The 113,321-nt window shown below is 69.9% G+C and carries 99 protein-coding genes, 1 tRNA gene and 9 pseudogenes (2 of these 109 running past the window's edge); 55 read left to right on the top strand and 54 right to left on the bottom strand.

The window, feature by feature from the left end:
- On the bottom strand, positions 1-196 hold the 5' end (the start) of the coding sequence (locus AC4OXY_RS11935; protein WP_376288360.1) for an ATP-dependent Clp protease proteolytic subunit. The gene continues 440 nt to the left of window position 1, outside the view; the window shows 196 of its 636 coding nt (coding positions 1-196); it begins with the start codon at positions 194-196; the stop codon falls past the left edge of the window.
- A gap of 446 nt (positions 197-642) precedes the next feature.
- Positions 643-716 (bottom strand) — tRNA-Met (locus AC4OXY_RS11930).
- A gap of 103 nt (positions 717-819) precedes the next feature.
- Here AC4OXY_RS11930 and AC4OXY_RS11925 point away from each other — a divergent pair.
- On the top strand, positions 820-957 hold the full coding sequence (locus tag AC4OXY_RS11925) for a hypothetical protein (RefSeq protein WP_491993894.1): 138 nt from the start codon (positions 820-822) through the stop codon (positions 955-957).
- Positions 958-1,001: 44 nt separating this feature from the next.
- Here AC4OXY_RS11925 and AC4OXY_RS11920 read toward each other — a convergent pair whose 3' ends face one another.
- Complete coding sequence (locus tag AC4OXY_RS11920) at positions 1,002-1,109, bottom strand: hypothetical protein (RefSeq protein ID WP_491993893.1); 108 nt, start codon at positions 1,107-1,109, stop codon at positions 1,002-1,004.
- Between the two features lie 105 nt (positions 1,110-1,214).
- On the opposite strand from AC4OXY_RS11920, the pseudogene AC4OXY_RS11915 reads away from it, so the two are divergent.
- A pseudogene (locus tag AC4OXY_RS11915) lies at positions 1,215-1,355 on the top strand (IS5/IS1182 family transposase); the annotation flags it as partial.
- Here AC4OXY_RS11915 and pyrG read toward each other — a convergent pair.
- Positions 1,356-3,044, bottom strand: a complete 1,689-nt coding sequence (gene pyrG, locus AC4OXY_RS11910; protein ID WP_491993892.1) for a CTP synthase — start codon at positions 3,042-3,044, stop codon at positions 1,356-1,358.
- Between the two features lie 456 nt (positions 3,045-3,500).
- Between pyrG and AC4OXY_RS11905 the strand changes: the two genes are divergently transcribed.
- The 6 genes from AC4OXY_RS11905 to AC4OXY_RS11880 all read left to right on the top strand — a co-directional run bounded on the left by AC4OXY_RS11905 (position 3,501) and on the right by AC4OXY_RS11880 (position 8,502).
- On the top strand, positions 3,501-4,226 hold the full coding sequence (locus AC4OXY_RS11905; protein ID WP_491993891.1) for a flavin reductase family protein: 726 nt from the start codon (positions 3,501-3,503) through the stop codon (positions 4,224-4,226).
- Positions 4,227-4,231: 5 nt separating this feature from the next.
- The gene (locus tag AC4OXY_RS11900; RefSeq protein ID WP_351015123.1) at positions 4,232-4,777 is read left to right on the top strand and encodes a hypothetical protein; all 546 of its coding nucleotides are present in this window, start codon (positions 4,232-4,234) and stop codon (positions 4,775-4,777) included.
- A gap of 28 nt (positions 4,778-4,805) precedes the next feature.
- Positions 4,806-5,669 carry a beta/alpha barrel domain-containing protein gene (locus AC4OXY_RS11895; RefSeq protein WP_491993890.1) on the top strand — a complete coding sequence of 288 codons (864 nt, stop codon included), beginning with the start codon at positions 4,806-4,808 and terminating at the stop codon, positions 5,667-5,669.
- Positions 5,666-6,505 carry a creatininase family protein gene (locus tag AC4OXY_RS11890; protein ID WP_356037244.1) on the top strand — a complete coding sequence of 280 codons (840 nt, stop codon included), beginning with the start codon at positions 5,666-5,668 and terminating at the stop codon, positions 6,503-6,505. The genes AC4OXY_RS11895 and AC4OXY_RS11890 overlap by 4 nt, the downstream gene beginning before the upstream one ends.
- On the top strand, positions 6,495-7,808 hold the full coding sequence (locus tag AC4OXY_RS11885; protein WP_356037242.1) for an NtaA/DmoA family FMN-dependent monooxygenase: 1,314 nt from the start codon (positions 6,495-6,497) through the stop codon (positions 7,806-7,808). The genes AC4OXY_RS11890 and AC4OXY_RS11885 overlap by 11 nt, the downstream gene beginning before the upstream one ends.
- Before the next feature lie 85 nt (positions 7,809-7,893).
- Positions 7,894-8,502 carry a malonic semialdehyde reductase gene (locus AC4OXY_RS11880; protein WP_351015112.1) on the top strand — a complete coding sequence of 203 codons (609 nt, stop codon included), beginning with the start codon at positions 7,894-7,896 and terminating at the stop codon, positions 8,500-8,502.
- 207 nt (positions 8,503-8,709) lie between these two features.
- Here AC4OXY_RS11880 and AC4OXY_RS11875 read toward each other — a convergent pair whose 3' ends face one another.
- The gene (locus AC4OXY_RS11875; RefSeq protein ID WP_491993889.1) at positions 8,710-10,290 is read right to left on the bottom strand and encodes an MFS transporter; all 1,581 of its coding nucleotides are present in this window, start codon (positions 10,288-10,290) and stop codon (positions 8,710-8,712) included.
- A gap of 171 nt (positions 10,291-10,461) precedes the next feature.
- Here AC4OXY_RS11875 and AC4OXY_RS11870 point away from each other — a divergent pair, with 171 nt between their 5' ends.
- Positions 10,462-10,821 carry a winged helix-turn-helix transcriptional regulator gene (locus tag AC4OXY_RS11870; RefSeq protein ID WP_491994819.1) on the top strand — a complete coding sequence of 120 codons (360 nt, stop codon included), beginning with the start codon at positions 10,462-10,464 and terminating at the stop codon, positions 10,819-10,821.
- Positions 10,822-10,991: 170 nt separating this feature from the next.
- Here AC4OXY_RS11870 and AC4OXY_RS11865 read toward each other — a convergent pair whose 3' ends face one another.
- The 3 genes and pseudogenes from AC4OXY_RS11865 to AC4OXY_RS11855 form a co-directional block, all read right to left on the bottom strand.
- Positions 10,992-11,762: a transposase gene (locus tag AC4OXY_RS11865; protein ID WP_491993888.1), complete on the bottom strand. Its 771-nt coding sequence runs from the start codon at positions 11,760-11,762 to the stop codon at positions 10,992-10,994.
- Between the two features lie 120 nt (positions 11,763-11,882).
- Positions 11,883-12,479, bottom strand: coding sequence for a hypothetical protein (locus AC4OXY_RS11860; protein ID WP_491993887.1), 597 nt, complete (start codon positions 12,477-12,479; stop codon positions 11,883-11,885).
- Between the two features lie 645 nt (positions 12,480-13,124).
- Positions 13,125-13,430, bottom strand: a pseudogene (locus tag AC4OXY_RS11855) (transposase); the annotation flags it as partial.
- 177 nt (positions 13,431-13,607) lie between these two features.
- Between AC4OXY_RS11855 and AC4OXY_RS11850 the strand changes: the two are divergent.
- Positions 13,608-14,234 carry a TetR/AcrR family transcriptional regulator C-terminal domain-containing protein gene (locus AC4OXY_RS11850; RefSeq protein WP_356037232.1) on the top strand — a complete coding sequence of 209 codons (627 nt, stop codon included), beginning with the start codon at positions 13,608-13,610 and terminating at the stop codon, positions 14,232-14,234.
- Between the two features lie 131 nt (positions 14,235-14,365).
- On the opposite strand, the gene AC4OXY_RS11845 is transcribed toward AC4OXY_RS11850, so the two are convergent.
- The 5 genes from AC4OXY_RS11845 to AC4OXY_RS11825 all read right to left on the bottom strand — a co-directional run bounded on the left by AC4OXY_RS11845 (position 14,366) and on the right by AC4OXY_RS11825 (position 20,048).
- Positions 14,366-15,715, bottom strand: a complete 1,350-nt coding sequence (locus AC4OXY_RS11845; protein ID WP_491993886.1) for a ferredoxin reductase family protein — start codon at positions 15,713-15,715, stop codon at positions 14,366-14,368.
- A gap of 265 nt (positions 15,716-15,980) precedes the next feature.
- Positions 15,981-16,325: a DoxX family protein gene (locus AC4OXY_RS11840; RefSeq protein ID WP_356037226.1), complete on the bottom strand. Its 345-nt coding sequence runs from the start codon at positions 16,323-16,325 to the stop codon at positions 15,981-15,983.
- 441 nt (positions 16,326-16,766) lie between these two features.
- Positions 16,767-18,293, bottom strand: coding sequence for an FAD-dependent oxidoreductase (locus tag AC4OXY_RS11835; protein WP_402065245.1), 1,527 nt, complete (start codon positions 18,291-18,293; stop codon positions 16,767-16,769).
- The gene (locus tag AC4OXY_RS11830) at positions 18,290-19,195 is read right to left on the bottom strand and encodes an alpha/beta fold hydrolase (RefSeq protein WP_491993885.1); all 906 of its coding nucleotides are present in this window, start codon (positions 19,193-19,195) and stop codon (positions 18,290-18,292) included. The genes AC4OXY_RS11835 and AC4OXY_RS11830 overlap by 4 nt, the downstream gene beginning before the upstream one ends.
- Positions 19,196-19,214: 19 nt before the next feature.
- Positions 19,215-20,048 carry an alpha/beta fold hydrolase gene (locus AC4OXY_RS11825; RefSeq protein ID WP_491993884.1) on the bottom strand — a complete coding sequence of 278 codons (834 nt, stop codon included), beginning with the start codon at positions 20,046-20,048 and terminating at the stop codon, positions 19,215-19,217.
- Position 20,049: 1 nt separating this feature from the next.
- Here AC4OXY_RS11825 and AC4OXY_RS11820 point away from each other — a divergent pair, with 1 nt between their 5' ends.
- From AC4OXY_RS11820 to AC4OXY_RS11805, 4 genes are all read left to right on the top strand, one after another.
- Positions 20,050-20,292: a hypothetical protein gene (locus AC4OXY_RS11820; protein ID WP_376288370.1), complete on the top strand. Its 243-nt coding sequence runs from the start codon at positions 20,050-20,052 to the stop codon at positions 20,290-20,292.
- Between the two features lie 41 nt (positions 20,293-20,333).
- Positions 20,334-21,350 carry an alpha/beta hydrolase gene (locus AC4OXY_RS11815; protein ID WP_491993883.1) on the top strand — a complete coding sequence of 339 codons (1,017 nt, stop codon included), beginning with the start codon at positions 20,334-20,336 and terminating at the stop codon, positions 21,348-21,350.
- A 613-nt stretch (positions 21,351-21,963) separates the two neighbouring features.
- Positions 21,964-23,202, top strand: a complete 1,239-nt coding sequence (locus AC4OXY_RS11810; RefSeq protein ID WP_491993882.1) for an IS256 family transposase — start codon at positions 21,964-21,966, stop codon at positions 23,200-23,202.
- A gap of 457 nt (positions 23,203-23,659) precedes the next feature.
- Positions 23,660-25,081 (top strand): non-reducing end alpha-L-arabinofuranosidase family hydrolase, encoded by a 1,422-nt coding sequence (locus AC4OXY_RS11805; RefSeq protein ID WP_491993881.1) that lies wholly within the window; start codon positions 23,660-23,662, stop codon positions 25,079-25,081.
- Between the two features lie 487 nt (positions 25,082-25,568).
- Here AC4OXY_RS11805 and AC4OXY_RS11800 read toward each other — a convergent pair whose 3' ends face one another.
- Entirely contained in the window at positions 25,569-26,087 is a 519-nt protein-coding gene (locus AC4OXY_RS11800; RefSeq protein WP_491993880.1) for a hypothetical protein, read from the bottom strand.
- 179 nt (positions 26,088-26,266) lie between these two features.
- Positions 26,267-27,541 (bottom strand): hypothetical protein, encoded by a 1,275-nt coding sequence (locus AC4OXY_RS11795; RefSeq protein ID WP_491993879.1) that lies wholly within the window; start codon positions 27,539-27,541, stop codon positions 26,267-26,269.
- A gap of 198 nt (positions 27,542-27,739) precedes the next feature.
- Between AC4OXY_RS11795 and AC4OXY_RS11790 the strand changes: the two genes are divergently transcribed.
- The 5 genes and pseudogenes from AC4OXY_RS11790 to AC4OXY_RS11770 all read left to right on the top strand — a co-directional run bounded on the left by AC4OXY_RS11790 (position 27,740) and on the right by AC4OXY_RS11770 (position 32,265).
- Positions 27,740-28,981, top strand: a complete 1,242-nt coding sequence (locus AC4OXY_RS11790) for a NucA/NucB deoxyribonuclease domain-containing protein (RefSeq protein WP_491993878.1) — start codon at positions 27,740-27,742, stop codon at positions 28,979-28,981.
- Positions 28,982-29,345: 364 nt separating this feature from the next.
- The gene (locus AC4OXY_RS11785; protein WP_491993877.1) at positions 29,346-29,759 is read left to right on the top strand and encodes an ArnT family glycosyltransferase; all 414 of its coding nucleotides are present in this window, start codon (positions 29,346-29,348) and stop codon (positions 29,757-29,759) included.
- A 65-nt stretch (positions 29,760-29,824) separates the two neighbouring features.
- A complete protein-coding gene (locus AC4OXY_RS11780) occupies positions 29,825-30,922 on the top strand; it encodes an integrase core domain-containing protein (RefSeq protein WP_491993876.1) in 1,098 nt (365 codons plus the stop codon).
- An 84-nt stretch (positions 30,923-31,006) separates the two neighbouring features.
- Positions 31,007-31,456, top strand: coding sequence for a hypothetical protein (locus AC4OXY_RS11775; protein ID WP_491993875.1), 450 nt, complete (start codon positions 31,007-31,009; stop codon positions 31,454-31,456).
- Positions 31,457-32,265 (top strand): annotated as a pseudogene (locus AC4OXY_RS11770) (transposase family protein).
- Positions 32,266-32,412: 147 nt separating this feature from the next.
- Here AC4OXY_RS11770 and AC4OXY_RS11765 read toward each other — a convergent pair.
- From AC4OXY_RS11765 to AC4OXY_RS11735, 7 genes are all read right to left on the bottom strand, one after another.
- Positions 32,413-33,795 carry a sensor histidine kinase gene (locus tag AC4OXY_RS11765; RefSeq protein ID WP_491993874.1) on the bottom strand — a complete coding sequence of 461 codons (1,383 nt, stop codon included), beginning with the start codon at positions 33,793-33,795 and terminating at the stop codon, positions 32,413-32,415.
- The gene (locus AC4OXY_RS11760) at positions 33,792-34,469 is read right to left on the bottom strand and encodes a response regulator transcription factor (RefSeq protein ID WP_491993873.1); all 678 of its coding nucleotides are present in this window, start codon (positions 34,467-34,469) and stop codon (positions 33,792-33,794) included. The genes AC4OXY_RS11765 and AC4OXY_RS11760 overlap by 4 nt, the downstream gene beginning before the upstream one ends.
- A 3-nt stretch (positions 34,470-34,472) precedes the next feature.
- The gene (locus AC4OXY_RS11755) at positions 34,473-36,635 is read right to left on the bottom strand and encodes an MMPL family transporter (protein ID WP_491993872.1); all 2,163 of its coding nucleotides are present in this window, start codon (positions 36,633-36,635) and stop codon (positions 34,473-34,475) included.
- Positions 36,636-37,038: 403 nt separating this feature from the next.
- Entirely contained in the window at positions 37,039-37,290 is a 252-nt protein-coding gene (locus AC4OXY_RS11750) for a hypothetical protein (protein WP_491993871.1), read from the bottom strand.
- Positions 37,287-38,057, bottom strand: a complete 771-nt coding sequence (locus AC4OXY_RS11745) for a transposase (protein WP_491993870.1) — start codon at positions 38,055-38,057, stop codon at positions 37,287-37,289. The genes AC4OXY_RS11750 and AC4OXY_RS11745 overlap by 4 nt, the downstream gene beginning before the upstream one ends.
- Before the next feature lie 7 nt (positions 38,058-38,064).
- Positions 38,065-38,403 carry a hypothetical protein gene (locus tag AC4OXY_RS11740; protein ID WP_356027000.1) on the bottom strand — a complete coding sequence of 113 codons (339 nt, stop codon included), beginning with the start codon at positions 38,401-38,403 and terminating at the stop codon, positions 38,065-38,067.
- Between the two features lie 303 nt (positions 38,404-38,706).
- The gene (locus AC4OXY_RS11735) at positions 38,707-38,904 is read right to left on the bottom strand and encodes a hypothetical protein (RefSeq protein ID WP_356026998.1); all 198 of its coding nucleotides are present in this window, start codon (positions 38,902-38,904) and stop codon (positions 38,707-38,709) included.
- A 366-nt stretch (positions 38,905-39,270) separates the two neighbouring features.
- On the opposite strand from AC4OXY_RS11735, the gene AC4OXY_RS11730 reads away from it, so the two are divergent.
- The 8 genes from AC4OXY_RS11730 (at position 39,271) to AC4OXY_RS11695 (ending at position 46,140) form a co-directional block, all read left to right on the top strand.
- Positions 39,271-39,582 carry a type II toxin-antitoxin system Phd/YefM family antitoxin gene (locus tag AC4OXY_RS11730; protein WP_356026995.1) on the top strand — a complete coding sequence of 104 codons (312 nt, stop codon included), beginning with the start codon at positions 39,271-39,273 and terminating at the stop codon, positions 39,580-39,582.
- A gap of 234 nt (positions 39,583-39,816) precedes the next feature.
- On the top strand, positions 39,817-40,119 hold the full coding sequence (locus AC4OXY_RS11725) for an urease subunit gamma (protein WP_356026992.1): 303 nt from the start codon (positions 39,817-39,819) through the stop codon (positions 40,117-40,119).
- Between the two features lie 10 nt (positions 40,120-40,129).
- Positions 40,130-40,441: an urease subunit beta gene (locus AC4OXY_RS11720; RefSeq protein ID WP_356026989.1), complete on the top strand. Its 312-nt coding sequence runs from the start codon at positions 40,130-40,132 to the stop codon at positions 40,439-40,441.
- Positions 40,434-42,155 carry an urease subunit alpha gene (locus tag AC4OXY_RS11715; protein ID WP_491993869.1) on the top strand — a complete coding sequence of 574 codons (1,722 nt, stop codon included), beginning with the start codon at positions 40,434-40,436 and terminating at the stop codon, positions 42,153-42,155. The genes AC4OXY_RS11720 and AC4OXY_RS11715 overlap by 8 nt, the downstream gene beginning before the upstream one ends.
- Positions 42,155-42,829 carry an urease accessory protein UreF gene (locus AC4OXY_RS11710; RefSeq protein ID WP_356026984.1) on the top strand — a complete coding sequence of 225 codons (675 nt, stop codon included), beginning with the start codon at positions 42,155-42,157 and terminating at the stop codon, positions 42,827-42,829. Before AC4OXY_RS11715 ends, AC4OXY_RS11710 begins: the two co-directional genes overlap by 1 nt.
- 100 nt (positions 42,830-42,929) lie before the next feature.
- Positions 42,930-43,607, top strand: coding sequence for an urease accessory protein UreG (gene ureG / locus AC4OXY_RS11705; RefSeq protein ID WP_356026982.1), 678 nt, complete (start codon positions 42,930-42,932; stop codon positions 43,605-43,607).
- Entirely contained in the window at positions 43,604-44,365 is a 762-nt protein-coding gene (locus AC4OXY_RS11700; protein ID WP_491994818.1) for an urease accessory protein UreD, read from the top strand. Before ureG ends, AC4OXY_RS11700 begins: the two co-directional genes overlap by 4 nt.
- Positions 44,366-44,532: 167 nt before the next feature.
- Positions 44,533-46,140 (top strand): alpha/beta hydrolase, encoded by a 1,608-nt coding sequence (locus AC4OXY_RS11695; protein WP_491993868.1) that lies wholly within the window; start codon positions 44,533-44,535, stop codon positions 46,138-46,140.
- Positions 46,141-46,206: 66 nt separating this feature from the next.
- Here AC4OXY_RS11695 and AC4OXY_RS11690 read toward each other — a convergent pair whose 3' ends face one another.
- A complete protein-coding gene (locus AC4OXY_RS11690) occupies positions 46,207-47,247 on the bottom strand; it encodes an NAD-dependent epimerase/dehydratase family protein (protein WP_491993867.1) in 1,041 nt (346 codons plus the stop codon).
- 84 nt (positions 47,248-47,331) lie between these two features.
- On the bottom strand, positions 47,332-48,057 hold the full coding sequence (locus AC4OXY_RS11685) for a lysophospholipid acyltransferase family protein (protein WP_356026972.1): 726 nt from the start codon (positions 48,055-48,057) through the stop codon (positions 47,332-47,334).
- A gap of 228 nt (positions 48,058-48,285) precedes the next feature.
- Between AC4OXY_RS11685 and AC4OXY_RS11680 the strand changes: the two genes are divergently transcribed.
- Complete coding sequence (locus AC4OXY_RS11680) at positions 48,286-48,684, top strand: DUF6153 family protein (protein ID WP_356026970.1); 399 nt, start codon at positions 48,286-48,288, stop codon at positions 48,682-48,684.
- A gap of 97 nt (positions 48,685-48,781) precedes the next feature.
- On the top strand, positions 48,782-49,402 hold the full coding sequence (locus AC4OXY_RS11675) for a DUF305 domain-containing protein (RefSeq protein ID WP_491993866.1): 621 nt from the start codon (positions 48,782-48,784) through the stop codon (positions 49,400-49,402).
- A 19-nt stretch (positions 49,403-49,421) separates the two neighbouring features.
- Here AC4OXY_RS11675 and AC4OXY_RS11670 read toward each other — a convergent pair whose 3' ends face one another.
- The 10 genes from AC4OXY_RS11670 to AC4OXY_RS11625 all read right to left on the bottom strand — a co-directional run bounded on the left by AC4OXY_RS11670 (position 49,422) and on the right by AC4OXY_RS11625 (position 60,634).
- Positions 49,422-50,651, bottom strand: coding sequence for a PP2C family protein-serine/threonine phosphatase (locus AC4OXY_RS11670; protein WP_356026965.1), 1,230 nt, complete (start codon positions 50,649-50,651; stop codon positions 49,422-49,424).
- Positions 50,652-50,762: 111 nt separating this feature from the next.
- Positions 50,763-53,222 carry a SpoIIE family protein phosphatase gene (locus tag AC4OXY_RS11665; RefSeq protein ID WP_491993865.1) on the bottom strand — a complete coding sequence of 820 codons (2,460 nt, stop codon included), beginning with the start codon at positions 53,220-53,222 and terminating at the stop codon, positions 50,763-50,765.
- Between the two features lie 139 nt (positions 53,223-53,361).
- Positions 53,362-54,594 carry an ornithine--oxo-acid transaminase gene (gene rocD / locus AC4OXY_RS11660; RefSeq protein WP_376288398.1) on the bottom strand — a complete coding sequence of 411 codons (1,233 nt, stop codon included), beginning with the start codon at positions 54,592-54,594 and terminating at the stop codon, positions 53,362-53,364.
- Complete coding sequence (gene ddaH / locus AC4OXY_RS11655) at positions 54,594-55,403, bottom strand: dimethylargininase (RefSeq protein ID WP_362820259.1); 810 nt, start codon at positions 55,401-55,403, stop codon at positions 54,594-54,596. Before ddaH ends, rocD begins: the two co-directional genes overlap by 1 nt.
- Positions 55,404-55,555: 152 nt before the next feature.
- Positions 55,556-56,050, bottom strand: coding sequence for an Lrp/AsnC family transcriptional regulator (locus AC4OXY_RS11650; protein ID WP_356026958.1), 495 nt, complete (start codon positions 56,048-56,050; stop codon positions 55,556-55,558).
- A 37-nt stretch (positions 56,051-56,087) separates the two neighbouring features.
- Positions 56,088-56,255: a hypothetical protein gene (locus tag AC4OXY_RS11645; protein ID WP_107471099.1), complete on the bottom strand. Its 168-nt coding sequence runs from the start codon at positions 56,253-56,255 to the stop codon at positions 56,088-56,090.
- A gap of 75 nt (positions 56,256-56,330) precedes the next feature.
- Positions 56,331-57,281 carry a cytochrome c oxidase assembly protein gene (locus tag AC4OXY_RS11640; RefSeq protein ID WP_356026953.1) on the bottom strand — a complete coding sequence of 317 codons (951 nt, stop codon included), beginning with the start codon at positions 57,279-57,281 and terminating at the stop codon, positions 56,331-56,333.
- Positions 57,282-57,401: 120 nt separating this feature from the next.
- On the bottom strand, positions 57,402-58,427 hold the full coding sequence (locus AC4OXY_RS11635; RefSeq protein WP_356026950.1) for a 6-phosphofructokinase: 1,026 nt from the start codon (positions 58,425-58,427) through the stop codon (positions 57,402-57,404).
- Positions 58,428-58,629: 202 nt separating this feature from the next.
- Positions 58,630-59,358 (bottom strand): type 1 glutamine amidotransferase, encoded by a 729-nt coding sequence (locus AC4OXY_RS11630; protein WP_356026948.1) that lies wholly within the window; start codon positions 59,356-59,358, stop codon positions 58,630-58,632.
- A 37-nt stretch (positions 59,359-59,395) separates the two neighbouring features.
- On the bottom strand, positions 59,396-60,634 hold the full coding sequence (locus AC4OXY_RS11625; RefSeq protein ID WP_356026945.1) for a MurT ligase domain-containing protein: 1,239 nt from the start codon (positions 60,632-60,634) through the stop codon (positions 59,396-59,398).
- A gap of 150 nt (positions 60,635-60,784) precedes the next feature.
- Between AC4OXY_RS11625 and def the strand changes: the two genes are divergently transcribed.
- Positions 60,785-61,324 carry a peptide deformylase gene (def, locus tag AC4OXY_RS11620; RefSeq protein ID WP_356026942.1) on the top strand — a complete coding sequence of 180 codons (540 nt, stop codon included), beginning with the start codon at positions 60,785-60,787 and terminating at the stop codon, positions 61,322-61,324.
- Between the two features lie 7 nt (positions 61,325-61,331).
- Here the strand turns inward: def and AC4OXY_RS11615 are convergent, their stop codons facing one another.
- Positions 61,332-61,976, bottom strand: a complete 645-nt coding sequence (locus tag AC4OXY_RS11615; protein ID WP_071374395.1) for a TetR/AcrR family transcriptional regulator — start codon at positions 61,974-61,976, stop codon at positions 61,332-61,334.
- A gap of 170 nt (positions 61,977-62,146) precedes the next feature.
- On the opposite strand from AC4OXY_RS11615, the gene AC4OXY_RS11610 reads away from it, so the two are divergent.
- A complete protein-coding gene (locus AC4OXY_RS11610; protein WP_362820258.1) occupies positions 62,147-63,376 on the top strand; it encodes an acyl-CoA dehydrogenase family protein in 1,230 nt (409 codons plus the stop codon).
- Here AC4OXY_RS11610 and AC4OXY_RS11605 read toward each other — a convergent pair.
- From AC4OXY_RS11605 to AC4OXY_RS11595, 3 genes are read right to left on the bottom strand one after another with little or no spacing between them, the layout of a single operon-like run.
- Entirely contained in the window at positions 63,373-63,894 is a 522-nt protein-coding gene (locus AC4OXY_RS11605; RefSeq protein WP_356026642.1) for a cupin domain-containing protein, read from the bottom strand. The two genes, AC4OXY_RS11610 and AC4OXY_RS11605, sit on opposite strands and share 4 nt — an antisense overlap.
- A gap of 7 nt (positions 63,895-63,901) precedes the next feature.
- A complete protein-coding gene (locus AC4OXY_RS11600) occupies positions 63,902-65,116 on the bottom strand; it encodes a cytochrome P450 (RefSeq protein WP_356026640.1) in 1,215 nt (404 codons plus the stop codon).
- Positions 65,117-65,123: 7 nt separating this feature from the next.
- Positions 65,124-66,188, bottom strand: a complete 1,065-nt coding sequence (locus tag AC4OXY_RS11595; protein WP_356026638.1) for a type III polyketide synthase — start codon at positions 66,186-66,188, stop codon at positions 65,124-65,126.
- Between the two features lie 185 nt (positions 66,189-66,373).
- On the opposite strand from AC4OXY_RS11595, the gene AC4OXY_RS11590 reads away from it, so the two are divergent.
- Positions 66,374-67,030, top strand: a complete 657-nt coding sequence (locus AC4OXY_RS11590) for a thiaminase II/PqqC family protein (RefSeq protein WP_356026636.1) — start codon at positions 66,374-66,376, stop codon at positions 67,028-67,030.
- A gap of 6 nt (positions 67,031-67,036) precedes the next feature.
- Here AC4OXY_RS11590 and AC4OXY_RS11585 read toward each other — a convergent pair whose 3' ends face one another.
- The 5 genes from AC4OXY_RS11585 to AC4OXY_RS11565 all read right to left on the bottom strand — a co-directional run bounded on the left by AC4OXY_RS11585 (position 67,037) and on the right by AC4OXY_RS11565 (position 71,759).
- A complete protein-coding gene (locus AC4OXY_RS11585; protein WP_356026634.1) occupies positions 67,037-67,267 on the bottom strand; it encodes a DUF6213 family protein in 231 nt (76 codons plus the stop codon).
- Positions 67,268-67,292: 25 nt separating this feature from the next.
- Positions 67,293-68,678, bottom strand: coding sequence for an NADP-dependent succinic semialdehyde dehydrogenase (locus AC4OXY_RS11580; RefSeq protein ID WP_356026632.1), 1,386 nt, complete (start codon positions 68,676-68,678; stop codon positions 67,293-67,295).
- A gap of 75 nt (positions 68,679-68,753) precedes the next feature.
- Entirely contained in the window at positions 68,754-69,227 is a 474-nt protein-coding gene (locus tag AC4OXY_RS11575) for an NUDIX hydrolase (protein ID WP_491993864.1), read from the bottom strand.
- Positions 69,224-70,768, bottom strand: coding sequence for an ATP-dependent DNA ligase (locus AC4OXY_RS11570; RefSeq protein WP_402065181.1), 1,545 nt, complete (start codon positions 70,766-70,768; stop codon positions 69,224-69,226). Before AC4OXY_RS11570 ends, AC4OXY_RS11575 begins: the two co-directional genes overlap by 4 nt.
- A gap of 52 nt (positions 70,769-70,820) precedes the next feature.
- Positions 70,821-71,759: an NAD(P)/FAD-dependent oxidoreductase gene (locus tag AC4OXY_RS11565; protein ID WP_356026626.1), complete on the bottom strand. Its 939-nt coding sequence runs from the start codon at positions 71,757-71,759 to the stop codon at positions 70,821-70,823.
- 64 nt (positions 71,760-71,823) lie between these two features.
- On the opposite strand from AC4OXY_RS11565, the gene AC4OXY_RS11560 reads away from it, so the two are divergent.
- The 6 genes from AC4OXY_RS11560 to AC4OXY_RS11535 all read left to right on the top strand — a co-directional run bounded on the left by AC4OXY_RS11560 (position 71,824) and on the right by AC4OXY_RS11535 (position 77,088).
- The gene (locus AC4OXY_RS11560; protein WP_356026624.1) at positions 71,824-72,396 is read left to right on the top strand and encodes a helix-turn-helix domain-containing protein; all 573 of its coding nucleotides are present in this window, start codon (positions 71,824-71,826) and stop codon (positions 72,394-72,396) included.
- Positions 72,397-72,533: 137 nt separating this feature from the next.
- Entirely contained in the window at positions 72,534-73,499 is a 966-nt protein-coding gene (locus AC4OXY_RS11555) for an NADPH:quinone oxidoreductase family protein (protein WP_491993863.1), read from the top strand.
- The gene (locus tag AC4OXY_RS11550) at positions 73,496-74,677 is read left to right on the top strand and encodes an acyl-CoA dehydrogenase family protein (protein ID WP_356026620.1); all 1,182 of its coding nucleotides are present in this window, start codon (positions 73,496-73,498) and stop codon (positions 74,675-74,677) included. Before AC4OXY_RS11555 ends, AC4OXY_RS11550 begins: the two co-directional genes overlap by 4 nt.
- Positions 74,674-75,765: an acyl-CoA dehydrogenase family protein gene (locus AC4OXY_RS11545; RefSeq protein WP_491993862.1), complete on the top strand. Its 1,092-nt coding sequence runs from the start codon at positions 74,674-74,676 to the stop codon at positions 75,763-75,765. The genes AC4OXY_RS11550 and AC4OXY_RS11545 overlap by 4 nt, the downstream gene beginning before the upstream one ends.
- Positions 75,766-75,926: 161 nt before the next feature.
- Entirely contained in the window at positions 75,927-76,790 is an 864-nt protein-coding gene (locus tag AC4OXY_RS11540) for a phosphatidylinositol-specific phospholipase C/glycerophosphodiester phosphodiesterase family protein (RefSeq protein WP_491993861.1), read from the top strand.
- A gap of 103 nt (positions 76,791-76,893) precedes the next feature.
- Positions 76,894-77,088 (top strand): hypothetical protein, encoded by a 195-nt coding sequence (locus AC4OXY_RS11535; protein ID WP_071374410.1) that lies wholly within the window; start codon positions 76,894-76,896, stop codon positions 77,086-77,088.
- Between the two features lie 12 nt (positions 77,089-77,100).
- Here the strand turns inward: AC4OXY_RS11535 and AC4OXY_RS11530 are convergent, their stop codons facing one another.
- Together AC4OXY_RS11530 and AC4OXY_RS11525 are read right to left on the bottom strand one after the other, a co-directional pair.
- Positions 77,101-78,342 (bottom strand): phosphodiester glycosidase family protein, encoded by a 1,242-nt coding sequence (locus AC4OXY_RS11530; protein ID WP_362820248.1) that lies wholly within the window; start codon positions 78,340-78,342, stop codon positions 77,101-77,103.
- 92 nt (positions 78,343-78,434) lie between these two features.
- Complete coding sequence (locus AC4OXY_RS11525) at positions 78,435-78,794, bottom strand: DUF779 domain-containing protein (RefSeq protein WP_356026612.1); 360 nt, start codon at positions 78,792-78,794, stop codon at positions 78,435-78,437.
- A 141-nt stretch (positions 78,795-78,935) separates the two neighbouring features.
- Here AC4OXY_RS11525 and AC4OXY_RS11520 point away from each other — a divergent pair, with 141 nt between their 5' ends.
- Positions 78,936-79,424, top strand: coding sequence for a hypothetical protein (locus AC4OXY_RS11520; RefSeq protein WP_491993860.1), 489 nt, complete (start codon positions 78,936-78,938; stop codon positions 79,422-79,424).
- Positions 79,423-80,420: pseudogene (locus AC4OXY_RS11515) on the top strand (amidohydrolase); the annotation flags it as partial. The gene AC4OXY_RS11520 and the pseudogene AC4OXY_RS11515, both read left to right, overlap by 2 nt.
- 39 nt (positions 80,421-80,459) lie before the next feature.
- Here AC4OXY_RS11515 and AC4OXY_RS11510 read toward each other — a convergent pair.
- Together AC4OXY_RS11510 and AC4OXY_RS11505 are read right to left on the bottom strand one after the other, a co-directional pair.
- A complete protein-coding gene (locus AC4OXY_RS11510; RefSeq protein WP_491993859.1) occupies positions 80,460-81,113 on the bottom strand; it encodes a DedA family protein in 654 nt (217 codons plus the stop codon).
- Positions 81,114-81,367: 254 nt separating this feature from the next.
- Positions 81,368-82,090, bottom strand: coding sequence for a TetR/AcrR family transcriptional regulator (locus AC4OXY_RS11505; protein WP_356026606.1), 723 nt, complete (start codon positions 82,088-82,090; stop codon positions 81,368-81,370).
- A gap of 89 nt (positions 82,091-82,179) precedes the next feature.
- Here AC4OXY_RS11505 and AC4OXY_RS11500 point away from each other — a divergent pair, with 89 nt between their 5' ends.
- A complete protein-coding gene (locus AC4OXY_RS11500) occupies positions 82,180-83,802 on the top strand; it encodes an FAD-dependent oxidoreductase (RefSeq protein WP_491994817.1) in 1,623 nt (540 codons plus the stop codon).
- A gap of 267 nt (positions 83,803-84,069) precedes the next feature.
- Here the strand turns inward: AC4OXY_RS11500 and AC4OXY_RS11495 are convergent, their stop codons facing one another.
- The 3 genes and pseudogenes from AC4OXY_RS11495 to AC4OXY_RS11485 all read right to left on the bottom strand — a co-directional run.
- Complete coding sequence (locus AC4OXY_RS11495) at positions 84,070-84,768, bottom strand: DegT/DnrJ/EryC1/StrS family aminotransferase (RefSeq protein ID WP_491994816.1); 699 nt, start codon at positions 84,766-84,768, stop codon at positions 84,070-84,072.
- Between the two features lie 48 nt (positions 84,769-84,816).
- A pseudogene (locus tag AC4OXY_RS11490) lies at positions 84,817-85,386 on the bottom strand (oxygenase MpaB family protein); the annotation flags it as partial.
- A 113-nt stretch (positions 85,387-85,499) separates the two neighbouring features.
- Positions 85,500-85,784: pseudogene (locus AC4OXY_RS11485) on the bottom strand (IS630 family transposase); the annotation flags it as partial.
- Between the two features lie 306 nt (positions 85,785-86,090).
- Here AC4OXY_RS11485 and AC4OXY_RS11480 point away from each other — a divergent pair.
- The 5 genes from AC4OXY_RS11480 (at position 86,091) to AC4OXY_RS11460 (ending at position 96,448) form a co-directional block, all read left to right on the top strand.
- Positions 86,091-86,333, top strand: a complete 243-nt coding sequence (locus AC4OXY_RS11480; RefSeq protein WP_451237250.1) for a short-chain fatty acyl-CoA regulator family protein — start codon at positions 86,091-86,093, stop codon at positions 86,331-86,333.
- Between the two features lie 260 nt (positions 86,334-86,593).
- Positions 86,594-90,499: a CHAT domain-containing protein gene (locus AC4OXY_RS11475; RefSeq protein ID WP_491993858.1), complete on the top strand. Its 3,906-nt coding sequence runs from the start codon at positions 86,594-86,596 to the stop codon at positions 90,497-90,499.
- 9 nt (positions 90,500-90,508) lie between these two features.
- Positions 90,509-91,504: a hypothetical protein gene (locus AC4OXY_RS11470; protein ID WP_451237246.1), complete on the top strand. Its 996-nt coding sequence runs from the start codon at positions 90,509-90,511 to the stop codon at positions 91,502-91,504.
- Positions 91,505-91,828: 324 nt separating this feature from the next.
- On the top strand, positions 91,829-95,641 hold the full coding sequence (locus AC4OXY_RS11465; protein ID WP_491993857.1) for a hypothetical protein: 3,813 nt from the start codon (positions 91,829-91,831) through the stop codon (positions 95,639-95,641).
- A gap of 78 nt (positions 95,642-95,719) precedes the next feature.
- Positions 95,720-96,448: a DUF2625 family protein gene (locus tag AC4OXY_RS11460; protein ID WP_491993856.1), complete on the top strand. Its 729-nt coding sequence runs from the start codon at positions 95,720-95,722 to the stop codon at positions 96,446-96,448.
- Positions 96,449-96,454: 6 nt separating this feature from the next.
- Here AC4OXY_RS11460 and AC4OXY_RS11455 read toward each other — a convergent pair.
- A protein-coding gene (locus AC4OXY_RS11455) for an IS5 family transposase (RefSeq protein WP_451237388.1) occupies positions 96,455-97,251 on the bottom strand; the annotation gives its coding sequence in 2 pieces (ribosomal slippage) (positions 96,455-96,921 and positions 96,921-97,251; 798 coding nt in all).
- A gap of 217 nt (positions 97,252-97,468) precedes the next feature.
- Positions 97,469-98,104 carry an SMI1/KNR4 family protein gene (locus AC4OXY_RS11450; protein WP_491993855.1) on the bottom strand — a complete coding sequence of 212 codons (636 nt, stop codon included), beginning with the start codon at positions 98,102-98,104 and terminating at the stop codon, positions 97,469-97,471.
- A gap of 168 nt (positions 98,105-98,272) precedes the next feature.
- Between AC4OXY_RS11450 and AC4OXY_RS11445 the strand changes: the two are divergent.
- The 6 genes and pseudogenes from AC4OXY_RS11445 (at position 98,273) to csb2 (ending at position 106,980) form a co-directional block, all read left to right on the top strand.
- Positions 98,273-99,039 (top strand): annotated as a pseudogene (locus AC4OXY_RS11445) (transposase family protein).
- Positions 99,036-99,278: a tyrosine-type recombinase/integrase gene (locus tag AC4OXY_RS11440; RefSeq protein ID WP_491993854.1), complete on the top strand. Its 243-nt coding sequence runs from the start codon at positions 99,036-99,038 to the stop codon at positions 99,276-99,278. Before AC4OXY_RS11445 ends, AC4OXY_RS11440 begins: the two are co-directional and overlap by 4 nt.
- Positions 99,279-99,771: 493 nt before the next feature.
- Positions 99,772-102,261 carry a type I-G CRISPR-associated helicase/endonuclease Cas3g gene (gene cas3g, locus AC4OXY_RS11435; RefSeq protein WP_491993853.1) on the top strand — a complete coding sequence of 830 codons (2,490 nt, stop codon included), beginning with the start codon at positions 99,772-99,774 and terminating at the stop codon, positions 102,259-102,261.
- Entirely contained in the window at positions 102,258-104,453 is a 2,196-nt protein-coding gene (gene cas8g1 / locus AC4OXY_RS11430; RefSeq protein WP_491993852.1) for a type I-G CRISPR-associated protein Cas8g1/Csx17, read from the top strand. The genes cas3g and cas8g1 overlap by 4 nt, the downstream gene beginning before the upstream one ends.
- A 26-nt stretch (positions 104,454-104,479) precedes the next feature.
- Positions 104,480-105,487 (top strand): type I-G CRISPR-associated RAMP protein Csb1/Cas7g, encoded by a 1,008-nt coding sequence (gene cas7g, locus AC4OXY_RS11425; protein ID WP_451237234.1) that lies wholly within the window; start codon positions 104,480-104,482, stop codon positions 105,485-105,487.
- Positions 105,484-106,980 (top strand): type I-G CRISPR-associated protein Csb2, encoded by a 1,497-nt coding sequence (gene csb2 / locus AC4OXY_RS11420; protein ID WP_491993851.1) that lies wholly within the window; start codon positions 105,484-105,486, stop codon positions 106,978-106,980. Before cas7g ends, csb2 begins: the two co-directional genes overlap by 4 nt.
- Positions 106,981-110,291: 3,311 nt before the next feature.
- On the opposite strand, the gene AC4OXY_RS11415 is transcribed toward csb2, so the two are convergent.
- A complete protein-coding gene (locus AC4OXY_RS11415) occupies positions 110,292-110,582 on the bottom strand; it encodes a transposase (protein WP_491993850.1) in 291 nt (96 codons plus the stop codon).
- 74 nt (positions 110,583-110,656) lie between these two features.
- Here AC4OXY_RS11415 and AC4OXY_RS11410 point away from each other — a divergent pair, with 74 nt between their 5' ends.
- Positions 110,657-111,829 carry an IS4 family transposase gene (locus tag AC4OXY_RS11410; RefSeq protein WP_491993849.1) on the top strand — a complete coding sequence of 391 codons (1,173 nt, stop codon included), beginning with the start codon at positions 110,657-110,659 and terminating at the stop codon, positions 111,827-111,829.
- Positions 111,830-112,106: 277 nt separating this feature from the next.
- Here the strand turns inward: AC4OXY_RS11410 and AC4OXY_RS11405 are convergent, their stop codons facing one another.
- A complete protein-coding gene (locus AC4OXY_RS11405; protein WP_356026594.1) occupies positions 112,107-112,490 on the bottom strand; it encodes a hypothetical protein in 384 nt (127 codons plus the stop codon).
- A 72-nt stretch (positions 112,491-112,562) separates the two neighbouring features.
- On the opposite strand from AC4OXY_RS11405, the pseudogene AC4OXY_RS11400 reads away from it, so the two are divergent.
- Positions 112,563-112,940: pseudogene (locus tag AC4OXY_RS11400) on the top strand (transposase family protein); the annotation flags it as partial.
- A gap of 72 nt (positions 112,941-113,012) precedes the next feature.
- Positions 113,013-113,321 (top strand): annotated as a pseudogene (locus AC4OXY_RS11395) (winged helix-turn-helix domain-containing protein) (its annotated part continues 171 nt past the right edge of the window); the annotation flags it as partial.

Here is a 113,321-nt window from a genome sequence, read left to right as displayed (position 1 = left end):
TGTCCCGCTCGGGGGCCGCGTGTTCGAGGTACATCAGCTGCGCCATCACGTCGTTGGCCGCGATGTCGTCGAGCGGGGTGCCGAGGAAGACGATCCGGTCCTCGAAGAGCTTGCCGTAGGGATCGAGCGTGCGTGCGCCGCTGCTGGTGCGCTCCGTGAACTCCGGCAGGACGTGACGAGCGAATGCGCGGGACATGGTCGTACCCCTTCGTGTGGCGTGGCCGCCGGTGCGGCTCGACGTCTGTAAAAAATGTACAGGATGTACGTGACGTTAGAATGGGATCAGATTCTAGTGATCCACTGAAAGTCCCAGGTCAGAGGCTGTTTTTACTGTTCGCCGAGGGCGGGCATCTCACAAATTTCTCTCCGAACCTTCGTTTGGATCGCCGAGCGGACCGGGGTGAAATGCCTGCAATGTGAAGTTCGGCCGGGTGGATGGTTGCGGTCTTCTCGTGACGGGTGGCGATGCCTTGCCCCTGCTCGATGACCGGGCTCAACAACGGCCTCAAGGCGGCCGGCTGCCCGACGGTCTGACACGCACAGTCCGACAGGAGCGGTCCGTCCGATCGCAGGGGTGGATCCGAGGCGACTGCGTACGCAGTGAGGGGCCGGTGGACGAATCCACCGGCCCCTCACATCAAGTAGCGGGGACAGGATTTGAACCTGCGACCTCTGGGTTATGAGCCCAGCGAGCTACCGAGCTGCTCCACCCCGCGACGGCACGCCGAACTCTACGGCAGAGTCCTGGTCCAGCCGAATCGGTTGTCGTTCCAGCTCGCCGGCGCCCCCCCTTTGCGCCACCGCGTCCACGCCCAGCCGGTGAGGTCGCTGGGCGTCGTCGTCCGGGACCGGGTGCCGACCGGCGTCTTCACCACCGCCCACAACGGCCGCTACCTGCGCGCGAAGGTCCTCCAGACCCAGCACACCCTGCCGCTGACGGAACTGACGGCAGGCTGAAGACCGATGGCCATCGTCGGCGGCGGGTGAGCACGGAATGCGCTTCACGGCCGGTTGGCCGACAGATCGAGCGCCACGTCCAGGAAGAGGTCCCCCGGACCTCTGACAAAGCCACGGCGGCCGACTTTGACGAGGGTGCCGCGGGCGTCCATTCCATAGCGCCGAGTCGCCACCCCACGTGGCGCAGAAAGCTGGAATAGACGCCTAATGGGACGTGCCGGGTCGGAGAGACTCGGTGCCGTAGCCGCCAGTTGTTCCTTGAGCGCCTGATCAACAAGCTCAAGGCCTGGTGAGGCATCGCCACCAGGTACGACAAGACCCCGGACAGCTACCTCGCCGGCCTCCACCTGCGCGTCTCGATGATCTGGCTCAAGGACCTCACGAGAACCGCCCATTGATCACACCTCACCCCTAGGGGACTGGCCGAAGGCCGGCCCCGACACCAAGTTCCGGTACGCGACCGCGGCCTTGACCAGGCCCGCGAAGAGCGGGTGGGGGCGGGTCGGGCGCGAGCGCAACTCCGGGTGCGCCTGGGTGGCGACCAGGTAGGGGTGCACCTCGCGCGGGTACTCGACATACTCGACCAGCTTGTTGTCCGGGGAAGTGCCCGAGAAGACGATGCCCGCCTTCTTCTCCAGCTCCGCGCGGTAGGTGTTGTTCACCTCGTAGCGGTGGCGGTGGCGCTCCTCGACGTAGGGCTGGCCGTCGTAGACCTCGCGGACGATCGAGCCCTCGGCGAGCTTCGCCGGATACATACCCAGCCGCATCGTGCCGCCCAGGTCACCGGCGCCCTCGACGCAGGCCAGCTGCTCCTCCATCGTCGAGATGACGGGGTGGACGGTGGCGGCGTCGAACTCGGTGGAGTTGGCGTCCGGGATGCCGGCCAGGTTGCGGGCCGCCTCGATGACGATGCACTGCAGGCCCAGGCAGATGCCGAGCAGCGGCACCTTGTTCTCGCGGGCGTACTGGATCGCGCCGATCTTGCCGTTGACGCCGCGGTCGCCGAAGCCGCCGGGCACCAGGATCGCGTCCACGTCGCCGAGGTGCTTCTTGGCGCCGGCCGGGGTCTTGCAGTCGTCGGAGGTGACCCACTTGACCTTGACGCGGGCCTTGTTGGCGAAGCCGCCGGCCCGCATGGCCTCGGTGATCGAGAGGTAGGCGTCGGGCAGGTCGATGTACTTGCCGACCAGCGCGACGGTCACCTCGTGCAGCGGGTTGTGGACCCGGTCGAGCAGGTCGTCCCACTGCGTCCAGTCCACATCGCGGAACGGCAGGTCCAGCTTGCGGACGACATAGGCGTCCAGGCCCTCGGTGTGGAGCACCTTGGGGATGTCGTAGATCGACTTGGCGTCGATGGCGGCGACCACGGCGGCCTCGTCCACGTCGCACATCAGCGAGATCTTGCGCTTGATGGACAGCGGCACCTCGCGGTCGGCGCGCAGCACGATCGCGTCGGGCTGGATACCGATGTTGCGCAGGGCGGCGACCGAGTGCTGGGTCGGCTTGGTCTTCAGCTCACCCGAGGGGCCGATGTAGGGCAGCAGCGAGATGTGCACGACGAAGACGTTGTCGCGGCCGACCTCGTGGCGGACCTGGCGGACGGTCTCCAGGAACGGCAGCGACTCGATGTCGCCGACCGTGCCGCCGACCTCGGTGATGACGACGTCGACGTCGCCGGTCGCCATCCGGCGAATGCGGTGCTTGATCTCGTTGGTGATGTGCGGGATGACCTGGACGGTGTCACCGAGGTACTCGCCGCGCCGCTCCTTGGCGATGACCTGCGAGTAGACCTGGCCGGTCGTCACATTGGCGGACCCGTCGAGGTCCACGTCGAGGAAGCGCTCGTAGTGGCCGATGTCCAGGTCGGTCTCGGCGCCGTCGTTGGTGACGAACACCTCGCCGTGCTGGAACGGGTTCATCGTGCCCGGATCGACGTTCAGGTACGGGTCGAGCTTCTGCATCGTGACCCGCAGGCCCCGCGCCTTGAGGAGTGCACCCAGGCTGGAGGCAGTCAGACCCTTGCCGAGGGAAGAGGCGACACCCCCGGTGACGAAGATCCTTTTGATTGTGGAGTGCTTGGGCGACATGGCGAGTACTCCTCTGGGCGCTGATGGGCGCAGGACACGCCGTGCGCCAGCGCAGATCGTCGGTGCCGGAAGCGCTGCGACGCCCCTCGGCACACGTGCGGAAGTCCGCACCGGCCGGCTCGTGCCCCGGGAATGCGCCGGGGAGGGGGCGCCGCTGCCTACCGTGCCCCACTTCGACGGTGCCGACAAGGCGTACGCCCTTTCGCCGCCTTGCGAGGTGGCCGGCTCCGGAGGGAGCGATAGCCGAATACCCTTCACCTCTCGCCCCGGCACACCGGCCGTGACCCGCCCTCCGCCCTGGGCGCCTCCCGTTATTTCGCTCCGGACATCCATCCGGGCGCTTACACACCGGGACACGGGCACGCACGATGCCCGTTCGGTCAGGACTTCATGGAGTTTACTCAAATCCTTTGGCGCCGAATCAGCCAATCTCAAAGACACAATTGACGACCCGGGATGCCGGTGCGAGGCTCGTTACGTGATTCAGATGCGTCAGTGAGCGAGGTTTACAAAGGTCACACACCCGGCCGCAGCGCCATCGGGCATACTTCGCGAGCAAGAGGCTGGCAAGGAGAGGAATTGCCTGAATTTATCCCGTCCGCAATGCTCCTCGAAGAGGTCACTCAGGAATCCTTTCGCGACGTTCTCGGGAATTTTTGTTCGGGCATGACTGTCATCACTTCGACTAGCGGAAGCGGACCCGTCGGTTTTACGTGCCAGGCATTCTCCTCCCTGTCCCTCCAGCCGCCCCAGGTGATCCTCTGCCCCAGTCGGTCATCGACGACCTGGCCGTTGATCAGGTCCGCCGGCATGTTCTGCGTCAACATCCTCGCGGAGGACCAGGCCGGTCTCAGCCGGGCCTTCTCCCGGTCGGGCGGCGACAAGTTCGCCGGCGTGCGGTGGGCGAACTCGCCGAACGGCTCGCCGATCCTCTGCGGGGCTGCGGCCTGGCTCGACTGCCAAGTGCACGCGGAGTACCCCGGCGGCGATCACACCGTCGTCCGGGCCGACGTCTGCGGACTCGCCGCGGCCACCGGAAAGCGTCCGCTGGTGTACCACCGCGGCCGCTACACGCGCATCGCGGACGACGACGCCCCCGGCCACGTCCCGCCCCGTTCCCCCGCCCTCGCACCTGCCGGCCCAGAACCAGGCACCGTTTTCCACGAAGGCCCCAAGGAGTAAATGCAGTGAAAACCGTGAGTGCCCGCCCCGGACTCCTCAGTGGACTCGATGTGTTCGTCGGTGGACCGATTCAGCACGCTATTCTCCCGGATGGGTTCGTCGGTCATCTAGAAGACGCCATTTCGACGGCCATCGAGACCGTCAGGGCCCATGGCGGAAACATATTTTCCGCACACCTCGTCGAGCGGTTCGGTGCAAAGACGGACATCTTCACGCCGGACCAGGTGTCTGTGCGCGATTTCCGCTGGATGAAAAAATGTGATGTCTTCGTCCCCATTCTGCCGCTGCTGCCCGACCTCACCCTGCGCCGGACCGATGGGACCCATGTGGAACTCGGCTGGGCCACGGCGATGGGGCGCCCTGTCGTCCTGGTCACCAAACTGCCTTTCACCGAGTCGGCGAGCCATCTGCTCAAAGGACTGCACCGCGTGGGGGCCGTCCGCACCCTCGACTTCGACGAATTCATCAAGAAGCCGGACCTGTTGACCGATGCCATCCTGTCCGCCACCGAACAGCAGCAGGAAGCCATCAAGGCCGGCGTTGTCGCGTGAGCGCGGCACCAGCCCCGGGGAGGATCGCGTGACCGGCGTCGACATCCTGGGCATGCGCCTGAGAAACCCCGTGCTCGTGGGATCGGGGCTCTTGACGGACCAGGAACGCAATATCCGCAAGCTGTTGGCGACCGGCGCGGGAGCCGTCGTCACCAAGACCATTCACCCCAGTCCGCCGACCGGGCTGGACGAACGGATCGTACGGCTGCCTGTGGGCATGCTGAACAGCACCACATACTCGAAGCGGCCTGTCGAGCACTGGCTGAAGGTGCTCCGGTCCTTCGCCGCCGACGACCTTCCGGTCATCGCTTCGTTGCACGCCGACACCCCCGCCGAACTCGGCGACCTCGCCGCGCAGGTGGAGCGGACCGGCTGCCGAGCGCTCGAACTCGGCATCTCCTGCCTGAACGAGGAGGCAGGTCTCGAAGAGGACACCCCGGAGCGAGTGTTCGCCTACACCTCCGAGACCCGCAGGCGCACCTCGCTGCCTCTCTCGGTGAAGCTCGCCATCGGTGAAGGGCTGGAGAGCCGGGTGCGCGCCGCGCTGGCCGGTGGGGCCGCCGCAGTCACGATCAGCGACACCATCTCGGGAGCTGCGGTGGTCGCGGACACCGGGGAGCTCGAACTGGGCGGTGTCTTCGGCTACTCGGGCCCCGGCATCAAACCGCTCGTCCTTGCCGCCGTCTGGAGACTCCGTCGGCACGGCTTCGACCTGCCCGTCCTGGGCTGCGGAGGCATTTCCTCGGGGCGTGACGTCGCCGACTACCTGAGGGTTGGCGCCAACGCCGCCCAGGTCTACACCGCCCTGCACACCGACATGTACGCGACCCTGGACCGCATCGTCACCGAGACCTCGGCCCTCCTGCCCGGGTCGCTGGAGGCGGCCACATGAGCCGCCCCGGGACGACCGGCCGGGCCTTCGCCGACCTCGCCAGCCCGCGTGTCCCCGACACCCTGGCCTCGGCCCGTACCGTGGTCTGGCCGATCGGAGCGACGGAGCAGCACGGACCGCATCTCCCCCTTTGTGTGGACTCCGTGCTCGCCGAGGAGTTCGCCCGGCAGATCGCCGCGGAACTGGGCGGCATCACCCTCCCCGTACAGTCGATCGCGGCCCGGTCGCTGCCGCAGAGCGGCGGCGGTCTGTCCTTCCCCGGAACCCTGTACGTGAACGGCGACACCCTCATCAGGTTCCTCCGGGAAACCCTCGAATCCCTGCTCCGGCTGTCGTTCCTGCGGCTGATCGTGGTCAACGGGCACTACGAGAACGAACCGTTCATCTTCGAGGCTCTGGACCAGGTCCGACAGCAGGGGTTGGCCGAGGACAAGGAGGTCTTCGCCTTCAGCTGGTGGAGCCTCGTCCAGGAGTCCTGGCTGACCGCGGAGTTCCCGGCCTTTCCGGGCTGGCACGCCGAGCACGCGGGGCTCACGGAGACCAGTCTGATGCTGCACCTGCGCCCCGAGCTGGTGGGCGCCGGACGGCCGGATCACGACCACCCGCCGCGCAGCGGCGTGTACTTGCATCCCATCGACGTGGAGCGAACGACGAACCAGGGCATTCTGTCACCGACCTCGGGGTCCAGCGCCGCGCTGGGAGAGAAACTCTTCCGCCACGTGACCGCAGAAGCGGTCGGGATGGTGCAGGAAGGGAACGGGCTGCTCTTCGCGCGCAGCAGGCAGGACCGGCGTGCGACGGCCAGCGAGAGCGGAGGGAAGACACGTGACGCGTAAGTTCCATCTCGCTTTCATCTTCAACTTCACCCCGGACGACTGGCAGGGGCCGTTCGGCACCGGCGGGTCGCCGTGGGACGGGAAGTTCCACACCGAGGTCGCCCAAGCACTGGAACGCGCCTGCTTCGACTACGTCATCGTCGAGGACAAGCTCATGGTCCCGGAGAGCTACGGCGGCTCCTCGGAGGCGGCGCTCAAACAGGCGATGGTCGTCCCCAAGCACGATCCTGTGCCGCTGGCCGTGGCCATGGGTCTGGCCACCGAGCACCTGGGCATCGTCGCCACCCTGTCCACGCTGGCCTACCCGCCGTTCATGACCGCGCGCCTCGCCTCGACCATGGACAGCATGCTGGGAGGCCGATTCGGCTGGAACATCGTCACCAGCGCCGAGAACCTCGCCGCCCGGAACTTCGGTCTGGACGAACTGCCGCCGCGCGAGGTGCGCTACGAGATGGCGGACGAGTACGTCGACGTGGTCAAGCAGCTGTTCGCCTCCTGGGACCGGGACGCCGTCGTCCTGGACCGGGACAAGGGGGTGTACGCCGATCACACGAAGGTCCGTCCGATCCACTTCAAGGGCAAGTATTTCAGCGTGCGCGGTCCGCTGAACACGGTTCCCTCGCCCCAGCACCGGCCCGCGTTCGTCCAGGCCGGCGCCTCCCCGCGCGGACGCGTCTTCGCCGCCCGCAACGCCGACTCGATCATCGCCATCGCCAACGGTGTCGAGAGCATGCGGCAGTTCAGGGAGGACGTCCGCCGCCACGCCAGTGACTTCGGCCGTGACCCGGACGAGCTCAAGGTCCTGTTCTGCGTCACCCCGGTACTGGGCGAGACCGAGCAGGACGCGCGCGACAAGCAGACCCGGATGGTGTCCTCGCCCGAATTCATCCAGGACATTCTCGCCCAGACGTCCGCGCTCACCGAGATCGACTTCGCGCAGTTCGACCTCGACGAGCCCCTCCCGTACCGGCTGGAGACCAATGGGGAGCAGGGATCGCTCGACAAGCTCCAGCAGTGGGGCAGCGGAAAGACCCTGCGGGAACTGGTTATCGACGGCGCCGGCGGCCTGGTGTCCTCGGTCGACCTGGTCGGCACTCCGGACCGGGTCGCCGAGCGCATGGGAGAGGTGATGGAGGAGGTCGGCGGCGACGGGTTCATGATCACGACACCCCTGCTCCGGCTGAACCGCCGCTACATCGCCGAGGTCGCCGACGGCCTCGTACCGGCCCTCCAGCGCCGCGGCCTGACCCGGACGGCCTACACGCCGGGCCGGACCCTGCGGGAGAACCTGACGGAGTTCTGACCGGGGGGCCGCGCCGCAGCACCGTAGGACCGGCTGCCCGTCCGGGACGGGCAGCCATGCGACCACCACTGACGAGGCAGACCCGATGCATGTATCCGATCCCGCTCTGCGACTGGACGAGGCGGCCCAGGACCTGCTCTTCCGGCAGGCCCGCTCGGTCGAGGCGTTCACCGGCGATCCGGTGTCCGACGCCACCGTCGAGGCCATTTACGACCTGGTCAAGTACGGCCCGACCGCCTTCAACCAGCAGCCCCTGCGCATCGTCCTCGTCCGCTCGCGCGCGAGCCGGCTACGGCTGGTCGGCCACATGGCCCGGGGCAACCGCGAGAAGACCGCACGGGCACCGCTGACCGCCGTCCTCGCCGTCGACCAGGACTTCCACACTGAGCTGCCCACACTCTTCCCCGCTTATCCGCAGGCCGCGAGCCGCTACTACGCCGAGCGTCCGGTGCGCGAAGCCTCGGCCCTGCTCAACGGCGCCCTCCAGGCTGCCTACTTCATCATCGGAATCCGCGCGGCAGGGCTGGCAGCCGGTCCGATGTCAGGCTTCGACGCCAAGGGCATCGCCCAGGAGTTCCTCACGCCCGGGAAGCACGAGGTACTGATCGTGGTGAACATCGGCCGGCCCGCGCCGTCCACCCCGCGCCCGCGCGGGCCCCGCCTCGCATACGGGCAGGTGTTCACCACGGTGTGACGGCCCGGGCCGGGCCGCTCCACGGCTCAGCGACGGGGCTCGCCGACGGCCATCGTGCCGCGCTCCGCCCCGTCGGTCCCACCGGCGTCCGCCAGCCCGCGGCCCGAGCCCTCGCCACGGTGCGTGCAGCTACGCGGCGTCCGTACGGCCCCATAGTGCCGGTATACCCAAGAACCCACTCTCACGTGGCGTCGCGCTCCCCCACCCCTAACGCGCCCCATGTACCTCCTTCTCAGGCTCCTCCGCCTGCTCCGTGGCCCGCGGCCGCAACATCGTCGCGGCCAGTACCGCCGTGCCGACGAGGACGGCCGCGGCCACCCCTGCGACCGTGGTGAAGCCCTGGTCGTAGGCGCGGCGGGCCGCTGTGGTGAGGTGCGTGGCGGTGGTGGCGGGGAGCTGCTTCAGGACGTCCTCCGCCGAGGCGAACGACTCCTGGGCGGTGCTCTGTTGTCCCGGGCTCAGCCCGGGGACCTCGGGCAGCGAGGTGCGGTAGGTAGCCGCCAGGGCGGTGCCGAGGACGGCGACGCCGAGCCCGGCGCCGAGCTCGAAGGACGTCTCCTGGATCGCGGCGGCCTCGCCGGAGCGCTCGGGGTCGGCCGCGGCCATGATGGAGTCCGCGCCCAGCGTCATCACGACCCCCGCGCCGAGCCCGGCGGCGATGAGCGGCAGTACGAGCCGGGTGTAGTGCGAGGTGTCCCCGGTCAGCGCCAGGGCCAACGCCGCCGCCGCGAACAGGCCGAGCGAACCGGTCAGTGCCCAGCGGTTGCCCCAGCGGGCAGAGGCCCAGGGCGCGGTCGTGGCACCCACCGCGTTCGCGGCGGCCAGCGGCATGAGGGCGAGCCCCGCCCGCACCGGCGAGAACCCGCCGACCTGCTGGAACCACTGGGTGAGGAAGAACAGCAGCGCCACATAGCTTCCGAAGCAGCCGATCACGCAGAGCGTCGCGGTGGAGAAGCGGCGATCGGCGAAGAGCGAGAAGTTCAACAGCGGTTCCGCAAGCCGCCGTTGACGGCGTACGAAGAGGAAGAGCAGCAGCGCTCCGCCGGCCGCGGCGGCCAGGATGAGCGGGTCGACGCCCACGCGCTCTCCGGCCTGCTTCAGTGCGTACACGACTCCCGCGAGCCCGGTGATCGACAGGGCGACGCTCGCCATGTCCCAGTGGCGCGGGGAGGGGGTGCGGGATTCGGGCACCACGCGGGCGCCCACGACGAGGATGACGAGCACGATCGGCACGTTGACCAGGAAGACCGCGCCCCAGCCCCAGCGTTCGGTGATCAGGCCGCCGAGCAGCGGGCCGAGGGTCGCCCCGACGCTGTGGGCCGAGGTCCAGATGCCGATCGCGATGGCGCGTTCCCGGTCGTCGGTGAACACGACGCGAATGATGGCCACGGTCGACGCCATGATCATCGCGGCCCCGATGCCCAAGGCGACACGGGCGGCGATCAGTTGGGGCGTGGAGTGGGAGAACGCGGCGGCCGTCGACGCGAGCCCGAACACGGCGAAGCCGCTGAGCACCATGCGTTTGCGCCCGATGCGGTCACCGAGGGTGCCGCAGGTGACGAGCAGCGAGGCGAGGGTGAGCGAGTAGATGTCGACGATCCACAGGAGTTGGACGCCGCTGGGATGCAGGTCGAGGGACATGCTCGGCACCGCCGCGTGCAGCACGGTCAGGTCGATCCCGCACAGCAGCAGGCTGGTGGAGACCACCGCGAGGACCAGCCATTTGCGCCGCCGCGCGGCGGCATCCGGTTCTGCCGGGGCCTTCGCGGGGCCTTCGCTGTTCGTCATGCTCGCACTATCGTGGGATACAAATGGATGGCACAAGTACGGTCTTGAATGTGACGTAGTATCAAGATGTATACCGAGCATCAAGGTGTATACCGTGGTGGAGGTGAAGACGTGCGCGACGGTTCGGAACGTGCGGAAGGTACGCCGGAATACTGCGCGATCGAGAGCGCCATGGAAGTTCTGGGCGGCCGATGGAAACTCGCCATTCTCAAGGAACTCCTGGCCGGGACAAGGCGGTTCAACGAGCTCAAGCGTGCTCTGCCCCGGATCACGCAGCGCATGCTGACCCGCCAGTTGCGTGAAATGGAGACCGACGGCCTGGTGATAAGGACCGTATACCGAGAGGTGCCGCCGAAGGTCGAGTATTCGCTGACCGAGATCGGGCGAAGCCTCGACGGCATCGCGGAACAACTCGACACCTGGGGGCGCTGGTACCGTGCGAGGTGTGCCGCTGAACCGGGCGCGGACTCCGAATTCCCGGCGGCCGGTTCGCGCGATGTGGATACGGAGCTGCCCGTCGTCCGCACCTAGTACTCCAACTGTAGTACTAGGCCTCGCGCTTGGCGAGTGCGGGTGTCCAGCGCTTGATCAAGTGCGCGAGTAGTGCCGCTGACCTGCGACGATGGGACTTCCCTAAGAGTTGTCCCGCAATGATCACCGGTGAGTCCGGGATGTGGTCGCGTGCAGTGCAGGCCGCTGCTTCATCCGACGAGGGCGTGGTTGTGTAGACGGGCGATGCCGAGCATGGCGTGATGGACACCGTCGCCTTTCAGGCGGCAGTCGCGGAGGATCTTCCAGCCCTTCATCCGGGCGAAGGCGTGCTCGATGCGGGCGCGGACTTTGCGGTGAGAGGCGTTGTGTTCCTCCTTCCAGGCCGGGAGTTCAGCCTGGCCGCGTTCGCGGCGGTGCGGGATGACCAACCCGGTGCCCCGGTAGCCGCCGTCCGCGATGACCGTAGTCCTGCCGACGGCGGCCTTCGTACTCGACAGCACCGACGCCTTGCAGTCGTTGCGGTTGCCGGGGACTGGCCGGCCGACCGCGACCGCGAGCCGGGTGTCGGCATCGATGACGACTTGGTGGTTGGTCGAGTACCTGTAGTTCTTCGACTGCTCGGCGATCGTGTGGTCGCGCGTGGGCACCAGGGTTCCGTCCACGATGAGCACCGTGTCCTTGCGGAACCGCAGGCGGGGGCGGAGTGCGAGCAACGGCCCGAGGTGATCGATGATGCGGCCGGCTGCGGACTTCGAGATGCCGAACAGCGGTGCCAGCTGCCGCAGGGTCAAGTTCGTGCGCCAGTAGGTTGTCACCAGCAGCACACGGTCTTCCAAAGGCAGACTCCAGGGGCAGCCTTTGCGTATCGGGTCCGCTCCTTCCTGGCGTAACGCGGTGATCAGCTTGTGGAAGCCGCGCGGGCTCAGTCCGCTGAACGGGGCTATCCAGGAAGGCTCCGACGCCGTGATCACACCAGCCACTGCGTGATCATGGCATCACACCGGCCGCGGATAGGTGGTCACCCTCTTCTCCGTGGAGATCGCGGTCAAAAGGGCGGTTCGCTGCTGCAGCCGCCCGCCCACCGATCCGAGCGTTGCTCGTCAGGCAGCAACACTGTGTCTTCTCCCCAGGACTTGAGACCACGGCGGGCAATGAAACGATACGAGCGGTTGTCGCAGGAGCGAAACAGCCGCAGCAATGGCCGCTTCCCGAACGGCAAGGTCCGGAGCGTGGAGGAAAGCAGAGACAGCCTGGAAGAGCCCGGGACGCAGTGCCCGGATCTGGACGGACTCTGGATACTCCTCCAGGCAAAACCCCACGCCTGCGATGTGGGCCTCTGCCTCGCTGTCGACCTCGATGGCCACCGACGTCACCCAGTCCAGCAAGGCAGCGCGCAGCGGCAGGGCTCGGCCGTCACGGTCGACCACAACGGTGCCCGTGCGCGGGTCGCCGAGGATCGCCGCCACATACGCTGCCGCAGGCACGGTCGCGGAGTAGATCGTGTTCTGGTGATGCACCGGGTCGTCGAGGTGCCGCAGAGCCCTGGCCTGTGTGCCGGCGTCGTCCGCCAACAGTCCGGCCAGCAGAGCAGGAGTTCCTGCGGCCGACCCACGGGCATGTTCGAGTGAAGCCCAGTCGGTCCCCGCCAACAGATCCCATGGGTCTGGCAGCACACCGTCCACATCCGTGATCGTCACACGTCGAGTATGACTGTTGCTCCCGCGCCTGCCACTGGCATCATCTGATGGGGCGTCAGAAGCTAACCAGTGGCAGGATGCGTACCCCGCCGAGAGGAGGATGGGTACGTCCCGCCTTACCGCTTCTGACATCGCCTCCTCTCACCAGTCCACGGGATTGGTGGCGTGCTGCTGGAGATAAGGCGACTGGGCGTGCACCAGTCGATTCACCGTGGCCGCAGTATCCCAACCACCCGGCCAGCTGCGAGGACCAGCCATCGAGACACGCCGGAGGCAGTGCAATCCACCTAGGAGGTCCGCGGCCGCGTGCTGCGCGCGGCCCGCTACATCCCAGGCGAGCAGCTGGGCACCTGCGACGACACCGGTTTCGCCCCATATGCAGACGACCGGTCCACCTCGCGCGAGACCGCCCTCGCCGAGATCCGCGCCCGCATCCGGGGAACTCCCCCGGCCGTGAACCGACGGGCGCGGTGGTCCCTCCCGCGCCACCCCGGCGAGCACCGGCGGGGTGGCGGCGCGAAGGCTGCATGCCTCGGCGAGGCGGTGGCGGGTTCTCGGCGGCGAGCAGCGGCGGACCGGGGAACGCGCTGGGTCGTCCGCCGCCGGACACGGCGGCTAGGGTGCGCAGTCGCGGACGCTGCTGAGCTGGTTGGCCGCGCCGAGCATGACCTTGCGGCTGGCCATGGCCGGCCCCAGGTGGTGGTCGCCGATCACGAGCCGGACCCCGGCCAGGCCGCGCTCGCGCAGGGAGCCCAGGAACTGGGTCCAGAACACCTCTGTCTCGCTGTCGTCGACCATCACTCCCAGCACCTCGCGGCCGCCGTCCTCGGTGATCCCGGTGGCGATCACCACCGCCCGCGACACGATCTGGTGCTCGACACGGGCTTTGCAGTAGGTCGCGCCCAGGTACACGTGCGGGAACCGGACATGCTTCACATGGCGGCCGCGGAAACGGTCATCGATGGGCGGATCGAAGGGAGCGCCGCCACTCGGTGTCCAACCGGCGATCTCCATAGTGGATACGCTGTTGCTGTTATGGTGCTGACCGAGGAGGTGGACGTTTCAGTGGCAGCAGCTGGTCCTACGCGAGCGACCCCGGCATCGGGTCGGGGCCCGGGGCGTCCGCCCGTGCCGCTGGAGCGCATCGTCTCCACCGCCCTGCAGATCGTGGACGATGAAGGGGCCGACGCTCTCTCGATGCGGACGCTGGCCCAGCGCCTGGGCTCGGGCACGGCGACGCTGTACCGGCATTTCGACAACCGGACAGCGCTGGTCGCCCATGTCGTGGACCGCATGTTCGGCGCCGTGGAACTGAACGGCGACGAACTCCTCGCGATGGGCTGGCAGCAAGCGCTGCGGACGGTTGCGCACACCATGTTCGAGGCCCTGGCCCGGCACCGGAACGCGGCGCGCCTGATGGTCGAAGAAATACCCCTGGGGCCGAACGCCATGGCGCTGCGGGAGCACTGCGTCGCGGCGCTGCTCGACAGCGGCTTCCCGCCGCGACTGGCCGCCCACGTCTTTGCCACCCTCGCCCGCTACGTCCTCGGATTCGCCATACAGGTCAACGGTCATGGCGGCGGCGGGCAACTCGCGGACGCACAACGGTCCGCCGTCTTTCAGAACGTCGATCCAGCCTTGTTCCCGGCAACGGTCACCGTCGCCGGGTCGATGCCCGTTCCGATCGAGGACGAGTTCTCCTTCGGGCTCGAACTCCTTCTCAGCGGGCTTGCCCACCTGCGCGACGACGCCTGACCAGCCAGGACGGTGCGAACCTGAGCCGTCCGCCTATGGAGTCATCTCGGCCGGCGCACAGGCGTCTGGGGGCAACCGGTCGCCGGATGGTCAGGCCCACAGCTGTTGTGACCCGTGTGGTCGGCGGTTCGTCAGCGGAAGGCGAAGTGTTCGGCGTGGAGATGCTGGCGGGGGATGCCCTGGCGCTGGAGGGCGCGGGTGAGGTTTTCGATCATGGAGGCGGGGCCGCAGAGGAAGACGTGCGTGTCGGGGGTGATCGGTCCGGCCTCGGCCTGGATTCGTTCGGCGGTCAGACGGCCGTGGCTGCGGCTGAACGTCGGGTGGAGCCGGAACTCGGGGCGGTGTGCTGCCGCTGCGGTGAGTTCCGGGAGGAACGGTGCGTCTTCGGCGGTGGGGGCGCAGTAGAAGAGGTCGGTTTGGGCCGGCGCTGCACCGGGGTGGGTGAGCCAGCCGAGGAAGGGCGCGATACCGATGCCGCCGGCGATCCATATCTGCCGGGGTCCGCCGAGGGTGTGGTCGAACATGCCGTAAGGACCCTTGAGGGTTGCGGGGTGTCCTTCGCTCACGTCCGTGTAGAGGCCGCGTGTACCGCGGCCCAGGGCACGGATGGTGAGGCGTACCGAGCCGTCGTCCTGCGTTCCGGCGACGCTGAAGGGGTGTTCGTGCCAGCCGCCGACCCGCAGGTAGACGAACTGGCCTCCTGTCACGGGAAGCGCCGTCTCGCCGGTGGGCGTGAGGGTGAGGTCGAGGATGTCGGGTGTCGGCCGCTCGACCCGGTCGATGGTGTAGTCAGCCCGGGGTTCCCTGTGCCGTAGCACCAGTTCGTCGTAGGCGTAGGCGGTCATGCCGATGGTGGCCATGGTGACGTAGATCGCCAGGAGGGGCGTGGATCCGTTGATGATGAGGTCGAGGAACCAGCCGTGCAACAGCGCCGACAGGAGCAGCAGGCCGGTGAGGCGATGCAGGAACAGCCAGCGCTCGTAGGGCAGTCGGAGGATGCGGCCGACCTGGCCCAGTGAGATGAGGACGAGCAGCAGCAGGCCGATGGCGGAGACGGCGCCGAGGAGATGGCCCATCCCTACCGACGCGGTCCGGTGGGCGTAGCCGTACTGGCTCCCGTCGAACTTGGAGAAGAAATGGAGGAGCAGGTGGGGGGTGAGCAGGAGCATGGACCATACGGCGTACAGCTTGTGCTGACGGTACATGCGGTCCAGGCCGCCGAACCACTGCTCCAACCACATCAGGCGGGTGGCCAGTACCAGGGTGCAGGACATCAGGTAGGCGGACAGGACGCCGGCGAACTCGCCGACGAAATAGACAGCGCTGAGGCTCTCGGGCCTGAGCCAGTCCCAGGCCAGGTAGAGCATGACCGCTCCGGTCGTGACCGACAGGGGTCCGACGTGGCGCTTTTTCAGGCGCGCGTCCAAGGGGGCGCGCGCGATTCGGACAGCGTAGATCGCTATCACGATCAGGACGGGCATCGTCTACCCCTCGGGGGTCGGCACGGTGGACGAAGGGGCGCCGGTGAAGTCGGGCGGACCGTGCGGTCGCGGCTTGAGCGCCAGCGGGCCCAGGTGGCTGCGTTTCCTGCCACCTTAATATTGGCTACACTGTAGCCGATTATCTGGTTTGGGTCCAGTGGTGTATTCGGATGCCCGGGGGCCGGCAGCGCGGGGCAGCATTGCTTTCAGGGCGAAACTGCCGGAGCTGCCCATCCGTGGAGGCGTGGACTCGATCCGCAGCGCTTCAGGCGAACAAGGCCGCGAGGTATGAGGCGACAAGCACCGCGCACACGGCGGCGGGCACGAGTTTGGCAACCGGGTCGCCCTTGCGCAGGTGTACGACCACAGCTCCGGCGAGCAGCAGGAGAAGCCCGGCCCCCGCGAGGCCGCCGAGCGGCGGCACGGCGAGGCCCAGCGCCACGCCGGCGACTCCTGCCAGTTGCAGCACGCCGATGCGGCGGTAGGCGGCGACGGAGAAGCCGGTCTCGGCGGCAAGCTCGCGTGCCTTCGGCAATGCGAGTGTGTTGAGCACTCCGATTGCCCCGAAGATCAGGGCGATGAGGCAGGCGAGGGTGATGGTGAGGATCATGAGGTACTTCCAGGGTGTCGGCGTCGTGGCGGCGTCACGAGGCTGTTATTGGATGGGTCGGGCGCGGTCGAGTTGCCGCCGGGCGCATCGCTCGGCGACCAGACGGGCGATTTGGTCGATCAGGTCGGGGCTTGTCGACGACCGTCCACTCCTGCGCGCAGCGTGCCCCGCCCCCGGCCCGGAGCCGGGGAGTTCCTCCTGCTCGCTGGCCGTGACGTCGGCTCCGCCCCAGATCACGCTCGGGATGGTGCTCCAGGGCGTCGCGCAACAGCCGTCCGGCGCAGGCTGGCTGATGACGACGCGGTCGGAGAAGTCGACGACCTCGGCGTCCGGTCGGCGTCATCGTGATGACGTGCGCCCCGCGCAGCAGGATGCGGCTCATTCGGTGGCCCCCGGACCGGGGGAGGTGTGGCTCGGCTGGGACATGGTGCGGCTTCTTCTCTACGGCGTCATCGCCCGCACGGCGGCTTGTGTGGTGGTGCGGAAATCCCGGGTGGCGATGTGCCCGATGTAGCCGTCAGGACGGATCAGCAGCAGCGTGTCGCCGGTCAGGCCGTAGGCACTCTGCAGCGTGTTCCTGTGGTCGGAGAAGGCCCGGCCGTCGCCCGCGGCCGGTCCGACGGTCAGCCGCTTCAGCTGGGCGCCCGTCGTCGGCCAGTCGAGGAGTTCGAGGTCCCGGGCGGCGCCGGGGCCGTAGGCGATGGCGGTGAAGTGCGGTCCCTGGAAGAGGTTGAACAGGCGGGTCTCGGCGCCGTCGGCGCCGAGCAGTTGGGCGTCCGGGGCGCGGTCGCCCACGTGCAGTGTGCTGCTGTCGCCGTCGGCGGGGGCGAGCGGGCCGCCGTAGTAGGTCAGAGCGAGCTGCTGCTCGTCCTTGCCGCGTTTCATGCTGGAGGGGTCGAGCTTGGCGATGCCGCCCCACTTCTCCGTGGACAGTCCCAGGACCCCGGCGGCGATCGGCTGCCGCTCGGCCTCGTAGGTGCCCAGCAGGGCCGGGTCGGCGCCGGCGAGGACCTGGCCGAGCTTCCAGCCGAGGTTGTAGCCGTCCTGCATACCGGTGTTCAAGCCCTGGGCGCCGGCCGGGGTGTGGACGTGCGCGGCGTCGCCGACGAGGAAGACACGTCCGCGGCCGTAGTGCTTCGCCAGACGGATGTTGGGCCGGAACACGGACTTCCAGTGGATCTCGTGCAGCTGGATGTGCCGGTTGCGGGTGTGGGAGTGGATCCGGTCGATGATGGCGCCGATCTCCTGGGGCGGCGTCTCGTCGGGCGTGAGCCGGACCATCCACTGGAACATGTCGCTGTCGGGGAGCGGGCAGGCGGCGATGAGCTTGCCGCCGAGGCCGGGCCACATGTGCCAGCGGTTGCGGGCCAGGCCACTGACGGAGGCATCCACGATCAGCACGCGGTCGGACTCGTCCGTCGTCCCGGCGAAACCGATGTCGAGCTGCTTGCGCACCGCACTGGAGCCGCCGTCGGCCCCCACGGCATAGCGGGCGACGACCTCCTCGACCCCGTCCGCGCCCACCACCTTGGCGAGCACCGCGTCCTCGTCCTGCGTCAGCTCGGTCAGTTCCTTGTTGAACTCGACCTCGCGGCCGAGCTCGCTGAGCCGGGCGTGCAGGGCGCGGTCCGTGCGGAACTGCGGGATCAGCCAGGTGTTCGGGTACGGGACGTCCGGAGTTGCCTCTCGGTGGGGGAACATCTTCCACGGCACACTGAGGGGTCCGGCATGGAGCCCGAGCTTGGGATAGAGGTCGCCGCCGGCCAGCACGTCGTCGAGAGCGCCGAGGTCTTCGAGGACTTCGAGGCTGCGGGGCTGGATGCCCTTGGCGCGCGAGCCGTCGAAAGCGTGGGGGGACCTGTCGACGATCCGGACGTCGAGTCCACGGCGTACGAGGTCGATCGCCAAGGCGGAGCCCGAGGGGCCGGCACCGATGATCAGTACGTCGACGGTCTGCGGGTTGTTCATGAGTCGAGCCTTTCAGCGCGTGCGGACACGAACGGGACGAGCTGATCGGCGACGTCGCGAGGCCGTTCGAACGGGGCCATATGTCCGCACTTGGTAATGACGTGATGGTGATGGGGCTTCAGCAGAGCGCGCGCCGTGTCGAAGTGCGCCAGCGGCGTGACGTCGTCCCCGTCGCCCCACAGCAGCAGCGTCGGAATGCCCAGTGCCCCCGTCCGCCGGAAGAGGTCGTCACGGCCGGTCAAAGGCAGGTGCTGCAGGGTGTCGAAGACCGCGTACAGCGAGCCCTCGAAGCGGAGGGTGCCGAGGACCATCTCGGTCAGTTGCGCGCCGAGCTCGGGGTCCCGGACGTTGTGCCCGAGGTGCCCCTGAAGCAGCTGAAGGCCGCGACGGCGGGCGACCACTCCGGCCAGCAGATCGCTGTGCAGCAGCCGGTCGGGGGAGGCCAACCGCGGTTTCGCGAGACCGGCGGGTGCAACGATGGTGAGAGTGGACACCGACGAGCGGTACTGGGCCGCGTACGTCATGGCGACGAGCGCGCCCATGGAGGTGCCGACCAGGTGCAGGGGCCGCGCCGTCAGGCCGAGCCGGTCCGTCAGCTCGGCCAGCTGCCGCGTGAACAGCGTCTCGTCGTATCGCGCCTGCACCCGGTCGGAGTAGCCGCGGCCGTAGGCGCTGCAGGTCAGCGTGCGCAGCCCGCGGGCGTGCAGCTCGCTGACGAGGTCGTCCCAGTAGGACAGCGGGATGGTCAGACCGCCCGCCATCAGGACCACGTCCCCGTCCTCGGGCCCCGTCAGCTCGTAGTGGGTGACGCCGTCGGACAGCTCGATGAAACTGCCGCGCAGCGCCGTGCGCGAGTCGGCGGTGAGCTTGAGGTCCTCGCCCGGGGCGACGAAGTACTTCATGGAACGGGTCTCCTTGCCCTCAGTTCGCGGGGGTGTCGGTGCAGGAGCCGAGGAACTTCGCGATCGCGTCCGCGACCCACTGCGGTTCCTCCTCCGGCAGCAGATGTCCGCCGTGGGGGTGGACGAGCTCCTGGGCACCGGGGATGTCGTGGGCGAAGTGCTGGCCGTCGATGCTCGCGCTGCGCAGCACCAGCGTGGGCACCGTGATGCGGGGGATCTGCGCGCTGCGGTCCGGCTGGTCGGTGTTGCAGAAGTCGACGAAGGCCGAGCGGTTGCCGGGGCGGCTCATGAGCTGGTAGGCGCGGTCCACCATGGCGTCGTCCACGATCTGCGAGTGCGGCCCGACGGCCTCGCGCAGGTTGCGCTCGATGGCCCCGCGCGGCATTACCCGCCTCAGCAGGGGCCGCACCAGCGGGTTGCGGGTCAGGCGCATCCCCGCGGGCACCGTCTTCTCCGGGTAGCCGGTGGCATTGACCAGCACCAGGCCGGTCAGCCGCTCCGGATGATCCAGCGCGATGTTCCAGGCGATGTTGCCGCCCAGGGAATTGCCGGCCAACGCGTAGCGCGGCACGCCCAGCGCCTCCGCGAAGCCCGCCGCCGTCGCGGCGTACGCCGGGACGCGGTAGTCGCGGTCCGGGCGCGGGCCCGTCAGGCCGAACGCCGGCAGGTCGAGACGGATGACGTCGAACGACTCCGACAGGAGGTCCGTGGCGCGGTCGAAGTGCTGGAGGGATGAGGCGCTGCCGTGCAGCAGTACGAGTGCCGGTCCGTGCCCGGCGCGCTTGTAGTGGATCCGCAGGCCGTCCACCTCGACGAACCGGGAATCGGGTTGGGGCTCAGACCAGGTACTCATAATGGATACACTGTTACCGATAAGGTGGTCGTGTCAAGCGGAAGCCCTTGTCGCGGGTGCGGCGCTCTGCCTCGGCCGACCCCTGCGCGACAACCCCGACGCGACGACGCCCGAAGCGGCCGACCAGGTCGCCGAGGATCTGCTGCGGATGTTCGGCCTTCCCGGCAACGAGGCCCACGAGATCTGCCGGCAGCCACTGCCCGACCTGGAAACCGCGGCCGACCGGCAAGGCGCCACCGCTTGAAGCCGAGAACCGCGACCACCCGAACGAAAGGTGTGCAGTACATGACACTCCGACGCGTTCTCGGCGGCCTGGGCGCCGCAGCAACCCTCGGCGCTGCCGCGGCGATCAGCACACGTCGCCGCGCTCTGGCGGCAGTCCCCCGCGAGCTGCGGCACCCAGTGCTCTTCCTCCCGCTGAACTTCGGCAACCCGATCACTCTGGCCATCGCCCGCCGCCTCGTGCCCTTGGCGGGAGCCGCCTCCAGGCCCGGCGTCCGCATCGAGCGGCGCACGCTGCCGGCCACGACCGACGACCTCCCCGTCGAGGTGCTCACCTACCAGGCATCAGGCCAAGCGCCGCGCGCAGCGCTGCTTTGGATCCACGGCGGAGGAACCGTCATGGGTGCCGCTCGGCAGGAGAACACCTGGTGCAGCCGCGTTGCCGACGAACTCGGCGCTCTGGTCGTCAGCGTCGACTACCGCCTCGCACCCGAAAATCCGTACCCCGCAGCTTTGGACGACTGCTTCGCTGCGCTCCGCTGGCTTCACGCCAGCGCCGCCGCCCTCGGCATCGATCCCGCCCGCATCGCCGTCGGCGGCGAAAGCGCCGGAGGCGGACTCGCCGCCGCCGTAGTCCAGCGCGCCCACGATTCAAGAGTGCCGGTCCGGTTCCAACTGCTCCTCTACCCCATGCTCGACGACCGCACGGCTCTACGCGTCGACCCTCCCAACAGCGCCATCTATACGTGGACCCCGGACTCCAACCGCTTCGCCTGGACCTCCTACCTCGGCCGCCCGCCACAGGACCGCGACGATCGCCCCTACATTGCGGCGGCAAGGCGTAAGAACCTCGAAGGGCTGCCGCCCGCATGGATCGGTGTGGGCGACCTCGACCTGTTCCACGACGAAGACGTCGACTACGCCCGACGCCTGAGCGAGGCCGGCGTCGCCTGCGAACTGCGGCTCGAACCAGGCATGTACCACGGTGCTGATGCCTTGCTCGACGGCAAAGCACCTTCAATGACCGCTTTCCGCACTGCCGCCCTCGACGCTCTGCGAACTGCCCTGGCAAAACCCTGACCGCCCCGGACATGCCGAACCAGCCTCGGCGACTGCGCGCGTGGCGACAGCCCCCGAACACGGCCGCCAAGGGCGGCCAGGGTGCGCCGGGCGACACCCGAATTCAGGGACACCCTCGGCGGGGGCGGTACGGCCGGCGCTCCGGCATCCGGCGTCCCCGCGACCTGCCCCACCGGCACCAGCTGGGGCGGCGACGGGGTCGGCGTGCCTGGCCGCGCCCGGAGCCGTCGGCGGTGACGGCTGCATCACCGATCACTCACTGACGCGCTAGCTGCCCGAGCGGGAAGGTGCCATCCGCTTGGGCCTCCTCAGCGGCAACAGCGGGTGGGCTGTCCTCCAACCGTCGTCGGATGCTGGCGTACTTCTCGGGCCCCACTCGGGCGAGGCGGCCAGCTGGTCCTCGACCCAAGCGTCGATGCTCCTGCCCATTCCTCATCGTACGTGTCCATGCGGTTACCCCTTGGCAACGCCCCAGGTCATGGGTTGCGTCCATGGAGATGGTGTACGGGTTCGACCTGATCCGGGGTTTGCTCCGGCATCGGGGTGAGGCCCGCATAGACGAGCGGCCACCGGCTGATCTTCGAGGTGTCGAAGCTCGAAGGAGATCAGCACGATGACCGCACCAGACAGTCTGCCCCTGCACGCCCTCGCCGAGGACAACCTCGCCGCGGCGAGTCCTGATCTGCTGCGCGCGATGGTCAAAACGTTCGCCGACGCGCTCATGTCCGCCCAGGCCGACGCTCTCTGCAATGCCGAGTACGGGCAGGTCAGCGACGAGCGAGTCAATCACCGCAACGGCTACCGCCCGCGCGAGTGGGACACCCGCGCCGGCACCGTCGAACTGGCCGTCCCCAAGCTGCGTCAGGGCAGTTACTTCCCGCACTGGCTCCTGGAACGCCGTCGCCGGGCCGAGCAGGCTCTCGTCTCAGTGGTCGCGACCGCCTACCTGCTGGGAGTGTCCACCCGCCGGGTCGAGAAGCTCGCCGAGTCCCTCGGCGTGACCCAGCTGTCGAAGTCGCAGGTCAGCTCGATGGCCCGGCATCTGGACGAGCAGGTCGCCGCATTCCGTAACCGACCCCTGGACGCCGGGCCGTATGCGTTTGTCTGGGTCGACGCGCTGACCCAGAAGGTCCGCGAGGGCGGCCGCATCATCAACGTCCACGCGCTGATCGCGGTCGGCGTCAACGCCGACGGGCACTGTGAGATCCTCGGCATCGACGTCGCCACCGCCGAGGACGGCGCCGGCTGGCTCGCCTTCCTGCGCTCCCTGACCGCCCGCGGCCTGTCCGGCGTCCAACTGGTCATCTCGGATGCGCACATGGGCCTGGTCAACGCGATCGGCGCCACCCTGCCCGGCGCGAGCTGGCAGCGATGCCGTACTCACTACGCCCGCGCGTTGCTGAGCCAGGTGCCCAAGTCGGCCCAGCCCTGGGTGGCCACGCTGCTGCGGACCGTCTTCGAACAACCCGACACCGACGCCGTCCAGGCCCAGATGCGGCACGTCCTGGACGCTCTGGAAGCCAAGTTCCCCAAGGCCGCAGCCCACTTGGACGGCGCTCAGGGCGACGTGCTGGCATTCACCGGGTTCCCGCGCGAGATCTGGCGGCAGATCTGGTCGAACAATCCCCAGGAACGGCTCAACAAGGAAATCCGTCGCCGCACCGACGTGGTCGGCATCTTCCCCGACCGCACCGCGCTGATCCGCCTGGTCGGCGCGGTCCTGGCCGAGCAGAACGACGAGTGGACCGAGGCCCGCCGCTACATGGGCCGCGAGCTCCTCGCCAAGACCCGTCTACACCCGATCGAGTCAGAAACCGACGAGACCGTCCTGCCCACCGAACTCACCGCATAGCCTCAAAGCGAGATCACCGAGTGGCCGTCAATACACCACTCCGGCGGACGTGACCAGGTCGCCTGCCCAGCTCGACGCCCTCTTCGCAAACCACGACATCCTCATGACCGGCCGGACCGAGCTGCCTCCTCCCCTCTGAGCTGGAGATGCCCGAGACGCAGTGCTCCGCCGGTGCCTGCCCGCACTGCAGCCTGCCTGCCCCCTCACGCCAAAGGCCCGCACCACCACGGAACTTGAGGCCGCCCGGTTTCAGCCTGCGAATGCTTTCGGTTCGCGAATTGTGCCGAGAGGTATTGACGCTGACCACCGGTTCTCTATGATCCGGTTGCTCGGCTCTTCGACCTTTGTTCGGTATCGCGAACAGCGCCGGGACTGCACCGCATCGACAGTCCGCACAGCCTCCGACGGGGCCAACCGGACCGCTTGCTCAAGGATTACGAGGATTACGAGGTCGTCCATGCGCAGACATAGTTTCAGCCGCAGGCATCCGTCCGCGGTGTTCGCCGCCGCGATTACGGCATTGGTCTCGTTGGCGGCGCTGCTCGTCGCCGGCCCGGCTCAGGCGGCAACCAGCGGCGCCTTACGCGGCGTTGGTTCCGGCCGGTGTCTCGATGTGCCGGGCGCCAGCCAGACCGACGGCACGTTCCTGCAGATCTGGGGCTGCACGGGCGGGTCCAACCAGCAGTGGACGCTGACGGACAGCAACCAGCTGACGGTGTACGGCAACAAGTGCCTGGACGTCCCGGGCCAGGCCACCACGGCCGGGACCAAGGTGGAGATCTGGGCCTGTAACGGCGGTGCGAACCAGCAGTGGCGGGTGAACTCCGACGGCACGGTCGTCGGCGTGGAGTCCGGGCTGTGCCTGGACGTCTCGGGCGGCGCCACGGCCAACGGCACGGCCGTGCAGCTCTGGTCGTGCAACGGCGCCGACAACCAGAAGTGGACCGGCCTGTCCGGAGCGGGCAGCACGTGTTCTCTTCCGTCGACATACCGGTGGACCTCCACAGGTCCGTTGGCGCAGCCGGCGAACGGCTGGGTCTCGCTGAAGGACTTCACCAACGTGGTGTACAACGGCAAGCACCTGGTCTACGGCTCGACCGTCGACCAATCCGGGTCATACGGCTCGATGGGTTTTGCTCCCTTCACGAACTGGTCGGACATGGCGTCGGCCGGCCAGACCGGGATGAACCAGGGCACGGTGGCGCCCACGCTGTTCTACTTCGCGCCCAAGAAGATCTGGGTGCTGGCGTCCCAGTGGGGTCAGTGGCCGTTCTTCTACCGCACCTCCAGCGATCCCACCAACCCCAACAGCTGGTCCGCGCCGCAGGCACTGTTCACCGGCAGCATCCCGGGCGCCGGCCCGATCGACCAGACCCTGATCGCCGACGACCAGAACATGTACCTGTTCTTCGCCGGTGACAACGGCAACATCTACCGGGCGAGCATGCCGATCGGGAACTTCCCGGGTAATTTCGGCTCGTCGTACACGACGGTCATGACTGACACGACGAAAAACCTGTTCGAGGCGCCGCAGGTCTACAAGGTCCAGGGCCAGAACCAGTACCTCATGATCGTCGAGGCTCGCGGTGCGAATGAGGACCGCTTCTTCCGTTCGTTCACGGCCTCCAGCCTGGACGGTCCGTGGACCCCGCAGGCCGCCGGCGAGAGCAACCCCTTCGCGGGCAAGGCCAACAGCGGTGCCACCTGGACCAACGACATCAGCCACGGTGACCTGGTCCGCAACAACCCCGACCAGACCATGACCATCGACCCCTGCAACCTGCAGCTCCTCTACCAGGGCAAGTCCCCCAGCACACCGCCGGGCACCCCCTACAACCTGCTGCCGTGGCGACCGGGTCTCCTCACCCTGCAACGCTGACCCCGACCGGTATTCACCGCCTTGAGGAACTCCAGCCGTGCGTCGGCCGGGGTTCCTCTCTTTCGTGTCTTTCGTGGACGGAGCCCGGAGCGGCCGGGTCAGTGAGCCTCCGCCAAGGAAGTATCAATGCTGCGGCCCACCCCATGGGCCGTGACTCCCCGGTGAGTGTCGGGGACGGCCTCGTTGCCGTGCCGCACTCGACGGCCAGTTTGAGTATTGCCGCCCCTGACACGCCGAGGCCCCAGACCGGCGTCAAGGACATGCCCCACCGACGAGGGCCGAACAATGAGGAACCGGCAGCCGGGTCTCGTCACCTGCGGAGTCAGCCACCAACTCCGGCAGAGGGGACGAGACTGATGTTCGTCGGATGGGACTGGGCCAGCGCCAGCCACGACGTGACCGTCATTGACGACCGCGGCATCGTGATCGACCACTGGGCCTTACAGCACAGCGAAGACGACTTCGGGGCCGCCCGAGCAGGCGCCACTCAGTCAGCCAGAGCCTTGCGGATGGCCTCGTCTAGGTCCTGGCGCGCGGGACTGACCGTGCGTCGCCAGATCTCGTCAAGGCCGCCGGGGCCACTTGCACGGCGCATCATCGTGAAGCATGCGGCCTTCAGCAGCCTTGCTGCCTGCCCGACTTGCTCAGGTCCAAGTTCCGACACGCTGTGAACGCCTTCGTGCAGTTCGTCGAACGCCTTCTCGACGGCTGCTCTATCCCACTCGTTGTCACTCGCCAGCACCTCGTGCTTGAAGTTCGCTACGGAACCCTGGAGGCTCCGGTAAACCGTGTACCTGGTCGTGAGCATCCACTTGTTGCGGTCAGCTGTCTGTTGCTCGGTGGCGAGCTCCTTGGCCCTATCGGACTGCCGGGCCGCGACGTCTAGGGCGCTGCGCTGTGCCATCTCGGCCTGCCGCAAGGTTGCCCGCATTTGCCACCTAGTTGTGAGCACGCCCACTGGTATGCCTACAAGCGCCAGGATGGCGGCTATCCCCGAGAGATCCACGATGGATCATCATGCCCGCTACAGCTACTCAAGTGTGTGCGTTCGAAGGTTAGGGTCACGTTTTCCCAGGTGAGGTGTGTTGCCGTCCCTCGGTAGGCATGACCCGACCCGCCCGCCGCGCGCGGCTCGGGCCCCAGACGGATTCGGCCAGGGCCCGAGCGGTTATGGCTGGTTGGCGGTCAGACCTTCACGAGGTCGTAGGTGCCGGTGCCGTCCGGCCTTCCGCTGCTGTACTGGCGCAGGAACTCGCCGTCGGCGTAGCGGTCATGGCCGATCATGTAGCCGGTGTACTTGTTCTGGAGGCCGATTTTCCCGGAGCCGGGGACGTCGCGGTAGATGTAGAACCGCTGGAGGTCGTCCTCTGCGCAGGTGGCCGTGGTCAGGGCCGCCCCTTCGTTGGCAGCGTTCTGCTCGGCGATGGTCGCGCACCCGCCGTTGCCCCAGTTCCACAGGGACGCCTCAAGGACGCCGTTGTTCTCCGTCACGTTGCACAGCCGCCAGTTGTCCAGGTGGGCGCTGGTGAAGTTGGATTCGCGCAGGCGGATGCCGTCGTTGGCCAGGAGCGGTGCGCTCCAGTTCAGGGGCTTGTCGGGTACGGCGATCTTGTAGGCGTCGGTGCCACAGGTGAGAGCGGCCTGGGCGGTGGGCGCGGTGACCGGGGCGCTCTTCGCGTTCTTGGTGGCGTTGGTGGCGCTCTCGGCGGCGTGCCGGGCTGCGGTGGCCTTTGCCGAGGGGACCAGGCCCGCCGCGTGCTTGGCGGTGGCGGTGGCGGTGGCGGTGGCGCAGTCCAGCAGGCTCTGTGCCTTGGCCATGATGCTGTTGGCGGGGACCTTGTCCTCGCAGCGCACCGCGCCTTCTTCGATGGTGGTGTAGGTGGTGTAGCTGCCGGTGTCGGGGCCCTCGAGCCACTTCAACGCGTAGCTTCCGTCGCTTTGTTGGACGCGATTGCAGTTGAGACTGCCGTAGGTGCCGGTGACCTTCTTTGTGCCCTTGTAGAGCCCGTAGTAGCCGGGCTGGAAGAAGTTCCAGGTGATGGAGTTCGACACGCTGCTGGTGGAGGTGTAGTTGACCTGCACGTTCAGGCCCAGGCTCGCGCCGACCATGCCGAGGGCGTCGACGGCGAAGCTGCCCTGCACGTTGCCGTTGACGCCGACGGAGACCGAGATGGTGGTCTGGGTGTTGGTGGAGATGGTCTGGGAGCCGGTCGTGCCCTCGGTGACGTACCAGCCCTTGAAGTGGGTGATCACTGGGGCGACTTCGGTGCTCTTGATGACCGGGTGGCGCTTGCCGAGATCGGCTGCGGTACAGCTCTGGCCGGGCTCGGTGGTCTGCTGGGCGGCGGCGGGCGCGGCCGGTGCGGCGGCGGCCGGGCCGGCGGCCAGGCCCACGGCGGCCGTCGCGGTGGCTAAGAGCGCTCCGAGCCCTCTGCCCAGGCGGGTTCTTGTGCGGCGCATCGTTGTTTTCCCCCTGCTGTGCGTGGTCTGTGAGGTGAGTGGGAGTGAAAGTAGCGCCGCCGGGGGCGGCAGGGCGACGCCACAACTGGCCAAATACGATCAAAAACTGTCCCGTTCTCGGTTGGTATGAACGGGAGTTGCCCGGTTCCATGCCATCGGTGTGCCCGCAAAGGGGCCACCGAAGGAAGGGACCACCTCTTGAAACACGTCAGACGCGGCCTGGCGGCGGTAGCCTCGCTCGCCCTCACCGCAGCCCTGTGCGCCGTGGGCACCTCAACAGCCGCCGCCGCACCGCCCACGAGCCGGGCAACCCCCCAGGGCCACGGCACCTGCACGGACACCGCCCCTGGCTCCGCACTCCAACGCCAGGGCGCGGCCTGGACATGCCTCAGGGCAGAACCCGCCTCTGCCCTCGCCCCTGCTCCTGTCCGCGCCGGCAACCCGGGGGCGGACCTCTGCACCAAGGATTCCAGCGACCCTGTCGTTTCCACCCGCAAGGCGTACTGCACACGGCACGTGGTCCTCTACGAGCTCCTCGACGACAAGCAGGTGGTGATCGGCCACGCCGATGTCATGGTCGTGGCCGCGTCGTCCATGGCCTCCTTGTCTGGCGCGCGGTGGTCGGAGGACGTCAGCGCCTACGTCACCGAGATGACGCCCAATGTCACCGGCGTGACGCTGTCGCTGAGCTCCGCCTGCAGCGGCCAGTGCACTGCGGGGCCACCGGCCTGGGGCGGCGCACCCGTGCTCCTGCACAGTGGCCAGGGCAAGGACGGCGGCACCCTCACCTACACCTCGACCGTCGGCAAGGGGTTCCACTCACAGATCCAGCCCACCTACCGCGTGGACGGGACCATCCTCGGCGCGGCGCCCCGGACTACCCACACCGAGTGGCTCGGCCCCGAGGTGCGCTGCGACGACGAGGTCGGCAACAGCCCCGGCTGCATCGTCATGGGCCACCTGGCCGACGTGACCTTCTCGAAATCGGTCTACCACGGGGCGGCCGTCGCCTACGAGTGGGCGCAGAAGAACCTCTCGGGCAGATTCGGCGACGCCGACCACCCACTGGAGCGGTTTGTCGACCCCCTCGACCCGGACAACAGAAACAGGCGTGCCACGACCTGCGACCGTGGGCCACTGCGCTTCGTGCGGGGCGCCACCGGTGTCCCCAACGATTCCTGTGACGAGTACCCCTTCGCGAGCACCTACCAGGGCGGGAATGACGGTGCCCTGTGTGTGGACATCACCCCGCGCCAGATCGGTGGCGTATGGGACGTCGCGGGCGTCACCGTCGACCGGGGCAGCCCGCCCAACGCGCCCTGCATACGGGCTCATGTCGACAATGACGACAACAAAGCTGCGGGTGGCGAGCTGGGGCGGGCGGTGCAGTCCGACCGCATCCTCGACAGTGAGTGGTATCAGGTGATCATCGTTGCGTGAGGCCCGAAAGGAGCCCTCTGTGCCGACCGAGCTGACGAACTGAATCCCGCGCTCATCGACGACGTGCATGAACAGGCCGTCGAGCGCTCCGGGCTCCATGGCCACATCCGGCATCTACTGCGACGTCATGCTGGCGGCCCGTCAGGCAACAGCTGCACAGGCAGTGGCATGGCGCAGACACCACCCGGCAGGGCCGCTCAGGCCGCAACGAGCCGATCCGAGGGGCCGCCCGGAGGCGCTGGCCGGGGGCGCTTCACCGCGTGTGGACTGGGTGCGTAGGGTACGAGCGGCCCGGGAGCGCGCGGGCCGGGCCGCCCCCGGCCGGGCGACGCGACCGAGGGGCCGAGGACGGGGCGTAGCGGGGATGACGGACGCGACGGACGTGGGGTGGCGTGCGGACGGGGAGGCCGGCGGGGGGATCGCACCGCTGGACCGGCGGGTGTTCGCCGTCGCCGTGGTGGTCTTAGCCGTGCTGATGGCGCTGTCGCCGCGCTACGGCTTCCACATCGACGAGCTGTACTTCCTGGACTGCGCTCGGCACCTTCAGGCGAGCTATGTGGACCAGCCGGCGCTGGCGCCTCTGCTGGCCCGGGTCTCGCTGTCGCTGTTCGGGGTCTCGGAGGCGGGCCTGCGGCTGTGGCCCGCGCTGGCCGCCGCGGGCACGGTGGTCGTGGGCGGGATGACCGCGCGTGAGTTCGGCGGCGCGCGGCGGGCCCTGCCCTTGCCGGAAACCTCGTCCGTGCAGGTGAGAGCGGTATGCGGGTTTCGCGGGTCTTGACACTCCCGGTCGGTTGGGCCGGTGCTCTGGTGCGCGTGCCGGACGCTGCGGGAACATGATCGGCCGTGCTGCTGCGACTGGCTTACCTGGGCGTGACGAACGCGTTCGTCATGCTGCGCCTGCTGCCGATGAGCGACCGGGACAAGGACGTGGAGATTCTGGTGCTGCGCCATCAGATTGCGATGTTGGAGCGGCAGCTGGGCGGGAACAGGCCGCGGTTCGAGCCGGGCGATCGGGCGTTCCTGGCGGCGTTGCTGCACCGGCTCCCGCGGGATGTGCTGCGTCGGTTGCGGTTGTTGGTGCGGCCGGACACGGTGTTGCGATGGCACCGTGACCTGGTCGGGCGCCGCCATGCCGCCGGGTCCCGGCCCAGGCGCCCGGGCCGGCCGCGCACCGTGCACTCCATCCGCGTCCTGGTGCTGCGCCTGGCGCGCGAGAATCCCGGCTGGGGCTACAGGAGGGTGCACGGCGAGCTGCTCGTGCTGGGGGTAAAGGTGGCCGCATCCACGGTATGGGAGATCTTGAAGGAGGCGGGGATCGACCCGGCGCCCGAACGGAGCTCCAGTACCTGGGGCGACTTCCTGCGCTCCCAAGCCGATGCCCTGCTGGCCTGCGACTTCTTCGAGAAGGTCACCCTGACCGGAGTGCGGCTGTACGTGTTCGCCGTCATCGAGCACGGCAGTCGCCGGGTCCGCGTCCTGGGCGCCACTGCCCACCCGACCGCGTCCTGGGTGGTCCAGGCCGCGAAGAATCTCGTGATGGACCTGGAGGACGCGGGCTCTCGGGCAAGGTTCATGATCCGGGACAGGGACGGCAAGTTCCCCGGGCTGTTCGACGCCATCTTGAAGGACGTGGGGATCGAGGTCGTGCTCAGCGGGGTCCGGATGCCGAGAATGAACGCGACCGTGGAGCGGTGGGTGCAAACGTGCCGGCGCGAGCTGCTGGACCGGACCTTGATCTGGAACCAGCGGCACCTGCTGAACGTCCTGCGTGAGTTCGAGCAGTTCTACAACGGACACCGGCCGCATCAGGGCATCGCGAACGCCCGTCCGCTCTACCCGCTGCCCGCCCCGATCGCCGGTCCGGACCAAATAGCCCGCCTCGACATACGAAGACGCGATGGCCTCGGCGGCATCCTTCACGAGTACGAACACGCCGCCTGACCTGCACGGACGGAGATATCTGCAAGGGCAACGTTCGACGACCCGACGCCCGCGGAGCTGGCGAATCTCGAGGCCGAGAAGGAGATGCAGCGCACCGGCCGGGGGTACTCGGCGATCCAGGCGACCCGGCCGCAGACGCTCGGCTACGGCCTCACCGACTCCCCGGCGGGACAGGCCGCCTGGATCGCCGAGAAGTTCTGGGCGTGGACGGACAACGACGGCCATCCCGAGGACGCGTTGTCGCGGCAGACGATCCTCGACGAGATCTCGGTCTATTGGTTCACCGCGTCGGCCACTTCGTCGGCGCGCCTGTACTGGGAGAGCTTCGCCAACTTCCGGGACAAGGTGACCGCGCCATCCGGGCTGTCGGTCTACCCGCGCGACATAACCCGCCCGTCGAGGCGGGAGGCCGAGCTGCGGTTCACCGACCTGCGCTGGTTCGAGGAGCTGCCGCATGGTGGCCACTTCGCCGCGCTGGAGCAGCCGGAGTCGCTGGTCAAGCAGGTGCGCGGGTTCTTCCGCCTGTTCCGCTGACTGTCCGGTCTTGTCTGCACCGCCCGCCTGCCGCTGTCGAGCGCCACCCTGAACCATCTCGCCGACCTGATACGCAGCCATCTGAAGAAGATCGGCTCGCCGTGGCGGGCCCGGCCCACGGGAAAGATCGCAGGGATCGTGCTGGCGGTCCTGCGCTGTGACCAGCGGCCCGGCGACCTGGCCGGTGGGAACGGGGTGCACCGCACTACCGTCACCCGCTGAGTGCGCGAGGTCGTCGGTCTGCTGGCTGCCCGCGCCCCGCGCCTGGACCGCGTGCTGAAGAAGATCGCCCGAAAGGGCGGCGGGATCGTACTGCTGGGCGGCACGTTGATCCGCACCCGCAGACGCAGCGGAGACGAGAACCGGAAGAACTACTCCGGCAAGAGCAAATGCCATGGCCTGCTCGTGATCGCGCTCACCGACGACAAGGCCGACTGATCTGGGTCTCGGCCACCCGGCCCGGACGGGCCTCGGAGATCACCGCCTGCCGACACGATCAGCTCACGCACAAGTTGCGGACGGCCGGGCTCGGGGCCATCGCCGACCTGGGGTTCGTCGGACTCGACGACACAGATCCCGACGCCGACCTCGCGGTGATCAGCGGCTGCAAGGCCGTCCGGAACCGGCCCCTGACGCGAGGGCAGAAGCTCTCCGACAAAGCGCCCGCGGCCGTCCGGGCTCCGGTCGAGAACGGCTTCGCCCACCTCGAGAACTGGCGCGTGCTCGGCAAGGTTCGCACCGACCCGAGATGGGCGACCGCCCTGGTCGGGGCCCTGCTGGTCCTCACAGACCGCGCAGTCTCCCGGTGACCGATGATCTCCGCCGTAGTCATCCGCCCACGACCAGCCCGAGCGCCCCGAACTCCGCGCACACCAGCCTCTTGACCTGCGGCTTCACGATGCACGCCGCTCAATGGGCAACAGGGGCACCCATGCCTTCAAACGCCACGCTTCAGGTCAGCGCGGCAGGGCCACCACGGCGCGCGTTCCGCCGCCGTCGGTTTCGGTGAGCGTGATCGTGCCGCCGTGCGCCGTGGCGATCTCCCGGGCGATGGGCAGCCCGAGCCCGGTGGAGCGGGTGCCGTGTCCCCTGTCGGCGTCGAGGCGGACGAAGCGGTCGAAGACCCGCTCGCGTTCCTCGACCGGGATTCCCGGTCCGTCATCGCCGATCTCGACCCGGATGCCGTCCGGTTCGACCCCCGCCGTGACGGACACCCTCGTCCGCGCGTACCGGGCGGCGTTGTCGATGAGGTTGCGGAACAGCCGGGACAGGTCCTCCGGGTTGCCGGTCACCGTGGTGTGCGCCGGGACCGCGAGCTCGATCTCCAGGTGCGGCGCCGTGGTTGTCGCCCGGATCTCGGCGAGCAACGCGGACAGGTCGGCGGTTTGCCGGCGCGCGGCCAGCTTTCCGGCGTCGGCCCTGGCCAGGGTGAGGAGTTGGGAGATCAGCGCTTCGAGGCGTTCGGTCTGCCGGGCGGCCCGTGAGGCGATGTCGGGCCAGGGTGCGCGGTCGGGGTGTGCGAGTCCGACCTCGAGGCCGGTGCGGATGGCCGTCAGGGGGCTGCGGAGTTCGTGGCTGGCGTCGGCGACGAAGCGGCGTTGCCGTGCGGCGGAGTCGTCCAGCCGCGCGAGCATGTCGTTCATGGTGCGGGCCAGGTGGCCGATCTCGTCGTCCGTGCCGGGCTCGGGGACGCGCTGGGACAACTCGGCGGCGGTGATGGCGGTGGCGGTGCGCCGGATCTGCTCCACCGGCCGCAGCGCGCGGCCGACCACCCACCACACGGTGCCGCATGCCACCAGGAGCGTGCCCGGCACGCCGATGACGAGCAGCCGGGCGAAGGTCTCGTCGACCTGGTCGCGTTGGCTGGTGGCAGTCAGGGTGATGACGGTGACCGGTCGGCCGCCGACCTTGGTGCGCTCGCCGAGGACGGAGAGTTCGCCGGGAAGGACGCCGTCGACGGCCTTCTGCCGAACCGGGGTCGTGGCATCCGCCGCAAGTGTGAACACAGCCGGTCTGCCGGCCAGATTGCGTGTCGAGGCGATGACGGTCCCGTCCGGCGCAAGGACCTGGGACTGGGCCTGCGCGTCGAGCACCGACGGCGGCAGTGGCTGCGGGAAAGCCCCGGCGGTGGCCGACTGCTCGATCTGTACTGCGTAGGTGCGCAGTTGCCCGGCGATGGTGCGCTTGGCCTGGCCGACCTGCAGCAGGTACATCACGAGGAGCCCGATGACGACGGCCGCGGTGAGCGCGAGACCGGCGATGACCGTGACGCGGGTCCGCACGGTGCGCGGGCGCGCGCCGTGTGCCAGACGGCGCCAGGCGCGCGCAAGCCCGGTCATGGTTTCTCGCTTCTGATGACGTATCCCTTGCCGCGCACGGTCTCGATGACGGTCGGCCCGCTCGGCCTCTCGATCTTGCGCCGCAGCCGGTGCACGAGGACCTCGACGATCGCCGGGTCGCCGGTGGAGTGGGCGTCCCAGCAGTGTTCCAGCAGTTCGGCCTTGGAGATGACGGAGCCCTTGCGTCGCAGCAGGTACTCCAGCACGGCGGCCTCCCGGCCGGTCACCTCCAGGGGCGCACCGTCGCGGGTGACGGTGCGTCCGGCGGGGTCCAGTGCCAGGCCGGCGGCGACGAGCACCGCCGGCCTGGCACCGAGGGTGCGTCGGGTCAGGGAGCGCAGGTGTGCGAGGAGGACCGGGTAGGAGAACGGCTTGGAGAGGTAGTCGTCCGCACCGGAGTCCAGCCCCTCGGCGTGGTCGAGGTCGTCGTCCATGGCGGTGAGCATCAGGATCGGCGTCCAGCGCTCGCGCTCGCGCAGGCGCTTGGCCACCTGGTACCCGTCCAGGCCGGGCAGCATGACGTCCAGCACGATGACGTCGTAGGCGTTCTCCGTCGCCATCCACAGCCCATCCGTGCCGTTGTCCGTCGCGTCGACGACGTATCCCTCGGCCTGCAGGCCCCAGACCAGGGCCTCGGCGACGTCCGGCTCGTCCTCGACCACCAGCACCCGCACGGCCTATGCCTCCCCGATCCGCTGCGGAACCAGCTCCGGACGGGCCTCGTCGGCTGACCGCGTCACCGGGAGCCGGAGCAGTCGCGCGGCCCGGTCCGGCAGCCACCAGTTCCAGTCGCCGAACAGCGAGACCAGTGCGGGCAGCAGCAGCATCCGGACCACGATAGCGTCCAGCACCACCCCGAACGCCAGGCCGATGGCGATCTCGCGCACGGTGACGTCGTTCGCCGTGGCCAGCGAGGCGAGCGCGAAGAACAGGATCAACGCGGCGGAGGTCACCAGGCGGCCGGTGCGCGCCACACCCTCGATGATGCCCTCCCGCGTGGATCCGGTGCGGTCGTATCCCTCGCGGACCCTGGCCAGGATAAACACCTCATAGTCCATGGACACGCCGAACAGGAACCCGAAGATCAGCACCGGGGCAAGGGTGTCGATCGCGCCGTAGGTGGACGCGCCCCACAGCGCCTTCATGCCGATGCCGTGCTGGAAGACGATCACCAGCAGGCCGTAGGAGGCCGCCACGGACAGCATGTTGAGCAGCACGGCCTTGGCAGGCAGCAGGACCGACCGCATCCCGCGGGTCAGCAGCAGGAAGGTGACCACCGCGACCACAGCGAACAGCAGCGGGAACGAGCCGTAGGTGGCGCTGGTCTCGTCGATCTTCTGTGCGCCCTCGCCACCGGCCAGCACACCGGGTGGGACGCTGCGGCGGATGTCGGCCAGCGAGGTGCCGCCGTCGGCACTGCCGACCTCGTGGTACGGGATCGCGATGACCATCGCGCTGCCCCCGGTGTGCCAGGCCGGTCCTGCCGGGGCTGCGGCGCCACGCAGGCTGGAAACGGTGTCCAGGGCGTTCACGGTGTTCCCCGCGCCGACGGCGTTCGGGACGTACACCGGCACCGCGGTCAACGTCCCGGACGGGAATCCGTCGGTTTCCAGGGTGTGCAGGCCGTCGGTGTAGGCGCCGGCGGTGGCCAGTGCGTGGCTGCTCGGCGTGCTGATGTCGATGGTCGCGGCGGTGGCGGTCAGCGCGGCCAGGATGCCCAGGCCCGCGACCGCCGAAGCCACGCGGTGCTTGATCACGAACTTCGACCAGCCGGTCCAGAACCGGCTGTCCGCCTGCCGTCGCGACGCCCGCCGCGGCCAGTCCACCCGCGGCCCGATCTTGGACAGCACCGCAGGGAGCAGCGTCAGCGCGACCAGGGTCGCGGTGGAGGGGATGAACAGCCCGGACACACCGATGCCGCGGACCATCGAGTTGGGGATGACGGTCAGCGCGAACAGGCCGAGCGAGGCCACCATGCCGCTGAACCAGACGCTGTGCCCGGCCCGCTGCACGGCCGCGCGCACCGCTTCTTCGTTGCTCTTGCCGGCCGCGCGCTCCTCGCGCCAGCGGGTGACCACCAGCAGCGAGTAGTCGATCGACAGGCCCAGGCCCAGCAGCGCCACGATGTACTGCACGGCCGGGTGGATCGGCGAGGACGACGGCATCAGGAACGTCAGCCCGTAGACGAGCAGTTGCATCGTCAGCACCGAGATCAGGGCCATGACCAGCGGCAACAGCGCCAGCAGCGACCCGAACACCCAGGCCAGGATCACCAGCGCGCCGACCGCTCCGATGATCAGCTCACCGGTGACGCTGGAGTTGCCGCCGCCGGTGGTGTTGCCGGCCTCCAGTGCCCGCAGACTGGTGCCGTGCACGGTCAGACCTGGCGCCGCGGCTGTGACAGCCCTGGTGAGGGCGTCGATCTGATCGGTGGCCATGTCGTCACCGGGCTTCGGCGGATAGGCCAGGACGATCGTGCTCGTCCCACCGTTCCCGACCAGCGTCCGGCTGCCGGTCGAGGCATAGGAGACCAGGCGCAGGCTCGGCGCCGCCGTGGCGATGCCCCTGTCCACCGCCCGCAGTTTCGCCCGCGCCTGCGGCGAATTGACGGTCTGCCCGGTCGGGAGGTCCAGGACCACGACAGCGGGGTCCTGGGTCGCACCTCCGTAGCTCCGGGCGATCTGCACGTTGGCGGTGTAGCCGGGGCCGGTGACATGGGTGCCTGGTTGCAGCCGGCCCGAGAGCGACGGCGCCACCAGCATGCCCACCACCGTGATCACCAGCCAGCTGAGACCCACCACCAGCCGATGGCGGATCACCCATCCGCTCAGCTTCTCCACGATTCCCTCCCAGTGACCGGCAGCGGCGGCAGCCGCTGCTCACCTCACTGACGGAAGGTAGGGAGAGCTTCCTTACCGGACGCTTTCAGCGCCCGGCACGGACCGGCACACGCTCGTGCGGTGCCGCGTCAGGAACGTCCGGTTCCCGGCCCGACGGCGCGCGCCTCACGGTCACGCCGACATGTCCTGTTCGCCGCCTTCGGCGCCTCCGTGCACGACGCCGTCGCGCACGGCATTCCCGAGGACCACTGCCTGCGCGTCGGCGACCTGGCCAGCATCGACTGCGGAGCAGCCGCAGTGCGTCATGAGATATGTGCCGGCGAGCGTGGCCGCTCTTCCCGGTCGTCATGGGAGGCAGCACTCGGGCCGACGCCGCCGGCCGAGCGGGGCTGTGGCCACGCGGTCACTGCCGGGAGGAGGGGATCAGCGCGCGGAACCCTGTGATCAGCGCGTTGAGGCCCACCACGAACTCATCATCGCTGTCGACATCCGCAAGAACGTCGACGCCTCGCACGAGCAGCGGGAGAGCGGCCTCGTCACGCGAGCTGAAGAGCAGTCGGCGGTGACGGTGCCCTTGGCGCTGCAACGCTGCGACGTCGGTGAAGATGCCCGCGCCGTTGATGGGGTGGACGACCCTGCTCGTCTTCTCGGTCACCCGGCGAGGGCGAGGTTGTGCAGGCGGGCGATGCCGAGCATGGCGTGGTGGACACCGTCGCCCTTGGGGCGGCAGTCGCGCAGGATCTTCCACGTCTTCATGCGGGCGAAGGCGTGCTCGACGCGGGCGCGGACTTTGCGGTGGGAGGCGTTGTGTTCCTCCTTCCAGGCCGGGAGATCGCTCTGGCCTTTCTCTCGGCGGTGTGGGATGACCAGGCCGGTGCCGCGGTAGCCGCCGTCCGTGATGACGGTGGTCTTGCCGACGGCGGCTTTCGCCCCGGACAGCTCCCATGTCTTGCAGTCGTTGCGGTTGCCGGGCAGCGGTCGGCCGACGGCGACAACCAGTCGGGTGTCTGCGTCAATGACGACCTGGTGGTTGGCGGAGTACCGGTAGTTTTTCGACTGCTCGGCGATGCTGTGGTCCCGGGTGGGGACCAGGGTTCCGTCGACGATCAGGACGGTGTCCTTGCGGAACCGTTTGCGCTGCTGAAGCGCGAGCGAGGGGCCGAGGTGGTCGATGATGCGGTCGGCGGCCGACTTCGATACCCCGAACAGCGGTGCCAGCTGCCGCAGCGTGAGGTTGGTGCGCCAGTACGCGGCGACCAGCAGGACCCGGTCCTCCAGCGGAAGGCTCCACGGCCGGCCCTTGCGAACGGGATCTGCACCCTCGCGTCGTAACGCCGTGATCAGCTTGCCGAACTGTCGCGGGCTCAGTCCGCTGAACGGGGCTGTCCAGGCAGGCTCCGACGCCGTGATCACACCAGTCACTGCATGATCATTCCACCGCTTCAGGAGCTCCCTGCTCAAACGCGAGGCGGCAGCGCTCGACCTGCTCGGCCACCTGCTCCATGAACCAGCGCATGATCTCGTAGGGGATGACGTGCTCGTCGTGGCTGTGGATGTGGACGGCCGGCTCCAAGTTCGGGTCCTCGTCGGGTATCACCGCCACCATGAAGGCAGCTCCGGGCAGGTGGGTCTGTGCGTTGGGAATCTCAGCCCACGCAGCTGGCGCAGGCACGGCCTCGCTCAGCTCCACACGCCAGGCGTCGTCCGGCAACGCGTAGTGGAACTGGACGGCGTAGTGGCGGCCTGCATGAACGCGCAGCTCTGGCATGCCCGCAGGCTGCCACAGCTGCCACGCCGGAGTCTCGCGAGTATCCGCTCAGCACCTGGTGCCGCCGCCCCGCCAACTATGTGCGGGACAGCTCTTAGGGTTGGCAACGCATCGTGTGGAGTGCCGAGTTGCACACAGTGAAGAGGGGGTTCCGTGCCGCAGTGCACAGCGAGCCGGGAAAGCGCAGGCAGGACCCGTGATCCCGGCCGCGGTGTTGCTGCGCGTTGCGCACCTCGGGCGCCACGGGAGCACACCCGCAGCGCGAGCCACGCCATCATCGGGTCAAACCGGGACTGCCGAGCGTCACTCCACCTCCGGCCAAACCTCCGGCCCGCCACTCCGCCACTCGATCAGCGGCGAGTTCACCAAGTCCACCACGTCCAACCTCTCCAGGCCGGCACGCTCCAGGAACACCGACAGGTCGCGCAGGCTGTACCCGGTGCCCAGTGTCTCGCTGTCGACACGGACGCAACGGCCGCCGCCCTCGCCGGGTGGATCCACGATCACGCGACCCTCGGCCCGGCCATCCGACCGTGGCGGGGCAAGGCGGGCTGCTTGATGTCGGCGGTCATGTCGTGCTCTCCGATCAGGCGGTCGGCACATTCCCCCCTCTGATCGTCAGCTGACCAGGAAAGGGTGAAGGCCGAACTACTTACCGACAAGGTTGCGAACTGGACAACAGGTGCCAGGCCACCGCCCGCGGGGTGAGGATTCGTCCTGTGTACGGGCGTACTGGCCGGCACGGCCGTCGTCTCACACATTTCTCACAGACCTTGTGTGAGACGACAGCCGAAAGACATCTGACCTGGCCTTTTCCCGCCCTCCCTAGAACTGATGGACGTCACGGGCGACCCGTAAACTAGGGTCATGGCCTACGAGATTCCGGTGACGCAAGCCAGGGCTGAGCTCGCCGACCTGATCAACCGGGTGGTGTACGGCGGTGAGCGCGTCGTCGTGACACGGCATGGGAAGCCGCTGGTCGCGCTGGTCTCGGCCGGTGACCTGGAGCGGCTGGACGCGCTCGACGAGCCGGCCGCGGAGGAGCAGGTGATCAGCTCCGTGTCGGGGCTGCACGAGGCCGGTTCCGCTCCGCGCGAACGGCAGCAGCGGTTCGGGCTCGCCGCCGAGCACCGGGGGCCCGGCATGGCCGCCGAGCACCGGCGGCCCGGTGTGTCCTGACCCGTGCGGATGAACGGGTAAGCCGCTTACCATCCCGCGGTCATCGGGCGATCAAGGTCTGGTTAACGTCGTTGAAACTCCGACGAACTAACCTGCCGATCCACGCCACCAGCGGTTTTTCTGCCCGGATTGCTGTCAATCCTGGTATTTGTCGGTGTGTTAGACCTGTCTCCGTCGTGGTGGCTGCGGCAACCGGACCCCGTACGGTCCGGAGCGAGGACTGTGAGGTGGGACGTGCAACTGACCCCGCACGAGCAAGAGAGGCTGCTCATCCACGTGGCGGCCGACGTGGCCGAGAAGCGCCGGGCCCGCGGGCTCAGGCTCAACCACCCCGAGGCCGTCGCCCTCATCACCTCGCACATCCTTGAGGGCGCCCGGGACGGCCGTACGGTCGCCGAGCTGATGTCCTCCGGCCGCAAGATCCTCACCAGGGACGACGTCATGGAGGGCATCGCCGAGATGATCCACGACGTCCAGGTGGAGGCCACCTTCCCGGACGGCACCAAGCTCGTCACCGTGCACGAGCCGATCATCTGAGGGCGCCGCGATGATTCCCGGAGAGGTTCTGTTCGCGCACGGCCCGATTGCCTACAACGAGGGCCGCGAGGCCACCCGTGTGACCGTCCTCAACGCCGCCGACCGGCCCGTCCAGGTCGGCTCCCACTACCACTTCGCCGAGGCCAACCCCGGCCTTCAGTTCGACCGCGCCGCCGCCCGCGGCAAGCGGCTGAACATCGCCGCCGGCACCGCCGTGCGCTTCGAGCCCGGCATCCCCGTCGACGTCGAACTCGTCCCCCTCGCCGGCGCCCGGATCGTGCCGGGGCTGCGCGGGGAGACCGGAGGCTCCCTCGATGCCTGAGATCTCCCGCGGCGCCTACGCCGACCTCTTCGGCCCCACCACCGGTGACCGCATCCGGCTCGCCGACACCGATCTGCTGATCGAGATCGAGGAGGACCGCTCCGGCGGCCCGGGCGCCTCCGGGGACGAGGCGGTCTTCGGCGGTGGCAAGGTCATCCGCGAGTCCATGGGCCAGTCCCGGGCCACCCGCGCCGACGGCACCCCCGACACCGTGATCACCGGCGTGGTCGTCATCGACCACTGGGGCGTCGTCAAGGCCGACGTCGGCATCCGCGACGGCCGGATCACCGCGCTCGGCAAGGCCGGAAACCCCGACACCATGGACGGCATCCACCCCGACCTGGTCATCGGCCCCGAGACCGAGATCATCGCGGGCAACGGGCGGATCCTGACCGCCGGTGCGATCGACGCGCACGTCCACTTCATCTGTCCGCAGATCGCCGACGAGGCGCTCGCCTCCGGCATCACCACCCTGGTCGGCGGCGGCACCGGCCCGGCCGAGGGCTCCAAGGCGACCACCGTGACGCCCGGACCCTGGCATCTGGCCCGGATGCTGGAGGCGATGGAGGCCTACCCCGTCAACGTGGGCTTCCTCGGCAAGGGCAACACCGTCAGCCACGAGGCGATGCTGTCCCAGATCCGCGGCGGCGCCGCCGGCCTGAAGCTGCACGAGGACTGGGGCTCCACCCCGGCCGTCATCGACGCCGCGCTCACCGTGGCCGACCGGACGGGCATTCAGGTCGCCATCCACACCGACACGTTGAACGAGGCCGGGTTCGTCGGCGACACCCTCGCCGCCATCGCGGGCCGGGGCATCCACTCGTACCACACCGAGGGCGCCGGCGGCGGGCACGCGCCGGACATCATGACCGTCGTCTCGCAGGCCAACGTGCTGCCCAGCTCCACCAACCCGACCAGGCCGTACACCGTCAACACCGCCGAGGAACACCTCGACATGCTGATGGTGTGCCACCACCTGAACCCGGCGGTCCCCGAGGACCTGGCGTTCGCCGAGTCCCGGATCCGGCCGTCCACCATCGGCGCGGAGGACGTGCTGCACGACCTCGGCGCGATCTCGATCATCTCCTCCGACTCCCAGGCGATGGGCCGGGTCGGCGAGGTGATCCTGCGGACCTGGCAGACGGCGCACGTCATGAAGCGCCGGCGGGGCGCCCTGCCCGGCGACGGCCGCGCGGACAACCACCGGGTACGGCGCTACGTCGCCAAGTACACGATCAACCCGGCGCTCGCCCAGGGCCTCGCCGCCGAGATCGGCTCCGTCGAGACCGGCAAACTCGCCGACCTCGTCCTGTGGGAGCCCGCGTTCTTCGGGGTCAAGCCGCTCCTCGTGCTCAAGGGCGGGCAGATCGCGTACGCGCAGATGGGCGACGCCAACGCCTCCATCCCCACCCCGCAGCCGATCCTGCCCCGCCCGATGTACGGCGCGATCGGCCGCGCCCCGGCCGCCAACTCGGTGAATTTCGTGGCCCCGTTGGCGATCGAGGACGGGCTGCCGGAGCGGCTCCAGCTCGGCAAGCGGTTCGTGGCGATCGAGTCCACCCGGCAGGTCACCAAGGCCGACATGCGCGAGAACGACGCCCGGCCCGACGTGCGGATCGACCCCGACAGCTTCGCCGTGCACATCGACGGCGAACTGGTCGAGGCGACACCTGCGGCCGAACTGCCCATGGCCCAGCGCTACTTCCTCTTCTGATGAGCAGGGCTGCGCTGCTGGTCCTCGCCGACGGCCGCTTTCCCGCCGGAGGTCACGCGCACTCCGGCGGGGCGGAGGCCGCCGTCAAGGCGGGCCGGATCACCGGTGCCGGGCACCTGGAGGACTTCTGCCGGGGCCGGCTGCACACCGCGGGGCTGGTCGCGGGCGCGCTCGCGGCGGCCGCCGTACTCGGCGTGGACGTGCGGGAACTGGACGCGGCGGCGGACGCCCGCACCCCCTCCCCGGCGCTGCGCGCCGCCGCGCGCCGGCTCGGACGCCAGCTGCTGCGGGCCGCCCGCGCGAGCTGGCCCGCACCCGAACTCGACGCGCTGGCCCGGGAGTTCCCCAAGGGTGCCCACCAGCCGGTGGTGCTCGGACTGGCCGCACGGATGGCCGGACTGGGCCCGGACGACGCGGCGTACTGCGCGGCGTACGAGAGCGTGAGCGGGCCGGCGACGGCGACCGTGCGCCTGCTGAGCCTGGACCCGTTCGACGCGACCGGCGTGCTGGCGCGACTGGCACCGGAGGTGGACCGCGTGGCGGACAGGGCGGTGGAGGCGGCACGGCGAGCCGCCGCCGAAGGCGTCGACGCGCTGCCCGCGGCGTCCGGCCCCCTGCTGGAGGTCGGCGCGGAGTGGCACGCGGCCTGGCCGGTCCGGCTGTTCGCGTCATGACCTGGCCCAACCACCCCACCGGCGCGGCCGGTTGACGAGCGACAGCCCGGGGACGCCGCCCCCCATCGAACCAACCTCCCGGTCCCTAGGAGCCGTACCCATGCACCTCGATCACACCCATTCCGGCCCCGCCGCCGTCAGCGCGGACGCGCACCGGCCCGACGGCACGCACCGTGCGCTGCGCATCGGGCTCGGCGGGCCCGTCGGGTCCGGGAAGACCGCGACCGTCGCCGCGCTGTGCCGGGCGCTGCGCGACGAGCTGTCCCTCGCCGTGGTCACCAACGACATCTACACCCGTGAGGACGCCGAGTTCCTGCTCCGGGAGGCCGTGCTGCCGCCCGAGCGGATCACCGCCGTGGAGACCGGAGCCTGCCCGCACACGGCGATCCGCGACGACATCTCCGCCAACCTCGAAGCCGTGGAGGACCTGGAGGACGAGGTCGGCCCGCTGGACCTGATCCTCGTCGAGTCCGGCGGTGACAACCTCACCGCGACCTTCTCCAAGGGGCTCGTGGACGCGCAGATCTTCGTGATCGACGTGGCCGGCGGCGACGACATCCCGCGCAAGGGCGGCCCGGGTGTCACCACCGCCGACCTGCTCGTCGTCAACAAGACGGACCTCGCCCCGTACGTCGGCTCCGACCTCACCCGGATGGCCGCCGACGCCAAGGCCCAGCGGGCCGAACTCCCGGTCGTCTTCCAGTCGTTGCGCGCCGGGGACGGGGTCGCGGACGTCGCCGCCTGGGTCCGGGAACGGCTCGTCGCGTGGACGGTGTGACCGCCGCCGGCGTCCGGGCCCACGCGCGCATCGCCGCCCGGGCCGACGGCCGCGGCGCTACGGTGCTGCCCGTGCTCGACGGTGAGGGCCCGCTGGCCCTGCGCCGCGTCCGGTCCACCGGCGCCGAGGCCAGGGTCATGGTCGTCGGCGCGATGAGCGGTCCGCTCGGCGGCGACCGCCTGGCGCTCTCGGCGTCCGTCGCCGAGGGCGCCCGACTGCACGTCGGGTCGGCCGCCGCCACCATCGCGCTGCCGGGCCAGAGCAAGGGCGAGGCCCGCTACGACGTCCGGCTCGACGTGGCCGAGGGCGCCGAACTGCACTGGCTGCCGGAGCAGTTGATCTCGGCCGGCGGCAGCGACCTGCACGTCACCACCCGCGCCGAACTCGCCGCCGGAGCGCGCCTCGTGCTGCGCGAGGAGCAGGTCCTCGGCCGGGCCGGAGAGGAGCCCGGCCGGCTCACGAGCCGGCTGACCGTACGCGTCGCGGGCCGGACCGTGCTGGACCAGGAACTGTCCTGCGGCCCCGGGGCCCCGGGCGGCTGGGACGGCCCGGCGGTCCTGGCAGGACACCGCAGTGTCGGCCAACTCGTCGTCGTACGGCCGGAGTTCGCCGAGCGGCCGGTCCGGGCGCAGGCCCTGGGGGAGTGCGCCGCGCTGATACCGCTGGCGGGACCCGCGGCCCTGGTCAGCGCCGTCGCGCCGGACGCGCTGCGGCTGCGGGGGCTGCTGGAGGAAGCGCGGTCGCTGCTCGCCGTGTGAGGTGCCTACCGGTCACCGCGTGACGTACGTACCGGTCAACGGGACATGATCGTCCGGTTATCGGATTGGTAAAGATGGCAGATGCCCCCTGTTCACAGTCGGCTCACAGCCGAGAGGATCCCCGTTTGACGACTCGCAGCGATGCATATGTAGGGGGAGGGGCCCACTTGAGGGACAACAGACCGAAGAGCCGCCTGCTGGCGCTCGGTTCCGCCGGAGCACTCGTCACCGCCACCCTGATCGCCGGCGCCGTGTCGGCACCCGCGGCCAGCGCCGCCGGCGCCACCGGCCGGCCCGGCCAGGACCGCGCGGCCAAGGGTGCCGAGATCGCCGCCGCCCGCGCCGCCAGGGCGGGCATCAACTGGCAGGAGTGTCCTGCCGCTTGGGGTCTGGCCAAGCCGATCCAGTGCGGCTGGGTCAGCGTGCCCGTCGACTACACGCACCCGTACGGAAAGCAGATCAAGCTCGCCGTCGACCGCATCGGCAACACCGGCACCAAGGCCGAGCGCCAGGGCGCGCTCGTCTACAACCCGGGCGGTCCCGGCGGTTCCGGCATGCGCTTCCCGACGCGGGTCACCAACAAGAACCCCGTCTGGGCGAACGTCGCCAAGGCCTACGACTTCGTCGGCTTCGACCCGCGCGGCGTCGGCCACTCGGCACCCATCTCCTGCGAGGACCCGCAGGAGTTCGTCAAGGCGCCGAAGATGGACCCGGTGCCCGGCTCCGAGGCGGACAAGCTGGCCCAGCGCAAGCTGGCCCGCCAGTACGCGGACGGCTGCCTGGACCGCACCGGCCGCGCGATGCTCCAGCAGATGACCACGCCCAACACCGCCCGCGACCTGGACGTCATCCGCGCGGCGCTCGGCGAGAAGAAGCTCAACTACCTCGGTGTCTCCTACGGCACCTACCTCGGCGCCGTCTACGGCACCCTCTTCCCGGGCCACCTGCGCCGCATGATCGTGGACAGCGTGGTCAACCCGGCCCGCGAGAACATCTGGTACCAGGCCAACCTGAACCAGGACGTCGCCTTCGAGGGCCGCTGGAAGGACTGGGAGGACTGGGTCGCGAAGAACGACGCCTCCTTCCACCTCGGCACCACCCGCGCGGCCGTCCAGGCCAAGTGGCTCGAACTGCGCGCCACCGCCAAGAAGAACCCCATCGGCGGGGTCGTCGGCCCGGCCGAGCTGATCTCCTTCTTCCAGAACGCCCCGTACTACGACTCCTCGTGGGTGCCGACCGCCACGGTGTTCAGCAAGTACGTCGCCGGTGACACCAAGGCACTGGTCGACGCGGCGGCCCCCGACCTGTCCAACACGGCCGGCAACATCTCCGCGGAGAACGGCAACGCCGTCTACACGGCCGTCGAGTGCACCGACGCCAAGTGGCCCACCAGCTGGCGGAAGTGGGACCGGGACAACACCCGGCTCAACAAGGACTATCCGTTCATGACCTGGGCCAACGCCTGGATGAACCTGCCGTGCGCCACCTGGCCGGTCACGCAGCAGAACCCGGTCCACGTCACGACCCACACGGGCCTGCCGCAGGTGCTGATCGTGCAGTCCACCCGCGACGCCGCCACCCCGTACGAGGGCGCCGTCACGCTGCACCAGCGCTTCGCGGGCTCCCGTCTGATCACCGAGAAGGACGCGGGCTCCCACGGTGTGACGGGCCTGGTGAACCCCTGCATCAACCAGCGCGTCGACGCCTACCTGGTCGACGGCAAGCTGGACGGCGCGGACGTGACCTGCGGCCCGCACGCCACGCCCAAGCCGTAACCGGGACCGTACGGTGACGAGGGGCGGCCGGAGCACCACCGTCCGGCCGCCCCTCACTCATGCAGCTCATGCCGCTCGATTCGCGAACCAGACGTCCTCGGCCGCGTAGTCGAAGAGGTCCGGGTACGCCTTGGCGAGCAACGGGAAGGCCTCCCGCCAGTCCCGCGCGGCGAGCGTGTCCGTCAGCCACGCCACCGTCTCCGGCAGGCTCTCGGCGTACGACACCACCGGCCGGTACCCCAACTCCCGCTCCGCTGCGGACATGTCGCAGACGACCGGCAGCGGGACCGACCACGGCGTGCCGCCGACGGAGCCCTCGGGCGGTCCGTCGAGGAACGCCGTCCGCGTCGTCGTGCCCATCACCGCGTCGACCGCCGCGCCGATCTCCGCCGGCGTCGGCGTCTCACCGTCACAGGCGTTCAGCACCCGGGTACCGGGCCGCGCCGCCGCCAGCCGCACCAGTTCGGCGATGTTGCGGGCGCTCGACGGATGGAACAGGCTCTCGCCCCGGTACGCCACCATGCGCTCGCGCCTGCCGTCGAGGTTCCGCTTCACGAAGTACAGCTCACGCGGCAGCGGACTGTACGGCCCGTGCACCGCGGCGGGCCGCAGCACGGTGACGGGGAACTCCGCGGCGGTGGCGAGGAGTTCTCGTTCCAGCGCCGCCTTCCTGGTGCTGTACGACGTGTCGCCCGCGGCGATCGTCCGCTGGCCCTCGGGAACCGGCACCGGGAAGACCGGGAAGCCCTCCGGATCGCGCAGCGTGTCGAAGTTCCGTCCGGATCCGTCCTCGTACACCGACACGGTGGAGATCACCACCGCCGAGCCGACGCGGCCCGCGAGGGACGTCAACTGCCGGGCGTGCGCGGCGTCGTAGGCCACCACGTCGACCAGCAGCTCACAGCCGTCGCCGACCAGCGCGGAGAGAGCGGAAGGGGCCGTGTCGGCGGCGCGGTCCAGGCGGGCCGTCCGTACCCCCTCGTCCCACGCGGCGTCGCGGCCGCCGCTGCGCGAGACGGCCGTCACCTCCCAGCCGTCCCGCGCCAGCGCGTTCACCGTCGGACGGCCGATCTGCCCGTTCGCCCCGATCACCACAGCCTTCTTCATACGGCGAGCCTAGGTGTGCGGGCGGCGTGGGGCGCGGACGTTCTGCCGTCGGCAGAGGGGGGTGCGGCGGAGCCGGCCGGTCGCTCAACCGAGCGGCGCGCGCGGGAACCTGCGTTCCTTCCCGGCCTTCTCCGCGCTCTGCCGGGACTTGACGACGGCCGCGTACTCGTCGACGTACTCCTGCTCGGACAGGGTCAGGATCGCGTACATGATCTCGTCCGTGACGGCCCGCAGGATCGCCTTCTCCCGCTCCATGCCGGCGTAGCGTGAGAAGTCGAGGGGCTTGCCGAAGCGGATGGTGACGGGGTGGAAGTGCGGGACGACCCTGCCCGGCGGCTGGGCCTCGAACGTGCCGATCATCGCGCACGGCACGACCGGCACGCCCGCCGTCAGCGCCATCACGGCGACGCCGACCTTGCCCTTGTACAGCCGCCCGTCGTGCGAGCGCGTCCCCTCGGGATAGATCCCGAGCAACTCGCCCTTGCCCAGCACCCCGAGACCCTCCCGGATCGCCGCCTGGCCGGCCTCCTTGCCCGAGCGGTCCACCGGGATCTGCCCGGCGCTGCGGAAGAAGAACGCGGTGAGCCGGCCCTTGAGCCCCGGGCCGGTGAAGTACTCCGCCTTGGCCAGGAAGGTGATGCGGCGCTTCAGGATCGCCGGCATCAGGAAGTGGTCGGAGAAGGAGAGGTGGTTCCCGGCCACGATCGCGGGGCCCGACGCCGGCACGTTCTCCAGGCCCTCGATCCGGGGCCGGAACAGCAGCCTCAGCAGGGGGCCCAGCAGCACGTACTTCAGCAGGTGGTAGAACACGGCTCGCCCCTCATTCCGCCGGGCCCGGCGGCACCGGTGTCGTCCCGGCATGATCCCGGTGCCGGCCCGCATGCGTCTGTAGTGATACGTAAGTCATACGTAACCGCCTCGCAACCCCCTCATACCCACCGCGCCCGCCGGCCTCCCCGCCCCGGGGCGGGCGGCGTCGTCATCCGTCCGGCGGGGCCCGCGGTGCTTCGGATACCCCCTCCCCGTACGATGGCTGCGATGCACAGCACCGGACCGCACGCCCCGCGCCCGCCCCAGCGGCGGCGGCGCGTGCTGCTCGTGTTGTCCGTGCTGGTGGGGTTGTTGGGGATGCACGCGCTGGGGCCCGCCGGGGGTGCGGGGCACGCGGAGCACGGCCGGAGTGTCCATGCCGTCGCGCTCACCGCCTCTGACGCGTGTGCCGGCGATGACGGGCACTGCGGTGGCGGCCTCATGCATCACGCCGACCCCACCTGCGCCTCGGGCGCGGTGACCGGCGGGCCGCAGATGCCGGCCCTGGTCCCCGACCCCGTGGCCGCCCCTGCCGCGGATGTCCGCCCGCACTCCCGCGCGGCGGCGCGGTCGGAAGGCGCCCGCGCCCCGCCCTCCCTGGCCGAACTCCAGCTCCTGCGGATATAGGACGCCCCGTCGGCCGTGGCGCCCGCCCCTGCCTGGCGGAGCCCCCGGTCGCGCTCACCCGTGTCCCATATCCCTTGAGAACCACAGGAGTTCCCGCATGACCACCCGTATTCCCACGCGCCGCGCCGCCCAGGTCGCCGTCGCCGCGGCCGCCGCCCTCGTCCTCGCCGCCTGCGGTGGCGGCAGCGACGGCAGCGCCGCCCACGACACCTCCGCCGCCCCCGGCGCGACCGCCTCGGCCTCCGCCCACAACGCCCAGGACGTCGCCTTCGCGCAGGGCATGATCCCGCACCACCAGCAGGCCCTGGAGATGGCACGGCTGGCGGCCGGCCGGGCCTCCTCGGCGCAGGTGAAGGACCTCGCCGCCCGCATCGAGAAGGCGCAGGACCCCGAGATCCGCACGATGACCGGCTGGCTCAGGGCCTGGGGCGAGCAGGTGCCGATGGCCGGCATGGACCACTCGGGCCACTCCGGCATGCCCGGGATGACCGGGATGATGAGCGACGGTGACATGGCCGCCCTGAAGAAGAAGCGGGGCACGGACTTCGACACGTCGTTCCTGTCCATGATGGTCGAACACCACCAGGGCGCCCTGGAGATGGCCGGCACCGAGAGGACCAGGGGCGCCTACGGTCCTGCCAGGACCATGGCGGACGCCATCGTCACCGGCCAGAGCTCCGAGATCAAGGAGATGAAGAAGCTCCTCGGCAAGAACTGACGCGGGCAGGCGCGCACGGTCACAGCCGCACGATGACCAGCGCCGTGTCGTCGGTGGCACCCCCGGGAGGCAGCAGTTCCAGCAGCACGTGGTCCGCGAGCCTCTCGGGGTCCTCGTCGCGGTGCCGGTCGAGGGAGTCGGCGAGGCGCGCCAGACCGGTGTCGATGTCCTCGCCACGGCGCTCCACGAGTCCGTCGGTGTACAGGACGAGCGTGGCGCCCTCCGTGTACGACGTCCAGGCCTGCGGCCGGGGGAACGGGTCGGGGCGGGCGTCGAGTGGCGGGTCGGTGGCCTGGTCGAGGAACTCCACCCCGCCTTCGGGGCGGATCAGGACGGGCGGTGGATGACCCGCGCTGCTGTAGCTGATCGTGTGGTGGTCGAAGTCGATGAACGTCGAGACGGCGGTCGCCGACTCGGCGCCGTCGACGACGTGCGCGTACAGCCCCAGGACGTTCAGGGCCTCGCCCGGCCCCACGGCGACCCGGGAGGCCGCGCTCAGCGCGCTGCGCAGCTGGCCCATGACCCCGGCGGCCTCCAGCCCGTGCCCGACCACGTCGCCCACGGCCACGGCCATGCGGTGGCCGCCCACCAGGTCGACGATGTCGTACCAGTCCCCGCACACGTTCAGCGCGCCGACCGCCGGCCGGTAGCGCACGGCGGCGTGATGGCGGCCGACCTGCCGGCGGGCGGGCAGCATCGCCTTCTGCAGGGCGAGCGCCACCTCGCGCTCGCGGGCGTGGGCCTGGCGCAGCCGCTCGTTGACCTCCTGGAGTTCACGGGCGCGCGTGTACAGCTCGGCCTCCAGGACGCGGGCCCGGCTGCCGGTGGGACCGCCGCGGGCCCGGATCAGCTCGGTGACCTCCTCGACCCGGTGCACGAGCAGCCTCACCTTCCCGTCCGCGTCGAGCACCGGCGCGTTGACCGGGCTCCAGTAGCGCTCCTCCCACTCCCCGGGCCGCTCGGGGTCCTCGACGTCGTACCGCTGGAGGGCCATGGCGTCACGCTCGCCGGTGGCGGCGACCCGGGCCAGCGAGGCGCCCAGGCTGCGCATGCCCGACGCGCCGTCGTTCTCCGGGTTGTCCGGGAAGACGTCGAAGAGGTGCCGCCCCACCACCTGCTCACGGGTACGCCCGGCCATGCGCAGGAATTCCACGTTGGCGTCCACGTAGACCAGCTCGGGCGTCAGCAGCGCCACCATGCCCGGCAGCGCCTGGAACACCGCCGCGTAGTCGATGGCCGTGTCGTCCATGGCTGCCGCCCATCCGCCGGATCGCACCCGTTCCCGTCGAGTACTTCGCCCGTCCGTGTCCCTCTGTCTCCGTGTCCCTCTGTCATACGACGGACACGGGCGCCGCGCACGTCAGGCCGGTGGCTCCGTCAGGTTCTGCTCGGCCCAGATGACCTTCCCGTCGGGCACGAAGCGGGTTCCCCAGCGCTCGGTGACCTGGGAGACCAGCAGCAGCCCGCGGCCCCCCTCGTCCGTGGTGCGCGGATGGCGCAGATGGGGTGCGGTGGCACCGCCGTCGGAGACCTCGCAGATCAGCGACCGGTTCCTGATCAGCCGCAGCTGGATCGGGCCCTGTGCGTGCCGCATGGCGTTGGTGACCAGCTCGCTCACGATCAGTTCGGTGGTGAAGGCGAGCTCCTCCAGCCCCCACTCGTCCAACTGCCGGGCGGCCTCCTTGCGGGCGTCGGCGACCATGGCCGGATCGGCGGGCAGGTCCCAGTCGGCGACCCGGTCGGCGCCGAGCAGCCTGGTCCGGGCCATCAGCAGGACCACGTCGTCGCGGGGCCGGTCCGGCACCAGGGCGTCGACCACGTCCCGACAGCGCAGCTCCAGCGAGGACGCGGGCCGGGCCAGGGCGGTGCGCAGCCGGTCGCGGTCCGTGTCGTCGTCCGTCCCGCCGCCGTCCCGGTGGGCCAGCAGTCCGTCGGTGTGCAGGGCCAGCGTGCTGCCCTCGGCCAGGGCCAGCTCGACCGACTCGAAGGGCGGGCCGCCCACCCCGAGCGGTGGGCCCTGCGGGACGTCGACGCGGACGACGGTCGAATCGGGCAGGACGACGACGGGCGCGGGATGGTCCGCGGCGGCCATCGTGCACTGTCCGTCGACGGGGTCGTAGACGACGTACACGCACCCCGGCCCCACCGCCCGGGCGCCGACGTCCTGCGCGGCCGAGGAGCGCTGCCCCTCCTCGCGGACCGTGCGCGCGACGACGTCGTCGAGGTGCGCGAGGACCTCCTCGGGCGGCAGGTCCAGCGCGGCGAGGGTGCGTACGGCGGTGCGCAGCCGGCCCATGTCCGCGGCGGCGTCGATCCCGTGCCCCGGAACCTCGCCCACGACCAGGGCCACGCGCGCGCCGGACAGCTGGATCAGGTCGTACCAGTCGCCGCCCAGGCCGGTCAGCTCGTCGGCCGGCCGGTAGCAGGCGGCCACCTCCACGGCGTCCTGCTCGGGCAGCCGGCGCGGCAGCAGACTGCGCTGGAGGACCAGCGCGGCGTCCCGCTCGCGGGTGTAGCGCCGGGCGTTGTCCACGCAGACCGCCGCCCGGGACACCAGGTCCTCGGCGAGGCTGAGGTCGTCCGCGTCGAAGGGCTCCTGACGCCGGCGCCGGAAGAACGACGTGACGCCCAGCGTGACACCGCGCGCGCGGACCGGCACGATCATCACGCTGTGCAGGCCTCGCTCCAGGAAGGTCGCCCGGCGGCCGCCCGGGATGTCCGCGGCCCACTCCTCGCCCAGCGGGTCGAGCCGCTCCTCGCGCCAGGAGGAGCCCGTGGTCAGACAGCGGACCGGCGGTGATCCCCCGAGGTAGGCGGCCACCTGGCCGATCCCGACGACGGCCTCCGGCACCCCCGGGTTCACCGACTGGTGCCCGGCCCGCCGCAGCGGCACCTCGCCGGTGCCGTACAGCGGCCGCGGCTCCGGCTCCGCGCCGCGCAGCACGGAGTCCAGCAGGTCCACGCAGACGAAGTCGGCGAAGTCCTGCACGGCCACGTCGGCCAGTTCCTGCGCGGTCCGCACGATGTCCAGGGTGCGGCCGATCTGCTCGCCGGCCCGGTCGAGCAGGGCCAGACGCTGCCGGGCACGGTGCCGCTCGGTGATGTCGACGACCGTGTAGTACACGCCCATCGGATGACCTCGGTCGTCCTCCAGACGGGTGAACGACATCATGTACGCCGTCTCCCGCAGGGGCGTGGAGCGCACCCGGCCCAGGTGCTCGTACCCGACCACCGGCCGCCCGGTCGCCAGCACGTACCGCATCTGCGTCTCGATGCTCGCGGCGTCGATGCCCGGCTGGATCTGCGCCAGGCGCCGCCCGAGCCGCTCCCGCGGCGGGCCGCCGCCGAACTGCTCCAGGGCCGCGTTCGACCAGACGCACCGCAGATCGGTGTCCACGATCGCTATGCCGACGGGGGAGTCGGTCACCATCTGCTCCAGCACCGCACGGCTCATGTCCCAGCCGCGCGCCCCGGACATGTCGCAGAGCAGGACCAGCCAGTGCGCCGCGCCGCCGGGCTCCATCGCCGGGGTGATCCGGACCATCACGCGGACCGGCCGTCCGTCCTTGCGCCGTGCGGTCAGCAGCCCCGCCCAGCCGCCGTTCCTGCGGCACTGCTCGCCCAGCTCGGGCACCCGCGCCGCGTCCTCGGCGGACAGGAGGCCGGTCACCGTGGTGCCCACCACCTCGGCGGCCGTGTACGCCAGCAGCCGCTCGGCATCGCGGGTCCAGCTCGTCACCACGCCCTGTGCGTCGAGCAGGAGGGGCGCGGCGTCGGCCACGTCGAACCACGGTCGGGCGACGTCCTGCTTCTCGTGCATGCCCACGGCCGACCTCTCTGTCGCTGAGAGTGGTCTACCCGTCCACGACTCAATCTTCACTCTTCGGGCATCGGACACGGCACGCGAACGAGCGGGGCCGGCCGCGAACGGCCGCCCCCCCCACGACGTCACTCCGACGTCACGAAGCCAGGACCCGCTTCAGGGCCGCCAGCGCGGAGCGCAGCTCCTGCGCCGTGATGGTCAGCGGGGGCGCCAGCCGGATGGTGGAGCCGTGGGTGTCCTTCACCAGGATCCCCTCCCGCATCAGCCGTTCGCTGATCTCGCGGCCGGTGCCGATCGCCGGGTCGATGTCGACGCCCGCCCACAGCCCGCGCGCCCGGAAGCCGACCACGCCGTTGCCCGCCAGCTCGGCCAGTCCGTCCCGCAGGACCACGCCCAGCTCGGCGGCCCGGCGCTGGAACTCGCCGGTCTTCAGCAGGTCGATCACGGCCGTGCCGACCGCCGCCGCGAGCGGGTTGCCGCCGAACGTCGAGCCGTGCTCGCCCGGGTGCAGCACCCCCAGCACCTCGCGCCGGGCCACCACGGCCGACACCGGCACGATGCCGCCGCCGAGCGCCTTGCCGAGCAGCAGCATGTCCGGCACGACGTCCTCGTGCTCGACGGCGAAGGTGCGGCCGGTGCGGCCGAGGCCCGACTGGATCTCGTCCGCGATGAACAGACAGCCCTCGCGCCGGGTCAGCTCGCGCACCCCGGCGAGATAGCCCGGGGAGGGGATGACGACCCCGGCCTCGCCCTGGATGGGCTCGATCAGCACCGCCGCCGTCGTCTCGTCGACGGCCTCCTCCAGCGCGGCCAGGTCGTCGTACGGCACGATCCGGAAGCCGGGCGTGAACGGGCCGAAGCCGCTGCGGGCCGTCTCGTCGGTGGAGAAGCTGACGATGGTCGTCGTACGGCCGTGGAAGTTCTCCGCCGCGACGACGATCGTCGCCTGCCCGTCCGGGACGCCCTTGACGTCGTAGGCCCACTTGCGGGCCACCTTGACGGCGCTCTCCACGGCCTCCGCGCCGGTGTTCATCGGCAGCACCATGTCGAGGCCGGTCAGCTCCGCGAGCCGCTCGGCGAACCCGGCGAGCCGGTCGTTGTGGAAGGCGCGGGAGGTCAGGGTGAGCTGGTCGAGCTGGCGGTGCGCGGCCTCGATCAGCGCCGGGTGGCGGTGGCCGAAGTTCAGGGCCGAGTAGCCGGCGAGCATGTCGAGATAGCGCCGTCCCTCGACGTCCTCGACCCAGGTGCCCTCGGCCCGGGCGACGACCACGGGCAGCGGGTGGTAGTTGTGCGCGACGACCGGCTCCTCCGCACGGATCAGGTCGGCGGCCGTACGCGTCGGCGCGGATACACGGGTGGGCGCGGTCATCAGCGGATCTCCTGGGTGCAGCACTTGATGCCACCGCCGGCCTTGTGGAACTCCGACAGGTCGACGGGGACGGGGACATAGCCGTGGCCGGCGAGGTTCTCGGCCAGGGCCTCGGCCTGGGGGGCGATGAAGACGTTGCGGCCGTCGGACACGGAGTTCAGGCCGAACGCGAGGGCGTCGTCGCGGGTGGCCAGCACCGCGTCCGGGTACAGCCGCCGCAGCACCTCGCGGCTGCCCGCCGAGAACGCCTCGGGGTAGTAGCAGATGTTGTCGTCGTCGAGGACGAACAGCGCGGTGTCCAGGTGGTAGAAGTACGGGTCCACCAGGGTCAGGCCGATCACCGGGTGGCCGAGGAACTCCTGGGCCTCCCGGTGTGCCTCGCGGGTGGTGCGGAACCCGGTGCCGGCCAGCACGTACCGGCCCGTCCACACCAGGTCGCCCTCTCCCTCGGTCACGGCCTCGGGGCGGTAGACGTCGTAGCCGGCCGCCTTGAACCAGGTGTCGTAGTGCGCGGACTCGGGGCGCCGCTCGGGCGCGTGGAACAGGGAGCCGAAGACGCGGCCCCCGACCACGCACGCCGCGTTGGCGGCGAAGACCATGTCCGGCAGGCCGGGCACCGGCTCGACCGCGTCGACGGTGTGACCGAGGCTGCGGTAGGCGCGGATCAGCTCCTGCCACTGCTCCTGGGCGAGGTCCACGTCGACGGGCCGGTCGGGATGCATCCACGGATTGATCGCGTACTGGACGGCGAAGTGTCTGGGTTCGCAGACGAGGAAGCGCCGGGAGCGCGGCACACGGCTTTCGGGCACAGAGGGTCTCCTCCGGTTCCTGTGTGTCACTGAGGGGTGTCACAACGGTAGAAACGGAGATCCACGGTCGACAAGTGCGAAGAGCTGCGCGCATACGCAGCATCGATGCGTTCTCGCCGGTATTCACGCACGAGTGCTGCGCATAATCCTGGTCACTCCGGTCCGTCCGGAGCCGCCTGGGTGGCGCCCGCCTCCGGGCTCTCCGGGAGGAGGTGGGACAGCACCATCACGCTGATCGTCTTCCGGATGAACGGCTCGGTGCGGATCCGCTCCAGCACCTCCTCGAAGTGCTCCACGTCCCGCGCCCGGACATGCAGCAGCGCGTCCGCGGCGCCGGTCACCGTCATGGCCGCGGTGATCTCCGGATAGGCCCGGACGACCTCCGCCAGCCGCCGGGGCGGCGCCGCGCCCTCGCAGTACACCTCGACGTACGCCTCGGTGCGCCAGCCCAGCGCGGACGGCTGCACGGTGGCCGTGAACCCGGTGATCACCCCGGTCTCCCGCAGCCGGTCCACGCGCCGCTTGACCGCGGTGGCCGACAGCCCCACGTCCGCGCCGATCTCGGCGAAACTGGTCCGGGCGTTCGCCATCAGCGCGGTGATGATCTTGCGGTCGAGGTCGTCGAAGGAGGCGGTCCTGCTGTTCATGCGGGCACTGTAATCAGCCGCGCCGCACGGAGTCGGCCTAGGACTGCGTGACGACCATGGCGAGCGTCAGCAGGCCCAGCACGACCCAGCCGAACCACAGCCAGCCGTTGCTGCCGAGCGCGACCGTGTACGCGGTCACGACGACGAGCCCGCCGACCGTGAGAGCCCCCATCGCCTTGGTGGAACCGTTCATGGAACCGGGCATCGCGACACCCTTCTCTTGGTCCGTCCTCGACCATGGTGCCTCGAAACCCGGTTCGACGGGACCGGACAGGCGGCGCTAGCTCTTGCGGGTGTTCAGCGAGGCCAGGTAGGCGTTGTACGCCGCCAGTTCCTTGTCGCCGTCGCGGTCCGCGAGGCGGTCCATGCGCTTGGCCTGGCGCTGTTCCGAGCGGTACCACTGGAAGAGCAGCGCGATCAGCACCAGCACCGACGGGATCTCGCTGAACGCCCAGGCGATGCCGCCGGCCGCGTTCTGGTCGGAGAGCGCGTCGACGCCGAGCGAGGCGGCCGGGTGCTCGAAGGTGCTCACCATCGGCTGCGAAGCCATCATCAACGCGATGCCGAAGAACGCGTGGAACGGCATCCCCGCGAACAGCTCCAGCATCCGCATCACGTAACCCGGCCGGTGCGGACCCGGGTCCACGCCCATGATCGGCCAGAAGAACACCATGCCCACGGCGAAGAAGTGCACCATCATCCCGATGTGACCGGCCTTCGACCCCATCAGGGTGTCGAAGAGCGGGGTGAAGTACAGCACGTACAGGCTCGCGATGAACATCGGGATCGTGAACGCCGGGTGCGTGACGATCCGCATGTAGCGGCTGTGCAGCAGCATCAGCAGCAGCTCGCGCGGCCCCTTGCGGCCCTTGCCGGCCACGGGCAGCGCGCGCAGCGCCAGTGTGACCGGGGCGCCGAGCAGGATCAGGATCGGCGACAGCATGCTGATGATCATGTGCTGCACCATGTGCACGCTGAACATGACCATGCCGTAGTCGTTCAGCTTGGTGCACATCACCAGCGCGACCGTCAGCACACCGACGACGTACGCCGCCGTACGGCCGGCGGACCACTGGTCCCCGCGCCGGCGCAGCCGTACGACACCCCAGCCGTACAGGCCGAGCCCGAGCAGGCAGGCGACGAGGAAGAACGGGTCCGCGGACCACTGAAGCCCCCGTCCCAGCGTGAACGGCGGCAGATCCATCATCATGCCGTGCCCGCTGTGGTCCATCCTGCGGCTCCTGATTCGTGGGGGTTGTACGAGTTGTCCGCCCCAAGACTAGAACCGCCCCCGGTCACGGCTGTGACCGGGGGCGGCTTGTTCTCGGGTGAACTACGGAACGCGGGCGGGCTACAGGACGCACTCCGCCTCGTCGTACCGCGCCACCGGCACGGTCTTCAGCGTCTCCACGGCCTCCGCCAGCGACACCATCACGATGTCGGTCCCGCGCAGGGCCGTCATCCGGCCGAACTCGCCCCGGTGCACGGCCTCCACCGCGTGCCAGCCGAAGCGCGTGGCGAGCACCCGGTCGTACGCCGTCGGCGTGCCGCCGCGCTGGACGTGCCCGAGGATGACCGGCCGTGCCTCCTTGCCGAGCCGGTGCTCCAGCTCGACCGACAGCTGCCGGGCGATGCCGGCGAAGCGCTCGTGGCCGTAGATGTCCTTGCCGCCCTCGTCGAACTCCATCGAGCCGGCCCGGGGCTTGGCGCCCTCCGCCGCGACGACGATGGCGAACCGCTTGCCCGCCTCGAACCGCGCGCCGACCTTCCGCGTCAACTCGTCGATGTCGAAGGGCCGTTCCGGAACGACGACGGCGTGGGCGCCGGCCGCCATGCCGGAGTGCAGCGCGATCCAGCCGGTGTGCCGGCCCATGACCTCCACGATCAGCACGCGCTGGTGCGACTCGGCGGTGGTCTTCAGCCGGTCCAGCGCCTCGGTGGCCACGGTGACGGCCGTGTCGAAGCCGAAGGTGACGTCCGTGACGGCGATGTCGTTGTCGATCGTCTTGGGCACGCCCACGATCGGCAGTCCGCTGTCCGACAGCAGCCGGGCCGCCTTCAGCGTGCCCTCACCGCCGATCGGGATGATCGCGTCCAGGCCGAGCTCCTCGACATGGCCCTTCGCCCGCTCCACGCCGTCGCGCAGATGCTCGGGGCGGACCCGGGAGGAGCCGAGGATCGTGCCGCCGAGGGCGAGGATGCCGCCCACGGCGTCGAGGTCGAGCTTCGTGTAGTCGCACTCCAGGAGGCCCTTCCAGCCGTCCCGGAAACCGATGACCTCGTCGCCGTGGTCGGCGACGGCACGGTGCACGACGGACCGGATGACGGCGTTCAGGCCGGGGCAGTCGCCGCCTGACGTGAGGACACCAATGCGCATAGCCCGAAATACCTTCTCCACGTGGGCCGGGAAACCGGACCACGTCGTCCGGCGGATTCCCGGCCAGCCTACCGGCGTGCGGGGGTCGCTCCGTAGCGGGCGTCCGCCTGCTGGACGCGCCCGCGCATATGAGCGGACGGTCCGTCAGGCGGGCCCGTCACGGAGTCTGCCGGACCACGCTGAAGGCGTGCTGACGTGTGGCTTACGCCGGCTGCTGAGCGGCCTCGATGCGCTCGCCCCGGAGCGCCTCGTACCAGCGGTCGTCGATCGGCGGCAGGGCGTTGACGTCGAGCGCCAGCTTCAGCAGCAGGTCGGCGATCTGCGGGTTGCGGGCGAGGACGGGGCCGTGCATGTACGTCCCGAAGACGGTCCCGTTGTACGCGCCCTCCGTGCCGTCCCCGGTGCCGTTGCCCTTGCCGATCTGCACCCGGGCGAACGGGCGGGCGTTCGGGCCGACGTGGGTGACGCCCTGGTGGTTCTCGAAGCCGGTCAGCTGGGGCAGGCCGAGCTGCGGGTCGATGTCGCCGAGCACGTCGCCGACGCACCGCTCGCCCTCGCCGCGCACCGAGACCACGTCGAGCAGGCCGAGGCCGGGCTCGCGCTGGCCGAGGTCGTTGATGAACTCGTGCCCGAGGATCTGGTAGCCGGCGCAGACGGAGAACACGATCGCGCCGTTCTGCACCGCCCGCTGCAGATGACCGTCGCGGCGCAGCCGCTCGGCCGCGAGCCGCTGCGGACGGTCCTCGCCGCCGCCGATCAGGTAGATGTCCCCGGAGGTCGGGATCGGCTGGTCGCTGCGCACGTCGAGACGGGCCACGTCCAGGCCGCGTTGCCGGGCCCGGCGCTCCACGACGAGCGCGTTGCCCTGGTCGCCGTAGGTGCTCAGCAGGTCCGGGTAGATCCACACCAGCCGCAGTTGGTTGTCGCTCATGAGGTGATCGCCCTTCGCGGATCAGAGGATCGGAGGATCAGTTGCCGACGCGGCGGCGCAGGTCCTGGAACGCGGTGTAGTTCGCGATGACCTCGATCCGGCCGGGCGGGCACGCCTGTACGGCCTGGTCGAGGGTGTCGCAGACCTGGAAGTGCTGGTTCGCGACCTCCAGACGGACGGCGAGGTCCAGCTTCCGGTCGCCGATCACGAAGATCGGGTGGCCGGTGAGCCGGGTGTAGTCCACGTCCCAGAGCCAGGAGGTGTCGGTGCCGTCGGCGCCGCGGGCGTTCACGGAGAGGATCACCGGCGTGGGCGGCGGGTCGATCAGGGAGAACGTCTCCAGCCAGCCGGCCGGGTTCTTGGCCAGCAGCAGCCGCAGATCACGGTTCAGGAACTGGACGACGTCGTACCGCCCGGCCACGGCCTGCACCTGGTACATCCGCTCCAGGGCGACCTGCGGCGGCACCCCGAAGACGGCGGCCACGGCGGCGGAGCTGGCCGCGTTCGCCTTGTTGGCGCGGCCCGGCAGCTGGAGGTGGATCGGCCAGGCGGACCCGTGCGGGTCCAGCACGTGGTCGCCGGAGAGCGCCCACGACGGCTGGGGCCGGCGGAAGCCGCACTCGTTGCAGTACCAGTCCTCGCCCGGGCGCTGCATCACGCCACCGCAGGACGGGCAGGACCATGCGTCGTCCTTCCACATCTGCCCGGCGGCGACCCAGACCACGTTCGGCGAGGACGAGGCGGCCCACACCACCAGCGGGTCGTCGCAGTTGGCGACGACGACGGCCTTGGAGCCGGACAGACCCTCGCGCCAGTTCTCGGCGAGCATCCGCGTCTCGGCGGCGCGGTCGAGCTGGTCACGGGAGAGGTTGAGCAGCGCGATGCACTTCGGGCTGGTGTCCCGGGCCACACCGGCCAGGTACTTCTCGTCGACCTCGATGACGCCGAACTTGGCCTCCGAGCCGCCCGCGAGGGCGGAGGTGATGCCGGCCGGCATGTTGGCGCCGAGCGCGTTCGAGACGACCGGGCCCGCGGCGCGCAGCGCCTCGGCGATCAGCCGGGTCGTCGTGGTCTTGCCGTTGGTCGCCGACACCAGGACGACGTCCAGGTTCTGTGCGAGCCGGGCGAGCAGGTCGGGGTCGAGTTTCAGCGCGACCCGGCCACCGATCACCGACCCGCTGCCGCGTCCTGCGGCTCGCGATGCCGCAGCGACCGCCTTTCCCGCGGTCACGGCCAGCTTGGCCCGCGGCGTGAGCGGGTCCGAGTTGCCTGCCATCAGTTCTCGATCCTCCTTGCGTACGCGCCGCGCCTGGGGCCATCCGGCAACGTGGTGTGGACCTCAGCCTATCGAGATCCGTTCGCACACCCGAATCCTGCCCATCCCTGCGCGACGGGCGTGGGTCGAACGAACCGTACCCTTGCGGCCATGCGACACGGTTCCATTGCGGGCGCCCACGGGCGAGTCCGGCCCCTCACCCTGCTCGGCGACGCGGATTTGCGCGAGCCCTGCCAGGACGTCACGGAGTTCGGCCCGGAACTGGCCGACCTCGTGGAGGACTTGTTCGCCACGATGTACGCGGCGCAGGGAGTGGGTCTGGCCGCGAATCAGATCGGGGTGCCTTTGCGGGTGTTCGTCTACGACTGTCCGGATGATGACGATGTGCGGCATCTCGGGCATGTGGTGAACCCCCGCCTGGTGGCGGCGGACGGCATCGTGCTCCGGGGGCCCGAGGGCTGCCTGTCCCTGCCGGGCCTGGAGGCGGGCACCGAGCGGTACGACCACGCCGTGGTCGAGGGCCGCACGGCCCAGGGCGAGCCGGTCACGATCCACGGCACGGGCTTCTTCGCCCGGTGCCTGCAGCACGAGTGCGACCACCTGGAGGGCCGGGTGTACGCGGACCGCGTCGAGGGCTGGCGCAGGCGAAGACTGCTGAGACAGATCTCCCGGGCGCCCTGGAGCCGCTAGGGACCGCCTAGAACCCGGGACCGCCGATCCGGTCCCCCGCCGCCGCGAGCCGGCCCCACAGCAGGTCGGCCAGCGAGCGGACCAACTCGGCGCGGGAACACGGTCGTTCCCCGAGCCACCAGTCCCCGGCCGCGTGCATCATCCCGACGATCCCGTGCCCCCACACCCGTGCGAGCTGCTGGCTCCCGGGGCCCAGATCGACCCGCTCCTCGATGACCTGCGCCAGCTCCTCGCCCATCCTGCGCAGCAGCGGCGCGCTGTGCTTGCCGACGTCGAAGCCCTGGTCGCCCCCGGTGCTGCCCTCGGCCGGGTGCATCAGGAACCGGTACACCTGGGGGCGTGCCTCGATCGCGGCGAGGTAGGTGTCCAGCGTGGACTCGACCCGCTCGCGCCGGTCCGCGGGGGCGTCCAGCGCCGCCCGCAGGGAGGCGAGCAGCGCGTCCGTGTGCCGCTTGGCGAGCGCCGCGTAGAGCCCGCCCTTGTCGCCGAAGTGGCGGTAAAGGATCGGCTTCGTGATGCCGGCCTCCGCCGCGATCGCGTTCATCGACGCCTGCGGGCCGTCGCGGAGCACCACCCGGTCCGCGGCCTCCAGCAGCTCACGCCGTCTGCGGTCGGCGGACCGCTGCTGCTCGGTCCGCTGTGTGGTGTCCATGTGCTCTCCCCACCCGTGCTGATTCGGTGACGCCTGCGCAAACTAACACTGACTGTGCTCCTGACATCGAACGGGATGCCGAGGAGCCGTCGACGGTTGACTTTTCCTACCCGTCGGTAACAGACTCGGGTTACCGCAAGTAACATCGCACTGCCGCCGCTGGAGGGGACATGGCCGAGTTCACCATGGAGCTGAACGACGAACAGAAGGAAGTCCGGGACTGGCTCCATGGCTTCGCCGCCGACGTGATCCGCCCCGCCGCCGCCGAGTGGGACGAGCGCGAGGAGACTCCCTGGCCGGTGATCCAGGAGGCGGCGAAGGTCGGCATCTACTCCCTCGACTTCTACGCGCAGCAGTACTTCGACTCCACCGGGCTCGGTATCCCGATGGCGATGGAGGAGCTGTTCTGGGGCGACGCGGGCATCGCCCTCTCCATTGTGGGCACCGGCCTCGCCGCCGTGGGCGTTCTCGCCAACGGAACCGAGGAACAGATCGGCACCTGGATCCCGCAGATGTACGGCGACCAGAACGACGTCAAGGTGGCCGCGTTCTGCTCCTCAGAGCCCGACGCCGGCTCCGACGTGGCCTCCATGCGCACGCGTGCCGTGTACGACGAGGCGAAGGACGAGTGGGTGATCAACGGCACGAAGACCTGGGCGACCAACGGCGGCATCGCCAACGTCCACGTCGTCGTCGCCAGCGTCGACCCGGAGCTGGGCTCCAAGGGCCACGCCTCCTTCATCGTCCCGCCCGGCACGGAGGGCCTCTCCCAGGGCCAGAAGTTCAAGAAGCACGGCATCCGCGCCTCGCACACCGCCGAGGTCGTCCTCGACGCCGTCCGTGTCCCCGGCTCCTGTCTGCTGGGCGGCAAGGAGAAGCTCGACGAGCGCCTCGCCCGGGCCCGCGAGAAGGCGAAGGCGGGCGGCGGGGAGCGCGTGAAGAACGCGGCGATGGCGACGTTCGAGGCGTCCCGGCCCGCCGTGGGAGCCATGGCGGTCGGCACGGCCCGTGCCGCGTACGAGGTCGCTCTCGACTACGCCAAGACCCGCCAGCAGTTCGGGCGGCCGATCATCGACAACCAGGGCGTCGCCTTCCAGCTGGCGGACATGCGGACGCAGATCGACGCCGCCCGGCTGCTGGTGTGGCGGGCGTCGTGGATGGCGGTCAACGGCAAGCCGTTCACCGCCGCCGAGGGGTCCATGTCGAAGCTGTTCGCCAGCGAGACGGCCAAGAAGGTCACGGCCCAGGCGATCCAGATCCTCGGCGGCAACGGCTACACCAGGGAGTACCCCGTCGAGCGCATGCACAGGGACTCCGCCATCTACACCATCTTCGAGGGGACGAGCGAGATCCAGCGACTGGTGATCTCCCGCACCCTCGCGGGCATGCCCATCCGCTAACGGTGCCGGAGCGGCGTCAGCTGTTCGATGTCGTACTTGGCCCGCAGTGCCTCGATCGCCTCCTGGTCCGGCGGGCCGCCGTTGCCCAGGATCTCCAGCAGCTCCTCGAAGTAGCGCTCGTGATCCGGCGGGGGACTCGCCTGGAAGAACATCTTCGCCGGGGTGTCCGTCGGGTTCGCGAACGCGTGCGGGCACCCCGGTGGCACGACGATCACCGTGCCCGGGGTCGCCCGTACCACCCGGCTGCCCGAACTCGACTCCCACTTCTTCCAGTTGTCGGGGGTGCGGATGCGGGGCTCGAAGGCGAGGACGTCGAGTTCGCCCTCCAGGACGTAGAACAGCTCCTCGCTGCGGGTGTGCACATGCGCACCCACGTCGAAGCCCGGCGGGACCTCCACCTCGAAGGTGGAGGCCATCCGCGAATGCGTGCCGGTGACCTTGAACGTGACACGCTGGGCCGGTGTCTCGACGACACGGCCGTGGCCCGGCGGTACGTACAGTCCCTCAGCCCAGGTCATCCGGCCCTCACCAGGTCACCGGAACGGCCTCGGGACCCCGGATCAGCGCACCCTTCTTGAAGGGCACCTGGTCCGGCGGTACGGCGAGGCGCAGGCCGGGCACCCGGTCCAGCAGGGTGTCCACCAGCAGTTCCTCCTCCAGCCGGGCCAGCTGGCCGCCCGGGCAGTAGTGCGGGCCGAAGCCGAAGGAGACATGCGGGTTGGGGCTGCGCGAGAAGTCGATGGTCTCCGGGTCGGGGAAGACCTCCGGGTCGCGGTTCGCGGCCAGGTAGGAGACGTACACCGGGTCGCCCGCGCGGATCCGCACGCCCCGGATCTCCACGTCCACCATGGCGATGCGGGACAGGCCGACCGCGTTGCGGTGCGGGATGTAGCGCAGGAGCTCGTCGATCGCCCGCGGGCGGATCTCCGGGCGTTCGCGCAGCAGGTGCACCAGGTCGGGGCGGGTCAGCAGCAGGTAGAACATCTGCCCGCTGTTGTTGGTCACCGCCTCGCCGCCGATCTGGAGCAGCACGGCGAGCCCGACGGCCTCGCCCAGCGTCACCTCGCGCCGGCCCACCGCGGCGCCGAGCAGCGAGGTGACGTCCTCGGCCGTGCTGTTCTCGCGCAGCCCGATCAGGTCGGAGAAGTACGCGGCCATCTCCCGCTTGGCCTTCTCGCTGACCTCCTTGCCGTGCGAGGAGGACAGGATGAGCTGCGTCCAGGTGTGCATGACGTGCCGGTCGGCGGCCGGGACGCCCATCATCTCGCAGATCACCCCGATCGGGAACGGGCTGAGGATCCTGGCCGTCAGATCCGCGGGCGGGCCGTCCTGGAGGAGTTCGTCGACCAGCTCGTCCAGCATGGTCTGCGCCTGCTCCCGGACCCGTTCCACGCCCTTCGCGGTGAACGCGGCCGCCACCGAGCGGCGCAGCCGGGTGTGGTCGGGCGGGTCGAGGAAGCCGACCGCGCCCGGGTCCGGGATGAAGTGCGGGGCGAGCCGGGTGACCGGCTGGTCCATGACCGCCTCGCGGCTGAAGCGGGCGTCGTTGGTCACCATGCGCACGTCGTCGTACCGGGTGACCAGCCAGGCCCAGCCCTCGCCGTTGGGCAGTTGGATGCGGGTGACCGGCCCCTCGCGCATCAGCTCTCTGAGCACCGGGTCGAAGTCCGTCCCGGTCAGATCGAGCGCCGGCCAGTGCCGGATCGGGGGCAGGGTCTCGGTGAGCGTTTCTTCCGTCATGCCGTACTCATGCCGTTTCTCGGTCGGAGCCGCGCCAGCGGCCCAGCGCCATTTCCGCGGTGATGCCGGGCCCGAACCCGGCCAGCAGCCCGCGCGCCCGGTGCTCGGTGCCGCCCTCGTCGAACATCCGGCGCAGCGCGTCCAGCACGACGGCGGAGGCGATGTTGCCGTACTCGGTGAGCGTGGACCGGCTGAACCGGAACGCGTGCGGGTCGACCTGGAGGAACTTGCTCAGGTCGTCGAGGATGCGCGGCCCCCCGGCATGGACGATGTAGAAGTCCAGGTCGGACGCGTCCCAGCCGTGCAGGCCCGCGAGGTCCTGGAGCGCCGGGGCGAGCGGCTCCATGGTGGCCGGCACCCGCTTGTCGAGCAGGAAGTGGAATCCGGTCGCGCGGACGTCGTACATGATCCACTCTTCGGTCTTCGGGATCAGGTACGAGCCGTTGCGTTCCAGCTCGATGCCGGTACCACCCCTGCCGCGCACCACGGCGGCGGCTATGCCGTCACCGAACAGGCCGTTGGAGAGGAGCGAGCCGACGCCGAGGTCGGTGGGCTGGTAGCACAGCGAGCAGAACTCGCAGGCCACGATCAGGGCGTTGGCCTTGGGGTAGGCCGAGCAGAAGTCGTGGGCCCGGTTGATCGCCGCACCACCGGCCGCGCAGCCCAGCTGGGCTATGGGGAGCTGCCGCGTCGTGGGGTCGAAGTCCATCTCGTTGATCAGCCACGCCGTGAGCGAGGGCATCATGAAGCCCGTGCACGAGACGTAGATGATCACGTCGATGTCGCTGGTGAGGAGTTCCGCGTCGTCGAGCGCCCGCTGGATCACCGCGGGGACCCTGGCCTTGGCCTCGGCCTCGTAGAGCTTGTTGCGCTCCTCGAAGCCGGGGTGCTTCAGGGTCTCCTCGATGGGCTGCACGATGTGCCGGGTCTTGACGCCCGTGTTCTCGATCAGCCGCAGGGCGAGCGGGAGTTGTGGGTGGTCCGCGTGACGGGAGCGCGCCAGCTCCAGCGTCTCCTCCATCGTGATCACGTGTTCCGGAACCGACACTGCCGGTCTGCACAAAGTCGCCATGAACCGCGCCTGCTTTCAGCCTTCCGGAAGGCCTTCGCCCGCCGGTCAGAAGGTGGTTCACCTCAGGAGGTGGTCCATCCACGATCACCCGTGGGGGCGGCGATCTCGCGCCGGACTACTCCAGACCGGGGACACCGTGTCAGGGTCTGAGACGAAGCCGCACGTCGCGCGAGGGAGGAAACACCATGACGGACCCGGCCGCAGAGCTGCTCCGGACGACCACCCGGGCACTGGCCCCGGACCCGGCGGCCAACCGCTTCGTCCCGCTCGTGGAGCGCGGCACGGCGCCCCCTGAGGCACTGGCCCGCCTCGCCCTGGAACAGCGATGGGTGATCCCGGCCGACCGCCGCGCCTTCCAGCACCTGGCGAAGCGCGCGGACCCGGCGGCCGCGGCCTACTTCACCACCCTCGCGACGGGCGAGGAACTGGCCGCGGGGCATCTGACGGCCTTCGCCCGGGCCTGCGGCGTGACGGAGGAGCGTGCACGCGCGTACGTCCCGCTGCCGGGCTGCCAGGCCTACCCCGCCTACGTCTCCTGGCTCGCCCTCAACGCGTCCCCCACGGACACGGTCCTGGCCCTGACGGCCAACTTCTCGGCCTGGGGCGGCTACTGCGCCCGCATCGCCGACGGTCTGCGCACGCGCTACGGCTTCACGGACGACGCCTGCGCCTTCTTCGACTTCTTCGCGGCACCGGCGCCGGACCTGGACGCACAGGCGAGGGCCGCGGTGCAGGGCGGCCTGGACGAGGGCACGTTGAGCACGGCCGACGCGAACACGTACGGAACGCTGCTGCAAACGTACGAGAGCATGTTCTGGGAATCGCTCGGGCAACCCGCCTGAGCATCCCTACGGCGCCCCGCTGCTGTGCGCGATGCACGCCACGTCGATGCGGTCCGCGAGTTTCGCCAGCTCGATGGTCAGCGCCGCGACCGTGTCCTCGTCCAGCCGCTCCCCGGCCTCCACCAGCCGCAGCCAGCGCCCGCCCACGGTCCGCAACAGCTTGCTCACGTCGGCGGCAGCCACCTGCAGGGTCCCGCGGTCGTCGACGATCAGGGGCAGAGTCACTTCGCGGTTCACAAACGGGATGGTAGCCCCGCGGCCGTCACGCCCCCTGCCAAACCGTGGTGATGTTGCAGAACTCCCGGATTCCGTGCCCGGACAGCTCACGACCGTACCCCGAGCGTTTCTCCCCGCCGAACGGGAACGCGGGGTGAGAGGCGGTCATCCCGTTGACGAACACGGAACCGGCCTCCAGATCGCGGGCGAACCGCTCCACCTCGTCCGCGTCCCGCGTCCACACGTTGGAACTCAGCCCGAACGGCGAGTCGTTGGCGATGAGCAGCGCCTCGTCCAGGTCACCGGCCCGGTACAGCGTGGCCACCGGGCCGAACGCCTCCTCGCGGTGGATGCGCATGTCCCGGTGGATGCCGGCGAGCACGGTCGGCGGGTAGTACCAGCCCGGCCCGTCCGGCCGCTGCCCGCCGCACAGCACCTCGGCGCCGCTGCGCCTCGCGTCGTCGACCAGCTCCTCCAGATCGGCGCGACCCTGCTCGGTGGCGAGGGGGCCGACGTCGGTGTCCTCCGCCAGCGGGTCGCCGATCCTGAGTGCCTCCATGCCCGCGACGAACTTCCCGGCGAAGGCGTCGTAGACGTCGCCGTGCACGATGAACCGCTTGGCGGCGATGCAGGACTGCCCGTTGTTCTGCACGCGCGCGGTCACCGCGACCTCGGCCGCGCGGTCGAGGTCGGCGGACGGCAGCACCACGTACGGGTCGCTGCCGCCCAGTTCCAGCACCGTCTTCTTGACCATCGCGCCGGCGGTGGCGGCGACGGCCCGGCCCGCCGGCTCGCTGCCCGTCAGCGTGGCCGCCTTCACGCGCTCGTCGCGCAGGACGCCGTCCACCGCGCCCGCCCCGATCAGCAGCGTCTGGAAGCAGCCCTCCTTGAACCCCGCCCGGTGGAACAGGTCCTCCAGGTACAGCGCCGTCTGGGGAACGTTGGAGGCGTGCTTGAGCAGGCCCACGTTGCCGGCCATCAGCGCGGGCGCGGCGAACCGGACCACCTGCCACAGGGGGAAGTTCCACGGCATGACCGCGAGCACCGGGCCGAGCGGCCGGTAGCGCACCCGTACCCGGGACGCCCCCGAGTCCGTCACGTCCGACGCGGCGGGCTCCTCGTCGGCCAGCAGCGCCTCGGCGCGCTCGGCGTACCAGCGCATCGCCTTCGCGCACTTGGCGGCCTCCGCGCGTGCCTGCTTGAGGGGTTTGCCCATCTCCAGGGTCATGACCCGGCCGATCTCGGGCTGGTCCTCGTCCAGCAGGTCGGCGGCCTGGTGCATGAGGCGGGCGCGCTCGGCGAACGTGGTCGTCCGGTAGGTGCGGAACGTGGCCTCGGCGAGCTGGAGCCGGCGTTCCAGCTCCTCCTCGCCCATGGGCTCGTACGTCTTGAGCGTCTCGCCGTTCGCCGGGTTCACCGTCGCGATGGGCATGGCTGACCTCCCTGGGAGCGGGCTTGTCTCGACCTTCGCGCGCGGGCGCGGCGTCCGCAACGCGTGCGGCGCCGTTCAGCCCGTGTGTTCGGCCAGCCGGTCGAGAAACGCGGCCTGCGCGGCGATGATCACCACACGGGCCCGGTCGAGGCCGACCCACTCCACCCGGTCCAGCTCGGGAAACTCCTGCACCCGGCCGGACCTCGGCGGCCACTCCATGGCGAAGCTGCCGGGGCTGAACTCCGACAGATCAGGGTCCGCCGCCACCGCCCACGCCGTGACGATCTTGCCGTTCCTCTGCACCACCTCGCCCAGCGGTACGGCCTCCCCGTCGGGCGGCGCGATCCCCAGCTCCTCCCGGAACTCGCGGCGGGCCGCCTCCCACGCGGGCTCGTCGGCTTCGTACTCGCCCTTGGGGACGGTCCACGCGCCCGCGTCCTTCTTCGCCCACAGGGGGCCACCCATATGGCCGAGCAACACCTGAAGTCCGTCATCGGTGTGCCGGAACAACAGCAGTCCCGCGCTCCGCCTCGTCGCACGCACCGTCATGGTGTGACCTCCGGGTGGGCCGCCAGCAGGGCCTCCACCGTATCGGCCTCCTCGGGGCGTTTGTCCTCGCGGTAGCGGACCACGCGCGCGAAGCGCAGGGTGACGCCGGCCGGGTAGCGGGAGGAGCGCTGGAGGCCGTCGTAGGCGATCTCCACGACGAGTCCGGGGCGGACCCGGACCACCCGGCCGTCGTCGGCGTCGTCGACCGCCAGTTCGCGCAGCCGCTTCGTCTGCCAGGCGAGCATCACGTCCGTCATGCCCTTGAACGTCTTGCCCAGCATCGCGAAGCCGCCGTCGGCGGTGCGCGCGCCAAGGTGCAGGTTCGAGAGCTTGCCGGTGCGACGGCCGTGGCCCCACTCGGCGGCCAGCACCACCAGGTCGAGGGTGTGCACGGGCTTGACCTTCAGCCAGGCGGCGCCGCGCCGGCCCGCGCTGTAGGGCGCGTCCAGCGCCTTCACCACCACGCCCTCGTGTCCCCGGGCCAGGGTCTCGGCGAGGAACCGCTCCGCCTCGGCGATGTCCTCGATCCCGGCGGCGACGGTACGGCGCACCCGCATCGGCTCGGGCACCAGCCGCGCCAGCTCCGCGTGCCGCTCGGCGAACGGCAGGTCGAGCAGATCGCGGCCGTCGACCGACAGGACGTCGAAGAAGACGGGCGAGACCGGGACCGCCCCGGCCGCCTTCGCCACGTCGGTCCGGGAGCCGACGCGCCCCGCGGTCTCCTGGAACGAACGAGGGCGGCCGTCGCCGCCGAAGGAGATCACCTCGCCGTCCAGGACGAACCGCTCACCCGCCAACTCCCGTGCGGCCGACGTCACTTCGGGCAACCGGTCGGTGATGTCGTCCAGGGTGCGGGTGTGCACGCGGACCGTGTCGCCGTCCCGGTGGACCTGCACCCGGATGCCGTCCAGCTTCTCCTCCACCGCGCAGGCGCCGAGCTCGCGCACCGCCTCGGCGACCGAGGACGCGCTGCGCGCCAGCATCGGCAGCACCGGCCGGCCGACGGTGAGCCGGAACCGCTCCAGCGCCCCCGGCCCCTCCGCGAGCAGCACCTGGGCGACCGCCTGCACGGACCCCGCCAGCATCACCGCCCGCCGTACGCCGGCCGGATCCGCGCCGGTCGCCCGGGCGAGCCCCTCCACCGCGACCGCGTCCAGTGCGCCCTGCCGGACCTCGCCGGTGAGCAGTCCGCGCAGGAATCCCTGCTCGTCCGCCGTGGCCGCGCCCATCAGCGCGCCGACGATCCGGGCCCGCTCCGCCTGCGCACCCGGCCCGGAGACCGCGCCCAGCTCGGTGAGCCGGGCGTCGGTCTCGCGGACCGTGAGCGTGGGACCGGCAGCGGGCGGCACCGGGTGGCTCAGCACCTTCCAGCCGACGCCGAGCCGGCCCTGCGGCAGGCGTCCGGCCAGATACGGGATCACGATCGGCACGTCGTCCGCCGCCGTCTCCCGGAACAGCTCCGCGAGCAGCTCCGTCTTGCGGGACCGCGCCGTCGTCGCGGCGACGTCCCGGGACACCTGGGCGAGCCGGGCCAGCAGCATGCAGCCATGGTGACGCAGAGACCGGCCGACTACACCCGCACCGACGCGTCGACTACACCTGCACCCTCGCGTCCAGGTCCGCCATCAGCAGCTCCCCGTTGATCGCGGCGCCCGCCCGGTACCCCCGGCTCGCCGCGTTGATCACCTGCTCGGCGAAGCCGCTCGCGTTGCCCGCCGCCCAGAGCCCGGGGACGGTGGTCAGGCCGCGTTCGTCGATCACGGGGTAGCTGCCGAACGGGGTCTCGCGCAGTTCGGCGCCCAGTTCGATCAGCAGGTCGTCGCGGGGGACGGCGCGCGGGGCGGCGTAGAGCACCTCGCGCTCGTGGACCGTACGGTCCGCCAGCCGGACCCCGGTGAGCCGGTCGTCGGCGACGACCAGCCCGGTCACCCTGCCGGGGACGACCGCCACCCGGGCGGCGGCCAGCCGGCGCAGGTCGACGTCGGTCAGCTCCGACTCGGCCACCTCGTGCAGGAAGAGCCGCACGTCGTCGGACCACTGGGTGACCATCAGCGCCTGGTGCACACTCAGCGGCGAGGTCGCGAGCACCCCGGTCGGCCGGTCGCGGACCTCCCAGCCGTGGCAGTACGGGCAGTGCACGACGTCCCGGCCGAACCGCTCCGCCAGCCCCGGCACCCCGGGCAGTTCGTCCTTCAGGCCGGTGGCGATCACTACATGCCGGGCGTGTGCCGTCCGGCCCTGCGCGAGCCGGACGGTGAAGCCCTCGCCGTCCCTGGCGGCATCCGTCACCCGGTCCCGGACCAGCTCCACGCCGTACCGGGCGATCTCCTCGCGCCCGACCGCCAGGAATTCGGCCGGGGACATGCCGTCGCGGGACAGATAGCCCTGCATGTGCGCGCTCGGCGCGTTGCGCGGTTCGCCCGCGTCCACGACCAGCGTGCGGCGCCGGGCCCGGCCGAGGACGAGCGCGGCGGACAGCCCGGCGGCCCCGCCTCCGACGACGACCACTTCGTACCTGCTGTTCTCGGTCATGGCACGACCGTGGCCCGGGTCCTGCCGTATTGACAAATGTCTTTGCCGATTCTGCAATACGAGCATGAGTACCGACGACGTTCTCTCCGAGGTGGGCCCCCGGCTGCGGCGCCTGCGCAAGGAGCGCGAGGTGACCCTGGCCGGGCTGTCGGAGGCGACCGGGATCTCCGTGAGCACCCTGTCCCGGCTGGAGTCCGGCCTGCGCAGGCCCAGCCTGGAGCTGCTGCTGCCGATCGCCCAGGCACACCAGGTGCCGCTGGACGAACTGGTCGGCGCGCCCCCGGTGGGGGATCCGCGGGTGCGGGCCGAGCCGATCGTCCGGGGCGGGCGTACCCACTGGCCGCTGACCCGCCAGCCGGGCGGGCTCCAGGCCTTCAAGGTGCTCGAACCGAAGCGCGAGCAGCAGCCGGATCCGCGCACCCACGAGGGGTACGAGTGGCTGTACGTGCTGTCGGGCCGGCTCCGGCTGGTCCTCGGCGAGCACGACGTGGTGCTGTCGGCGGGGGAGGCCGCCGAGTTCGACACCCGGGTGCCGCACTGGTTCGGCTCGACGGGGGAGGGGCCGGTGGAGTTCCTGAGCCTGTTCGGGCCGCAGGGGGAGCGGATGCATGTGCGGGCGCGGCCGACGCGGAAGTGATCCGGTCGACGCGGTAGCAACCCGGTCGACGCGGACGTGACGCGGCTTCCTGACGGCCGGCTGTTCCCTGATGGGCAAGCGACCGCTTAGTATGCCGTCGGACCCGGTCAGACGAAGCAGTCCCGTGGAGGCCCCGCATGCAGGCATGGCAAGTGCACGAGAACGGCGAGCCGAGCGAGGTGATGCGCCTCGCGGAGGTGGAGCCGCCCACGCCCGGCGACGGCCAGGTGCTGCTGCGGGTGCGCGCCGCCAACATCAACTTCCCGGACGCCCTGCTGTGCCGGGGCCAGTACCAGGTGCGGCCGCCGCTGCCGTTCACGCCCGGCGTGGAGATCTGCGCCGAGACCGAGGACGGCCGCCGGGTGATCGCCAACCCCACGCTGCCGTACGGCGGTTTCGCCGAGTACGCCGTCGCCGACGCCCGCGCGCTGCTGCCCGCCCCCGACTCGCTGGACGACGCCGAGGCCGCCGCGCTGCACATCGGCTACCAGACGGGCTGGTTCGGCCTGCACCGCCGGGCCCGCCTGGAGGCGGGCGAGACCCTGCTCGTGCACGCCGCCGCCGGCGGTGTCGGCAGTGCCGCCGTCCAGCTCGGCAAGGCGGCCGGCGCCACCGTGATCGGTGTCGTCGGCGGTGCCGAGAAGGCCGCCGTCGCCCGGGAGCTGGGCTGCGACGTGGTGGTCGACCGGCGCGGCGACGACGTCGTCGCCGCCGTGAAGGAGGCCACCGGCGGCCGGGGCGCCGACGTGATCTACGACCCGGTCGGCGGCGAGGCCTACGCCCAGTCCGCCAAGCTGGTCGCCTTCGAGGGCCGGATCGTCGTCGTCGGCTTCGCGAGCGGCGGCATCCCGAGCCCGGCGCTCAACCACGCCCTGGTGAAGAACTACTCGATCCTCGGCCTGCACTGGGGGCTGTACGCCACCAAGAACCCCAAGCTCATCGGGCACTGCCACGAGGAACTGACCGGGCTGGCCGCCCGGGGCGCGATCAAGCCGCTGGTGAGCGAGCGGGTGCCGCTCGGCGAGGCCGCCACCGCCGTGCAGAAGGTGGCGGACGGCCGCTCCACCGGCCGGATCGCCGTGGTGATGGAGGGAGCAGCATGACCGACGCCGACGAACTGGTCCGCCGCACACGGGAGTTGCTGGACCGCCACCCGGTCGCGAGCACCGACCGGCTGGAGTTCCTGCGGGCCCGCTTCGACGCAGGCCTCGCCTGGGTGCACTACCCCGAGGGCCTCGGCGGACTGGGCGCGCCCCGCCACCTCCAGGCCGCCGTGGACGCCGAGCTGGAGGCCGCCGGCGCCCCCGACAACGACGCGCGCCGCAACGGCATCGGGCTCGGCATGGCCGCGCCGACCATCCTCAAGTACGGCACGCAGGAGCAGAAGCAGCGCTATCTGCGGCCGCTGTGGACCGGCGAGGAGGTGTGGTGCCAGCTGTTCAGCGAGCCCGGCGCCGGCTCCGACCTCGCCGCGCTCGGCACCCGGGCCGTCCGGGAGGGCGAGGACTGGGTGGTCAACGGGCAGAAGGTGTGGACGTCCGGCGCGCACAACGCCCGCTGGGCCATCCTCATCGCCCGCACCGACCCGGACGTGCCCAAGCACGCGGGCATCACCTACTTCCTGTGCGACATGACCGACCCGGGTGTCGACGTCCGGCCGCTGCGCCAGATCACCGGCGAGGCCGAGTTCAACGAGGTCTTCCTCACCGACGTCCGCATCCCCGACTCCCGCCGCCTCGGCGAGACCGGCGACGGCTGGCGGGTCGCGCAGACCACCCTCAACAACGAGCGCGTGGCCATCGGCGGCATGCGGCTGCCCCGCGAGGGCGGCATGATCGGGCCGGTCGCCACGACCTGGCGCGAACGCCCCGAACTGCGCACCCACGACCTCCACCAGCGGCTGCTGAAGCTGTGGGTCGAGGCCGAGGTCTCCCGCCTCACCGCCGAGCGGCTGCGCCAGCAGCTCGTCGCCGGCCAGCCCGGCCCCGAGGGCGCCGGCATGAAGCTCGCCTTCGCCCGCCTCAACCAGGAGATCAGCGGACTGGAGGTCGAACTCCGAGGCGAAGAAGGCCTGTTGTACGACGACTGGACCCTGCGCCGCCCCGAGCTCGTCGACTTCACCGGCCGTGACGCCGGCTACCGCTATCTGCGCGCCAAGGGCAACAGCATCGAGGGCGGGACCAGCGAGGTCCTGCTGAACATCGTCGCCGAGCGCGTCCTCGGCCTGCCCGCCGAGCCGCGCACCGACAAGGACGTCGCGTGGAAGGACCTGGCCCGATGACCACACAGCGCACACAGCGGGATCTCCTCTACTCCGAGGAGGAAGAGGCGCTGCGGGCCGCCGTACGGGACCTGCTCACCGACCACTGCGCCCCGGCCGACGTCATCGCCCGCACCGAGTCGGACGCCCCGCACGACCTCGCCCTGTGGAAGCTGCTCGCCGACGGCATGGGCCTGGCCGGCCTCCTGGTGCCCGAGGCACAGGGCGGCCAGGGTGCCTCGCACCGCGAAGTCGCCGTCGTGCTGGAGGAGTTGGGCCGCGCCGTGGCGCCCGTGCCGTACCTCACCAGCGCGGTCGTGGCCACCGAGGCCCTGCTCGCCTGCGGCGACGGGGAGCTGCTGGAGCGGCTGGCCTCCGGCCGCACCATCGGCGCCCTCGCGGTCGCCCTGCACACGGCACCGGGCGCCACCGCCACGGCCGTACGCGTCGAGAACGGCACCCTGCACGGCGAGTTGACCGGCATCGCCGACGCGGTCGCGGCCGATGTGCTGCTGGTCCCGGCCGACGACGGCGGCCTGTACGCCGTGACCGCCGACGCCGTGACCGTCACCCCGCAGGTCGCCCTGGACCTGACCCGGCCGCTCGCCACGGTGACCCTCGACGCCGCCCCCGGCCGCCGTGTCGGCGACGCGGAACCCGCCGTACGGCGTGCCCTGCGCGCCGCCGCCGGACTCCTCGCCTCCGAGCAACTGGGCCTCGCAGACTGGGTGTTGACCGAGACGGTCCGCTATCTCAAGGAGCGCAGGCAGTTCAACCGGCCGGTCGGCGGCTTCCAGGCGCTCAAGCACCGGCTCGCCCAGCTGTGGCTGGAGACGGTCAACCTCCGGGCGGCCGCCCGCGCCGCCGCCGACGCGCTGGCCTCCGGCGAGGACACGGAGATCTCGGTCGCGGTCGCGCAGGCGTACGCCGCCCCCGTCGCCGTCCACGCCGCCGAGGAGGCGCTCCAACTGCACGCCGGGATCGGGATGACCTGGGAGCACCCGATCCACCTGTACCTCAAGCGGGCCAAGGCGGACTCGATCGCGTACGGCACGGCGGGCGCGCATCGCTCGGCGCTGGCCGGGCTGGTCGACCTCCAGGCACCCTGACGTCAGCCGCGTGAAGCCCGCCCCACCTCGGCGGGCTTCACCCGGGCGGCTGCTCCGCAGACGTGAATATCGCGCCAACTCCCCGCCGGGCCAGGGTCGTTGGGCGATGAGGGCACGCATACTCTCCCCGGTCCCGTCCGGCACCTCAAGGGAGGCAGCGCATGGCCCTCACCACCCGACGCAGAGCCCTCACCACCCTCGGCGCCGCCCTCGCCGGCGCGGTCGCCCTGCCCGCGGTACCGGCCCGGGCGGCCGCCGCGCACCGGGGCCCGCACCCGCTGTGGAACGCGCACGCCCACAACGACTACGAGCACCCGCACCCCCTGTTCGACGCGCTCGGCCACCGGTTCAACAGCGTCGAGGCCGACATCTTCCTCGTCGGCGACCAGCTCCTCATCGGTCACGACAGCTCCGAGCTGGACCCGACCCGCACCCTCGAATCCCTCTACCTCGACCCCCTCGCCGCGCGCGTGCGGGCCGAGCACGGCTCGGTGTACCGGGGGTGGCGCCGACCGCTCCAACTGCTGATCGACATCAAGACCGAGGGCTCCTCGACGTACCTCGAACTCGACCGCCATCTGCGCCGCTACCCGCACCTGTTCAGCCGCTACGCGCACGGGCGCATCCACCCCGGACCGGTCACCGCCGTCGTCTCCGGCGACCGCGCCGCCCGCATCCCCATGGCGGCGCAGACCGAGCGGCGCGCCTTCTACGACGGCCGGCTCACCGACCTCGGCAGCACCGCCCCCGCCTCCTTCATCCCGCTGATCAGCGACAACTGGACGACGAACTTCACCTGGACCGGGGAGGGCACGTTCCCGGGCGCCGAGCGGCAGAAGCTGCGGGGCATCACCGCAGCCGCCCACGCGCACGGGCAGCTGGTGAGGTTCTGGGCCACACCGGACGCCGCGGGCCCCGCCCGCGACGCCCTGTGGACGGAACTGCTCGCCGCCGGCGTCGACTACCTCAACACCGACGACCTCGCCGGCCTGGAGGCCTTCCTCGACGCCCGCCCCACGGCGTGACACCACTCGATCGGGGGACATGTCAGCCGCCCGGACCAACCCTCCGCTACGCCACACTTGCGGCCGAAACGCCGCTCAAGGGGCGTGGCGGAGGAGGTTCCCGATGGCCGTTTCCATCTCTGTGGTGCTGTTGCTCATGATTCTGGCCGTGATCTTCATGCGTAACGGCGGGCTGAAGGTCTCGCATGCCCTGGTCTGCATGGTGCTGGGCTTCTTCATGGCCGGCTCCAGCATGGGGCCCACCATCAACACCGGGCTCACCGCGACCGCCGAACTGGTCAGCAGCCTGCACCCCTGAGGCGCGGGCCGCTCAGGGGCCCGCGAAGACGCCGATGCCGTTCGCGACGGGCCGCTCGGCACCGCCGCTCGGATGGTTGCGGACCGTCACCGTACGGGCGCCGGCATTCCGGGTGACCATCTCCGTCGAACCGCCGCCGTCGAGGTTGAACGCGTCGGAGGCGCCCAGCGCACGCATGGTGGCCGCCTCCTCGGCGACCGTCATCCCGGTCCGGTAGGCGGCGGCACCGTCCAGCGCCAGGATCAGCATCCGCCGTCCGCCGTCCGCGAAGCCCACGACCGTGCGCACCGCCGAGGCGACGTCGTTCAGCCCGGACAGCTCCCGGCCGTCCCGCAGCACCGGGAAACCGCCGATCGCGAACGCGTACGGCACCCCGGACGACGCCGCCACCAGGGTGTGCGTCACGGTCACCCGCTCGCCGACGGAGAGCTTGCGCAGCTGCCGCGCGCCCTCCTCGCGGCCGACCAGGACCGTGGTGTCCGCCGGGATCGCGCCGCTGCCCGGGGTGTCGGAGGCGGAGACGACCCGGCCGGACCGGATCCGCACCTCGTGGGTGTCGGTGCTGCACGGCGCCGAGCGCTCGGTGTCCGTGCCGCAGACCGCGCGCTCGCGCGAGGCGCTGCCCCAGCGCGAGGTGAAGGCGCCGACGGAGTTCTCCGGGAGGGCGTACTGGTTCAGGCCCCGCAGCGGGAACCGGCCCTCCGGGGAGCGGACGGCGCCGGTCAGGGAGAGCCGGTCCATCCGGGCCCGCCGGTCGACACCGACACCGAAGACGTCCCGGGTGTTCGTGCCCGGCGGCAGCGCGGGCCCGAACCGCTGGCCGTCCGGCACCGCGGCCTTGAGCACGAGCCCGTGGGCGATCGCCGGGCCGACACTCGCGCCGGTGGCGGGCACGCCCGGGTGCTGGGTCTCGGTGATGTTGAAGAAGTCACCGTTGACCCCCGCGACCGCCCCGGCCGCGTCCGCCATCCCGGAGACGGTGGCTCGCGCCGCCACCTTGCCCGGGTACAGCAGGTCCACGCGGACGTGCGGATCGCCCAGGTCGACGGTGAGCAGATGGACGTGCGTCGGACCCGCGGCCGCCCGGACGTCGAACTGCCGGTAGGTGACCCCGGGCGCGATCCGCGTGCCCGCCGGTGCGGCAGCGGCCGGTGCCGCCCCCGTCAGGGCCGCACCGGCCAGCACACCGAACGCGGTGACCACCGTGAGAACCGCTCTCGCCGTTGTCGTACGCCTGCTTCGTCTTGCCACCATGCCCCCTGATGCCTCGTCAACTTTCCTTCTGGTTCCCCGTGTTCCAAGGGATTCAGGGGCAGTTGAGCAGAAGCGGGGGGACGGGGGGCCGACTAGGCCTCGACTACGCGAGAACGAGTGAGAAAACGCACCCCCTCGGGTGCCTCCAGCGAGAAGCCGCTGCCCCGTCCGGGCACGACGTCGACGATCAGCCGGGTGTGGCTCCACGCCTGGTACTGGCTGCGGGACATCCAGAAGGTGACGGGCTCCGCCACGCCGTCCACCGACAGCTCCGCCAGCAGCACGTCCGAGTCCCCGGTGCGGAACTCGCCGTCCGGGTAGCACATGGGCGCGCTGCCGTCGCAGCAGCCTCCGGACTGATGGAACATCAGCGGACCGTGTGCGGCGCGCAGTTGCCGCACCAGCTCCTCGGCCCGCCGGGTGAGTTCGACGCGGGGGACTTCCTCTTCCATGGTCACCGTCCTGAAGAGCGGGGCGCCGGGGCGCCGTACACGGCCCAGTCTCACGGCTCGTCACAGAGGCGTCCAGAAGGCCGCGTTCGCCGCCTCGAACGGGTTCGATCCGGCCGGTCGCCCGTCTGGGAGGATGCGCGTATGTCTGCTTCCTTCCTTCCGGCCGAGCCGCGCCAGGTGCCCGTCGGCCAGTACCCGCTGTGGGACGAGGCGCTGGCCGCCGTCAACCGGGATCTGGCGGCGACGGCCCCCGAGCAGCGTCCGCTGCGGCTGACGGTCTACCCGGAGATGGCGGACCTGGTCGAGCAGGTCTACGTGGCCCTCTCCAACGGCGAGGCGCACGGCAACCCCCTGATGCCGTACGAGTCGGCCGCCGAGGCCCTGACGGCCGTCGCCGACGCCGCCCAGGAGACGGTGAGCGAGCGGCTGTGGCGGGTGTGGCCGGTCTGCACCGTCCACGACCTGGGCATGCACCCGAGGGACGTCGACGGGCGGCCGTCCTGGTGGTGCGCGGGAGGCTCCCGCAAGGGCGACCCGGCCCATGTCCGCGCCGCGATCGGGGAGCTGGCCGCCGTCCACCGCCCCCACCGCCCGAACCGCAAGCGCCGCAAGGGCGGCACCCCGCGCTGACGCAGCCTGCGAACTCGTCGAGGCCGTCGCGCTCCGGCCCACCGAGGCCGAGGAGCGCGCCCGGACCGCCGAGGAGCTGCACGCCATGGCCGCGTCCGGGCTCACCGGCGGCCACGCGATGGACGCGAACGGGGACAGCCTCGCGGTCCACACGGCGCTGGAGGCCGAGGACGCTTTGCCCCTGCGGCTGCGGATCGCACCGTGGTGCCGGCCGGAGACGGACGACGACGCCGTCGCCGGCCTCGTCCGGCTCCAGGGCACCGGCGGCGCCCTGTGGCGGGTGGCCGGCGTGAAGCTCTTCATGGACGGCACGATCGACAACGGCACCGCCTGGCTGGAGACACCGGACTGCCACGGCGAGTCGGCTCACGCCCACTGGCTCGACCCGCGGCGCTACACCCAGGTCGTCACGGCCCTGCACCGCGCCGGCATGCCGACGGCCACGCACGCGATCGGCGACGCGGCGGTGCGCCATGTCCTCGACTCCGTGGCGCAGGCGCAGGCGGAGGGGCAGGCGCAGGGGCGAGTGGAGGGGCCGGATGCCGCGCGGCCGGTGCGCCACCGCGTCGAGCACGTCGAGACCGTCCCGGACGGCACCGTACGGCGGTTCGCGCCGCTCGGCGTGGCCGCGTCGATGCAGCCCACGCACTGCTGCGAGTTCACGCGTGCCGACCACACCGACAACTGGTCGCGCCGGCTCTACGAGGAGCGTGCCGGGCAGGCGTTCCGCTGCCGTGACCTGTGGGAGGCCGGGGCGCGGATCGTGCTCGGCTCGGACTGGCCCGTCGCGCCGCTCCAGGCGCTCGGGGCATGACGGTCAACGCGGCCTGGGCGGCGGGGGAGGAGACGCGGGCGGGGGCGATCTCCGTGGGACACCGCGCCGACCTCACGGTCCTGGCCGACGATCCGCTGGCGGTGCCCGACACGGATCTGGCGGATCGGCCGGTCGTGCTGACGGTGGTCGGGGGCCGGGTCACGTCCCGGGATACGGACGTCCGAGACGCCCCGAAGGGGCGCGCGGGGGGCCGCGCTCGATCAACGGCTCCGGCGCGAGGCCCGGTCCGGTCGGCCTTCGCGCCGTCGGCGGTACGCCTCGATCAGCAACGGCACCATCGACGCGACGACGACCACGGCGACGAGCGGCAGCAGGTAGTCGTCGATGTGCGGGACCGACGCCCCCAGGCTGTAACCGGCGAGGACCAGCGTCTGTGACCACAGCACGCCGCCCACGGTCTGCCACCGCGTGAAGGTGCGGACAGGCACGCCGAGCGCACCGGCCACGGGGTGCAGGACCGTCCGCAGCAGCGGCACGAACCGGCCGATGACCAGCGCCTTCCCATAGCCGTAGCGCGCGAGCAGTTCCTCGGCGCGGGCGGCCGTCGCCTTCACCCGGCGGCTGGAGGTACGGGCCAGAAGCGCCTGCCCGCCACGGCGGCCGATCAGATAGCCGACCTGCCCGCCGACCACCGCCCCGACGGCGGCGCACACCAGCACCTGCCACAGCGCGAGGCGGGGCGGCTGGTGCGCGCTGCCGGCGCACAGCACCCCGGCCGGGAACAGCAGCGTGTCACCGGGCAGGAAGAAGCCGACGACCAGCAGTCCGGACTCGGCGAAGAGCACCACCAGGACGCCCAGCGCGCCGAAGGCGGCCAGTACCGAGGCGCTGTTCAACGGGTTGACGGCGATCACCGGGGCGCGCCTCCTGGCCTCCTCGCAGCACTGCTTCCGCGCAGCACCGCTCGCTCACCAGGATCGCCCGTCCGGCGCGAAACCGCCCGCGTCACGACCCCAGGGCCGGAGGCCGGTGACCGGCTTGGGCCACACAGACCATGAGGTCGTCCTGCACGCCGTACGTCCGCCGCGCCCACGGCAGCGCAGCCGATACGACGGCGGGTCCGGCGGCCCGACGCGCATCGGGCCCGGCGGTCGCAAACGCTCTCGGTTCAGCGGTGTGCGAGGCCGTCGATCAGCACGCCGAGGGTGAAGTCGAACCGGTCGTGGCCCTCGCCGGCGGTGAGCTCGGCGGCGTGGCGGGTGGTGTGGGGGAAGGTCTCGACGGGCAGGGCGGTGAACCGGCGCACGAGCTCGTCGCGGTCGAGGACCCAGGCGGTGTCGTCGTCCGCCGCTCGCCGGCGCGCGACGGACACTTCGAGGCAGTAGGCGGCCACGTACAGCAGGAGGGCGTCGATCGCCCAGGCCGCGGACTGCGGGGGGACGCCGCCGGCGAGCAGGATGGCCAGCATGCCCTCGGTGACGCGCATGGTCTGGAGGTCGGTGGGGGCCATGGCGAGCGCGGCGCGGGAGATCCCGGGGTACTTCAGGTACTGGTCGCGCATCTGGGCGCACACACCGCGGATCTGCTCCCGCCAGGTGGCGGGGTCGGGGGCGGGCAGGACGAGCCCGGCGCACAGCCGCCCGATGAGCAGCTCGTCGAGGTCGGCCTTGTTGACCACGTGGGCGTAGAGCGAGGCGGGTCCGGTGTCGAGCGCGCCGGCCAGCCGGCGCATGGTCAGCGCCTCGTAGCCCTCTGTGGCGACGACGCCCAGCGCGGTGTCGACGACCTGTTCCACGGTGATCGGGACCTTGCGGCGCCGTGGTCTGGCGTCGGTCGCGGCCTCGGGGTTCGGCGGCTGATGGCGCGCCGCGCGTCGCTCTCTCGGGTTCACCCGGCCATCATAACTTGACACGAACGACGTTCGTTTGTAGAACACCGTTCGTGACAGTGGCTGTGAACCGAGTGGACGTGAACCAGGACATGGACGTGGGCGTGGATGTGGACGTGACCGTGGTCGGCGCCGGGCCGGTGGGCCTCGTGCTCGCCGCCGAACTGGCGCTCTCCGGGGCGAGGGTGCAGGTACTCGAACGACGGGCCGAGCCGGACCGGGCGATGAAGGCCGGAGCCATCAACGTGCCGACGGCCGAGGCCCTCGACCGCCGCGGTCTGCTGCCCGCCGCCGAACAGGTGCAGCGGGAGATGCTGGACCGGATGGGCTCGTTCGCTCCCGCGACCGGCGACCGGCCGTCCGGTGACCGCCCACGGGCCCACGAGACGCGGTTCACCGGGCATTTCGCCGGAATGGTCCTCGACGCCGGCCTCGTGGACTGGTCCGATGCCGACCTCGCCGCGCACGCCGCGGTCGGCGGCGCGCAGATGGTGCCGCAGCGCGAGCTGGAGGGCTTGCTGACCGAGCATGCGACGCGCCTCGGCGTACCGGTGCGCCGCGGGGTGGAGGTCACCGCGTTCGAGGACACCGGCGACGGCGTACTCGTCGGCACCACCGCCGGCCCGGTGCGCACCGGGTGGCTGGTCGGGTGCGACGGCGGGCACAGCACCGTACGCCGCCTCGCGGGCATCGACTTCCCCGGCACCGACCCGGAACTCACCGGGCGCTTGGCGGTCGTCGACATCGCCGATCCCGAGAAGCTCGCGCCCGGATGGGTGTGGTCGACCCGGGGCGCGTACCGCTGCGGGCCTCAGCCCGGGCGGGTGGTCACCGTGGAATTCGACGGCGCACCCGCCCCCCTCGCCGACGCTCGGCCTCGCTCGCGCGGGGGAACGCCCATGGTGCCGGTCACCCTCGAAGAGGTGCAGGCCAGTCTGCGCCGGGTCTCGGGCACCGATGTCACGCTGACCGCGCTGCGTGGCGCCGCGACCCGCTGGAGCGACAACGCCCGCCAGGCCGCGGCCTACCGGTCGGGGCGGGTGCTGCTGGCCGGTGACGCCGCGCACGTGCACTCGCCGTTCGGCGGGCAGGGGCTCAATCTCGGGGTCGGCGACGCGATGAACCTCGGTTGGAAGCTCGGTGCCGTGGTCGCCGGGTGGGCCCCCGACGGGCTGCTCGACACCTATGACGCCGAGCGTCGTCCCCTCGGCGCCTGGGTGCTGGACTGGACGCGGGCCCAGACCGGGGTGATGCGCGGGGACCCGAAGTCGGCCGCGCTCCGTGAGGTCGTCGCCGATCTGCTGAGCACACGGGCCGGCGCGACCCATGCGGTCAAGAAGATCTCCGGCGTCACACAGCGCGTCGACCTGCCCGGCGATCATCCGCTGGTCGGGCGGTACGCCCCCGACCTGTGGCTGAGGGACGGCTCCCGTCTGGTCGACCACGGTCACGGTGGCGGATTCCTGCTGCTCGACCGCACTCCGGACGGCGCCTTCGCCCGCCTCGCCGCGGCCTGGGCCGGGCGGGTGACCAGCGTGACCGACGACCACGCGACGACGCCGGCCGGGCTGCTGGTACGCCCGGACGGGGTGGTCGTCTGGGCCTGCGACACCACCGACACCGCTGCCGTCACCCCTGCCGTCACCGGTCTCGAAACCGCCCTGCAGCAGTGGGCGGGTGATGCGGCACACGGCGCCGGGCCGGCACAGCGGTGAAGGGCGAGGCCGCGACGCTGCGGGTTGTCTCGGACGTGACCGAAGGGCGTCGAGGGTTCAGAGCCGGACGGCCCGGTCCCCCGGTACGCGGCCGGTCGTGTCGAAGAGGAGGCGGGCCGTGCCGGCGAGTTCGGTGAGGTCGTACGTGCGACGACCCTGGACGAGAATCGTCAGGTCGGCGCAGCGGGCGGCGTTCAGCGGGTCCGGCCGGCGGGGCAGGGGGCACGTCGGCCAGGGAGAAGTCGTGGGTGTAGGGGGCGTGGTAGCTCACCTGCGCGCCGAGCGCGGCGAGTTCCTGCGCGATGTGGGTCGCCGGTGAGTGCCGGTGGTCGTACTCGGCGATGGCGTCCCGGCGCTCCAGCCGTGCGGCCAGCCCCGGAAGCCGGTGCAGCCGGAACGCGGCGAGCACCTCGTCGAAGCGGTTGTCGTACCCGATGCGGTCGTAGACGAACCGCCGGCCGCCCCGGCCGTGGTGCGCAGCGACCGTACGAGGCGGCCCAGCGCGGCGTCGTCGGCGACGACGGCCCCGCCTTCGCCCGCCGTGCCGAACGTCTTGACCTGGACGAACGAGAAGAGTCCCGCATCGCCCCGGCTCCCGGCGGCACGTCCGTCCAGGACGGCACCCTGCGCCACCGCGGAGTCCTCCACCAGCCGGACCTCGTGCTGCCGCGCCGGGCGCCGCAGCGCCGGCGTGTCGGCCATCACCGAGAACATGTGCGCGGGGACGACGGCCTTGGTACGGCCGGTGATCGCGCGCTCGACCTGCTCGAGGTCGACCACCATCGTCCAGGGCTGGATGTCGGCGAAGACGGGCGTGGCTGCGAGACCGACGACGGTGTTCGCCGACGGGGCACATCCGTAGGCTGGTACGACGACCTCGTCGTCCGGGTCCACGCCCATCGTGTGGAGAACGAGCGTCAGCGCCGAGGTGCCGCTGCAGCAGGCGATGACGTCCGCGACGCCCAACTCGTCGCGCAGCGCCTGCTCGACCGTGGCGATCGGCTGCGCCTTTGCCGCCGCCAGGCTCCCCGGCTTGGCCCAGCGCGGTGCCGGAGGCTGTATGAGCTCGCTCTTCAGGAGGTGGTGCATGGCCTGCCGGGCGATCGGGCTGGCGGACAACTGCGGCCGCATGCGCTCGAAATACGCGCGGACACCGTCACGGTCGGGCGGGATGTCGTTCGGGGAGCACATCTGCTGTTCCGCTGTGACGGTACATGCCTGCCAGTACTCCCGCTCCTTGGCGGCGGTGAGTTTCCCGGGGCCGTACTTCTCCTACGCGTACAGGACCGCGTGCCAGCCGGTGAGCGGGATCCACAGCTGCGAGGCGGGACCGTTGGCATCGTAGGTCCCGCCGCCGTAGGACAGATGGCCGATCGCCCTGGAACGGACCTTGACCAGGACGTCCGCGGCCTTGCACACGTGCCGCGAACCGGCGAACGCCACCGTGGCGAAGTAGCGAAGGGTCCGGTCGCAGCGCGTGCGGGAGCGCCGGTAGATGCCCTGGGCGGCGTGGACCGCGGCCACCAGCGGCGGGTCCAGCTCCTCCACCACCACGGCCCGCTGGAAACCCACCGTCGGCGCCATCGGATAGCCCCAGACCTTCCACACCACCGAGCCCGGCCCGAAGAAGCCGTGGTCCTCCTGGGGTTCGACCTCGCTGCGCTTCAGCCTCGACATGCGGCCGCTCCCTATGCACCCAGCTCTGCCTCGCGGTCCTGGTCGGGGGATTCCTTCCATGGCTTGGTGCGCTGGAAGGTGACACCACGGCGGGCGAGCAGGCCGCGTAACGCCTCGCGCCCGTTGCGGATCACCCGGCTGTGGACTTTCCGCAGGTAGACGACGAGTTTGCGCAGCGACCAACGGGTGAAAAGCTGGCCGAGCTTGATCGGGCGGGTGGCCGTCGTGACGACGAAATCCTCGTCGTCACGACTGAGCAGGCGAGGACGGCCTCCCGCCCACCGAGCGTCCAGACATGCCAGGCTGCAGCTTCTGCCCCTCCCGGTCGGTCAGTCTCCGCACACGGACAGGCTCGGCCACCTCGCCTCCAGCGGTCGGATCGGACGTCACCGCACATCCAACCGCCACGACCACCGACCCGGCGAACCTGATGCGGTCAGAGCACTAGAAGAAGCCGAGCTTCTTCGGCGAGTACGAGACGAGGAGGTTCTTGGTCTGCTTGTGGTACACGGCCTCACCCGCTTCTGACCTGCGGCAATGGATGGAATCGCCCGATGCGAAGCCGAGTTGGTCCGTCCCTGGTCCGGATCACTGAGGCCCCGACCGGGTAGATGCTTGGGGGACCTCGGCGTCCCACAGCGGCGAGGTCCGCTCCTCGATCCTGCTGCGGCATCTGCGAACGCCTCGAGTGCCCGCAGCGGGCGGCGCCGCCGCTGGGCCACCCGTTGCGGGTCGGCCCGAACGGGCGGCGCGTTGGTGCCCCGCCCCGTGGCGCCCATAGCCGCCTGCAGGGGAATGCGGCTCGGGAGGTCTTCCACCTGGTCGGACAGCTACAGCCACGACCCCGCTCATAGCGGCTGTCCTGACACGAGCCCGGTTGCGGCGGATCAGCAGCCGGTGGCTGCCGGGCCGGCGTCCAGCCAGGCCGATGACAGCTCAGTCATATAAACGGTGCTTCTCGGCGCCGACCCCTGCCACCCTGGACGAGCTGATCCCGCTCGCCTGCCACGGGATCCAGCGACTGCTGACGCTGGTCGACCGGCCCGTGCACACTGCAGTAACTCTGATCCCGGTATCGTGATTGGGTTGCCTGATATTACGGGGAGGGGCAGCGGTGCCCGAGGTGCAGCGGGAGCAGTACATAGCCGTCGTCGAACGGCTCGCCGGTCGTTGGCTCCCCACCACTGAGCAAGTCCTGCCTGCCGGGCTGCGGGCTCGCCTGATTGGCGAGCGCGCCCTCGACGCCTATGAGGAGGGAACGGACGACGGCGCCTTGATCGACGCTGTCGCAGCTCTCAGCGCCGCCGATGCCTTAGGCTCCGCAACGCCGGAGCTGCGCGAACGGTTCGGCCACCTCGCAGCACCGCCGGTGGGGATCACCCGATACGAGACCGTCGCGTCACCGGCCCCTGGTGAACCCGACCCGGACCGCCTTGGTGAGCTGCTCGACCTCGTCGACGCCCGTACGGGCGAGAGCCGGAATCTGGCCCCCATGCCACTGCCTGCAGCCTTGGGGGCTACAAACGGTTACACGGGGGAGGTCTCGGCGTATGAGCTGCTGGCCAGCATCTTGGCGATGCGCGACACCCTCGACCCTACGGAGGTTTGGGCCGACAGCGAGGAGGAGGCTTGGAGGGTGCCCCTACGGTTGGGCCGGACCCACCTCATGCGGTTCGCCGACACCCGCAATGTTGACGCATTGAACCAAGCCATCGGCGTTCTCCAGGCGGCTGCGGCGTCGGTCGAAGACGATTCCGTCCGGCAGGGGCATATTCTGCTCGGCGATCTGGCGTTGGCACAGCTCATGCGTTACGACGCTGCTAGACACGCGGATGATCTCAACGAGGCCCTGCACCGAGCCAGGACGGCACAGGGAGCTGCGGTCTCAGAGTGGGCGGGGGCCCGCTACCCCGTTTTGTGGCACAGCGTGTTGGGCGCCGCTCTCTGGTTGCGCCACGAGGCCGACGGAGACCCTGCCGACCTCGAAGCCTCGGCCGACGCGCTGTGGGGCGCCACGCAGGGATGGACCCATGTCACGTCGGTTTCATGGCTGCGTCTGACCGGGGCGATCCAACGGCAGCAATACGCGCTGTCACGGCAGGCCACTTACCTGGAAAGGGCGTTGGCCCAACACCGCCGCATCGCCACGGCGCAGATGCTCGTACACGATGCGACGGTGCTGCGCGAGGCATGGGCAAGCGTGGGCTACACCCATCTTGCCGAGTACGAACGGTCCCGCGTGCCGGACGAGCTCGACCGCGCCGTGCAACACCTCACCCGCGCACTGGAGACAGACGAGCTCCAGGAGCGCGACTCCGCTGCTCGACTCGAGTGGACCCGTGTGCTCGTCTCAGCGCAGCGTCTGCGCGTCGAGCACAGCGCTGGCCGTGACGCCTTGGAAGACCTCGTCGCCACCCTCGCGGGTGCGGTGGCAAATGCCCCCGCGGACTTTCCAGAGCGTGCTGTATGGCTCGGCACGCTCGGTGAGGCTCTCTTGTGGAGATATGAACTGGCTGGCGAGGCGGACGACTTGCGGACCGCTCGTAGTCTCCTGGAGCGCGCCGAGGACCGCTCGGCGCTGGCCACCGTCTGCCATGCCTTGTACCAGTACGGCAGCGACTTGCATGCGCTGGACGACGCCGTGCGCATGGGAGCAGAAGAGGTGCGTAGGACCGCCGGCCCCGAGGGAACGCACGTGACGGCAGCGGCCGGGCTCGGCCTAGCCCTGCTGTCCCGCGCCGAGGTGCTGCGCGCTCCGATGGATGCAATGGCTGCTGCGCGTCTCCTGGATCACTGCCTGCAGTGGGGAGATCAGTCCGCAGTGCGTCTGGCCTCACTGCGCGCCGAGTTCGGGTGCGCGCTGCTGAATCTGCATGAGCTGCCAGCTGTCGGCGCCGGGGCCGTGCCCGGCTATGCGGGCGATCCACTGGACGATGCTGCCGTGGCCCTGATCGACGCGCTGGACGTCGTCCGGAACCACGAGCGGGACTGCTCGCGGATCTACGATCTCCTCACCCGGGCGAACGTGGATGCGAGTCTGGCCATCGCACGTGAGGAGAGGCTGGGTGAGGGCGCCGGCCAGCTGCGCGCGGCACGGCCGGTCTGGACGCGTGTGCGCGAGGCGCTTGACGAGTGGGCCGTCGAGTCGGGACGCTCTCGGCTCCCGAGAAGCGACGACTGGCGCGCCGCCCTGCGTGAGGAGCCACTCACCATGCGTGGCGTGCTGCGTGAGTGCATCGTCGACACCCTCATCCGCCACCTGGGTGACCGATCCGCCGAACAGGTTCGCCGGGTCGTGGGCGAAGCGGACGTGCTCGCCCGCGCCTGTCTGGAGGCCGGGGACGTCGAGGCCGCTCTCGAACTGGTCGAATCGGGCCGGGCCCTGGCCGAGGAGGTGGCGTCCGGCGCAGTCACCGCCACCGGCTCGACGCTGGAGGAGCACCGGCGCATGCGGAGGGCGCGACGGCTGGAGGTCACCGGGCCGACCGGCACCCGGCTGCCACAGCTCATGACCGGCCCGGCATCGCCGAAGTCGGCGGATGCCCTGCGGGCCTCCTTGCTTGACGCCCTGTCGAGCACGACGGATCCGCTCGCGCACGGTTGGCCCGCCCATCTGTGTCGGACGCTGGGCGTGGACGCCGTGGTGCACCTCCTGGCTGGCCGTCACCACGGCTGGGCCCTCGTGCTGCACTCGACCGGACAACTCCATGCACTGCGGCTTCCGCAGCTGCGCTCCGGCGCACCGGACCTGGTCAACTTCACTGCCGCACACGACCAGCAACTTCGGGGAGCCGCGAACACGGCGCCGGGTGATGTGTGGCGCGGTGCGCTGCGCAAGGTCTGCGACTGGGCTTGGCGAGCAGCGGTCAAGCAGCTCTCCGAGCATTTCTCGGCCCTGGGGCCCCAGACAACGCCACGGATCGTCCTGATCCCGTCCGGGACACTGGGTCTGGTGCCCTGGCACGCGGCACGGCACCGGGTGCGCCGGAATGACGGCAGTTGGACGCACCGCTTCGCAATCGAGTCAATGTCCGTCAGCTACGCGTCCTCACTAGGGATGTTGACCCGGGTCGCCGCGCGTTCCTTGGCACCGCTCGCGGGGAGTGGGCTCGTGGTCTTCGACCCCACGGGCGATCTGCCTCATGCCCGCCAGGAGGGCGAAGACGTCTACCGCTGGTTCTATGCCAAGGGGCAGCGGCTCGGTGGCTCCGGGGAGAGCGTGGCGCCCGCCACGCCCGCCGCCGTGCTCACCGCGCTTCAGGGCCATGCGGCCGAACGCGGCCACCCAGTGGCTCACTTCGCCTGCCACGCGCGCAACGGTATCCCTGCGACGGACTCGTACTTGATGCTGGCCGGCGGGCAGCGGCTGCGAGCCGGTCGCCTTCTGGGTCTGGCCCACGGCAACAGCGCCGCACGGAGCACGCAGGCCCTGGTGGTCCTGTCCGCCTGCGCGACGGCGGTGCCGGGAGCGCACTACGACGGTGCTCTGAGCCTGTCGACGGCATTTGTCGCGGCGGGGGCAGCCGCCGTGGTGGGGTCGCTGTGGCACGTGGAAGATGCCACGACCGCCGCGTTGATGCGGGACTTCCACACTCTGCTCAACCTCGACGGAATGCCGCCTGCCGAAGCGTTGCGCACGGCCCAGCTGCGGCTGCTGCGCGAGGCCCGCGCCCGGACCCGAGGACAGAGCACCAAGGCCAGGACATCGGCGGAGGACCCCTTCTTCTGGGCCGCATTCGTCCATCAGGGCCGGGGACATCCGACGGCGCCGCCCGCTGACGGGGCCTCGTCGGTGATCGCTGAGCTCGCCGAGGACCGCACGGATGGCGGTGGGTCGTCCGGTGGCTCCGGGTTCAGACTGCCGATCTTCCCGAGTCTGCCGGGACCTGGATCGGCTGAGATCGTATGGACCTGCCCGGTGACCGACTGCGCCGAGGAGGCGATCGGCGACGATGACTCGCCCTACGCCGCCGATTGCTGTCCCGCGCATCCCGACAGCGCCTTCGTCAACTCGGCGTAGGTGGTTGCTGTGGGCGGACTCGTCAAGGGATTCCTGGAGCCGATCGCGAAGCGCTGGAGCGCTGCGATGGGCGGTCCGCTGCTGCTGTTCTGGCTTGCGGGCACGTTGATCGTGCTGTGGCGTCGTGATGACGGCGCCCATCCATGCCGCACCACCGAGTCATGGACACGCGTGTATTGCGGCATCGCCGCGCAGCAACCGGTGGGTCCCCTCGTGCTGTCCGCGGCCGCACTCGCACTCGTGGTGGTGTCCGCCTGGGCAGCCTCGGCGTCGGCTCCCTTCGTGCTCGAAGTCTTGGCGGGCCGCTGGGGCACGTCCCGGCCTGCGCTCGCGTACACCCGGCGCCGCATCGCGCGGCACCGTGCCCGGCGCGCCGCATTCGCACGACGTTCGGAGCCGCCGGCGGGGCTGAGCGGGGATGCCCTCGCCGCCTGGCAGGTGCAGACTGGCTGGCATGCCGCGCGTAGTCGGGCGGCATCCGCGCGCTATCCGCGGCCGCGCGACCCGGAACAGTTGTTGCCCACGGCACTGGGCAACGCGCTGATCTCGGTGTCCGCCGAGACGCGCCGCAAGTATGGTCTCGAACTGAGCGTCTGCTGGGACCCGTTCGTCAAAGCACTGGAGGCCCCCGACCGCGATGACCTGACGGCAGCGGCGACCCGTGTCTTCGCCCGGGTGCAGGCACTGATGTGCTCGGCGGCCACCACACTCTGGGCGGTGCTCCTGCCCGGCTGGTGGCCGCGCCTGTTCTGGATCACGTTGTGCGTCCTGTTGGTCGGGGCGGCGCACCGGGCGCTGCGCGCGGGCGTGGACGCCTACTGCCGACATGTCGGGGACATGTTCGCCCTCCACCGGGTCCGGCTCTATCGGGCGCTCGGGATCACCCCGCCGTCTTCGAGTGCGCAAGAGGTGACCTCCGGCGAGATCCTGAGCGCCGCCTTGTCCCTGTCCCTCAGCGCGCTGCCGAACGGCTCGACTCCTATTCCTTACGACTGGTCCCTCTAGCAACACAATGAGCGTTTTCCCGGACGCAGTCGGCTGTCCAGTCCGAGTTGGTCCGGATGCTGGACGAGGCGGCGGCGCTGACGCTGGGTGTGCGTAGTCCGGCTATGACTTCACGGAACAGCTAGGCGAGCTGGTGGTCCGTGCCGCTGTGCATGTGGACGCGGCGTCCAGTGAGCCTGCAAGTGACACTTTTGAAGCGGTTTTCGGACACCAGCTTTCTATGCTGGCGTACTCGGGAGAACGGGGGGCAATGTGGGCAAGGGCCGGAAGAAGACGGGACGGACAGCTCCTCAAGGGTTGGGCCGACGACTCGCAGGTATGGACATGGCCAGCATGCAGGCTCTGCTCACTGCGGCGGGCGCCAGTCCCGGAACGCGGCACAGATGGGCGTCGGTCGGGTACCTCCTTCAGCAGTTGCTGACTGCGCCGCCAACCGGGCGGTCGTCCGCCAAGGCTGTGACTGTGGGCGGGCTACTGGACGCATGCCGCCGGGAAGCGCCCTGGCTGGCTGGACTGGAGGATTTCGTTCCGTCCGATCCCCGTCAGGTCGTGCTCGCACGGCTCGGTGATGAGGTGCTGCGGCTGGCTCCCGGTCAGGTGGAGAGGCCACTGGCCGACGTCACGCGGTGGAAGACGGTGGCTCAGGCGACGGATTCGGTACTGGTGCCCGAGCTGGGGTTCGGGATCTCCGAATACGTCGAGGTTGGATTGCGGTACGCCGATCTTGCCATTGGGGCACTGGCCTCATCGTGGCCCGATGGGGACGTGCCGACAGAGGGTCCTGCAACGTTGACGGACCAGGAACTGGCGGCGGCACAGGTCCTTCTGAGGATGCCGGTGGAGGCGATGGTCGCCCCCTCCCCAACACTGCGGGCCGCGCTCAACTGGGCTACCGCACAACAGGCGGAGCCGATTTACGATCCCCGTTCCCCGCAGAGTACTTTCGGCAGGTACTTGGCCGTTTCCCATCAGCAATCCGACGATGACGCAGCGAGGTTCTGGCTACCGTTGAGCTTCCTGCCCGAAAGCCTGGGACAGGGCGTCGTTGATCTCGCTCGCCACGCCGCCTCGTCGGAAGCGAACGTCAGCCTGCGCTTTGCCCAGCTCGCAGCTGAACGTGCACGCCGAGCTCTGTGGCGGTTCTCGGACAAGATTCTCGGCCCTCCTGACACAAGCAGCGGCCCGGCTGTCTCCCCTCGTGACGTTGTGCAGTGGGTGGTGATGTTCGGCCCTGCCAGGGCGTTGCTGGTACAGATCTTCGCGCGCCCTCATCTGCAGGACGCTCAGTTGCGGGAGAAACCAGCAGCGCTGCGGATCAGCAAGCATGCCCGCGCCCATCCGGACGAAGAGGTTCGTGTGCCGCTGCCCGGCGGGTCCCTGACCCTTCCCGCGGGGACGGAGATCGTTCCGCTTCTCCTCGTCGCATCTGCCGGCCATCTTGTTGCGCCCCAGCGATCGGGCCTTGCCGCCATGTCCCTTGAAGATCTGCTCTGGGCCTCGACGACCGCCGACAGCAACACGGATCTCTATACCTTTTGCCGTGAACTTGCCGCGCCGAACAGACCCCACATGATCGTCTGGGAAGCGTTTGACCTATGGGAGTGGTGGCGCGGCAACAACAAGGCCTTCTTCAGTGGCGGCAGGGCCCCGGACTTGATGATGGTCAGCCCTCACCACAGCGCCGCCGAGTGGGAACGCGGCGAGCGCCTGCAGGAGCTGGAGCAGGCGCTGGCCCTGCTCGCCCTGCCGGGCATCGACTCGTGGGATGCCTTGGACTCTATCGGGCAAGGCCCATACGGGATCTACGAGTGGTGCCGAGCGCATGTGGATGAGCGGTCGGATGAGGTAACCCGATCGCCGGACCATGACCGTCCTGACCTGTGCGGCTGGCGGGTACGGGTCGGCAGCCCATCTGTGGCCGTACGTTCCGCGCACCCGGCTTGGGGCGACGACCATCACCAACTTCTCCACAACCTCGCAGGCTCGTATGCCTTCGGCTTCGAGCAGGTGAATGATGCGTGGAACGCGGTGCATGACGAAGCCTCGCCGGTCGGCTACGTCCTCGAAATGCGGCCCGTTACGCCGGACGAACGTGATCGCGCCGAATCAATCTGGGTCGGATCTGTCGAAACACAGTCCAGTGTGTACGGCCGGGTGATCCATGCCGAGTTCCTCGTCGACTGTGAGTTGCTCGCGGAGCAGGCCGACCATGACGCCGCAACTACGCGGGATGTCATGGCGCAGACGATCAAGTCTCTTCTGGAGCAGAGTGATCTGCCGCCGAGCGCGGCCGACACGATTGCAACGGCCTGGCACGTCGCTCCGCCCACACTTGCGATCCGCATCATGACGGCGCCTGTGAGCCGTCCACACCTTGCCCGTCCGTGGCCGGTAGATGCCCATCTGGTGGGCATGGTGGACCAGGAGGTGGCCCGTGCTGTGCAGGCAGCGGGCGTCGCACCCGGAACGTACATGGGCCCACAGGCCAAAGAACTTGACCGTGATGTGCTGGCTCCAGCCGCGTTGGACGCTCTGAACCGTCGTCTCGCCCAACACTCCTCCGACGACCTTGTCACCGTCGGGATGCGACAGATCGAACGCACCTTGGCGACGAAGAACCAGCAACTCCGGGATCTCGAACAGTCCTCCCGCCTTCTCTCGGTGGCCTGGGACCCACTGGAGCGCCAGACAGAACTCGAGCAAGAACATCTGTGGCTGAGGCGGAGCAACGAAATCGCGATCGAAGCAGCCCTGCGCGCTCAACCCACTGGAAACCGCCGCGTGGACCAGTACGCATGGATGGAGATCTCCGCTGCGGCCTCCGCCTATCTGGCAGCGACGATGCGGAGCGAAGCGATCCATCATCAAGTTCGTCCCACCGGACTGAGAATCAGCGACGCATATGAGATAACCGTGGTGACCGACTTGGCCGATGCCGATGCCGATGCCGATGCCGGGTCGGGGAGCGCGGGCTCCCGGGTGTTCGATCTGGACCTCAGCGCGTTCAGACGGGCCCGAGCGGCTCACATGCTCGCGGCTCCGGCGACGCTCGGCAGTCACGAGCAGACTGACGAGGTTGACGCAGCAGCCGAAGTCGTTGACGAGGAACAGATCGACGCACTCGTCGATCCAGCTGTTGACGCTGCCATGCTCGCCACATACGGAGCATCAGTGAGCGATATCTTGCAAGTCCTGTTCTCTATGGCCCACTGGCCGCTGGAGCCTGACGATCCGGATGCGGTGGCCGTCCCCGCAGATACCGTACGGCAACACCTGCTCGACACGTTGCGTCTCGCGGGTGAACCTGACGGACATGCCCGCATCGCTGCTGCTCAGGGGCTCCTCACCAGTACATCCGCCGCGCTACAGGCTGCCGACTGGAAGCCGTGGCATGCACGCAGCAGGCAGAAACGGCTCGTCGTCCAGCCCCTGGCCGAACTCACCGATGGGCGGCTCGTGGTCGGCCCGCAGCTCTGCTACGCGAGTGCAGGTATCTACGGCAACTTCGTGGCTCAAGGAATCCTGCCTTGGACACAGCCTCCGCCTCCGCGCCGGGTGACAGACGCTCTGGAGGCGGTTCGCGACCGCAAGAACAGAGCCCTCGAGACCGAGGTAGCACAAACACTTCGGGCAGCTGGCTACGTGGTCGAGGAGCGTATCCGGGAGCAGGATCCGCAGCGCCTGGGGGTCCCGTACCTCCAGACCGAGATCGATATAGTCGCTGGGCGCGTGGCTGACTCGGTTATCTGGCTGATCGAGGTGAAAGACCCAGCCGACGTGCACGTGACACCGGAGATCCGACGCCATCTGGACCGTTTCTACGTCGACCACCGAAAGCCGTGTTATGCGACACAGCTCCAGAGGAAACTCGACGACCTTGCACCCCGCGCCAACGAGGTGGCGGCGGCCCTCGCTTTGCCGACGTCAGCTGAGCCGCGTGTGGTCAGGGCGATCTTTGTCACCCGTGCGCCGGTGCCGGCGGGATTCGTCGGGGGCCCCTTCACATTCCACACGTTGAGGGATCTGGCGGCTGCTCTGGACGGCGCCACCAGCCAGCCGCCGGAAGTAACTGCTTCCGGCGGGACCAGCTCCCCTAGCCGGACCAGCGATGATCACGAAGCGGCCCGCAGCGAGTAAGAGATCATCTCGTTTGGTGGATTGAAGTGAAGAAGCCCCGACGGACTGCGTCTTCAGTACTGGTGCGACGATGCGGGAATGCGCGAGGTCGATGAGCTGCTCAACGTCGATGATCCAGCGTGGCCGCTCCTTCTCCAGGAGCTGTCCGACACTGACGTACCAGTTGAGGTGCTGCCCGGCGATGCCGGGACAGGCCGTGCGGGGCTGTTGCAGCTCCAGGTCTCTGCCCGGTCGAACCTGGGCGGGATTGTCCTGAATAGCGGCGGTCTGCTGGTGGACAGCGGCTGGTTGCGGATCTTCGGAAGCCCGGGTGGCGCCGACACTGAGAGGCTGCCGGGCCTGGCGGAGATCAACGTGATGCCCTCGACGTTCGATCCGGCCTGGCGGCCAGGAGCGGGACTCGTGGTTGCGCACGATGTGCTGGGTGGGGTGTTCGCTCTCAACGGAGGCGACCCGCGTGCGGCCGGTCGGCCCGGCGAGCCGGGCGAGATCATCTACTTCGCCCCCGATTCCCTTGGCTGGGAGGCGTTGGGCGCCGGGCACTCGGCCTGGCTGTCCTGGATTCTCTGCGGAGGGCTGCAGGAGTTCTATGGGGGCCTGCGGTGGGACGGCTGGCGCAGCGAGGTGTCCGTGCTGACCAGCCGGCAGGGATTGTCGTTCTTCCCGCCGTTGTGGTCGGCCGAGGCCCGCCAGGACCTGCTGGCGACCAGTCGCCGTGCGGTGCCCATGGCGGAACTGCTGGGGCTGAGCCGCGATTCGTGCCTGCAGTTCGACGGCGCCGACCCGGGGTTCCTCGGAGCCACATGAACCGGCTCACGCAGCCAGACGCCGGTAGCAGATGAGCGCGGCGGCGATGCCGGCGAAGGCGAGGAAGTGTTCGGCCTTGCGTTCGTAGCGGCGGTGCAGACGGCGGCACCCGGCAAGCCAGGCCACCGTTCGTTCCACGATCCATCGGTGACGGCCCAGGCGCTGGGAGGACTCGATGCCCTTGCGGGCGATGCGCGGGGTGATGTTCCGGGAGCGCAGCCACCGGCGCAGGTGGTCGTAGTCGTACCCCTTGTCGCCGTGGAGCTTTGAGGGCCGTCGTCGGCGCGGCCCGCGGCGGGAGCGGACGGGCGGGATGCCGCGCACCAGGGGTTCGAGCCCCTGGCTGTCGTGGGTGTTCGCGGCGGAGATGCCGATGGAGAAGGGCAGACCGGTCCGCTCAGTGATCAAGTGGATCTTTGATCCCTTCTTGCCGCGATCCACGGGATTCGGACCCGTCCGGTCCCCCCTTTCGTCGCGCGCATGTTCACGGAGTCGATGGCGCACCGGGACCAGTCCAACTCGCCACGCGAGCCGAGTTCGTCCAGGACCAGGCGGTGGAGCTTGCCCCATACGCGGGCCCGGCTCCACTCGGTGAACCGCTGGTGCGCGGTCGGCCCGGACGGGCCGAAGACCGGCGGCAGTTGCCGCCAGGTACACCCCGTCGTGGCCACGAACAGGATCGCCGCCAGCACTTCGCGGTCACCGTAGCGGCGTCGGCCGCCGCCCTGCGGACGCACCGGCGCAGCCGGGACCACCCGCTGGAACAACTCCCACAACCCGTCAGGCACCAGACGCCCCACCATCGCCATCACGGCCGCCAGCCTAGTGATCAAGCCAGTTGAGACGATCTCTAAGTACCGAACGACGGCGAAGCGAAGGCAGCAGACGGGTGATCGGCTGCACAAAGATGAGTAACACCACCGCTACCGGCCTCAAAAGAGCCGGTAGCTGGTTACACGCATACAGGTGCTACTGAGCCTTTGCCAACCTGGCTGATGAGCAGGTTGGTGAGCTCCTTGGTCAGGGTGCGGGCCACTGAAGAAAGTCCTGCACGAGCGGATCAGGCTCGCCCGTCTCGGGATCAAGGCCCGCAAGCCAGCGGCGCTGCTGCTCACGCCAGTGCACGAAAGGAGCAGTCGCACCCCAGAGGGAGGCGTCACCAAGAGGGCATACGTCGAACTCGGCTCGCATCATCTTGACCAGGAAGTCGACCATGCCACAGTCGAAGAGTGCCCATCTGGAGTCGCCGTAACGGATCTGTCGACGCCAGGCCACCACCGGCCACTTGTTGGGGTCCGGGTCAAGCATCAGCCAGCCCAGCTCGTTGGCATTGCAGCCAGAGCCCCAGGGCAGAACGGCACTGCTGGTCGCCGTGATGCCAGGGACACCGCGCTCCCTGTCCCACAGGTCCTGAAACGTAGGCTTGCTGTCCAGAATGCTCCCAGGATCCCACTGCAGGTAGTCGACGGGCACAGGTCCCAGGATCCCGAGTTCTCCGATATCACCCGCGCCATAGACGGACATGAAAGCTCGGTAATCGCTCGGGAGACGGGTACCCAGCACCTGCTCCGCTGCTGGCCAGTCCACTTGCTCATCAGCCCCGTGCTGCGGGGAGACAAGACTGAGCAGCGCCTGCAAAGAGTTCTGGACGGACACGGCACTCCCTCGATCGGGGTCGGAGGCTCACCGTAGCTGCGGGCACTGACAAGTCCCACGCCACACCCGTCCAACAGTGAGTCTTTGCCAAGCTGAGGGCGGGGCTCGGCAGTTGGGCTGACAACGTGGTGAAGCCACCAAGAGAAACATTCCCGCCAGGCGCTTCACGTGCTTGTTTACCCGTCCGGCATGGACGTGTCCAGCTCTGCTCTTCGCTTCCTCGCCCAGGAGCTGAGGCGGCACCGCCATGTGATCGGCTCCCGTTGGCGGCGGCTGAGCGCCGGCCGTCAGGCCCTTCTCGCGCTCGCCCACCTGCGGGTGTGACACACCTATGCCCAGCTCGCGGCCGGATTCGGCGTCGGAACCACGACCGCCTACCGCTACGTCACCGAGGCCGTCGATCTCCTGGCCGCCCTCGCGCCCACCTTGGCCGACGCCGTCCGCGCCGCGTCGGTGAAGGCGTACCTGCTCCTGGACGGCACACTTCTGCCGATCGACCGCATAGCCGCAGACCGGCCCTTCTACTCCGGCAAGCACAAGAGACACGGGATGAACGTGCAGGTCCTCGCCGATCCCTTTGGCCGGCTGTTGTGGGCCTCACCGGCCCTGCCCGGAGCTATCCATGACGTCCGCGCGGCTCGCGAACACGGAATTGTCGACGCCCTTGCCGAGGCCGACATCACGTCCTGCGCCGACAAGGGCTATCGGGGTGCCGGCGGCACGGTCCGCACGCCGTGCTGGGGGCGGTGGGAGACCCATTCCACCGGTCAGCAGGCGGTGAACCGGTCCCACGCAAAGGTCCGCGCACTCGTCGAGCAGGCCATGGCCACCCTCAAGTCCTGGCACTCCTCCGCAAGCTCCGGTGCTCGACGACCCGGATCACCTGCCTCGTCCAGGCCGTCCTCACCCTGCATCTGACCAGCTCAGGCCGATGATGGAAAAGCCTCACTGGCTCCGGCACTTCTTCGCCTCGGCCGGCCTGTCGAAGGGCGTTCCTGTGACAGACATGGCTGAGTGGCTGGGGCATCGCGACCCGAGGATCACCCACCAGACCTACGCGCACGTGATGCCTGACGCTCCGGAGCGTCTGAGGTCTCTTGTGGATGCCGTCTTCACGATGCAGACCGAGCTCAAATTGCCTCTTGAGTTCGAGGCAGTGGTCGTGGCCGCCTGACGCAGGGTGGGCAGACGCGGGGGTGGCCTCAGTCAAGCGAAGGACTGAGGCCAACACCTGGCCAAGCCACGGAGGTCGCTAGTCCGCCGACCGGGTGTCAACGTGGTCACCGTCGACCGCGCAGTCAGCAATATGCGGTCAGCCTGGTCTTGAACCATTGCCTGGCCGACTCCATCAGTGCCAACTCGCATTGATGCAGGTAGCCCAGCATCTGGCCAGCAGCTGAACGAGGCTCATCGGAGCATGCCGTCGCGCGCTGGCAGGTGCAGGGAGTACTGCCCCGACCGCAATGGGGTCGCGGCCGCTGAGCCCGCACCTCGGGGTGTCTCCAATCCGCTCGAGCCGGTCTTCGGCGGGCATGAAAGCGGTCAGTTTACCTGACAACGGAGCTGTCGGTCTTGCCAGGAGGCCGTTGTCAGTGGGGGCTGCCAGTATGCGACGTGGCTGTCAACTGCGCAGTGTCTGGGGAGGGATGGGCGTGGGCCGAAGGTTCGTGGAGCTGTTCCGTGCTGCGATGGACGATGCTGATGCAAGGCCGTATCCGTACCAGGAGCGACTTGCAGCTGAGGGGCTCCCGGAATTGCTGCGGGTGCCTACGGGGGCGGGTAAGACAGCGGCTGCGGTGTTGCCGTGGTTGTGGCGCCGTCTAGAGCATCCTGACGCCGAGGTCCGCGCCGGCGAGGCCCGGTGGCTGGTGTTCGTTCTGCCGCTGCGGTCGCTTGTCGAGCAGACGGCAGCCGTCGTACGAGAATGGATTGCCAAGGCTGGCCTGGGCGGGGTTGTAGGGGTCCACGTCTTCATGGGGGGCGAGGCCCGCGACGATGATGCATGGCGCATGCAGCCCTCGCGGACCGCGATCTTTGTCGGAACGCAGGACATGTTGCTGTCCCGGCTGTTGATGCGTGGGTATGGGGAGTCGCGTGCGCAATGGCCGGTGTCGTTCGGGCTTCTCCACAGTGGCGTGCAGTTCGTCTTTGACGAGACGCAGTTGATGGGGCCCGGGCTGTCGACCTCGGCCCAACTGCAAGGTCTGCGGGCGAAGCTGGGTACAGGCGCGCCGTCACGGTCGATGTGGATGTCAGCGACGCTGGCGCCGCAAGAGGTGCGCACGCCCGACCACCGTCAGGTGCGAGGCGTGGTGGAACTGGGGGAGGAAGACCGGGTCGGTGGCCTGGCAGTGCGGTTGAACGCCGTGCGCCAGGTTGAGCGGGTGGAGGTGCCCGAGTTGGCAGCGGCATACCCGGCTGGCTTGGCGCAGGTCCTCGTGGCGCGTCACGTGCCGGGGACGCGGACGATCGCGGTGTTCAACACGGTAGAGCGCGCCGTGGCGGTTCAGGCGGCCTTGGCCAAACTCGTTCGCCGGGGCAGTCCGGAAGTGGTGTTGTTGCACTCTCGGTTCAGGCCACCCGAGCGGGAATATCTGGTGGATGAGCTGAAGGCTCCGTTGTCTGCTGCTGGCCAGATCGTGGTGAGCACCCAGGTTCTGGAGGCAGGCGTTGATCTATCGTCTCGCGTGCTGTTCACGGAGGCGGCTTTGTTCTCCTCGGTAGTTCAACGGGCCGGGCGGTGTAACCGCGCCGGCGAATTCCCGGAAGGCGCCAACCTGCTGTGGGCCCCGCCTCCCTCCGGACGGGGGCAATACGCGCCGTATGAGCAAGAGGATGTCGAGACGGCGGTTGAGGCACTTACCTCGTTGGAGGGAACCTGGGTGACCTCGACGATGCTCCAGGAGATGCCCGTCGTCCCCAAGCCCGTTGTCCATCCGGTCCTGCGGTGCCGTGATCTGCTGCAATTGTTCGACACCATGCCTGACCTGAGCGGTGCGGACATCGACGTCTCCCCGTGGATCCGGGACGGCCAGGACACTACGGCACTGGTGGCGTGGCGCAGTTTGGCGGACGGCAAGCCGGGCGAGCGTGAGGCGTTTCCTGCCCGCGAGGAGTTGTGCGCCGCGCCGGTCCAGGACCTCAAGACGATCCTGAAGGACTCTTTGGGCCCGTTGTGGGTTTTGGATGCGGCGGAGGGCGCCTGGCGTCGTGCCCAGTACGCGGACATTCGCCCCGGCTCCCTGCTGCTGACCTCTACCGCCTCGGGCTGGTACGACTCGAAGCTCGGGTGGGGCCTGAGGCACCGAGGCCCGGTGACCTCACTCGCCCGGACCGGGGAGGTCCCGGACGGTATGAACAAGGACGATGCCTCCTGCGCCGACCGGTGGGTGGACCTGATCGAGCACCTTGAGGACGTCGAAAAGGAAGTCGGCTTGCTGGCAGAAGACTTGGCCCCGTTGGACGGCCTTTCCGGCGGTCATCTGGAGGCCGCTCAGCTAGCCGCTCGCTATCACGACCTGGGCAAGGCACACTCCGTGTTCGTCAACACGATTCGCCGCAGTTGTCCAGAAGGCAAGCATCCGCCGGGCGAAGGACCCTGGGCAAAATCGCGTCACCGGATGGGCCGGCACGAACGCAAGTACTTCCGGCATGAACTGATCAGTGCACTGGCACTGATGCATCCAGACGGCACCCTCCTGGAAGGCAGCCAGCACCCTGACCTGATCGCTTACCTGGCGGCGGCGCACCACGGCAAGGTGCGGATGTCGGTGCGTTCCATGCCAGGCGAGGCCGAACACGTACCGCCCCGGGTTTTGGGCGTCGAACCGGCGGACGAGGTCGGCCCGGTCGAGCTGCCGGGCGGACAGGTGCTCCCGCGCATCGTTGTTGACCCGTCCGTTCTCTTCCTTGGCGGCGGTCCGGAAGGAGCTCCCTCTTGGACGCAGCGGACCTCCCAACTGCTGTCCAGCCTCGGGCCGTTCCGACTGGCCTTGCTCGAGGCACTCGTGCGTGTCGCGGACTGGCGGGCCAGCCAGGCGTACCGCACACCGCAGTCCGCGCAGGACCAGGCCATCTCGTCGGACGAGCAGCCGTCCGTCGCCCCGCTCCCCATTCCCGCACAAGCGGGCGCATTCGAGCAGGAGGTGCTGTGGTGAGCACCCAGATTCCACTGCGCGGTTTGCGCGCCACGACACTGGGGGGCTACCTCAGTGCGCTCGGCCTGCTGCGTATTTTGGCGACCCAGCACGACACCACGACGGGTCTGCGGTGGGCAGACGACCTTCCCGTCCTGACCGGCGCTTCTAGCATCGAGGAGCTGACGGCGTGGCTCCTCGGCTCTTACCAGCCAAGCCCCATCGTCTCCCCGTGGAATGCCGGAGCGGGGTTCGCCGGCAACGGCAAGAGCGTGGAAGCCGAAAGGGCCCTGGCTCAGATGGAGGGCAGCCAGGATCCACGCCTGGCGGTCCTGCGAGAGGCCATCGCCGCAGGCCGCAAGGTCGTGGCCGAAGGGCGTGCGCGCGGCTGGGCGGGTGAGAGCCTGTGGACCAAACAGCACAAACAGTCGGTGATCAGCCTATGCCGCAACATCTTCCCCGATGAGGCGCTGCCCTGGATCGACGTGGCTGCCGTCCTCAGCGGTCCGGATGTCCACTTCAACCCGGTGGCCGGCACGGGCGGCAACTTCGGCCGCCAGGAGCTGTCCGCCACCTACCTCCAGCATCTCGCCCTGGTCCTCGGCCCCGAAGCCGACGACAGCCGTGCCGCCGCATGGGTACGCGCTGCCCTGACCGGTGCCGAAGACGTCCCGTATAAGCGAGGAGCCGTCGGCCAGTTCGACCCCGGTCGCGCCGGAGGGGTCCTGGCCTCCATCTGGGGCGAACCCGACAAGCAAGGCTTCGTCAACCCCTGGCGCACCATTTTGACCTGCGAGGGACTGCTGCTGTTCGCCAGCGCCGCAGTCCGCCGCAACGCCGCCGAGCCGGGGGCGGCGTGGCCGTTCAGCGTTCACGCCACCCCCATCGGGCACCCCACTGCCTCGGCCGGTGAGACTGCCAAGGGCGAGATCTGGGCGCCCTTGTGGGAGCGGCCCGCCAACCTCGCCGAACTAGAACAACTCTTCGGTGAGGGCCGGGCACGGTGGGCCGGGGCCCAGGCCAAAGACGGCTTGCTGTTCGCCCTGGCCATCTCCGCCCTCGGCGTCGACCGCAACCTGGCCGCCTTCCGCCGATTCGTCATCGTTGAACGCCTCGGCCAAAACCCCATCGCCATCCGGGCCACAGACGTCCCCGTCGCCCTACGCAATGAGCACACCCTGCTCGCAGAGCCGTACCTGTGGCTGACCCGGCTGCGCCGCAAAGACAAGATTCCCGCAGGAGTGGCCGCCCTGCTGCGCCAGTGTGACGGAGCCCTTTTCACCGCCATCACGGGCAGCGACACCACGGCCATGGCCCGCTTCGTGATCTCCTTTGGCCGCCTTCATGAGGCCGTCGCCCGCTCCGGACGTCTCCGAGAGGACATCGCCCCCTACCAGCCACGCCAATCCCGCATCTGGAACCCACCGCCCGATACTGCCAGCCAACTTGAGCTGCAGTTGGCTTCCGCCCTGGCCTCCCTCGCAGAGACCCGTACCGAGCGCTCCATCCCCGCGCTGCGTCCGCTGCTGACCCGGGTGACACGCAGCAGGGACCGTCTGGTGTGGGCCGACAGCCCCGCCACCGGCACCGAACTCCTCGGCTCCACCCTCGCGCAGGCACTCGCCCAGGCCCACCGCCTGCACCTGCAGACCCTCAAAGCCGCACCCGGTGACACGGCACCACCCGCCGCGGAATTTCCCGTCGGGCAGACCGTGGCACTCCCGCTCCTCGAAGGCTTCGTAGACGGGGAGTGCGATGACGAGGTGACCGCCGACTACCTGCGCGGCCTGATGGCCCTGGGCTGGACCACCAGCCAGCCAGCCCCGGCACTCCACGGGCGCGCACGAAATCCTGTGCTGGCCGTGCTGTTGCCGTTCTTCGCCACCGACCCGTTCCGGCTGGTCTCCACCTGGGGACCGGACCCCGTCGCCTTCACCGCCACGCTGCGCCCGCGCCCCGACTGGATCGCTCGACTGATCGCTGCCGGCCCCGCCGCAGTACTCGATGACGCACTGCTGCGGCTCCAACTCGCCGGATGCCGCCCGATGGTCGGCCGCCCACCGGACCGCGTCGGCGCCCTGGCTGCGCACCACACGAACGGCACACGCCTGGCTGCCGCACTCCTGATGCGCGTCCGTACCCGCGATCGCACCACGGCGCTGAGCGCCGCGACCGCGACGCGCCCCGACAAGGCATCCCCCGTCACCACCTGAAGACCGTGCACGTGAAAGGACGCACCGTGATCACCACCGATCTCCACCGCATCCGCTTCGAGGTCCCCCTGCGCCCGGCCTTCGGGTCGACCTTCCAGCCCACTGGCTTCCCCGACATCGGCGCCGGCACCTTCGAAACCTTCGCCGACGACGGCAGCACGACCCCGTCCCTCCTGGTGGAGTCCGTGCAGTCCATGGCCAACCGCCTGGAAGCCACCGCCTGGGATCACGGCGCCCAGCAGCCCGTCGATCTGATCTCCGACCTGCCCTACATCCGTGTCCACCGCGCTAGCGCCCCCGAAGAATTCCTTACCTCCAGCCGCCTCGAAGCCCACCGGATCGCCTCCGCCTTCGTCCGCGAAGCCACCCTCGACGGCACCAAAATGCTCGACCTCATCGCCAGCAGACTCGGGCTGGAAAACGACAAACCGCTCAACTTCCCGGCCATGGCCGACGCCCTCATGGGCCTGGACCCCTTCGTGCTGCTGCACGGCACCTTCTTCAACAACAAAGCATGGTGGGGCCAGCCGCGATTTACCCGCGCCGTCTCCGCCGTCATCGAAGCCCACGACGTGCGCCGCGCCGTCAGCGGCGGACGCAAGAGCGACAGCGTCCGGCACGCCCTCGGCGACCAGAGCGAAGGAGCCGGCGGCACCAGCGAAGGCTACGGATCCGTCCCCTTCCACCGCGTGGAATGGACCGCACGCGAAATCCGTGCGATGTTCGCCATCGACACCGCCCTGCTGCGCTCCTACGGACTCGGCGAACCGCGCACCGAACTCCTCACCACGCTGGCCCTGTGGGAGATTCGCAGCTTCCTCGACGGCGGTCTGCGGCTGCGCACTGCCTGCGACCTCGAACCCGTCGCCAAGCCCACCGGCAACGCCGGAGACCTCCCCGAACGCGACGAACTCACCGCCCGGATCGCTGAACTCCTCCCCCAGATCACGGCAGCCCTTCCCACCCACGGCGCCCTCACCGTGCTGTGGAACGGCGAAAAGCCCAAGAAGAAGACCGCAGGCGGCGCCCAGTGATCACCCTTGCTCTGCACTTTCCCTGGAAGCGGTACCACGCCACCCCCTGGGGACACTTCGTCAACGAAGGCGCCGTCGAACTTCCCCCCTCACCCTGGCGCATCCTGCGCGCCCTCTACTCCGCCTGGAAAGAACGCTGCCCTGACCTGGACGAGGACCAAGTCCACCAGGTCCTCGCCCGGCTGTCCTCCCCGCCCGCCTACCGCATCCCGCCACACCACCTCAGCCATAGCCGCCACTACTTCCCCGACAACACCCATCGCTCGGGCAGCAGCGCAGGCACCGACCTCGCTCTGGACGCCTTCGCCGTCCTTGGTGGTGACGCAACCATTTACGTTCAATGGCCCGGCGACCTCTCCACCGACCTGTCCAAAACCCTGGCCCAGCTCGCAGAGTCCCTGCCCTACCTCGGCCGCGCGGACAGCATCGTCGAAGCCCGCCTGCTGACCAGCGCCGACGACATCCCCACCGACGCCCACACCCCAGCCGTCCAGCTCAACGGCGACGACGTCGCCCCGAACGGGTGGACGAACCTCGAACTCCTCGCCCCCACCATTCCCTTGGACCTTGTCGGGCTCACCATGCGCCCCACCGAGGTCCGAGCCCGCTCACTGCTCTACCCGCCTGGCAGTCGACTCCTGTCCTACGCGACCCCCATAACGCACCCTCGCGCACAGCCACCAACGCACGGGCCCAGGGCCAAACGCAGGGAGGAGAAGATCACTGCGGTCCGGCTCACCATCAACGGACCCGCGCTTCCCCCGCTGACCCAGACCCTGCCGCTCACCGACACACTCCGGTCCCGCTGCATCAAGCCCCTGACCCCAGGCAACGGCCGGCAGACCCCGCCTCACAGCAACCTTGCCGGCAAGGCTGCCGACGGCACGCCCCTCACCGGCCACCATCACGCCCACTTCCTGCCCTGGGACAGCAACCACGACCGCCGCATCGACGAAATCATCATCTGGGCGCCCGGAGGACTCGACACCGAGGAACTCGACGCCATCCACCAAGCGACCACCGGGACCATCGGCGTCCCGGAAGGCGTCCCAGGCCCACGCCGCCTCCACCTCCGCGTCACCGCCTACGGAGCAGCGGCTGACGTCTTCCCTGCCGAATGGACCAAACCCGCCACTCGTTACACCAGCCTCACCCCCTTCATCCCAGTGCGGCACCCCAAGAAACGCCAGACACTCACCGAGTTCTTCACCGCCGAAGCAGCCCGCGAACTCGCCCATCGGAATCACCCCGCCCCAGCCCATAGCAAGATTCTTCAAGGCGACTGGCCGCTCTACACCCAACACCGCTGGACAAAACGCGAGACCCGTAATGACAACCGACCAAGCCGGGGACTTCATCTCACCTTCAGCGATCCCATCAGCGGACCAATTGCCCTCGGCCGCCATAGTCACTTCGGCCTGGGACTCCTCCTCCCCGCCCCCGCTTCGGAACCAAACGCACACCATCGACACGCGGAACACACCGAGGCGTAATGTTCAAAATCACCGTACTTATTCATGTTGGAAGACAAGACAAGACAAGACAAGACAAGACAAGACAAGACAAGTACCAGGCCAGATACAGAACCCACAGCTCACGCGGGCTGTCCGAGGCCTCGCTGGCCGCAGCCCCATCGTAGGCGTTCCTTGATTTTCGCGACTCCCAGTCGCGTCCTCCTTTCCGCGGCCTCGCTGGTCGCGGCCCCATCGCAGGTTGTACCGGCTGAGCAGATATCCGGCGGCGTCCTGCTGTTCGCGGCCTCGCTGGCCGCGGCCCCATTGCAGGGCTGCGGCCGCCCGTCTGACGGTCCCGGAGCTGATCCTGTCCGCGGCCCCATCGCAGGACGTCTCCCAGGACGCACACCATGTGCCCGTGGGCGCTGTCCACGGCCTGGCTGTCCGCGGCCCCATCGCAGGGTGGGAATCGCCCAGGGATCGCCACCACCGGACGGCCTGGCCGCGGCCTCCCCTGCTGCGGCCCCATCGCCGGTAGTCATAGCCAGCCGCCACGGTGCGGGGACGCGGCCTGTCCGCGGTCTGCCCGTCCGCGGCCCCATTGCAGGGACATCTATGTGTCCAACAACCCCGTCAACTACAGCCTGTCCGTGGCTTGCTCGGCCACGGCCCAATCGCAGGACGTTCGGCCGCGGTGTGCACTTCCAGCCGGAGAAACTGTCCGCGGCCTCCTCGGTCGCGGCGCCATCGCAGGAGCGTCAGCATGGAGAGCTGACGCTGCACCTGCAGTGCTGTTCGCGGCCTCCTCGGCCGCGGCCCCATCGCAGGCAGCCCTTGGTCACCACGTGCGTGCCGTCGAATCCGACTGTCCGCGGCCTGCCTGGCCGCGGCCCCATCGCAGGGTGTTAAGTCCCGTGCCCTTGATGGAGACCTCGATGCTGTCCGCGGCCTGGCGCGCCCCGGCCCCCATCGCAAGCACATCGTCGCGGGTCCGATCGTCGACAAGCTTGCACTCCTCCCCGGCCTTCCCGGCTGCGGCCCTATCGCAGGCGCCAGTAGGCGAGCCGGTCCTGGCAGTACGCGCCGCTGTCCGTGGCCTGCCCGGATCACGGCTCCATCGCGGGAACGTTCGCCGAAGGGTGCGAGCGAAGAATTCGGCGTCTGTCCGCGGTCTGTCGGGCTTGCGGCCCCATCACAAGCGGTACAGCTCACGGCAGCTGCATATCCGCCCTGCCCGCGGCCTTCCCGGCCGCGGCCCCATCGCAGGAACTACCTGTGGTCCGACTCGTTCAACCAGCGGATCCCTATCCGCGACCTGCCCGGCCGCGGGCCCATCGCAGGACCGAGGGCAACATCCCGCAGGCCTTCGCCGGCGCGCTGTGCGCGACCTCCTCGGCCGCGGCGGCCCCATCGCAGGATCATTTTTCGGTCCGCGAGGAGCTGAAACTCGTGCTGTCCGCGACTTCCCTGGTCGCGGCCCCTTCGCAGGCCCGAGGTCGTGGACCGGTATGAGGCGTCCATCGGCGCTCTCCGCGGCCTCCTCGGCCGCGGCCCCATCGCAGGGGCGACAACAACATCCGTGGCGCCATCGCAGCGACCCTGTCCGCGGCCTACCACGTCGCGGCGTCATCGCAGGATGTTCGGCGGCGCAGTCTGGACCGACTGCCCGTTCCTGTCCGCTGCTTGGCAGGCCGCGGCACCATCGCAGGGATGTTTGCGCGTGACACTGGATCGACGAAATCGAGTCGTCCGCGGCCTGCCAAGCCGCGGCCGCATCGCAGGTGGTAGATGCCCGACTGGGTCTCCTCGGCAATATTCTGTCCGCGGTCTGCCCGGCTGCGGCTCCATCGCAGGTGGACATCCGCCCAGCCTCCAACGTGGTTACCGCCACTGTCCGCTGCCTGTCCGGTCGCGGCCCCATCGCAGGTGGTCGTACAGCGCGAGGATGCTCTGCTCCGCCGTCTGTCCGCGGCCTGCCCGGCCGCGGCCCCATCGCAGAAACGAGGGCTCGCAGACCTGGAACGGGTTCGGCGGTCCTGTCCGTGGTCTGTCCGGCCGTGGCCCATCGCAGGGCGTCTGCGAGAGTCTGCACGGCGGCAGCGCGAACCTGTCCGCGGCCTCTCCTGCCGCCGCCCCATCGAAGGGTCGGAATCAGCGCGTCAACGTAGACGGGAAGACCGCCTGTCCGCGGCCTGCTCGGCCGCGGCCCCATCGCAGGAACCAGTTCGTCCGCGACAACCTGAACGAGACTGCCCTCTCCGCGGCCTGCCTGGCCGTGGCCCCATCACAGGTACGCGGACAACGCGATCGTGCACGGCCAGTTCATCCTGTCCGTGGCCTGTCCGGCCACGGCCCCATCACAGCATGCTGTCGTTACGGATGTCTCGCGCCGTGCCGGCGGCCTGGCCGTGGCCCCTCCGGCCACGACCCCATCGCAGACACGTCGTCGCTGGTCCGATTGTCGACAAGTTTGCGCCAGTCCGTGGCCCGCCTGGCTGCGGCTCCATCGCAGCCTGATGCGGAAGACGGCCATCGCGTACCACGTGGTGCTGTCCGCGGCCTGCCTGGACGCGGCCCCATCGCAGGTCGAAGATCGCCTTGTACGTGCCGTCGACCTCGATCTGTCTGCGGCCTGCCTGGACGCGGCCCCATCGCAGGAAGAAGATCTCGACGTCGGTGTAACCGTCTGTCGTTTCTGTCCGCGGCTTACCTGGCCGCGGCCCCATCTCAGGTACGACACCACGCCCGAGGTCGGCACCAGCGATGCGCTCTCCGCGGCCTACCTGGCCATTCCGTCGCCTGCCGGGCCGCGGTCCCATCGCAGGAAGCTCAGCTACCGCCTCATGTGGCTCCTCGACCGAGCTGTCCGCGGCCCCATCGCAGCCATGCGCATATTCAGCCCGGCGCATGGGCCAAGTATGTCTGCAGCTTGTCCGGCAGCAGCCCCATCGCAGGTACTCGTGCGCCCACCACATGATCAGCCGTTCGTCTTGCCCCCGGTCTGGCCGCGGCCCCATCGCAGGATTGACAACGACGGTTGGCCGGGTGGCGTGGTCGGTCTGTTCGCGGCCTGTCCGGCCGTGGCTCCATCGCAGGGCCTGCTGGTACACCCATTGGCGCGTGGTACCGATCTGTCCGCGGCCTGCCCGGCCGCGGCTCCATCGCAGGTGCGTGGTCGTGTTCTGTCCTGGCCCTGCCGGTCACGAGACGCGCCACCCGGGGGAGAGAGGAAGCGGGTGTCCCGCAGTGCGGTCGCCCCGCACAGGGGATTCTCACAGGTGGTGAGGATTACGGCTTCGGGAGCAATTGAGTTGGGGGCGTGCTGGCCTGGCGGGTCGGCTGGTGGTTGATCAGCAGTCGGCCGGGCGGGCGAGTACCAGTTCGGTGCTCGGCTTGTGGCGGGTTGCTCGCCGGGCGGATCGGTCGGAAACCAGTCCGGCGATCGCGAGGTGGGTCACGGCGTAGGTCTCCCGGCGGCCGGTGAACCGCTGCAGCGGCCGCCACTGCTTGTACTCGGCGTTGGTGTGCTCCACGCAGATCCGCGCCGAGGACTGGCGGCGGCGCCGCTCACGCCGGGCGTGGCGCTCGCCCTGTGGAGCGTCGTCCTTCGGCTTCCTCGGCAGGATTCGAACCTGCGACACCCGCTTTAAGCGCAATGCCGTTGTTTTAGCTGTCGGGCGTACGCTGCTGTGCACTGCTCCCGGGGGTGGTTCGGATGTCTGCGGATGTCGGTGAGTTATCGGGGTTAGGGCTGCTGACCTGGGTGTATCCGCCAGGGTTGGTGGATCGTGTAGTGGCCGCTTGTGGTCGTGCGGAGCATCGCAGACGTCTGTTGCCGGCTCGGCTGGTGGTGTACTTCGTGCTTGCACTGGCCCTGTTCTCGCCGGCGCCGTATCTGGAGGTGCTGCGGCACCTGGTCGAGGGACTGCGAGGCCAGGGGCTGCTGGGCGACTGGCACATCCCGGCGAAGTCGTCGCTGTTTCGGGCCCGTCAGCGGCTGGGACCGGAGCCGCTGCGGGTGCTGTTTGCCACGACCGCAAAGCCGATGGGCACCGAGGCCACCCCGGGCTGCTTCTGGCGCGGGCTGCGGTTGCTGGCGGTGGACGGCACCTGCTGGGACGTGGCCGACAGCCCGGCGAATGAGGCGGCCTTCGGCCGTCCCGGAAACAGCCGCGGCCACGACAAGTCCTGCTTTCCCCAGGTGCGAATGGCCTGCCTGATCGAGGTGGGCACCCATCTCGTACTGGACGCGGAGCTGGCCGGCTGCCGCGCCGGTGAAGTCACCCTGGTCAGCCGCCTGCCGCGCTCCTGCGACGCCGGTCAACTCGTCCTGGCCGACCGGGAGTTTTTGGGCGTGCCGCTGTGGCGGTCATTCACCGCCAGCGGCGCCGACCTGTTGTGGCGGGTGCCCGCCAACCGCATCCTGCCCGTGGAGCGGATGCTGCGGGACGGTTCCTGGCTCTCCCGCATCTATGCCGGCAGCGACCGCGCTCACCGTGATCCGGTCACGGTGCGGGTGGTGGCCTACCAGCTGCACGGCACCGGCCGCGCCGCCGAGGACTACCGACTGGTGACCACCCTGACCGATGCCCGCCGTTATCCCGCCCGCCAGCTGGCCGCGCTCTACCACGAACGCTGGGAGGCAGAAGCCGCCTTCGCCGAGCTCAAGACTTATCAACGCGGAGCCCGCGTCGTGCTGAGCAGCAAGACCCCCGACGGCGTCCTGCAGCAGATCTGGGCACACCTGCTGGTCCATCACGCGCTGCGCGAGCTGATGGTGAGAACCGCCGCCACCCGGGGCCTGGATGCCGACCGGATCTCCTTCACCGAAACCCTGCGCTCCGCCCGGCGCAGCGTGACCCTCACGCCGGGCAATTTTTCCCCCTGACCTGCTGGTCAGAACCCTCGTCCTGCTCCAGCGCGACCTGCTCGAACGCCTCCTGCCACCCAGACGCCTGCGCAGCCAGCCCCGCGTCGTCAAACGCAAGATGTCCAACTACCGACTCAAACGGGCCGAACACCACACCTGGCCCCAACCCACCCACACCGGCGCCCAAGCAGTCCGCATCAAACGACCCCAACCCGCAACCACGTAAAGCAACGGCATTGGCTTTAAGCGTTGTCCCGTAACTGCTGGTCGCAGTGTGCCGGTAACGCCCGCTGGGTCAGCCGAAGAGGAGGTCGACGTCCTTCTCGATGCAGAGCTGCAGGACGACCATCAACTGGCGGGCGTCGTCTATGTGCCGTTGGAGAAGTGGGTCGGTGTTTCCGTCTTGAGGCTGGTCGGCGATCTCCTGCAGGCGGGGCAGGATCGCGGCGCACTGGTCCGGCGTGAGGTCGGGGCCGTCATCGTCGGGATGATTGAGGAGTGGTGCCAGGGTGGTGGAGTCGTCGTCCCACGGGCGCTGTCCGCCGAAGCCATGCATCTCGTCCAGTGCGAACCCCTCGGTCTGTGCCAGCCACCGCCGGAACAGGCCGAAGCCGGTGTAGGACCAGGAGACGTCCGGGCTGCCGGTGTCATCGTCTCCTGGAAACAGAACGAGCCCCACATGTCCTCCTCGCTGACCGAGCCCACAGGATCGGCCTCAAGGAAGGGCGACAGCAACTGAAATGATCCCGCCGTGGCTGGTGTGATCACGGCGTCGGAGTCGTCCTGGATAGCCCCGTTCACCGGGCTGAGCCCTCGGCAGTTCGGCAAGCTGATCACTGCACTGCGGCGCGAGGGTGCCGACCCGGTCGGCAAAGGCCGGACCTGGAGTCTGCCGCTGGAGGACCGAGTGCTGCTGGTCGCCGCGTACTGGCGCACGAACCTCACCCTGCGCCAATTGGCGCCGCTGTTCGGGGTGTCGAAGTCGGCGGCCGACCGCATCATCGACGACCTCGGCCCGTCGCTCGCGTTCCAGCCCCGCAGACGGTTCCGCAAGGACACCGTGCTGATCGTGGACGGCACCTTGGTGCCCAGCCGCGACCACACCATCGCCGAGCAGTCGAAGAATTACGCAGGTTGAAATCGTGGAGTCCGGTGGTCCGGTGGCCGTGACGGTCCTTGATCGTCGCGGTACGACGTCCTCATGCGGTACGCGCATGGGGGCGGGCTGACGCCCAAGGAGCAGGAAAAGCGGGAGCGGGTGCGCCTTGAGGCGGCCGAGCGGTTCGCTCGTGGTGAGAAGACCGAGGTCGTCGCGAGGGAGCTTCGGGTGACGTCGCGGTCGGTGCGACGTTGGCGGCGGGAGTGGGAGCAGGGCGGTGCGGACGCCCTGCGCTCGAAGGGGCCCGCCTCGGTGGAACGGCTGGGTTCCCGGCAATGGGAGCGGCTGGAGCGTGAGTTGAAGCGGGGCCCGCTGGTGCACGGCTGGGACGACGAGTTCCAAGGGTGGACG

The sequence above is a fragment of the Streptomyces sp. HUAS MG56 genome (assembly GCF_058673395.1).
The sequence above is the reverse complement of the archived record's forward strand: the minus strand, read 5'-3'. Positions and strand labels throughout refer to the sequence as shown.

Bases quoted from the DNA above. Each gene is read 5' to 3' on its own strand.
- AC4OXY_RS11920 (WP_491993893.1), bottom strand. From the start codon at position 1,109: ATGGACGCCCGCGGCACCCTCGTCAAAGTCGGCCGCCGTGGCTTTGTC.
- pyrG (WP_491993892.1), bottom strand. From the start codon at position 3,044: ATGTCGCCCAAGCACTCCACAATCAAAAGGATCTTCGTCACCGGGGGT.
- AC4OXY_RS11905 (WP_491993891.1), top strand. From the start codon at position 3,501: ATGCCGGTGCGAGGCTCGTTACGTGATTCAGATGCGTCAGTGAGCGAG.
- AC4OXY_RS11890 (WP_356037244.1), top strand. From the start codon at position 5,666: ATGAGCCGCCCCGGGACGACCGGCCGGGCCTTCGCCGACCTCGCCAGC.
- AC4OXY_RS11880 (WP_351015112.1), top strand. From the start codon at position 7,894: ATGCATGTATCCGATCCCGCTCTGCGACTGGACGAGGCGGCCCAGGAC.
- AC4OXY_RS11875 (WP_491993889.1), bottom strand. From the start codon at position 10,290: ATGACGAACAGCGAAGGCCCCGCGAAGGCCCCGGCAGAACCGGATGCC.
- AC4OXY_RS11870 (WP_491994819.1), top strand. From the start codon at position 10,462: ATGGAAGTTCTGGGCGGCCGATGGAAACTCGCCATTCTCAAGGAACTC.
- AC4OXY_RS11845 (WP_491993886.1), bottom strand. From the start codon at position 15,715: ATGCCCGTCCTGATCGTGATAGCGATCTACGCTGTCCGAATCGCGCGC.
- AC4OXY_RS11840 (WP_356037226.1), bottom strand. From the start codon at position 16,325: ATGATCCTCACCATCACCCTCGCCTGCCTCATCGCCCTGATCTTCGGG.
- AC4OXY_RS11835 (WP_402065245.1), bottom strand. From the start codon at position 18,293: ATGAACAACCCGCAGACCGTCGACGTACTGATCATCGGTGCCGGCCCC.
- AC4OXY_RS11830 (WP_491993885.1), bottom strand. From the start codon at position 19,195: ATGAAGTACTTCGTCGCCCCGGGCGAGGACCTCAAGCTCACCGCCGAC.
- AC4OXY_RS11825 (WP_491993884.1), bottom strand. From the start codon at position 20,048: ATGAGTACCTGGTCTGAGCCCCAACCCGATTCCCGGTTCGTCGAGGTG.
- AC4OXY_RS11820 (WP_376288370.1), top strand. From the start codon at position 20,050: ATGGATACACTGTTACCGATAAGGTGGTCGTGTCAAGCGGAAGCCCTT.
- AC4OXY_RS11815 (WP_491993883.1), top strand. From the start codon at position 20,334: ATGACACTCCGACGCGTTCTCGGCGGCCTGGGCGCCGCAGCAACCCTC.
- AC4OXY_RS11810 (WP_491993882.1), top strand. From the start codon at position 21,964: ATGACCGCACCAGACAGTCTGCCCCTGCACGCCCTCGCCGAGGACAAC.
- AC4OXY_RS11805 (WP_491993881.1), top strand. From the start codon at position 23,660: ATGCGCAGACATAGTTTCAGCCGCAGGCATCCGTCCGCGGTGTTCGCC.
- AC4OXY_RS11795 (WP_491993879.1), bottom strand. From the start codon at position 27,541: ATGCGCCGCACAAGAACCCGCCTGGGCAGAGGGCTCGGAGCGCTCTTA.
- AC4OXY_RS11785 (WP_491993877.1), top strand. From the start codon at position 29,346: ATGACGGACGCGACGGACGTGGGGTGGCGTGCGGACGGGGAGGCCGGC.
- AC4OXY_RS11775 (WP_491993875.1), top strand. From the start codon at position 31,007: ATGCAGCGCACCGGCCGGGGGTACTCGGCGATCCAGGCGACCCGGCCG.
- AC4OXY_RS11765 (WP_491993874.1), bottom strand. From the start codon at position 33,795: ATGACCGGGCTTGCGCGCGCCTGGCGCCGTCTGGCACACGGCGCGCGC.
- AC4OXY_RS11740 (WP_356027000.1), bottom strand. From the start codon at position 38,403: ATGCCAGAGCTGCGCGTTCATGCAGGCCGCCACTACGCCGTCCAGTTC.
- AC4OXY_RS11730 (WP_356026995.1), top strand. From the start codon at position 39,271: ATGGCCTACGAGATTCCGGTGACGCAAGCCAGGGCTGAGCTCGCCGAC.
- AC4OXY_RS11720 (WP_356026989.1), top strand. From the start codon at position 40,130: ATGATTCCCGGAGAGGTTCTGTTCGCGCACGGCCCGATTGCCTACAAC.
- AC4OXY_RS11715 (WP_491993869.1), top strand. From the start codon at position 40,434: ATGCCTGAGATCTCCCGCGGCGCCTACGCCGACCTCTTCGGCCCCACC.
- AC4OXY_RS11710 (WP_356026984.1), top strand. From the start codon at position 42,155: ATGAGCAGGGCTGCGCTGCTGGTCCTCGCCGACGGCCGCTTTCCCGCC.
- ureG (WP_356026982.1), top strand. From the start codon at position 42,930: ATGCACCTCGATCACACCCATTCCGGCCCCGCCGCCGTCAGCGCGGAC.
- AC4OXY_RS11690 (WP_491993867.1), bottom strand. From the start codon at position 47,247: ATGAAGAAGGCTGTGGTGATCGGGGCGAACGGGCAGATCGGCCGTCCG.
- AC4OXY_RS11680 (WP_356026970.1), top strand. From the start codon at position 48,286: ATGCACAGCACCGGACCGCACGCCCCGCGCCCGCCCCAGCGGCGGCGG.
- AC4OXY_RS11675 (WP_491993866.1), top strand. From the start codon at position 48,782: ATGACCACCCGTATTCCCACGCGCCGCGCCGCCCAGGTCGCCGTCGCC.
- AC4OXY_RS11670 (WP_356026965.1), bottom strand. From the start codon at position 50,651: ATGGACGACACGGCCATCGACTACGCGGCGGTGTTCCAGGCGCTGCCG.
- AC4OXY_RS11665 (WP_491993865.1), bottom strand. From the start codon at position 53,222: ATGCACGAGAAGCAGGACGTCGCCCGACCGTGGTTCGACGTGGCCGAC.
- rocD (WP_376288398.1), bottom strand. From the start codon at position 54,594: ATGACCGCGCCCACCCGTGTATCCGCGCCGACGCGTACGGCCGCCGAC.
- AC4OXY_RS11650 (WP_356026958.1), bottom strand. From the start codon at position 56,050: ATGAACAGCAGGACCGCCTCCTTCGACGACCTCGACCGCAAGATCATC.
- AC4OXY_RS11645 (WP_107471099.1), bottom strand. From the start codon at position 56,255: ATGCCCGGTTCCATGAACGGTTCCACCAAGGCGATGGGGGCTCTCACG.
- AC4OXY_RS11640 (WP_356026953.1), bottom strand. From the start codon at position 57,281: ATGGACCACAGCGGGCACGGCATGATGATGGATCTGCCGCCGTTCACG.
- AC4OXY_RS11635 (WP_356026950.1), bottom strand. From the start codon at position 58,427: ATGCGCATTGGTGTCCTCACGTCAGGCGGCGACTGCCCCGGCCTGAAC.
- AC4OXY_RS11630 (WP_356026948.1), bottom strand. From the start codon at position 59,358: ATGAGCGACAACCAACTGCGGCTGGTGTGGATCTACCCGGACCTGCTG.
- AC4OXY_RS11625 (WP_356026945.1), bottom strand. From the start codon at position 60,634: ATGGCAGGCAACTCGGACCCGCTCACGCCGCGGGCCAAGCTGGCCGTG.
- def (WP_356026942.1), top strand. From the start codon at position 60,785: ATGCGACACGGTTCCATTGCGGGCGCCCACGGGCGAGTCCGGCCCCTC.
- AC4OXY_RS11615 (WP_071374395.1), bottom strand. From the start codon at position 61,976: ATGGACACCACACAGCGGACCGAGCAGCAGCGGTCCGCCGACCGCAGA.
- AC4OXY_RS11610 (WP_362820258.1), top strand. From the start codon at position 62,147: ATGGCCGAGTTCACCATGGAGCTGAACGACGAACAGAAGGAAGTCCGG.
- AC4OXY_RS11605 (WP_356026642.1), bottom strand. From the start codon at position 63,894: ATGACCTGGGCTGAGGGACTGTACGTACCGCCGGGCCACGGCCGTGTC.
- AC4OXY_RS11600 (WP_356026640.1), bottom strand. From the start codon at position 65,116: ATGACGGAAGAAACGCTCACCGAGACCCTGCCCCCGATCCGGCACTGG.
- AC4OXY_RS11595 (WP_356026638.1), bottom strand. From the start codon at position 66,188: ATGGCGACTTTGTGCAGACCGGCAGTGTCGGTTCCGGAACACGTGATC.
- AC4OXY_RS11590 (WP_356026636.1), top strand. From the start codon at position 66,374: ATGACGGACCCGGCCGCAGAGCTGCTCCGGACGACCACCCGGGCACTG.
- AC4OXY_RS11580 (WP_356026632.1), bottom strand. From the start codon at position 68,678: ATGCCCATCGCGACGGTGAACCCGGCGAACGGCGAGACGCTCAAGACG.
- AC4OXY_RS11575 (WP_491993864.1), bottom strand. From the start codon at position 69,227: ATGACGGTGCGTGCGACGAGGCGGAGCGCGGGACTGCTGTTGTTCCGG.
- AC4OXY_RS11570 (WP_402065181.1), bottom strand. From the start codon at position 70,768: ATGCTGCTGGCCCGGCTCGCCCAGGTGTCCCGGGACGTCGCCGCGACG.
- AC4OXY_RS11565 (WP_356026626.1), bottom strand. From the start codon at position 71,759: ATGACCGAGAACAGCAGGTACGAAGTGGTCGTCGTCGGAGGCGGGGCC.
- AC4OXY_RS11560 (WP_356026624.1), top strand. From the start codon at position 71,824: ATGAGTACCGACGACGTTCTCTCCGAGGTGGGCCCCCGGCTGCGGCGC.
- AC4OXY_RS11555 (WP_491993863.1), top strand. From the start codon at position 72,534: ATGCAGGCATGGCAAGTGCACGAGAACGGCGAGCCGAGCGAGGTGATG.
- AC4OXY_RS11550 (WP_356026620.1), top strand. From the start codon at position 73,496: ATGACCGACGCCGACGAACTGGTCCGCCGCACACGGGAGTTGCTGGAC.
- AC4OXY_RS11545 (WP_491993862.1), top strand. From the start codon at position 74,674: ATGACCACACAGCGCACACAGCGGGATCTCCTCTACTCCGAGGAGGAA.
- AC4OXY_RS11540 (WP_491993861.1), top strand. From the start codon at position 75,927: ATGGCCCTCACCACCCGACGCAGAGCCCTCACCACCCTCGGCGCCGCC.
- AC4OXY_RS11535 (WP_071374410.1), top strand. From the start codon at position 76,894: ATGGCCGTTTCCATCTCTGTGGTGCTGTTGCTCATGATTCTGGCCGTG.
- AC4OXY_RS11530 (WP_362820248.1), bottom strand. From the start codon at position 78,342: ATGGTGGCAAGACGAAGCAGGCGTACGACAACGGCGAGAGCGGTTCTC.
- AC4OXY_RS11525 (WP_356026612.1), bottom strand. From the start codon at position 78,794: ATGGAAGAGGAAGTCCCCCGCGTCGAACTCACCCGGCGGGCCGAGGAG.
- AC4OXY_RS11520 (WP_491993860.1), top strand. From the start codon at position 78,936: ATGTCTGCTTCCTTCCTTCCGGCCGAGCCGCGCCAGGTGCCCGTCGGC.
- AC4OXY_RS11500 (WP_491994817.1), top strand. From the start codon at position 82,180: ATGGACGTGGGCGTGGATGTGGACGTGACCGTGGTCGGCGCCGGGCCG.
- AC4OXY_RS11480 (WP_451237250.1), top strand. From the start codon at position 86,091: ATGCTTGGGGGACCTCGGCGTCCCACAGCGGCGAGGTCCGCTCCTCGA.
- AC4OXY_RS11465 (WP_491993857.1), top strand. From the start codon at position 91,829: ATGGCCAGCATGCAGGCTCTGCTCACTGCGGCGGGCGCCAGTCCCGGA.
- AC4OXY_RS11460 (WP_491993856.1), top strand. From the start codon at position 95,720: ATGCGCGAGGTCGATGAGCTGCTCAACGTCGATGATCCAGCGTGGCCG.
- AC4OXY_RS11440 (WP_491993854.1), top strand. From the start codon at position 99,036: ATGATGGAAAAGCCTCACTGGCTCCGGCACTTCTTCGCCTCGGCCGGC.
- AC4OXY_RS11410 (WP_491993849.1), top strand. From the start codon at position 110,657: ATGTCTGCGGATGTCGGTGAGTTATCGGGGTTAGGGCTGCTGACCTGG.